General features: G+C 66.3%; 64 protein-coding genes, 1 tRNA gene and 38 pseudogenes (2 of these 103 only partly in view). 62 read left to right on the forward strand and 41 right to left on the reverse strand.

Features of this window, described 5'->3' with window-relative positions; all coding sequences use genetic code 11:
* The 12 genes and pseudogenes from nuoG to AC0IX7_RS05165 form a co-directional block, all read left to right on the forward strand.
* Positions 1-1,523 (forward strand): annotated as a pseudogene (gene nuoG / locus AC0IX7_RS05110) (NADH-quinone oxidoreductase subunit NuoG) (it extends 468 nt beyond the left edge of the window).
* Between the two features lie 54 nt (positions 1,524-1,577).
* Positions 1,578-2,566: pseudogene (gene nuoH / locus AC0IX7_RS05115) on the forward strand (NADH-quinone oxidoreductase subunit NuoH).
* Positions 2,563-3,048, forward strand: a complete 486-nt coding sequence (nuoI, locus tag AC0IX7_RS05120) for an NADH-quinone oxidoreductase subunit NuoI (RefSeq protein WP_055877898.1) — start codon at positions 2,563-2,565, stop codon at positions 3,046-3,048. Before nuoH ends, nuoI begins: the two are co-directional and overlap by 4 nt.
* 118 nt (positions 3,049-3,166) lie before the next feature.
* Positions 3,167-3,764: pseudogene (locus tag AC0IX7_RS05125) on the forward strand (NADH-quinone oxidoreductase subunit J); the annotation flags it as partial.
* 10 nt (positions 3,765-3,774) lie between these two features.
* The gene (gene nuoK / locus AC0IX7_RS05130) at positions 3,775-4,083 is read left to right on the forward strand and encodes an NADH-quinone oxidoreductase subunit NuoK (protein ID WP_082441002.1); all 309 of its coding nucleotides are present in this window, start codon (positions 3,775-3,777) and stop codon (positions 4,081-4,083) included.
* A 5-nt stretch (positions 4,084-4,088) separates the two neighbouring features.
* Positions 4,089-6,206, forward strand: a complete 2,118-nt coding sequence (nuoL, locus tag AC0IX7_RS05135; RefSeq protein WP_471810756.1) for an NADH-quinone oxidoreductase subunit L — start codon at positions 4,089-4,091, stop codon at positions 6,204-6,206.
* A pseudogene (locus tag AC0IX7_RS05140) lies at positions 6,206-7,740 on the forward strand (NADH-quinone oxidoreductase subunit M). The gene nuoL and the pseudogene AC0IX7_RS05140 overlap by 1 nt, the downstream one beginning before the upstream one ends.
* Positions 7,740-9,184 (forward strand): annotated as a pseudogene (nuoN, locus tag AC0IX7_RS05145) (NADH-quinone oxidoreductase subunit NuoN). The pseudogenes AC0IX7_RS05140 and nuoN overlap by 1 nt, the downstream one beginning before the upstream one ends.
* A 2-nt stretch (positions 9,185-9,186) precedes the next feature.
* Positions 9,187-9,918 (forward strand): annotated as a pseudogene (locus AC0IX7_RS05150) (biotin--[acetyl-CoA-carboxylase] ligase).
* Between the two features lie 10 nt (positions 9,919-9,928).
* On the forward strand, positions 9,929-10,705 hold the full coding sequence (locus AC0IX7_RS05155; RefSeq protein WP_471810757.1) for a type III pantothenate kinase: 777 nt from the start codon (positions 9,929-9,931) through the stop codon (positions 10,703-10,705).
* Positions 10,706-10,768: 63 nt separating this feature from the next.
* The gene (locus AC0IX7_RS05160; RefSeq protein WP_471810758.1) at positions 10,769-12,406 is read left to right on the forward strand and encodes a ribonuclease J; all 1,638 of its coding nucleotides are present in this window, start codon (positions 10,769-10,771) and stop codon (positions 12,404-12,406) included.
* A 55-nt stretch (positions 12,407-12,461) separates the two neighbouring features.
* Positions 12,462-12,594: pseudogene (locus AC0IX7_RS05165) on the forward strand (DUF1467 family protein); the annotation flags it as partial.
* A gap of 240 nt (positions 12,595-12,834) precedes the next feature.
* On the opposite strand, the pseudogene AC0IX7_RS05170 reads toward AC0IX7_RS05165, so the two are convergent.
* Positions 12,835-13,613: pseudogene (locus AC0IX7_RS05170) on the reverse strand (SDR family oxidoreductase).
* 96 nt (positions 13,614-13,709) lie between these two features.
* Entirely contained in the window at positions 13,710-15,917 is a 2,208-nt protein-coding gene (locus AC0IX7_RS05175; RefSeq protein WP_471813747.1) for a coiled-coil domain-containing protein, read from the reverse strand.
* A 368-nt stretch (positions 15,918-16,285) separates the two neighbouring features.
* On the opposite strand from AC0IX7_RS05175, the gene AC0IX7_RS05180 reads away from it, so the two are divergent.
* Genes AC0IX7_RS05180 through AC0IX7_RS05200 form a run of 5 tightly spaced genes read left to right on the forward strand, consistent with a single transcriptional unit; the run spans position 16,286 to position 19,971 of the window.
* Entirely contained in the window at positions 16,286-16,492 is a 207-nt protein-coding gene (locus tag AC0IX7_RS05180; protein WP_471810759.1) for a hypothetical protein, read from the forward strand.
* Entirely contained in the window at positions 16,489-17,466 is a 978-nt protein-coding gene (locus tag AC0IX7_RS05185; protein ID WP_471810760.1) for a hypothetical protein, read from the forward strand. Before AC0IX7_RS05180 ends, AC0IX7_RS05185 begins: the two co-directional genes overlap by 4 nt.
* Before the next feature lie 35 nt (positions 17,467-17,501).
* Entirely contained in the window at positions 17,502-17,657 is a 156-nt protein-coding gene (locus AC0IX7_RS05190; RefSeq protein ID WP_471810761.1) for a hypothetical protein, read from the forward strand.
* A complete protein-coding gene (locus tag AC0IX7_RS05195) occupies positions 17,657-18,595 on the forward strand; it encodes a DUF2336 domain-containing protein (protein ID WP_471810762.1) in 939 nt (312 codons plus the stop codon). Before AC0IX7_RS05190 ends, AC0IX7_RS05195 begins: the two co-directional genes overlap by 1 nt.
* Complete coding sequence (locus AC0IX7_RS05200) at positions 18,592-19,971, forward strand: sensor histidine kinase (RefSeq protein WP_471810763.1); 1,380 nt, start codon at positions 18,592-18,594, stop codon at positions 19,969-19,971. Before AC0IX7_RS05195 ends, AC0IX7_RS05200 begins: the two co-directional genes overlap by 4 nt.
* Here the strand turns inward: AC0IX7_RS05200 and AC0IX7_RS05205 are convergent.
* From AC0IX7_RS05205 to gltX, 3 genes and pseudogenes are all read right to left on the reverse strand, one after another.
* Positions 19,945-20,148, reverse strand: coding sequence for a hypothetical protein (locus tag AC0IX7_RS05205; protein ID WP_056482223.1), 204 nt, complete (start codon positions 20,146-20,148; stop codon positions 19,945-19,947). The two genes, AC0IX7_RS05200 and AC0IX7_RS05205, sit on opposite strands and share 27 nt — an antisense overlap.
* Positions 20,148-21,431 (reverse strand): citrate synthase, encoded by a 1,284-nt coding sequence (locus AC0IX7_RS05210; RefSeq protein ID WP_471810764.1) that lies wholly within the window; start codon positions 21,429-21,431, stop codon positions 20,148-20,150. Before AC0IX7_RS05210 ends, AC0IX7_RS05205 begins: the two co-directional genes overlap by 1 nt.
* 25 nt (positions 21,432-21,456) lie before the next feature.
* Positions 21,457-22,886, reverse strand: a pseudogene (gene gltX / locus AC0IX7_RS05215) (glutamate--tRNA ligase).
* A 90-nt stretch (positions 22,887-22,976) separates the two neighbouring features.
* Here gltX and AC0IX7_RS05220 point away from each other — a divergent pair.
* Complete coding sequence (locus AC0IX7_RS05220) at positions 22,977-25,256, forward strand: ComEC/Rec2 family competence protein (RefSeq protein WP_471813748.1); 2,280 nt, start codon at positions 22,977-22,979, stop codon at positions 25,254-25,256.
* Between the two features lie 330 nt (positions 25,257-25,586).
* Here the strand turns inward: AC0IX7_RS05220 and lexA are convergent.
* Together lexA and AC0IX7_RS05230 are read right to left on the reverse strand one after the other, a co-directional pair.
* A pseudogene (lexA, locus tag AC0IX7_RS05225) lies at positions 25,587-26,260 on the reverse strand (transcriptional repressor LexA).
* A gap of 68 nt (positions 26,261-26,328) precedes the next feature.
* Positions 26,329-27,510 (reverse strand): annotated as a pseudogene (locus tag AC0IX7_RS05230) (molybdopterin molybdotransferase MoeA).
* Between the two features lie 443 nt (positions 27,511-27,953).
* Here AC0IX7_RS05230 and AC0IX7_RS05235 point away from each other — a divergent pair.
* Together AC0IX7_RS05235 and AC0IX7_RS05240 are read left to right on the forward strand one after the other, a co-directional pair.
* Positions 27,954-28,541 carry an energy transducer TonB gene (locus tag AC0IX7_RS05235; RefSeq protein ID WP_471810765.1) on the forward strand — a complete coding sequence of 196 codons (588 nt, stop codon included), beginning with the start codon at positions 27,954-27,956 and terminating at the stop codon, positions 28,539-28,541.
* Positions 28,493-28,690, forward strand: a complete 198-nt coding sequence (locus tag AC0IX7_RS05240; protein WP_471810766.1) for an energy transducer TonB — start codon at positions 28,493-28,495, stop codon at positions 28,688-28,690. Before AC0IX7_RS05235 ends, AC0IX7_RS05240 begins: the two co-directional genes overlap by 49 nt.
* 90 nt (positions 28,691-28,780) lie before the next feature.
* Here AC0IX7_RS05240 and moaC read toward each other — a convergent pair.
* The 4 genes and pseudogenes from moaC to AC0IX7_RS05260 form a co-directional block, all read right to left on the reverse strand.
* Positions 28,781-29,246 (reverse strand): annotated as a pseudogene (gene moaC, locus AC0IX7_RS05245) (cyclic pyranopterin monophosphate synthase MoaC).
* 7 nt (positions 29,247-29,253) lie between these two features.
* Positions 29,254-30,017, reverse strand: a pseudogene (trpC, locus tag AC0IX7_RS05250) (indole-3-glycerol phosphate synthase TrpC); the annotation flags it as partial.
* A 1-nt stretch (position 30,018) separates the two neighbouring features.
* Complete coding sequence (gene trpD, locus AC0IX7_RS05255) at positions 30,019-30,999, reverse strand: anthranilate phosphoribosyltransferase (protein ID WP_471810767.1); 981 nt, start codon at positions 30,997-30,999, stop codon at positions 30,019-30,021.
* A gap of 45 nt (positions 31,000-31,044) precedes the next feature.
* A pseudogene (locus tag AC0IX7_RS05260) lies at positions 31,045-31,674 on the reverse strand (anthranilate synthase component II).
* A gap of 215 nt (positions 31,675-31,889) precedes the next feature.
* Between AC0IX7_RS05260 and AC0IX7_RS05265 the strand changes: the two are divergent.
* The gene (locus AC0IX7_RS05265) at positions 31,890-32,294 is read left to right on the forward strand and encodes a hypothetical protein (RefSeq protein WP_471810768.1); all 405 of its coding nucleotides are present in this window, start codon (positions 31,890-31,892) and stop codon (positions 32,292-32,294) included.
* A gap of 182 nt (positions 32,295-32,476) precedes the next feature.
* On the opposite strand, the pseudogene trpE reads toward AC0IX7_RS05265, so the two are convergent.
* From trpE to AC0IX7_RS05280, 3 genes and pseudogenes are all read right to left on the reverse strand, one after another.
* Positions 32,477-33,969 (reverse strand): annotated as a pseudogene (gene trpE / locus AC0IX7_RS05270) (anthranilate synthase component I).
* Positions 33,970-33,973: 4 nt separating this feature from the next.
* Positions 33,974-34,249, reverse strand: a complete 276-nt coding sequence (locus AC0IX7_RS05275) for a hypothetical protein (RefSeq protein ID WP_471810769.1) — start codon at positions 34,247-34,249, stop codon at positions 33,974-33,976.
* Positions 34,249-35,928: a peptidylprolyl isomerase gene (locus tag AC0IX7_RS05280; protein ID WP_471810770.1), complete on the reverse strand. Its 1,680-nt coding sequence runs from the start codon at positions 35,926-35,928 to the stop codon at positions 34,249-34,251. The genes AC0IX7_RS05275 and AC0IX7_RS05280 overlap by 1 nt, the downstream gene beginning before the upstream one ends.
* A gap of 181 nt (positions 35,929-36,109) precedes the next feature.
* Between AC0IX7_RS05280 and tpiA the strand changes: the two genes are divergently transcribed.
* Together tpiA and AC0IX7_RS05290 are read left to right on the forward strand one after the other, a co-directional pair.
* Entirely contained in the window at positions 36,110-36,853 is a 744-nt protein-coding gene (gene tpiA / locus AC0IX7_RS05285) for a triose-phosphate isomerase (protein WP_471810771.1), read from the forward strand.
* A 190-nt stretch (positions 36,854-37,043) separates the two neighbouring features.
* The gene (locus tag AC0IX7_RS05290) at positions 37,044-37,712 is read left to right on the forward strand and encodes a hypothetical protein (protein WP_471810772.1); all 669 of its coding nucleotides are present in this window, start codon (positions 37,044-37,046) and stop codon (positions 37,710-37,712) included.
* Between the two features lie 71 nt (positions 37,713-37,783).
* Here AC0IX7_RS05290 and AC0IX7_RS05295 read toward each other — a convergent pair.
* Together AC0IX7_RS05295 and AC0IX7_RS05300 are read right to left on the reverse strand one after the other, a co-directional pair.
* Positions 37,784-39,175 (reverse strand): annotated as a pseudogene (locus AC0IX7_RS05295) (leucyl aminopeptidase family protein).
* Positions 39,176-39,406: 231 nt separating this feature from the next.
* Positions 39,407-40,465, reverse strand: a complete 1,059-nt coding sequence (locus AC0IX7_RS05300; protein WP_471810773.1) for a serine hydrolase domain-containing protein — start codon at positions 40,463-40,465, stop codon at positions 39,407-39,409.
* 258 nt (positions 40,466-40,723) lie between these two features.
* Between AC0IX7_RS05300 and AC0IX7_RS05305 the strand changes: the two genes are divergently transcribed.
* Positions 40,724-40,870 carry a lmo0937 family membrane protein gene (locus AC0IX7_RS05305; RefSeq protein ID WP_128452849.1) on the forward strand — a complete coding sequence of 49 codons (147 nt, stop codon included), beginning with the start codon at positions 40,724-40,726 and terminating at the stop codon, positions 40,868-40,870.
* A gap of 106 nt (positions 40,871-40,976) precedes the next feature.
* On the opposite strand, the pseudogene rimO reads toward AC0IX7_RS05305, so the two are convergent.
* A pseudogene (rimO, locus tag AC0IX7_RS05310) lies at positions 40,977-42,329 on the reverse strand (30S ribosomal protein S12 methylthiotransferase RimO).
* Positions 42,330-42,423: 94 nt separating this feature from the next.
* Here rimO and AC0IX7_RS05315 point away from each other — a divergent pair.
* Positions 42,424-43,563, forward strand: a pseudogene (locus tag AC0IX7_RS05315) (anhydro-N-acetylmuramic acid kinase).
* A gap of 251 nt (positions 43,564-43,814) precedes the next feature.
* Here AC0IX7_RS05315 and AC0IX7_RS05320 read toward each other — a convergent pair.
* From AC0IX7_RS05320 to AC0IX7_RS05355, 8 genes and pseudogenes are all read right to left on the reverse strand, one after another.
* On the reverse strand, positions 43,815-44,141 hold the full coding sequence (locus AC0IX7_RS05320; RefSeq protein WP_471810774.1) for a hypothetical protein: 327 nt from the start codon (positions 44,139-44,141) through the stop codon (positions 43,815-43,817).
* Positions 44,142-44,229: 88 nt separating this feature from the next.
* Positions 44,230-45,407: pseudogene (locus AC0IX7_RS05325) on the reverse strand (vWA domain-containing protein).
* Positions 45,408-45,418: 11 nt separating this feature from the next.
* Positions 45,419-47,065 (reverse strand): annotated as a pseudogene (locus AC0IX7_RS05330) (CocE/NonD family hydrolase); the annotation flags it as partial.
* A complete protein-coding gene (locus tag AC0IX7_RS05335; protein WP_471810775.1) occupies positions 47,023-47,361 on the reverse strand; it encodes a hypothetical protein in 339 nt (112 codons plus the stop codon). The pseudogene AC0IX7_RS05330 and the gene AC0IX7_RS05335, both read right to left, overlap by 43 nt.
* A gap of 168 nt (positions 47,362-47,529) precedes the next feature.
* Positions 47,530-48,096, reverse strand: coding sequence for a CHAP domain-containing protein (locus tag AC0IX7_RS05340; RefSeq protein ID WP_471810776.1), 567 nt, complete (start codon positions 48,094-48,096; stop codon positions 47,530-47,532).
* A gap of 47 nt (positions 48,097-48,143) precedes the next feature.
* Complete coding sequence (locus AC0IX7_RS05345; RefSeq protein ID WP_471810777.1) at positions 48,144-49,457, reverse strand: glycosyltransferase family 39 protein; 1,314 nt, start codon at positions 49,455-49,457, stop codon at positions 48,144-48,146.
* A 300-nt stretch (positions 49,458-49,757) separates the two neighbouring features.
* Positions 49,758-50,609, reverse strand: a pseudogene (locus tag AC0IX7_RS05350) (AAA family ATPase).
* 225 nt (positions 50,610-50,834) lie between these two features.
* Positions 50,835-51,356, reverse strand: a pseudogene (locus AC0IX7_RS05355) (DUF6975 family protein); the annotation flags it as partial.
* Positions 51,357-51,619: 263 nt separating this feature from the next.
* On the opposite strand from AC0IX7_RS05355, the pseudogene AC0IX7_RS05360 reads away from it, so the two are divergent.
* The 9 genes and pseudogenes from AC0IX7_RS05360 (at position 51,620) to AC0IX7_RS05400 (ending at position 63,505) form a co-directional block, all read left to right on the forward strand.
* Positions 51,620-53,946, forward strand: a pseudogene (locus AC0IX7_RS05360) (S9 family peptidase).
* A 640-nt stretch (positions 53,947-54,586) separates the two neighbouring features.
* Positions 54,587-55,612: an aspartate-semialdehyde dehydrogenase gene (locus tag AC0IX7_RS05365; protein WP_307085559.1), complete on the forward strand. Its 1,026-nt coding sequence runs from the start codon at positions 54,587-54,589 to the stop codon at positions 55,610-55,612.
* A gap of 565 nt (positions 55,613-56,177) precedes the next feature.
* Positions 56,178-56,684 carry a hypothetical protein gene (locus AC0IX7_RS05370; protein WP_471810778.1) on the forward strand — a complete coding sequence of 169 codons (507 nt, stop codon included), beginning with the start codon at positions 56,178-56,180 and terminating at the stop codon, positions 56,682-56,684.
* On the forward strand, positions 56,641-57,111 hold the full coding sequence (locus AC0IX7_RS05375) for a hypothetical protein (RefSeq protein WP_471810779.1): 471 nt from the start codon (positions 56,641-56,643) through the stop codon (positions 57,109-57,111). Before AC0IX7_RS05370 ends, AC0IX7_RS05375 begins: the two co-directional genes overlap by 44 nt.
* Entirely contained in the window at positions 57,108-59,615 is a 2,508-nt protein-coding gene (locus tag AC0IX7_RS05380) for a beta strand repeat-containing protein (RefSeq protein WP_471813750.1), read from the forward strand. Before AC0IX7_RS05375 ends, AC0IX7_RS05380 begins: the two co-directional genes overlap by 4 nt.
* On the forward strand, positions 59,612-59,956 hold the full coding sequence (locus tag AC0IX7_RS05385) for a hypothetical protein (RefSeq protein ID WP_471810780.1): 345 nt from the start codon (positions 59,612-59,614) through the stop codon (positions 59,954-59,956). The genes AC0IX7_RS05380 and AC0IX7_RS05385 overlap by 4 nt, the downstream gene beginning before the upstream one ends.
* Positions 59,917-60,531 (forward strand): YadA family autotransporter adhesin, encoded by a 615-nt coding sequence (locus AC0IX7_RS05390; RefSeq protein WP_471810781.1) that lies wholly within the window; start codon positions 59,917-59,919, stop codon positions 60,529-60,531. The genes AC0IX7_RS05385 and AC0IX7_RS05390 overlap by 40 nt, the downstream gene beginning before the upstream one ends.
* Before the next feature lie 139 nt (positions 60,532-60,670).
* Positions 60,671-61,458 (forward strand): annotated as a pseudogene (locus tag AC0IX7_RS05395) (alpha/beta fold hydrolase).
* Between the two features lie 214 nt (positions 61,459-61,672).
* Entirely contained in the window at positions 61,673-63,505 is a 1,833-nt protein-coding gene (locus AC0IX7_RS05400) for a M2 family metallopeptidase (RefSeq protein WP_471810782.1), read from the forward strand.
* A gap of 317 nt (positions 63,506-63,822) precedes the next feature.
* Here AC0IX7_RS05400 and AC0IX7_RS05405 read toward each other — a convergent pair whose 3' ends face one another.
* The 3 genes and pseudogenes from AC0IX7_RS05405 to AC0IX7_RS05415 form a co-directional block, all read right to left on the reverse strand.
* On the reverse strand, positions 63,823-64,326 hold the full coding sequence (locus AC0IX7_RS05405; RefSeq protein ID WP_471810783.1) for a hypothetical protein: 504 nt from the start codon (positions 64,324-64,326) through the stop codon (positions 63,823-63,825).
* A gap of 77 nt (positions 64,327-64,403) precedes the next feature.
* Entirely contained in the window at positions 64,404-65,840 is a 1,437-nt protein-coding gene (locus AC0IX7_RS05410) for an AMP nucleosidase (protein ID WP_471810784.1), read from the reverse strand.
* A 237-nt stretch (positions 65,841-66,077) separates the two neighbouring features.
* Positions 66,078-66,556: pseudogene (locus AC0IX7_RS05415) on the reverse strand (redoxin family protein).
* Positions 66,557-66,665: 109 nt separating this feature from the next.
* On the opposite strand from AC0IX7_RS05415, the gene AC0IX7_RS05420 reads away from it, so the two are divergent.
* The 12 genes and pseudogenes from AC0IX7_RS05420 (at position 66,666) to trxA (ending at position 83,759) form a co-directional block, all read left to right on the forward strand.
* Positions 66,666-67,226 carry a YqgE/AlgH family protein gene (locus tag AC0IX7_RS05420; RefSeq protein WP_471810785.1) on the forward strand — a complete coding sequence of 187 codons (561 nt, stop codon included), beginning with the start codon at positions 66,666-66,668 and terminating at the stop codon, positions 67,224-67,226.
* Positions 67,227-67,488: 262 nt separating this feature from the next.
* The gene (gene ahcY / locus AC0IX7_RS05425; protein ID WP_471810786.1) at positions 67,489-68,922 is read left to right on the forward strand and encodes an adenosylhomocysteinase; all 1,434 of its coding nucleotides are present in this window, start codon (positions 67,489-67,491) and stop codon (positions 68,920-68,922) included.
* A gap of 215 nt (positions 68,923-69,137) precedes the next feature.
* Complete coding sequence (locus AC0IX7_RS05430; RefSeq protein ID WP_471810787.1) at positions 69,138-70,208, forward strand: TonB-dependent receptor plug domain-containing protein; 1,071 nt, start codon at positions 69,138-69,140, stop codon at positions 70,206-70,208.
* The gene (locus AC0IX7_RS05435) at positions 70,103-70,810 is read left to right on the forward strand and encodes a hypothetical protein (protein WP_471810788.1); all 708 of its coding nucleotides are present in this window, start codon (positions 70,103-70,105) and stop codon (positions 70,808-70,810) included. Before AC0IX7_RS05430 ends, AC0IX7_RS05435 begins: the two co-directional genes overlap by 106 nt.
* On the forward strand, positions 70,807-72,213 hold the full coding sequence (locus AC0IX7_RS05440; RefSeq protein WP_471810789.1) for a TonB-dependent receptor domain-containing protein: 1,407 nt from the start codon (positions 70,807-70,809) through the stop codon (positions 72,211-72,213). The genes AC0IX7_RS05435 and AC0IX7_RS05440 overlap by 4 nt, the downstream gene beginning before the upstream one ends.
* A 143-nt stretch (positions 72,214-72,356) precedes the next feature.
* A pseudogene (locus AC0IX7_RS05445) lies at positions 72,357-74,714 on the forward strand (sensor histidine kinase).
* Positions 74,715-74,830: 116 nt separating this feature from the next.
* Positions 74,831-75,280 carry a tRNA (adenosine(37)-N6)-threonylcarbamoyltransferase complex ATPase subunit type 1 TsaE gene (tsaE, locus tag AC0IX7_RS05450; RefSeq protein WP_471810790.1) on the forward strand — a complete coding sequence of 150 codons (450 nt, stop codon included), beginning with the start codon at positions 74,831-74,833 and terminating at the stop codon, positions 75,278-75,280.
* Positions 75,277-76,254: pseudogene (locus tag AC0IX7_RS05455) on the forward strand (aminoglycoside phosphotransferase family protein). The gene tsaE and the pseudogene AC0IX7_RS05455 overlap by 4 nt, the downstream one beginning before the upstream one ends.
* On the forward strand, positions 76,251-77,006 hold the full coding sequence (locus AC0IX7_RS05460; RefSeq protein ID WP_471810791.1) for a nucleotidyltransferase family protein: 756 nt from the start codon (positions 76,251-76,253) through the stop codon (positions 77,004-77,006). Before AC0IX7_RS05455 ends, AC0IX7_RS05460 begins: the two are co-directional and overlap by 4 nt.
* Positions 76,999-79,959 carry a double-strand break repair protein AddB gene (gene addB, locus AC0IX7_RS05465; protein WP_471810792.1) on the forward strand — a complete coding sequence of 987 codons (2,961 nt, stop codon included), beginning with the start codon at positions 76,999-77,001 and terminating at the stop codon, positions 79,957-79,959. The genes AC0IX7_RS05460 and addB overlap by 8 nt, the downstream gene beginning before the upstream one ends.
* Positions 79,943-83,371: pseudogene (gene addA / locus AC0IX7_RS05470) on the forward strand (double-strand break repair helicase AddA). The gene addB and the pseudogene addA overlap by 17 nt, the downstream one beginning before the upstream one ends.
* 64 nt (positions 83,372-83,435) lie before the next feature.
* A complete protein-coding gene (trxA, locus tag AC0IX7_RS05475; RefSeq protein ID WP_055877560.1) occupies positions 83,436-83,759 on the forward strand; it encodes a thioredoxin TrxA in 324 nt (107 codons plus the stop codon).
* 54 nt (positions 83,760-83,813) lie between these two features.
* Here the strand turns inward: trxA and argJ are convergent.
* Positions 83,814-85,033: pseudogene (gene argJ, locus AC0IX7_RS05480) on the reverse strand (bifunctional glutamate N-acetyltransferase/amino-acid acetyltransferase ArgJ).
* A 377-nt stretch (positions 85,034-85,410) separates the two neighbouring features.
* Here argJ and AC0IX7_RS05485 point away from each other — a divergent pair.
* The 5 genes and pseudogenes from AC0IX7_RS05485 to AC0IX7_RS05505 all read left to right on the forward strand — a co-directional run bounded on the left by AC0IX7_RS05485 (position 85,411) and on the right by AC0IX7_RS05505 (position 90,160).
* Positions 85,411-85,647, forward strand: a complete 237-nt coding sequence (locus tag AC0IX7_RS05485) for a TonB family protein (RefSeq protein WP_471813751.1) — start codon at positions 85,411-85,413, stop codon at positions 85,645-85,647.
* Between the two features lie 35 nt (positions 85,648-85,682).
* Positions 85,683-85,934, forward strand: a complete 252-nt coding sequence (locus AC0IX7_RS05490; RefSeq protein ID WP_332795339.1) for a hypothetical protein — start codon at positions 85,683-85,685, stop codon at positions 85,932-85,934.
* Positions 85,935-86,032: 98 nt separating this feature from the next.
* Entirely contained in the window at positions 86,033-88,771 is a 2,739-nt protein-coding gene (gene secA / locus AC0IX7_RS05495; RefSeq protein ID WP_471810793.1) for a preprotein translocase subunit SecA, read from the forward strand.
* Between the two features lie 236 nt (positions 88,772-89,007).
* Positions 89,008-89,423, forward strand: a pseudogene (locus AC0IX7_RS05500) (secondary thiamine-phosphate synthase enzyme YjbQ).
* Positions 89,424-89,545: 122 nt separating this feature from the next.
* Complete coding sequence (locus AC0IX7_RS05505; RefSeq protein ID WP_471810794.1) at positions 89,546-90,160, forward strand: CC0125/CC1285 family lipoprotein; 615 nt, start codon at positions 89,546-89,548, stop codon at positions 90,158-90,160.
* 165 nt (positions 90,161-90,325) lie between these two features.
* Here the strand turns inward: AC0IX7_RS05505 and mfd are convergent.
* A pseudogene (gene mfd / locus AC0IX7_RS05510) lies at positions 90,326-93,797 on the reverse strand (transcription-repair coupling factor).
* Between the two features lie 119 nt (positions 93,798-93,916).
* Positions 93,917-94,183 carry an FAD assembly factor SdhE gene (locus AC0IX7_RS05515; protein WP_471810795.1) on the reverse strand — a complete coding sequence of 89 codons (267 nt, stop codon included), beginning with the start codon at positions 94,181-94,183 and terminating at the stop codon, positions 93,917-93,919.
* A gap of 74 nt (positions 94,184-94,257) precedes the next feature.
* Between AC0IX7_RS05515 and recG the strand changes: the two are divergent.
* Together recG and AC0IX7_RS05525 are read left to right on the forward strand one after the other, a co-directional pair.
* Positions 94,258-96,307 (forward strand): annotated as a pseudogene (gene recG / locus AC0IX7_RS05520) (ATP-dependent DNA helicase RecG).
* Between the two features lie 41 nt (positions 96,308-96,348).
* Entirely contained in the window at positions 96,349-97,146 is a 798-nt protein-coding gene (locus AC0IX7_RS05525; RefSeq protein WP_471810796.1) for a DMT family transporter, read from the forward strand.
* An 81-nt stretch (positions 97,147-97,227) separates the two neighbouring features.
* On the opposite strand, the pseudogene tyrS reads toward AC0IX7_RS05525, so the two are convergent.
* From tyrS to serS, 4 genes and pseudogenes are all read right to left on the reverse strand, one after another.
* Positions 97,228-98,440, reverse strand: a pseudogene (tyrS, locus tag AC0IX7_RS05530) (tyrosine--tRNA ligase); the annotation flags it as partial.
* 96 nt (positions 98,441-98,536) lie between these two features.
* A complete protein-coding gene (locus AC0IX7_RS05535; protein WP_471810797.1) occupies positions 98,537-99,691 on the reverse strand; it encodes a peptidoglycan DD-metalloendopeptidase family protein in 1,155 nt (384 codons plus the stop codon).
* Complete coding sequence (gene surE / locus AC0IX7_RS05540) at positions 99,691-100,455, reverse strand: 5'/3'-nucleotidase SurE (protein ID WP_471810798.1); 765 nt, start codon at positions 100,453-100,455, stop codon at positions 99,691-99,693. The genes AC0IX7_RS05535 and surE overlap by 1 nt, the downstream gene beginning before the upstream one ends.
* The gene (gene serS / locus AC0IX7_RS05545) at positions 100,455-101,732 is read right to left on the reverse strand and encodes a serine--tRNA ligase (RefSeq protein WP_471810799.1); all 1,278 of its coding nucleotides are present in this window, start codon (positions 101,730-101,732) and stop codon (positions 100,455-100,457) included. Before serS ends, surE begins: the two co-directional genes overlap by 1 nt.
* A gap of 241 nt (positions 101,733-101,973) precedes the next feature.
* On the opposite strand from serS, the gene AC0IX7_RS05550 reads away from it, so the two are divergent.
* A complete protein-coding gene (locus tag AC0IX7_RS05550) occupies positions 101,974-102,414 on the forward strand; it encodes a host attachment family protein (RefSeq protein ID WP_471810800.1) in 441 nt (146 codons plus the stop codon).
* A 194-nt stretch (positions 102,415-102,608) separates the two neighbouring features.
* Entirely contained in the window at positions 102,609-102,800 is a 192-nt protein-coding gene (locus AC0IX7_RS05555) for a hypothetical protein (protein ID WP_471810801.1), read from the forward strand.
* A 292-nt stretch (positions 102,801-103,092) separates the two neighbouring features.
* On the opposite strand, the gene AC0IX7_RS05560 is transcribed toward AC0IX7_RS05555, so the two are convergent.
* Entirely contained in the window at positions 103,093-103,323 is a 231-nt protein-coding gene (locus tag AC0IX7_RS05560; RefSeq protein WP_471810802.1) for a hypothetical protein, read from the reverse strand.
* Positions 103,324-103,814: 491 nt separating this feature from the next.
* Here AC0IX7_RS05560 and dksA point away from each other — a divergent pair, with 491 nt between their 5' ends.
* The 4 genes and pseudogenes from dksA (at position 103,815) to AC0IX7_RS05580 (ending at position 106,080) form a co-directional block, all read left to right on the forward strand.
* The gene (gene dksA, locus AC0IX7_RS05565) at positions 103,815-104,285 is read left to right on the forward strand and encodes an RNA polymerase-binding protein DksA (protein WP_471810803.1); all 471 of its coding nucleotides are present in this window, start codon (positions 103,815-103,817) and stop codon (positions 104,283-104,285) included.
* Positions 104,286-104,486: 201 nt separating this feature from the next.
* A complete protein-coding gene (locus tag AC0IX7_RS05570) occupies positions 104,487-104,813 on the forward strand; it encodes a PilZ domain-containing protein (RefSeq protein ID WP_471810804.1) in 327 nt (108 codons plus the stop codon).
* 536 nt (positions 104,814-105,349) lie between these two features.
* Positions 105,350-105,510 (forward strand): annotated as a pseudogene (locus AC0IX7_RS05575) (YdcH family protein).
* 176 nt (positions 105,511-105,686) lie between these two features.
* A pseudogene (locus AC0IX7_RS05580) lies at positions 105,687-106,080 on the forward strand (DUF1465 family protein).
* Between the two features lie 49 nt (positions 106,081-106,129).
* On the opposite strand, the pseudogene AC0IX7_RS05585 reads toward AC0IX7_RS05580, so the two are convergent.
* From AC0IX7_RS05585 to AC0IX7_RS05600, 4 genes and pseudogenes are all read right to left on the reverse strand, one after another.
* Positions 106,130-107,094, reverse strand: a pseudogene (locus tag AC0IX7_RS05585) (NAD(P)H-dependent flavin oxidoreductase).
* A gap of 60 nt (positions 107,095-107,154) precedes the next feature.
* Positions 107,155-108,402 (reverse strand): aminotransferase class V-fold PLP-dependent enzyme, encoded by a 1,248-nt coding sequence (locus AC0IX7_RS05590; RefSeq protein ID WP_471810805.1) that lies wholly within the window; start codon positions 108,400-108,402, stop codon positions 107,155-107,157.
* Positions 108,402-109,286: a TonB-dependent receptor domain-containing protein gene (locus AC0IX7_RS05595; RefSeq protein ID WP_471813753.1), complete on the reverse strand. Its 885-nt coding sequence runs from the start codon at positions 109,284-109,286 to the stop codon at positions 108,402-108,404. The genes AC0IX7_RS05590 and AC0IX7_RS05595 overlap by 1 nt, the downstream gene beginning before the upstream one ends.
* Positions 109,235-110,950 (reverse strand): annotated as a pseudogene (locus AC0IX7_RS05600) (TonB-dependent receptor plug domain-containing protein); the annotation flags it as partial. The pseudogene AC0IX7_RS05600 and the gene AC0IX7_RS05595, both read right to left, overlap by 52 nt.
* A gap of 77 nt (positions 110,951-111,027) precedes the next feature.
* On the opposite strand from AC0IX7_RS05600, the gene poxB reads away from it, so the two are divergent.
* Positions 111,028-112,776 carry a ubiquinone-dependent pyruvate dehydrogenase gene (poxB, locus tag AC0IX7_RS05605; protein ID WP_471810806.1) on the forward strand — a complete coding sequence of 583 codons (1,749 nt, stop codon included), beginning with the start codon at positions 111,028-111,030 and terminating at the stop codon, positions 112,774-112,776.
* Between the two features lie 72 nt (positions 112,777-112,848).
* Here the strand turns inward: poxB and AC0IX7_RS05610 are convergent.
* Positions 112,849-112,925: transfer RNA gene (locus AC0IX7_RS05610), tRNA-Pro, on the reverse strand.
* 310 nt (positions 112,926-113,235) lie between these two features.
* On the opposite strand from AC0IX7_RS05610, the pseudogene AC0IX7_RS05615 reads away from it, so the two are divergent.
* Positions 113,236-114,164, forward strand: a pseudogene (locus tag AC0IX7_RS05615) (lytic murein transglycosylase).
* 99 nt (positions 114,165-114,263) lie between these two features.
* Positions 114,264-115,343 carry the 5' portion of a D-alanyl-D-alanine carboxypeptidase family protein gene (locus tag AC0IX7_RS05620; protein ID WP_471810807.1) on the forward strand. It continues 84 nt past the right edge of the window, so the window shows 1,080 of its 1,164 coding nt (coding positions 1-1,080); it begins with the start codon at positions 114,264-114,266; its stop codon lies off the right edge, out of view.

Below are 115,343 nucleotides of genomic sequence, written 5' to 3' on the forward strand. Positions count from 1 at the left end.
CCGAGGAAGTGTCCGGCGTCGAGGAGATCGGTGCGATCTTCCGCGGCGAGGACATGCAGATCACCTCGTATCTCGAGAATGCGGTCAAGAGCGAGCTGTCGGGCAACGTCGTCGATCTGTGCCCGGTCGGTGCGCTGACGTCGAAGCCCTACGCGTTCGAGGCGCGTCCGTGGGAATTGCGCAAGACGCTGACGATCGACGTGATGGACGCGGTCGGCACCAACATCCGGCTCGACAGCCGTGGTCGCCAGGTGCTGCGCTGCGTGCCGCGGATCAACGAGGACGTGAACGAGGAGTGGGCGACCGACAAGACGCGCCACGCGATCGACGGTCTTGTCCGTCGTCGTCTCGATAAGCCCTATGTCCGCGTGAACGGCAAGCTTCAGCCCGCGACTTGGGACGAGGCTTTCGCTGCGATCAAGGCCGTGAACGCCGGGTCGAGCGTTGCGGCTGTCGCGGGTGATCTGGTCGATTGCGAGACGATGTACGCCGCCAAGGAGCTGCTCGCGAAGATGGGTTCGAGCCTGCTCGAAGGCCGTCAGACCGGCATGGATTACGACGCGACGAGCATCGCTGCGGTCAATTTCAACACGACGATTGCCGGCACCGAACGTGCGGACGCGATCCTGCTGGTGGGCACCAACCTGCGCTGGGAAGCGCCGCTGGTGAACACGCGGGTGCGGAAAGCGATCAAGAAGGGTGCGAAGGTCTTTGCGATCGGGCCGGAGACGGACCTGACCTACAAGGTCGAGTGGCTCGGCGACGATCTCGCACTGCTCGGCAACCTGCCCGAGGCGGTTACCGAGGCGTTCGGCGAGGCTGAGCGTCCGATGGTGATCGTCGGTGGCGGCGCGCTGAAGGGGGCACGCGGCTGCGCTCAAGCTCGTCGACACGCTGGGTCTCGTGAAGGACGGCTGGAACGGCTTCAACGTCGTCCACATGGCGGCTTCGCGGATGGGCGGGTTGATGCTCGGCTATGCGCAGAAGGGCGGCATCGCCGACGTGATGGGGGCGAAGCTCGGCTTCTTCCTCGGCGCGGACGAGGTCGATTTCTCCCAGTTCGCTGGCTTCAAGGTGTTCGTGGGCCATCACGGCGACAAGGGCGCGGCGGCTGCCGACGTCATCCTGCCGGGTGTAACCTATGCCGAGAAATCGGGCACGTGGGTCAATCTCGAAGGGCGTGTCCAGCGCGGCGAGCGTGCGGTGTTCGCACCCGGCGATGCGCGTGACGACTGGTCGATCTTCCGCGCGCTGTCCGACACGCTCGGCCACACGCTGCCGTTCGACAGCTTCGAGGGGCTCCGCGAGGAAATGTACGCCGCCGTGCCTGCGCTGCGTCATCAGGCGCTCGCGACGTTCGAGTGGAACCCGCCTTCGCTTCAGGGTGAAGGGCAGGGCGTTCTCGCCGGCTATCCGATCAAGGACTTCTATCTGACAAACGCGATCTGCCGTGCGTCGCCGACGATGCAGCGCTGCTCGGCCGAACTTCTCCACGGGAAGATTACGCGGAGGCAGCCGAATGATCTCCTGGTTCGAGATCCTCGCTCGGTTACGACTGGGCGTTCTTCCTCGCGACGATCATCGACATCCTCGTGATCGCTCTGCCGCTGATGTTGGCGGTGGCAATGATCATCTATGCCGATCGTAAGATCTGGGCGGCGATGGCGCTGCGCCGCGGTCCCAACGTCGTCGGCCCGTTCGGTCTGCTGCAGAGCTTTGCTGACGGCCTAAAGGTGTTCCTGCAGGAGACGATCGTCCCGGCAGCCGCGAACCGGACGCTGTTCCTGCTGGCACCGATCATCACCTTCACGGTCGCGCTGATCGTGTGGGCGGTGGTGCCGTTCGGCGTCGGCGTCGTGCTCGCGGACATCAACGTCGGCTTGCTCTACGTGCTCGCGGCGTCGTCGCTCGGCGTATACGGGATCATCCTATCGGGCTGGGCGTCGAACTCGAAATACCCGTTCTACTCGGCGCTTCGTGCGGCCGCGCAGATGGTGTCGTATGAGGTCGCGATCGGCTTCATCCTGATTTCGGTCGTGCTGTGGACCGGCAGCTTCAACCTGTCGGCGATCGTGATGGCGCAGAAGTCGCACGTCTGGTTTATCAACGGCTATATCCTGAATCCGTTGATGTTCCCGATGGCGGTGATGTTCTTCATCTCATCGCTGGCCGAGACGCAGCGCGCGCCGTTCGATCTGACCGAGGCGGAGAGCGAGCTCGTCGCCGGCTACCAGACCGAATATTCGTCGATGTCGTTCGCGCTGTTCTGGCTCGGCGAGTACGCCAACGTGCTGCTGATGTGCGCGCTCAACGCGACGCTGTTCTGGGGCGGCTGGCTGCCCCGGTCGACTGGGCGCCGCTCTATTACGTGCCGGGGATCATCTGGCTGTTCGCCAAGATCCTGTTCTTCTTCTTCCTGTTCAGCTGGGTGAAGGCGACCGTGCCGCGCTATCGCTACGATCAGCTGATGCGGCTTGGCTGGAAGGTTTTCCTCCCCGTCTCGCTGTTCTGGGTTTTCCTCGTGTCGGGCTATCTCATGCTGACGCGCGTTGGAGTGGGTTCATGAGCGTCGCTCAGATCATCAAGTCGTTTACCCTGTGGGAATTCGTGAAGGCGCACGCGTTAACGCTTCGCTATTTCTTCAAGGAAAAGGCGACGATCAACTATCCGTACGAGCGCAACCCGGTGTCGCCGCGGTTTCGTGGCGAGCATGCGTTGCGTCGCTATCCGAACGGCGAAGAACGGTGCATCGCGTGCAAGCTGTGCGAGGCCGTGTGCCCTGCTCAGGCGATCACGATCGAAGCCGAGCCGCGTGACGACGGCTCGCGTCGCACCACGCGCTACGACATCGACATGACCAAGTGCATCTATTGCGGCCTGTGTGCCGAGGCGTGCCCGGTCGATGCGATCGTCGAAGGGCCGAACTACGAGTTCGCGACTGAGACGCGCGAAGAGCTGATCTACGACAAGTCGAAGCTGCTCGATAATGGTGACCGTTGGGAAAGCGCGATCGCGGCGAACCTTGCCGCCGATGCGCCGTACCGTTAAGCGAGCGCCGCGATGACACAGATTAACTCCGTCGTCCCAGCGCAGGCTGGGATCTCCACGTTTCAGAGCGCGCCCGCGCGGCTGAGACCCCAGCGTTCGCTGGGGTGACGAGGACCTCATGATTCAGGCCTTAGCCTTCTACCTCTTCGCCTTCGTCGTCGTCCTGTCGGGCGCGCTGACGATCGCGTCGCGCAACCCGGTCCATTCGGTGATGTGGCTGATCCTCGCGTTCTTCAACGCGGCCGGCCCTCATGATCCTGGTCGGAGCCGAGTTCATCGCCATGCTGCTCGTCATCGTCTATGTCGGTGCGGTCGCGGTGCTGTTCCTGTTCGTGGTCATGATGCTCGACATCGACTTCACCGAGCTTCGCGCAGGCGTCGCCCGGTATTTCGGGGTTGGCCTCGCGCTCGCCGTGGCACTTGCCGCCGAGGTTATGATCGCGATCGGTGCGTGGAGCACCGGTCCGATCCAGCTCGCACGTCGTGCCGCGCCGATCGACGACACCGTGCCCAACATCCAGGCGATCGGTAACCTGCTCTACACGCGCTATCTGTTCGTGTTCGAGGGTGCCGGCCTGGTGCTGCTGGTCGCGATGATCGGGGCGATCGTGCTGACCCACCGCCAGCGTGGCGGCGTCAAGGCGCAGAACATCAGCCGCCAGAACGCGCGTCGTCCCCAGGACGCCACGCGCAACACGAGCCCGGTCGTCGGGCAGGAGTCGAACTGTGACGATCGGTCTCGTCCATTATCTGGTCGTCGCGGCGATCCTGTTCACGATGGGGGTGCTCGGCATCTTCCTGAACCGCAAGAACCTCATCGTTATCCTGATGGCGATCGAGCTGATCCTGCTGGCGGTGAACATCAATCTCGTCGCGTTCTCGGCGTTCCTCCACGATCTCGTCGGACAGGTGTTCGCGATGTTCGTGCTGACGGTCGCCGCGGGTGAAGCCGCGATCGGCCTTGCCATTCTCGTGATCTATTTCCGCGGTCGCGGCACCATCGCGGTCGACGACGTCAACCGGATGAAGGGGTAATACGGTTGATCCAGCTTATCGTCTTCCTGCCGTTACTGGCCGCGATCGTTGCCGGGTTCGGCAATCGCGCGATCGGCAACGTGCCGGCGAAACTCGTCACCACGGCTGCGCTGTTCGCGTCGTGCCTGTTGTCCTGGCCGATCTTCATCGGCTTCCTGTCGGGCACCAGCACCGCGACGGTCGCGCCGCTGCTCGACTTCATTCACTCCGGCGACATGAACGTCGCGTGGTCGCTGCGCGTCGATGCGCTGACCGCGGTGATGCTCGTGGTCGTCACGTCGGTCTCGGCGCTCGTGCACCTGTATAGCTGGGGCTATATGGACGAGGATCCCGACCAGCCGCGCTTCTTCGCGTATCTGTCGTTGTTCACCTTCGCGATGCTGATGCTCGTGACCGCGAACAACCTCGTCCAGATGTTCTTCGGCTGGGAAGGCGTGGGTCTCGCATCCTACCTTCTGATCGGGTTCTGGTTCCGCAAGCCCTCGGCCAGCGCAGCCGCAATCAAGGCGTTCGTCGTCAACCGCGTCGGCGATCTCGGCTTCATGCTCGGCATCTTCGGCACGTTCCTGGTTTTCGGCACGGTCTCGATCCCCGAGATCCTCGCTGCGGCCCCCGGCATGGCGGGATCGACGCTCGGATTCCTAGGCTACCGCTTCGACACGATGACGGTGCTCTGCCTGCTGCTGTTCGTCGGCGCGATGGGCAAGTCGGCGCAGCTCGGCCTGCACACCTGGTTGCCCGACGCGATGGAAGGCCCGACCCCGGTGTCGGCGCTGATCCACGCGGCGACGATGGTCACCGCCGGCGTGTTCATGGTGTGCCGCCTGTCGCCGATGTTCGAGATGAGCCCGGTCGCGCTGACCGTGGTCACCTCGGTCGGTGCCGCGACCTGCCTGTTCGCCGCGACCTGTGGCCTGGTACAGACCGACATCAAGCGGGTGATCGCGTATTCGACTTGTTCGCAGCTCGGCTACATGTTCTTCGCGGCCGGTGTCGGCGCGTATGGCGCGGCGATGTTCCACCTGTTCACGCACGCGTTCTTCAAGGCGCTGCTGTTCCTCGGTGCCGGCTCGGTCATCCATGCGATGCACCACGAGCAGGACATGCGCTATTATGGCGGCCTGCGTAAGAAGATCCCGGTAACGTTCTGGGCGATGATGGCGGGCACGCTCGCGATCACCGGCGTCGGCATCCCCGGCATCTTCGGCAACACCGCGATCGGCTTTGCAGGCTTCCATTCGAAGGATGCGATCATCGAGGCGAGCTGGGCTGCGGGTCAGCCGGGCGTATGGTTCGTCGGCGTGCTCGTCGCGCTGCTGACCAGCTTCTATTCGTGGCGCGTGATGTTCCTGACCTTCTGGGGCAAGCCCCGCTGGGCCGCGTCGGAGCACATCCAGCATGCGCTCCATGACGCGCATGGCCATGACGATCATGCACACGACCACGCACATGACGCGCATCACGTCGACGATCACCATGCGAACCCGGCCAAGGCCGAGGACGCAGGGCACGCGCCGCACGGTCATCACGATGCCGCGCACGCGCCGGCCGAGGGCGACGGTGGCTATCACCCGCACGAGAGCCCGCTGCCGATGCTGATTCCGCTGATCGTGCTGTCGGTCGGTGCGGTCCTCGCCGGCTTAGTCTTCCACGGCTTCTTCATCGAGCCGACCGCGGGCGAAGAGTTCTGGAAGGGCGCACTCGCGTTCCGCGAACATCTGATGCACGAGATGCACGGCGTGCCGTTGCTGATCAAGCTGTCGGCGACGATAGCGATGCTGCTCGGCCTGCTGACCGCGTGGTACGCCTATATCAAGAACCCGACGTTCCCGGCCAAGGTCGTGGAACAGTTCGGCGTGCTCTACGACTTCCTGTTGCATAAGTGGTATTTCGACGAGTTGTACGACCTGATCTTCGTGCGTCCCGCCTTCGCGATCGGCCGCTTCCTGTGGCACCGCGGCGACGAGAAGACGATCAACCGGTTCGGGCCAGACGGCTCAGCCTGGGTCGTCAACGTCGGCAGCCGCGTCGCCAACCGCTTCCAGACGGGATACCTCTACACCTATGCTTTCGTCATGCTGATCGGCCTGACCGCAGCCGTAACCTGGGCGATCGGACTGTAATGACCGACTTTCCTATCCTTTCCGTCCTGATCGCGGTCCCGATGATCGCGGCCATCGCGTGCCTGTTCGTCTCGGCGAATACGGCCCGTTGGCTGGCGCTGGCAGCGACGCTGATCGACTTCGTACTCGGCATCATGCTGTGGGCGAATTACGACATCGGCGGTGCGCAGTGGCAGTTCGTCGAGAGCGCGCCCGGCATCTTCGGTCCGTTCGGCTGGTCGCTCGGCATCGACGGTTTCGCGCTGATGCTGATCATGCTCAGCGTGTTCCTCATGCCGATCTGCATCGGCGCCAGCTGGCGCTCGATCACGACGCGCGTTCCGGAATACATGGCGGCGTTCCTGTTTACCGAAGTGCTGATGATCGGCACGTTCGCGGCGCAGGACCTGTTCCTGTTCTACGTGTTCTTCGAAGCCGGCCTGATCCCGATGTACCTGATCATCGGCATCTGGGGCGGCGCGAACCAGATCTACGCGTCGTACAAGTTCTTCCTGTACACGCTGCTCGGCTCGGTCCTGATGTTCATCGCCATGCTTTACATGGCGAAGACGGCGGGCACGACCAGCATCCCGGCGCTGTTGAACTACGACTTTCCGGGGATGTTCAGACCTGGCTATGGCTGGCGTTCTTCGCGTCGTTCGCGGTCAAGATGCCGATGTGGCCGGTCCACACCTGGTTGCCCGACGCGCACGTCCAGGCGCCGACCGCAGGCTCGGTGATCCTGGCGGGCGTGCTGTTGAAGCTCGGCGGATACGGCTTCCTGCGCTTCCTGTTGCCGATGTTCCCCGAAGCCTCGGGCCAGCTGACCTGGCTGATCTTCGGCCTGTCGGCGGTCGCGGTGATCTACACGAGCCTCGTCGCGCTCGTGCAGTCGGACATGAAGAAGTTGATCGCCTATTCGTCGGTCGCGCACATGGCGATCGTCACGATCGGTCTGTTCGCGTTCAACCGGCAGGGCATCGAAGGCGCGATGATCATGATGCTGAGCCACGGCCTGGTATCGGGTGCGTTGTTCCTGTGCGTCGGCGTGATCTACGACCAGCTCCATACCCGCGAGATCTCGCGCTATGGCGGCCTTGCGATCAACATGCCGAAATATGCGATCCTGTTCCTGTTCTTCACGATGGCGTCGATCGGCCTGCCGGGCACGGGCGGCTTCGTCGCCGAGTTCCTGTCGCTGATGGGCACGTATCAGGTCTCGACCTGGACCGCTTTGCTCTGCACCACGAGCATCATCCTGGGCGCCGCGTACATGCTGTATCTGTACCGTCGCGTGGTGTTCGGCGAGATCAAGGCGGACGACGTCCGCGCGATGGTCGACCTGTCGGGCCGCGAGATGTGGCTGCTCGCACCGATCGCAGCCGTCGTGCTGTGGATGGGCGTGTATCCCGAGAGCTTCCTGGCACCCATGCGCAAGGACGTGGCCGTGCTACTCGACCGTGTCGACCGCGCCAAGCCTGCCAGTGATTCCAACCCAACCGCGGGGAAGCCCGCCGCAACCGTCCATAGTGCCGCGCACGGGGAGGCACACTGATGGATTACGCCGCTAACATCGCAATGACGCTGCCCGAGCTGGTGCTGGCGTTGGGTGCGATCGCCCTGATGCTCGTTTCCGCCTGGGGCGAGGACAAGTCCACGCGCGCGGTTTCGATCGCTGCTGTGTTCGTTCTGGTCGGGGCAGGCATCGCATTGGTCGGCCCGGCCTCGGCGGGCGGCTATGCGTTCGACGGCCTGTACCGTGCAGACGCGTTCGGCGCGTTTGCCAAGGTGCTGATCTATATCGCTTCGGCGGTCGCGATCGTCATGGCGCCGAGCTTCTTCGCACGCACCCACGGCGACGATCTGCGTCCGGAATATCCGGTGCTGATCCTGCTGTCGGCCTGCGGCATGGGGATCATGGTGTCGGCCACAGACATGCTGACGCTGTATGTCGGCCTCGAACTCCAGAGCCTTGCGGCCTATGTCCTCGCCAGCTTCATGCGGCGTGACGGGCGTTCGGCGGAAGCCGGCCTGAAGTATTTCGTACTTGGCGCGCTCGCCAGCGGCATCCTGCTGTACGGCATCTCGCTGGTCTATGGGTTCAGCGGTACGACGTTGTTCTCGGGCATCTCGGACGCCTATGCGGGCACCAAGTCGCTCGGCCTGCTTTTCGGTCTCGTGTTCGTGTTCGCCGGCCTTGCGTTCAAGATCAGCGCCGTGCCGTTCCACATGTGGACGCCCGACGTGTACGAGGGCGCACCGACCCCGGTCACCGCGTTCTTCGCATCGGCCCCAAGGTCGCGGCGCTCGCGCTCAGCGTCCGCGTGGCGGTCGATGCGATGGGCCCGGCGACCGACCAGTGGCGCCAGATCGTGATCTTTGCGGCGCTCGCGTCGATCATCCTCGGTGCGGTCGCGGCGATTGGCCAGACCAACATCAAGCGCCTGCTCGCCTATTCGTCGATCAACAATGTCGGCTTCGCGCTGATCGGTCTTGCGGCTGGAACGCCCGAAGGCGTGTCGGGCGTGCTGATGTACCTGACGATCTACGTCGCGATGACGCTGGGCTCGTTCCTGGTGGTGTTGCAGATGCGCGGTGACGACGGGCAGCCGGTCGAGACGATCGACAGCCTCGCCGGCATGTCGCGGACGCGGCCTGCGCTCGCGGCGGCGCTCGCGATCTTCATGTTCAGCCTTGCCGGCATCCCGCCGCTGTTCGGCTTCTACGCGAAGTTCGCGGTGTTCAGCGCGGCGGTCGACGCCGGGCTGTTCCCGCTCGCCGTGGTCGGCATCGCCGCCTCGGTGATCGGTGCGTATTACTATCTGCGCGTGGTCAAGACGATGTACTTCGACGATCCGGCACCGGCGTTCGCGCCGATGGAGAGCAAGGTCGAGGGTGGTCTTATCGCTGTCGCCGCCGTGTTCGTGTCGCCAGCCGGCTACCTCCTCATCCCCGTGCTCGGCGCGTGGACGATGGCGGCCGCACGGGCGTTGTTCTGAGCATCATCCGTACCGTCGCGGAGACAGGATCGACCAACGCCGACCTGCTGGAGCTTGCACGCGGCGGTGCCGAGGACGGTCTCTGGTTGCGCGCGATCCGCCAGACGGCGGGGCGCGGGCGGCTCGGTCGGGATTGGTCCTCGCCCGAGGGTAACCTCTACGCCAGCACCCTGGTCCGGTTGCGACCGACCGATCCGCCGGCGGCGAGCCTCGCGCTGGTCGCTGCGGTCGCCTTGCAGGAAACCGTTTCGACCTTCCTCGTCGCCGGGATCTGCCAGGGTACGACGGACGAGAGCGAGACGCTGGTCCTGAAATGGCCCAACGACCTGTTGCTCGCGGACGCCAAGCTGTCGGGCATTCTGCTCGAACGCGCGGACGACGCGGTGATCGTCGGCTACGGCGTCAACATCGCGCATCATCCCGACCTGCCCGATCGCGCTACGACCGATCTCGCATCGCACGGCGTGGTGGTCGATCCGGCGATGTTCCTCGATATTCTCGCCGACAGTTTCGCGCGCTGGATCGGCCGCTGGCGGACAGAGGGCATCGCCCCGTCCGCGAACGCTGGGTCGACTGTGCGCATCCCGCCGGTACCGCGCTGACCGCACGACTCCCCGATGGCAGCGGGATCGACGGCCTGTTCGTCGGGCTCGACACCGACGGCGCGCTGATCCTCCGCTTGGCGTCTGGCGAGCGGCGTGTCGATTCACGCTGCCGACGTCTTCCTGCTTTGAGGCCCCGCTGATGCTGCTCGCGATCGATGCCGGCAATACCAATGTCGTGTTCGCGCTCGTCGAGAGCAGGGAGATCGTCGCGCGCTGGCGGATCGCGACCGATCCGCGGCGGACGGCGGACGAATATGCGGTGTGGCTGAGCCAGCTGATGCAGCTCGGCGGGCATGATCGTACCGCGGTCCAGGGCGTGATCGTCGCCACCGTCGTGCCGCGCGCGCTGCATAATCTCCAGGTGCTCGCGTCGAAATACTTCCACACCGAGGCGCTGATCGCTGGCCACGCCCCGGTCGAATGGGGCATCGCGATCGACGTCGACGAGCCGGCCTCGCTGGGCGCCGACCGTGCGGTCAACACGATCGCCGCGCACGCGCTGCATCCCGGCGACCTGATCGTCATCGATTTCGGCACCGCGACCACGTTCGACGTCGTCGACTATAGCGGCGCGTACAAGGGCGGGATCATCGCGCCGGGGATCAACCTGTCGCTCGACGCGCTCGTGACCGCGGCCGCGAAACTCCCGCGGATCGCGATCGAGGCGCCGACCGATACCAGCGTGATCGGGCTCAACACCGTCTCGCAGATGCACATCGGCATCTATTGGGGCTATGTCGCGATGATCGAGGGGCTGGTCGCGCGGATGAAGCGCGAGATCGGCCGCCCCGTGAAGGTCGTCGCCACCGGCGGGCTTGCCACATTATTCGAGAAACAGACCGACGTGTTCGACGTCATCGAAGCCGACCTGACGATCCAGGGGCTGGCGATGATGTGGGATCGTCACCATATCTAGGGCCATTGGGCTCGCGCCGACCGGCCTGCGGGCCATATTCCTGTATAATCCTGAAAGTAATCAATGACTCCGAAGAACGAACTCCTTTTCTGTGGCCTTGGCGGCTCCGGCGAAATCGGCATGAACGTCAACCTGTACGGCTGCCAGGGCAAGTGGGTGATGGTCGATCTCGGCATCACCTTCGCCGACCCGCAATACCCCGGCGTCGACGTGATCCTGCCCGACCTGTCCTTCATCGAGGACCGAATCGACGACCTGCTCGGCATCGTCATCACGCACGGCCATGAAGATCACATCGGCTCGCTGCCGTACCTTGCCGAGGACCTCGGCGTGCCGATCTACGCGACGCCGTTCACGATGGGCCTGATCCGCGGCAAGCTCGAGGAAGAGGGCATCGCCAACCGCGTGAAGCTGAAGATGATCCCGATGGGCGGCAATTTCCAGCTCGGGCCGTTCGGCTTCACCTTCGTCGAGATGTCGCATTCGATCCCGGAAGCCAACGCGCTGCTGATCGACACGCCTTACGGTCGCGTGTTCCACACCGGCGACTGGAAGCTCGATGCGAACCCGGTGATCGGCAACCCGACCAAGCCCGAGGGCTTCATGGCGATCGGCGACAAGGGCGTCGACGTGCTCGTCTGCGATTCGACCAACATCTTCAACACGACCGCGTCGGGCAGCGAGAGCACGGTCCGCAAGGGTCTGTTCGAGGAGGTCAGCAAGGCCAAGGGCCGCGTGATGATCACCAGCTTCGCGTCGAACGCGGCGCGGCTGCACACGTTCGGCGAAGTCGCGAAGGAAACCGGGCGCAAGCTGTGCGTGACCGGGCGTTCGCTCGACCGGATCATCAAGGTGGCGCGCGCGACGGGCTATCTGAAGGATTTCCCCGACACGATCAGCCCCGACGAGGCGATGCGCCTGCCCAAGAACAAGGTGCTGGTCATCGCCACCGGCGGGCAGGGCGAGGAGCGCGCGGCGCTCGCACGCGTCGCCAATGGCCAGCACACGATCACGCTCGAGGCCGACGACACGGTGATCTTCTCGTCGAAGCAGATCCCGGGCAACGAGGTCCAGATCGGTCGCATCCAGAACACGCTGGCGGCCAAGGGCATCCGCATGATCACCGAGCGTCAGGCGCACGTCCATGTTTCGGGTCATCCGGGTCAGCCGGAACTGGCGCAGATGTACGACTGGCTGCGGCCCGACGTTCTGGTGCCGACGCACGGCGAGATGCGCCACATGATGGAGCATGCGCGCTTCGGCCTCGAACAGGGCATTCCGCGCGCGATCGTGCAAAGCAACGGCGACATCATCCGTCTGGCCCCCAAGGGCCCGGCGAAGATCGGTAACGCGACGGTCGGCCGCCTGGTGCTCGACGGCGATGTGATCCTGCCGGCGGACGGCGCGACGCTGAGCGAGCGGCGCAAGCTCGCGATCAACGGCCAGATTTCGGTCGGTGTCGCACTCGGCAAGGACGGCCGGATGGTCGGCCAGCCCCAGGTCCGCGTGCAAGGCGTGCCGGTCGAGGAAGACCGTGCGGCGTTCATCGCCGACGCGGTCCAGGCGGCGGCCGACACGGTGCGCGGCGGCAAGCGCGAGAGCGAGAAAATGCGCGAGCAGATTCGTCTCGCGGTGCGTAAGGTCGCCAAGCGCTGGACCGGCAAGCAGCCGATCGTCGACGTCCTGCTGATCGAGGGCTGATCGGGTGCGCTGGACCTCGGCACTCGCGATCTACGTCCTGTTCTGGGCGTTCTCGGTGTTCCTGGTCCTGCCGTTCGGCGTGAAGACGACGCGCGAGGTCGGGGGCGAGCACGTCCCCGGCCAGGCCGAGCGCGCCGCATGAGTTTCGCTCGGGGCGGACGGCGTGGCGGGTAACGGTCGTCGCGACGGTGCTGTTCGTGTTGTTCCAGCTGAACTATCATTATGGCTGGATCTCGCCGCAGAGCGTCGACCTGTTCGACCGCGGCAACATGGTCACGCGCTGAGAGAACCCTCACGATCCTCCCCCGCCAGGGGGAGGTGGCTAACCTTGCCAGACGGAGGGGAGAAAGGGTAACCGAGGTTCCGTGTCCTCCCCCTCCGTCACCTTCGGTGCCACCTCCCCTTGCGGGGAGGATCGTGAGGAGCGGCTATCCCGGTGACGCGGCAGAGCCCGCGAGCAAGCCGCCATCGATATTGATCTCCGTCCCCGTGATATACGTGGCCTCGTCCGACGCCAGCATCACCGCAACCGCGGCGACCTCGTCCGGCATCCCGAACCGCTGCAACGGTGTATCCGCCACCAGCGCCGCCATCCGCGCCTCGCGGTCCGGTCCATCCCCCAGCATCGGCTCCCAGATCGGCGTCAGAATCGCCGCCGGATGCACCGAGTTGCAGCAGATCTTCCACCCCTGCTGCGCGCAATACAGCGCCACCGTCTTGCTATGATTGCGGATCGCGGCCTTCGACGACGCATAGGCCGCCGCGAGGGAATCCCGACCAGCCCCGATCGCGACGAGATGTTGATGATCGAGCCGGTTCCGGCCGCCTTCATCGCGCCGATCGCATAACGGCAACCGAGGAACGTGCCGTCGAGATTGACCGCATGGACTGCGCGCCAGTCCGCCAAGCTCGCATGTTCGGGATCATGCGCGACTATGCCGTGCTCAAACCCCGTCACGCCGGCATTGTTGACGACGACGTCGGCGACCGGAACGATCTCCGCCAGTCGTTGCCAGTCCGCCTCTTCGCGGACGTCCAGCTTTTCGAACTGGCAGCCGATCGCCGCCGCAGTCTCCGCTCCGGCGGTCTGGTCGATATCGGTGAGGATGACGATGGCGCCCTCGTCATGGAAGCGCTCGGCGATCGCGCGGCCGATGCCCCGCGCTGCGCCGGTGACGACGCATGTCTTTGTATTCAGTCTTGGCATGTGAGCCTCGAATCTTGAGTCCCGTCGGCGGATTGCTCCGCTGGCGAAGGCCGCGTCAGCGGTGCCGCTGGATCATGTCGAAGACTCCCGTTCAGTTCAGCGCAGGCGCTCGATCGCCTGTGCCAGTGCCACGTACAGCTTGCCCATGTCCGACGACAGCAACGTCACCCCGAGCGGCGACCCGTCCCGCTGCGCCAGGATCGCGCGGAGCATTGCCTCGAAGTCGTGGATGTAGCGGTTCACCATCTCGCGGAACGCTTCGTCGTCGTCGTAGAGACCGGCGATCTCGCGGACTTCGCTCGCATCGAGAATGCGGACGGCGCGGCGGGTAAAGACCCCGCGGTCGCCCTTGAGATACGCGCCCCAGGCGCTGTCGGAGATTTCCGGCGCGATCGCCTTGGTGATGTCGATCGAGGCGGAGTTGAGCGATTCAATCAGCAGCGAAACGCGGCGCGCGAAGGTGTCGTTGTCCGCATCCTCGCGCTCGGTCCGCGCCTCTTCGATGCGCGTCTCGACGATCGCGGTCTGGTCGACGATCGCCTGGACTTCGCGAGCCAGCCGCTCGGTCGCGCCGGTTGCGGCATCGACCGCCGCGTCGGTGGCGTCGGTGAGCGCCTTGACCTGCCGCTCCACCGTATCGTTGGTCGCGCGCCGCATCGCATCGGCGCTGGCGGCGCCCAGCGCGGCTGCGGCTTCGGGAATGACCTTCGACAGCGTCTCGCGCGCCTTGTCGGCCGCGACCGCGGCGGTTTCGCGGACGCGGTGGAGCGCTTCGATCAACTGTGGCGCCGCGTCTTCGGCGAAATGCTGCGTGCGGCCGATCGCCTCGTCGACCATCTGGCCCAGCGCATCGGCCTTGGCGCGACCGGTGTTCAGCGTGTTGAGCAGGTCGGTCGAGAGCGTGTCGAGCACCTGGCGCTGTTCGCCGATGACGCCCGCGATCGCCTCGATCGCGTCGTGCGTGCTCTCCGCCGCGGTGACCAGCGCGAGCAGTTCGGGCCGCGCCGAGACGACGATGCTCTTGCTGGCGAGCACATGCAGATCGAGCCGGCCAAGCGCTTCGGGCATCGTCTCGTCGATTTCGCGTGCGGCTGCGTCTAGGGCGACCAGCAATGTTTCGGTCGTCGTGATGGTCCGGTGCGCCATCTCGTCGCCGGTGCGCAACGCTTCGGTCATCGCGTCCGCGGAGCCGCCCAGCGCGCTGATCGAGGCGGCGAGACCCTGGGTGCGCTCGGTACCGTGGCGGTGGAGTGCCTCGATCCGCGTCTCGACTTCGCCGAGCCCGGTATGGAGGTCGTCGACGATCCGCTCGCCGGCGTTGCGTTGCAGGTCGAGGCGGATCGCGACCCGCTCGATCGCGTCCTCGACGGTGGCGATGCGGCGGGCGAGCGCCTCGGCGCTGTCGCGGGCAGCGCTGTCGAGCGCGGCCTGGTTCGCGCCGACCATCGCCAGCATCGCGTCGCCCTGCGCGGCAATGCTCTTGCGGGCTTCGTCGACCGCGTCGGCGGTGCGATTGAGCAGCGCATCGACCGCGCCGGACATGCCGTCGGTGACCGATTCGAGGTGCGCGCCCGCGGTCTGGCTGGTCGCCTCCATGCGGACGATGTGCGCGGCCAGGCGTTGCGCCGCGCCGCTCGCCATCGTGTCGGCATCGCGGCCGCGCTCGGCGAGCGCGACGATCTGCGCGTCGAGCGCAGCGGCATGCTCGCTCGCGGACAGCCCGGTGCGTTCGAGCCGCTTGGCGACGTCGTCGATATCGGCCTGCGCGCGGGGAAGGGTAGCGATCAGCACGCCGAGGCTGGTCTGCGCGCCTGCGGTCGAGGTGGCGAGGTTGCGCGCGTGCGCGGCGGCCTGGTCGATTTCGGACACCATGCCGCGGCCGATCGCGGCGAGCTGCTCGGTCGCGCCGCCACCCATTGCCATCAGCGCGTCGAGCTGCTGGGCGAGTTGAACGCGGTTGGCGTCGATCGTGTTCGACAGAGCGGCGACGGTGCGCTCCAGGCTCGCGGCCTCGTCGCGCATCGCCTGTGCGGTGATACCGAAACGGCGGGCCTCGGTACGGCTGGTGCGCATCGCTAGCAGCCAGACGATGCCGACGAGCGCGGGGACGACGCAGAGCGCGGCGATGAACTGGACGAGTGCGACCGGCTCGATCGTGCCGAGCGAGCCGCGTGCGAGCCAGAGCATGCCGGCGAGCCAGACGACCACGACAGCCACGGCGATACCCGCGTAAAGAGGTCCGCGTTCTGCCGCAGGCTCTTGATAAACCTCGTCGAAACCAGGCTCGGTGACGGTATCGGACATATCTTCTATCACCGGATCCATCACGATGTCCGCGCGAATGGGATGGGCATTGCCTGCCGACGCGCGAAACCCGATCATTGACGAACCCCGTTCATGAACATCGGAAGTATCATGGATTGCCGCCCGACAAAACGGATGATGCGACGGTTCGGCGAACATCCGTCCGGTAAGCGGGGCGACACGGCGTATGATCGTGGCGGCATCGGCAAGCGGCGCCTGTCGTATTTGCGATAATGGATGCGATGCGGAGGGTTTCGTAACCTCGACCGGGTGTTTCTCGCCCGCAACGGCGAACCGAACCACGATGCGGGGCGGTTCGGCCGAACGCGAGGCTTTGCAGGACGGCGTGTACCGCCTAACAGCCTGCGATGCTTGCCGGTCTATTATTTGCAATACACGACGCCGACGATCGTCCCGATCGTCTGGCCGCGACACTGCCGTTCAGCGGCGTCACCCTCATCGAATACCAGGCGCGGCTGCTGATCGCGGCGGGCGTATCGCAGGTGATCATCGTCGTCGCGCGGATGACCCCGAACTGCTCGGCGCGATCAACCGCATCGGACGGCGCGGCGTGAGCGTCGATACGGTGCGCTCCGCGACCGAGGCGGTCGAGAAACTCCATCCCCTTGCGCGCATATTGATGCTCGGCGATGGGCTGGTCACCACGGAGGCGATCGTCAAGGCGATGGCCGGCGAAGAGGGCGATTGCCTGCTCGTCGTGCCGGAGGGCGATGCGGGCCCCGGCTTCGAGCGCGTCGGCGGACAGATGGCCTGGGCCGGTGTCGCGCGGCTGAGTTCGAGCCGGATCGCCGAGGTGGCGGCCCTGCCGCAGGATTGCGATCTCCAGTCCTCGTTGCTGCGATTGGCCGTCCAGTCTCGGGCGATCCATGTGCTGCTCCCGACCGACGCGGTGCGCGGCGGCCACGGGATCGAGCGTCAGGCGCGGACGCTGGAGGAGCGCGGGCGCGCGGTGCTGATGACGATCGTGTCGGGACGGCGCGGCTGGTTCGACCGCTTCGTACTCGCGCCAATCGCGCGGCTGGCGTTGCCGTTGCTGGTCGATCGCGGCGCGGCAGGGACGAGCGTCGGTGCGGCCGGGCTGGCGCTCGGCATCGCCGGGCTGGTGACGATCGGCTTCGGGTTCTCGTCGATCGGGCTGGTGGTGGCGTTGGTTGGCAGCATCGCGCTGGCGCTCGGCTCGGTGTTGAGCGGCCTTCGCGATGAGGCACCGATGGCGCGCTGGCAGACGCTTGCGATCGCCGGCGTCGTCGCAGCGGCGATCCTGGTCTTCGCGTTCTTCGTCAGCGGCTATGCGGGCGACAATACCGCGCTTGCGATCGGCACCGCGACGGTCGCGATCGGTGGACTGGCCGAGCGCGCCATCCTCGAGCGCGAGCGCCGGCTGTGGTGGGGTAGTCCGGCGGCGTATCTGCTGGTCGTCGCAGTGTTCGCATTGATCGGATTTCCGGTGTTCGGACTGGGCATGACGGCGGTCTATGCGACCGCTACGCTGGCGGCGGCAATCGAGCGATTGCGTCGCGCGCCTTAGGCGTACCTTAACGACCGGAGGCTAAGCACGGGATCATGTCGGTCGGCCCAACGATGCAAGACGCTATGCCGTCCTATGATCCAATGCAGCGAGCCGAGGCTGCGCGCCTGCGGGCCGAGACGCGGCTGGCCGGGACGATCACCGATTTTTCCTCGATGCGGAAGCACGGATCGACGATCGCACGCGGCTGATGCTGGCACAGGTGCTCGGTGCAATCGTCGGGGCGATCGAATGGGATATACGGCGGCATGCGGCGCGGTTGCTGGCCGGTGCCGGCGCGACGGCGGCGGGCGAGGCGATCCTGAAGGCGGGCGTGGGCACCGTCCTGCAACGGCTGACACGTGCGGGTCTGCTGCGTGACGAAGACCTGATGGACGAACTGATCGCCCGCGTCCGCCACGATCTGATCGCGGCGTCGCTACCTGTCGAGGTGGCGGAACCCGAGGAGGCGAGCTTGCTCGTACGTTTGGCCGGTGTGCCCGACAGCGTCGTGGCGTCGGCGGCATCGGCATTGCTCGCGGCGGAAAGCCGGCGGCGGGTAGCGAACGAGCAGGGTGCGGTCGGAGGCAGCGAACTGCCCGCGGAGCTGCACCACCGACTGGTCTGGTGGGTGGCCGCAGCGATCCGCGACGGCTTAACGTCGGCGACCCGCGAGAGCGACCGCGCGATCACCGATGCCGCACAGCGCAGCCTGGCGGCACATGACGAGGGTGAGCGGCCCGATGCGGTGGCGGCACGGCTCGCGGCGGCGCTCGATGCGCGGCCCAACGAGTTGGCGGCGGTGCTGGTCGAATCGATCGGCGACCGGCGGCTGTCGCTGTTTGTCGCGGTGCTGGCGCATGCGCTGGGCATCGCGTTCGATCAGGCGCGGGCGATCACGCTCGATCCCGACGGCGACCGGCTTTGGCTTGCGCTGCGTGCGCTTGACATGGATCGGCCGACGATCGCCCGAATAGGCCTCGCGCTGTCGGAGGCGGATCCGCGCCGGGATATCGAGCAGTTCGCGGACGCGCTCGACGCGATCGTTTCGATCGGCGTGGAGGATGCGCGCGCGTCGATCGCGCCGCTTGCACTCGACCGTGATTTTCGGATGGCGTTGCGCGCGCTGGCGCGTACGGATCGGCGATGAGCCTGTTCGATCCATCGACCGAAAGCCCGATCGCGCACGGCATCGTCGCGCCCGACGGATCGCTGTCGTTCGCGGACCCGGCATTGATCGCACTCAACCAGCGGGCCGGCGGGATGCGCGGGGCGCCGCTCGCCGTGCCGCAGCTGGCGACGATCGTGCGGCTTGCGCGGCGACTGGGCATCGTCGTGTCGCGTGGCGTGGTGGTCGCCGACGACGAAGCCGATTTCGATCTCTGGGTGCGCGCGCAACCGGATGGCGAGAACGTGCGGCTGACGGTCAGCGGCTGGCGCGAGATCGCCGCGTGGCGTCCGACCCGGCCGGCACCCGGTGCGCAGGATGATTTTCTCGGCAGCGAGACCGATTGGCGGTGGGAGACCGACGCGGCGTTGCGGCTGACGTTCGTGACGCTGGATGCCGGGCCGAAGCATGGTTTCGACGCGTTCGCGCTGCTCGGCCAGCCGCTGACGGCGATGTTCGCGCTCGATACCGGAACCGACGGGACGTTGCCGATCCTCGATTCGCTCGCCCGGCGCCGGCCGGTGACGGCGCAACCCGCGCGGCTGCGGAGTTCTGGGCGCGCGGTGACGCTGACCGCGACCGTTCGGCACGATGCCTCGGGGGATTTCGCAGGGTTCGTCGGTACGGCGCGCATGGCGGTCGAGGACGTCGCACCGCCCGACGAAACCGCGACGCTCTCGCCGACCTTCACGAGTGGCCTGGACAAGGCGTTGCGCATTCCCCTCGCGCGGATCGTCGCCAACGCCGACAGCATCAATGCGCAGGCGGATGGTCCGGTGCAGGGCGACTATGCCGATTACGCGGCGGATATCGCCAGCGCCGGGCGCCATCTGCTCGAACTGGTCGATGACCTAGTCGATCTCCAGGCGGTCGAGCGGCCCGATTTCACGCTGCTGCCCGAGCCGATCGACCTTGCCGATGTCGCCCGTCGCGCGGCGGGGCTGTTGTCGGTTCGCGCGGCCAATGCGGATGTCACGATCGCGCGACCACCGGTCGACATGCGTGTCGCTGCGCTCGGCGATTTCCGGCGCGTGTTGCAGATCCTCGTCAACCTCGTCGGCAACGCGGTGCGCTATTCGCCGCGCGGCGCGCAGGTCATCGTCACCGTGACGCGTACCGAAAGCCACGCCGTCGTCGTGGTGGCGGACAAGGGCAAGGGCGTCGCGCCCGAGGATCAGGTCCGAATTTTCGAGAAGTTCGAACGGGTCGACCCGTCGGAGGCCGGCGGCAACGGGCTCGGCCTGTATATCGCACGGCGTCTCGCGCGGGCGATGCAGGGGGATCTGACGGTCGAGAGCGCACCCGGCGAAGGCGCGCGCTTCGTCCTGACGTTACCGGCGGATCCGGCGCGCCACTAATATCAGCGCAAGGCCGAATGCGGCGAGGAACGCGCCGCGATCCGCCCATGGCCGCTGGTCGAGCATGAAGCTCGACTGCGGCCAATGGACGTAACCCAGCCCCTGGCCGATCCAGAGCAGACCCATCAGCGCGCTGAGCACGCCGACGACCATCAGGATCGGCCGGAGCGTTTTCATCAGCGCGACGCCATCGGAACGTAGTCACGCGCGGTCGGGCCGCTGCACAGCTGGCGCGGGCGGCCGATCTTCTGGTCTGGATCGGTGATCATCTCGTTCCACTGCGCGACCCAGCCGACGGTGCGGGCGAGCGCGAACAGGACGGTGAACATCGAGGTCGGGAAGCCGATCGCCGACAGGATCACACCCGAATAGAAATCGACGTTCGGGAACAGCTTCTTCTCGATGAAGTACGGATCGTTCAGCGCCAAACGCTCGAGTTCGATCGCGACGTCGAACACGGGATCGGTGACGCCCAGTTCGCCGAGCACTTCCTTGACGGTCGTCTGCATGACGGCTGCGCGCGGATCGTAGTTCTTGTAGACGCGGTGACCGAAGCCCATCAGGCGGAACGGATCGTTCTTGTCCTTGGCGCGGGCGATGTACTCGGGGATGCGGTCGACGGTGCCGATCTCATGCAGCATGTTGAGCGCGGCCTCGTTGGCGCCGCCATGTGCCGGGCCCCAGAGGCAGGCGATCCCGGCCGCGATGCACGCGAACGGGTTGGCGCCCGACGAGCCGGCGAGACGGACGGTCGAGGTCGACGCGTTTTGCTCGTGATCGGCGTGGAGGATGAAGATGCGGTCCATCGCCTTTTCGACGATCGGGTTCACGACATACTTCTCGGCCGGCACGCCGAACGTCATCTTCAGGAAATTGCCGGTGTAGCTCAGCGTGTTGTCCGGATAGACGAACGGCTGGCCGACGCTATACTTGTACGCCATCGCGGCGATCGTCGGCATCTTGGCGATCAGGCGGTGCGACGCGATCACGCGCTGTGCCGGATCGTGGATGTCGGTCGAATCGTGATAGAAGGCCGACAGCGCGCCGACGACGCCGCACAGGATCGCCATCGGATGCGCATCGCGGCGGAAGCCGCGGAAGAACTGCGCGAGCTGCTCGTGGACCATCGTGTGGCGCGTGATCGTGTTGGAGAAGTTCGCCAGCTCGTCCGCGCTTGGCAGTTCGCCGTTGAGGAGCAGATAGGCGACTTCCATGAAGTTCGACTGCTCTGCCAGTTCGCCGATCGTGTAGCCGCGGTGCAGCAGCGTGCCCGCGTCACCGTCGATATAGGTCAGCTTCGACTGGCACGACGCCGTCGAGGTGAAGCCCGGATCATAGGTGAAATTGTCCGTCTGTGCGTACAGCTTGCGGATATCGATGACGTCGGGTCCGACCGTTCCGGACATCACCGGATAATCGAAATCCTTGCCGTCGACCTTGAGGGTTGCGGTCTCGCTCATGCTTGTATCCTTCCTCGAAATCTTATCAGCTAGCCATCCGGTCGGCGATCCGACCGAGGCTCTCGTCGCGCCCGAGCAGGTCGAGCACGTCGAATATTCCCGGTGACGTCTTGCGTCCCGTCAGTGCAGCACGAAGCGGCTGTGCGACCTGCCCGAGTTTGACGCCCGGGCTTCGGCCGCGCGCCGTACCGCACCTTCGAGCGCTTCCGTATCCCACTTGTCGAGCGCGTCAAGTTCAGCATGCGCATTCGCCAAAATCGCACTCGCTTCACCCTGTAAAAGGCTCGCTGCGGCGTCATCCATCGCCAAAGGACGCTGGCTGAACAGGAAATTCGATCCTTCGGCCAGCTCGTTCAGGTTTGCTGCACGGGGCTTCAGGACCGGCATCGCGCGAGTCAGAAGCGCCAATCCGCCGTCCGGCAAACCGTGACCGAGCCGGTCGGCCGCAAGCTGCGCCAGCCGCGCATCGTCGGCCTCGCGAATATAATGGCCGTTGAGATTCTCTAGCTTTTTGAGATCAAAGCGCGAGGGCGACTTGCCGACACCCGACAGGTCGAACCACTCGACCGCCTGCTCGCGGCTGATGATTTCGTCGTCGCCGTGACCCCAGCCGAGCCGGAGCAGGTAATTGTCGAACGCCTCGGGCAGGATCCCCATCTCGTCGCGATACGCCTCGATGCCGACCGCTCCGTGACGCTTCGACAGTTTGGCACCATCCGGGCCGTGGATCAGCGGGATGTGCGCGTAGATCGGCTCGGGCCAGCCCATCGCGCGGTAGATCGGCAACTGGCGGAACGCGTTGTTGAGATGATCGTCGCCGCGGATGACGTGCGTGACGCCCATGTCGTGATCGTCGACGACGACGGCGAGCATATAGGTCGGCGTACCGTCCGAACGAAGCAGGACGAGGTCGTCGATCTCTTCGTTCTTGACCGTGACGGACCCTTGCACGCGGTCCTCGATCGTGACGGCGCCTTCCTGCGGCGCGCGCAGGCGGACGACATGCGGAAGATCAGGGGCGTCGCTCGCCGGGCGATCGCGCCACGGGCTGCGGATGCGCAGCGGCTTCTTCGCGGCCTGCGCCTCGGCGCGCATCGCGGCGATCTCGTCGTTGGTCATGTAGCAGCGATAGGCATGCCCATTTGCCACCATTTCGTGTGCGACCTGCGCGTGGCGCTCGGCGCCGGCGAACTGCATGACGACGTCGCCGTCCCAGTCGAGCCCGAGCCAGCGCATACCGTCGATGATCGCGTCGATCGCCGGCTGGGTCGAGCGGACCCGGTCGGTATCCTCGATCCGCAGCAGGAATTTACCCCCGTTCGCCTTTGCGAACAGCCAGTTGAACAGCGCGGTGCGCGCGCCGCCAAGATGCAGGAACCCCGTCGGCGACGGAGCGAAACGGGTAACCACGGGTGCGGCCGAATTGGCGGTGCCCGTATCAGATATTGCGCCCAACCGCGGGTGCTCCCAGACTGATGAAACAATGGAGAAACGATGGCCATGACAGCCGTCGCCGCCCCTAGCATGCGTCCTTGGCGGCGACAAATGGGCGTGCCGCGATGGGGGGCTGTCGTTTGGCTTGCTGTCGTCGGGCTGGCCGTGGAACGCTGGCTGGAGGCGGAGCGCGACCAGCTGGTGTTGTGGCTGCCGGTGATGCTGGGCGGCGGGATCGCTTTGTGGTTCGCGTTGCCGGACCCGGCAGCGTGGTGCGTCGCGATCCTGCTGCTGGTGGCGAGTGGGTTGGCGTGTCTGGCCTTGGGGCAGGGCGGGCGTGCGGCGCGCGCGCTGGCGATCGGGTTTCTGACGACTGCGCTGGGGCTCGGGCTGATCTGGGCGCGGTCGGAATGGGTGGCGCGGCCGGTTCTGGGCGGTCCGACGATCGCGCGTTTCTCGGCGAAGGTCGAGGCAATCGAGCCGCTGGTGGCGCGCAAGTTGGTTCGGTTGACGGTATTGCCGATTGGGAACGGGGTCGAGCCCGACGGGCAGCCGGTCGCCTTGCCGTACCGCGTCCGCGTCAATCTGGCGGAAGCGGATGCGCCGAAGCTGCTGGGGACGGGGGCGGTCATCCAGTTGCGGGCACGGCTGATGCCACCACCGCTTCCCGCGGTGCCGGGCGCGTACGATTTTGCACGCGTCGCGTGGTTCGGCGGGATCGGTGCGACCGGGCGTGGCTTCGCACCGGTCGTCGTGACGAGGTCGAGCAGATCGGGTGCTGGCATCCGCGTCGCGCTCTCGCACCATATCGTCTCGCGGCTGGATGGCAGTGCGGGCGGCATCGCCGCGGCGCTTGCGACGGGCGATGTCGGCGCGATCAGTGAGGAGGATTCAGAGGCGATGCGCCGGGCGGGTCTCGCGCATTTGCTGTCGGTGAGCGGGCTGCACATCACGGCTGCGGTCGCCGCGACGATGCTGATCGTGTTGCGGCTGCTGGCGCTCAGTCCGTGGTTGGCTTTGCACGCGCGACTGCCGTTGATCGCCGCGCTGGCGGGTGCGGCGGCGGCGATCGGCTATACGTTGCTGACTGGCAGCCAGGTGCCGACGATCCGGTCGTGCGTCGCCGCGTTGCTCGTGCTGGCGGCGCTGGCGATGGGACGCGAGGCGATGACGCTGCGGCTCGTCGCGGCGGGGGCGACGTGCGTCATGCTGGTGCTGCCTGAATCGGCAGCCGGGCCGAGCTTCCAACTTTCGTTCGCGGCGATCACCGCGATCATGGCGCTGCACGAACATCCGGTGATCCGCGCGTTCTTCGGGCCGCATGACGAGGGGCGGGGGCGCAAGCTGGCGCGGGGCGTCGCGTCGTTGTTGCTGACGGGGCTGCTGGTCGAATTCGCGTTGATGCCGATCGCGGTCTATCACTTCCACAAGGCTGGGCTGTACGGCGCGTTTGCGAACATCGTCGCGATCCCGCTGACAACGTTCGTGGTAATGCCGCTGGAGGCGTTGGCGCTGCTGCTCGACGTCGGCGGCGTGGGCGCGCCGGTCTGGTGGCTAGTGCAGCGGTCGCTCGATGCGCTGTTGTGGCTAGCGCATATCGTCGCCGACGCGCCGGGTTCGGTGCGATCCTTGCCCGCGATGCCGACGGCGGCGTTTGCGCTGATGATCGTTGGTGGCATCTGGATCGCGTTGTGGCGGACGCGGTTGCGGCGACTGGGACTGCTGCCGCTCGCCGCCGGTGCGATCTGGGCGTTGACGACACCTGCGCCTGACGTTCTCGTTACGGGAGATGGGCGCCATGTCGCGGTGCGGACGGCGGCGGGGCTGGCTATGCTGCGCGACAGGGCCGGCGATTATACGCGCGACATGCTCGCCGAGAATGGCGGGGCGGATGGTGAGCCGCTCCTGCTCGCGGACCAGCCCGATGCACGATGCAGCCGCGATCTTTGCGTTACCGATATTGCTGCACGGGGACGGATGTGGCGGATCCTCGCGACCCGCAGCGCCTATATGGTGCCGATCACGGAGCTGATAGCCGCCTGTCGCAGCGCGGACGTTGTTGTCAGCGAGCGCGGTCTGCCGAAACGCTGTAGCCCGCGGTGGTTGAAACTGGACCGCCGCGTGTTGCGCCGAACGGGCGGCGTTGCGCTGACCCTGGGGACCGGGACGGTCGTTACGATACTGACTGCGGGCGATCGCCATCCCTGGCGCGATCCGCCCGTGCTCGAACGTCCCTCGCATAGTTTCAGATCGCGGCCCGCTCGGTTCCAAGATGCGACGTCCGGGTTTCGGGCCGGCCGAGGCCGCAGGAAGTACGATGTTCACGCGAAGGCGCGGAGGCGCGAAGGTGTTGCGGTTCGGGAGACCGTCCCGAACTCCATGAAGGACTGAGGAGCGTCGTCGTCTTGACCGCTTCGAGGTGGAGATAGGCGCCCCCCAAGCGCAACATCTTCGCGCCTTTGCGCCTTCGCGCGATCCAAATCACCAGCCGACGCGCGCGCTGGCCGGCCGATAAATTTTCACGCGGAGACGCGGAGGCGCGGAGGCGCGGAGGCGCGGAGGCGCGGAGCAGTGTCTTAGGCGACGAACCGGACCAGGTTAAAGACTATCCGCTCGTCCCTCCCGCGGTCATTTTAAACCGCAAGGTTCTACCCAAGCGAAACACCTCCGCGTCTCCGCGCGAACATATTCTTCATGCTGCGCAAAGCAAGTGCTAGCGCTTCAGTCGTAGCGGCGGAGGATGCCGGAGAGTTTGCCCTGCACGCGGACCTGGGCTGGGGCGTAGCGTTGGGGGTCGTAGGCGCGGTTGGCGGGGTCGAGGCGGACCATGGCGCCTTCGCGGCGGAAGTATTTCAGGGTGGCTTCGCTGTCCTCGATCAGCGCGACGACGATCTCGCCGTCGCGGGCGGTCTCGGTACGGCGGATCAGGGCGTAGTCACCGTCGAGGATGCCGGCTTCGACCATCGAGATCGCCGGAGACTTCGAGCGCATAGTGTTCGCCAGTGCCAAGCAGCGCAGCGGGGACGGCGAGCATCGTGCTGCCTTCGAACGCCTCGATCGGGACGCCGGCGGCGATGCGGCCGTGGAGGGGATCTCGATGACGTCGTTGGCCGGTTGCGGCGTCGCGGCGGTGGGGGCCGCCTTGACGTTCGATGCCTTCGACGGCGCCTTTTTCTCCGCACGCTCCGGCATGCGCAGCACTTCGAGCGCGCGCGCGCGTTCGGCAGGCGGCGGATGAAGTTGCGCTCCTCGAGCGCGCTGATCAGACGGTGGACGCCCGATTTCGACTTGAGGTCGAGCGCGTCTTTCATCTCCTCGAACGACGGCGAGACGCCGGTTTCATTGAGGCGATCGTTGATGAAGCAGACGAGTTCGTGCTGCTTGCGCGTGAGCATGGCGGTTCTCCGTCCGGAACAGACTGGGAACTTCTATGGAACATAATTAACGCCGTCAAGCGCTCGTATCACGCGATAACGAGGATTTCCGCCGATTCGCCTGTCCGTGCGACCGGCGCGTTGCCGGCGCGGACGATCAGGCAGGTCGAGCGCGCCAGTGTCAGCAGCATCGAGCTGTCCTGGATCGTCGAGGCATAGGCCTTGCCGTCGCGCAGTTCGGCGCGGAGATAGTCGGTGCGGGCATTGTTGGCGGGGAGGTCTTCGCCGAGCAGCGCGTGGGTCGACTGGGGAAGCGGGTCGCGCGCCCCGGCCATGTGCGCGACGACCGGCTTCACGAACAGCGTTGCGGTGACGAACGCGGATACCGGGTTTCCGGGGAGGCCGAGCACCATCATTTCGCCGATCCGGCCGGCCATCATCGGCTTGCCGGGGCGGAGCGCGATCCGCCAGAAATCTATCGTGCCGCCGGCCGTCTCGATTGCGGGGCGGACGAGGTCGTGATCGCCCACCGAGGCGCCGCCAGTGGTGACGAGCAGGTCGGCCTGGACGCTGGCGAAGGCCTCGCGCAGGACTTCGAGATTGTCAGGAAGGATGCCGAGGTCGACGATGTCTACGGGCATGTCGGCGAGCATTGCCGCCAGCATGATGCCGTTCGATTCGGGCAGTGCGACGCCGTCGGTCGTCGAGCCGGGGGGACGAGTTCGTCTCCGGTGGCGGCGACGGCGACGCGGACGCGGCGGTTGACGGTGAGGCTGCCGTGGCCGCCGGTCGCGGCGACGGCGATGCGCGCGGGGCTGAGGCGGTCGCCGGCGGCTATTAGGCGGGTGCCAGTCGAGAAGTCGAGGCCTTTGCGGCGGGTGTTGCGGCCGAACGTCGCCGGGCCTTCGCCGGCTAGGATCAGCGTTGCGCCGTCCCGTTCGGCCTCTTCCTGGACCATGACGGTGTCGGCGCCGTCGGGCATCGCTGCGCCGGTGAAGATCTCGCGTGGCTTCTCCGGGGGCGACTTTGCCGATGAAGGGGCGGCCGGCGGCGCTTTCGCCGATTACTTTCCAGGGGCCGGGGAGGTCCGCGAAACGGATCGCGTAGCCGTCCATCGCCGAGAGGTCGGCGGCGGGTTGCGTGCGGTGGGCGAGGATGTCCTCTGCGGCCCAGCGGCCGGCGGCGGCGAGCAGGGGAACGGTCTCGCTGCCGACCCGCGGGGCCATGGCGAAGAGGCGAGTTTGGGCTTCGGCGACGGGGACGAGGTTCATGCGTAAGACTCTGTTTTCGGGCGTTTCTGAAAAGTGAAGTATAGGAAGTATAGACGCTGGGAACGGTTTGGCGGTTTTGTCTCGGGGCGGTTTCGTATGGAAGCGCAGGGTTCGTGGGTATGTTCCGTGCTTTGCCATGGGCCTGGTGTGTAGGACAGGTGTTGTTGGGTTAGCGGGGCGTGCGGTGCGGGCCGTTACTGGCGCTATCTGCGCTGGTAGATATCGAATTGTAGCGCCTGCCTCCTTGTTCTCCCGCGAAGGCGGGAGCCCAGGCTGGGTCCCCGCCTTGGCGGGGAAACAAGGGTGGGTGGATGGCGGTCGCTATAATGTTGGCTTTCCCAACCGGCCCCGGCCTTCGCCGGGGTGGGGTGAGTTCGCTTGGCCAGCGCGTGTTCATCCTTGGCGGGGCTTTGTTTGGGGGAAAGAGACACCAGATCAGTATGATGACACGTTATACGCCTCGGGCGAAAGACAGGATCGGGGCGGCAGTAGGTGCGGTGCTGCTGCCGGGGATGCTTGGTTATGCGCTGCTATCGGGGCTGGTGGTGACGATGCCGGCGGCGGTGAGCGATGCGCTGAAGGTGTTCGATGCGGCGCCGCTTCCGCCACCGCCGCCCGAGGAGAAGGTCAGGCCTCGGCCTTCGCCTAGCCGCAAGCCCGAAGGGGCTGCGTCGCCACCTAATTTGAAGTCGAAGGCTACCGAGGTGGTGGCGCCGCCGCCGATCGTGCCGGTGGTCGTGCCGCCGCCTGTCGTGGTGGCGGAGAAGGCTGGGGTCGGTGCGGAGGCGACTTCGGGGGCTTCGAACGTTCGTGGGCCGGGGACCGGGAGTGGCGGGATCGGTAATGGGACCGGGAGCGGGGGGTATGGCGATGGCGACGGCGGCGGGGTGAGGAGACGCCGCCGGAGTGGCGCAGCGGGCGGTTGCGGGACTCGGATTATCCGCGCGAGGCCGCGGAGACGGGAATCCGGGGTCGGGTGTTCGTGCGGTATCTGGTCCAGACCAATGGGCGGGTGTCGCGGTGCCGGGTGACGCGGTCTAGCGGGAGCCGGGTGCTGGATGATCTCACGTGCCGGCTGATCGAGCAGCGGTTTCGGTATGACCCTTCGCTGGATGCGGCGGGGCGGCCGGTGGAGTCTACGATCGTGGAGAGCCACGACTGGTCTATGGATGGGGATTGATGGGCCATAGCCGAGCGCGTTCTGTTTGGCTTGCCCTCACCCTCGCCGCCTTTGGCGTCTTTCCCTCTCCCCTTTGGGGAGAGGGTTTCTTTACGCGGTCCAGTTGCCGGATTTGCCGCCGGATTTTGCTCGGACGCGGATGTCTGAGAGGACCATTGTTTGGTCGATGGCCTTGGCCATGTCGTAGATCGTGAGGAGCGTGACCGTTGCGGCCGTCAGGGCCTCCATCTCGACGCCGGTCTTGCCTTCGGTCGATGCGGTGGCGGTGGCGGTTACGCCGGTTTCGTCGACGACTAGGTCGATCTCGACCTTGGTCAGCGGGAGCGGGTGGCATAGCGGGATCAGATCGCTGGTGCGCTTGGCGGCCATGATGCCGGCGACGCGGGCTACCGCGAGGACGTCGCCCTTTCGCGGTGCCAGCGCCGATCGCCGCGGCGGCTACGGCGGACATGGTGATGCGGCCGGAGGCGATGGCCTCGCGGGCGGTGACCGCCTTGCCGGCGACGTCGACCATGCGGGCCGCGCCGGCTTCGTCGATGTGGGTGAGGCCGGTCATCCGACGAGGCGCGCGTTGCGGCTTCGACGTCGTCCTGGCGCATGAGCGCTTCGCCGATCAGGAAGCAGTGGATGTCGTGCTCGGCCATCGCGTCGAGTTCGGCACGCGTCGTGAGTCCGCTTTCGGCGACGAAGGTGCAGTCCTTGGGCGCCTTGCCGACAAGGTCGTAGGTGCGCTGGAAGTCGACGGTGAAGTCGCGCAGGTCGCGGTTATTGACGCCGATCAGCCGCGACTTGAGCCGCAGCGCGCGCTCCATCTCGTGCGCGTCGTGGACCTCGACCAGCACGTCCATCCCGCATTCGAGCGCGGACGCCTCGATCTCAGCCATCTGGATGTCGTCGAGCGCGGCGACGATAATCAGGATGCAGTCGGCGCCGATCGCGCGCGCCTCGGTCGACTGCCACGGGTCGACCATGAAGTCCTTCCGTAGGACCGGGATCGAAACTGCGTCGCGTGCGGCGGTCAGATAGGCGTCGGATCCCTGGAACCACTTTTCGTCGGTCAATACGGACAGGCACGCGGCGCCACCGGCTTCATAGGCGCGGGCGTGCGCGACGGGGTCGAAGTCGGCGCGGATCAGACCTTTCGAGGGCTGGCCTTCTTGACTTCGGCAACTAGCGCGTAGCCGGTCTTGGCGTCCAGTGCAGCGCGGAAGCCGCGCGGTTTCGACATGCGGGCAATGCCGGCGTCGATATCGGCGAGCGACGTCGTGGCTTTCCGCGCAGCGACTTCGGCGCGCTTGGTCTCGAGGATACGGTCGAGCATGGTCATGTCAGTAGGCGATCCAGCGGGCGAGCAACGCGTCGGCGCTGCCGGTGTCGAGGGCGGCGGCGGCTTGGGCGGCGCCATCGACGAGAGTGGGGACGGTGCCGGCGACCATCAAGGCGGCGGCGGCGTTGAGCAGGACGGCGTCGCGGTAGGGTCCCACCTCGCCCTTGAGCAGGCGGCGGAGCGCGTCGGCGTTGTGGGTCGCGTCGCCGCCGCGGATATCGGTGATCGCGTGCCGGGTGAGGCCGGCGTCTTCGGGCGTGATCCTGGCGGGGAGCGCGACGCTGCCGACCGAGGCGACGATGCTGGGGCCGGCGCCCGAGATTTCGTCGAGGCCTTCTTCGCCCGACACGACGAGCGCGGCTTCGGTGCCGAGCTGTTCGAGCGCGTCGGCGTAGAGCGTGACGTAGTCGGGGCGGGCGATGCCGATCAGCTGGCGGGTGGTGCCGGCCGGGTTGGCGAGCGGGCCCATCAGGTTGAAGATCGTGCGCTTCCCGATGCGCTGGCGGATCGGGGTGACGCGCTTCATCGCCGGGTGGTGATTTGCGGCGAACAGGAAGGCGATGCCGATCTCGTTGAGGCTCGCCTCGGCGGTGGCGCCGGCGCGGTCCATGTTGAGGCCGAGGACTTCGAGAGTGTCCGCGGCGCCGGCCTTGCTGGAGGCGGCGCGGTTGCCGTGCTTGGCGACGGGTACGCCGGTCGCGGCGACGACGAGCGCGACCGCGGTCGAGACGTTCAAGGTGTGGTGGCCGTCGCCGCCGGTGCCGCAGACGTCGATCGCGCCGGCGGGGGCGTCGATCGGGATCATCCGGTTGCGGAGCGCGCGGGCGGCTTCGGCGATCTCGATGCTGGTCTCGCCGCGGGTGGCGAGATCGGTGAGAAAGGTGGCGATCGCGTCATCGCTGGCGCGTGCGTCGAGGATGTCGGCGAACGCTTCTCGGGCGGATTCGCGCGAGAGGTGGGATGTGGGGTCGGGAAGGTTCATATTCCCCTTCCGCTTGCGGGAGGGGTTAGGGGAGGGGCTTCTTGTCTAGCAGACGTCGTGGGTGCGGCGCTGCCCTCCCCGACCCCTCCCGCAGGCGGGAGGGAGTTGGTGGGGGATGCCGGCCATCTTCAGGAAATTGGCGAGCATTTCGTGGCCGTGTTCGGTCGCGATGCTTTCCGGGTGGAACTGGACGCCGTGGATCGGCAGCGTCTTGTGGCGGAAGCCCATGACGGTGCCGTCCTCTGCGGTCGCGTTTACCACCAAGGTCTCCGGCACCGCGTTGACGATCAGCGAGTGATAGCGCGTGGCGATGAAGGGGAGGGCAAACCGGCGTACAGCCCGGTATCGTCGTGGAGCACCGGCGAGGTCTTGCCGTGCATGAGCCCCCGCGCTCGACCTTGCCGCCGAAATGCTGGCCGATCGCCTGGTGGCCGAGGCACACGCCAAGCAACGGCTTGCCGGCATCCGCGCAGGCGGCGACGAGATCGAGGCTCACGCCCGCCTCGGTCGGCGTGCAGGGGCCGGGGAAATGAGGAACGCGTCCGCGCCCGACGACAGAGCCTGCCCGGCGGAGATCGCATCGTTGCGGACGACCTCCACCTCGGCACCCAGTTCCATCAGATAATGGACGAGGTTCCAGGTGAAGCTGTCGTAATTGTCGACGACGAGGATCATGGCGCCGCCATAGCCTAAGCGGGGCGCGGTGCAACATGGCAGCGGCACCGCATGTTACGCTCCATCAACCGCTCTGCGACCGATTGCCCTAATTCCGCCATCGAACAGTCGCGGATCGTCGGGGCCCTTCCTATATCGTAAGCGCAGGCGGCGCATCATTCAGCGCGGAGCAATGCCGCGTGACGGACGTTATCCGTTCAAAGGAGCCTTAACCGATGTTACGTACCGTCGTCGTCGCTGCACTGATCGCACTTCCCGGCATGGCGTATGCCCAGGACGCGCAGGTCGACACCCCGCCCCAGCGTATCCGAAGCGTCACGCTGACCGGCGACCAGAAATGTCCGAAGTCGAGCGGCGGCGAGATCGTCGTCTGCTCCACGCTCGACCAGCCCTATCGCATTCCGAAATCGTTGCGCGACGACAAGCCGATCGCCGCGCAGAACCAGAGCTGGGTAAACCGCGCGGCAACGATGGATCAGATCGGGCGGGTCGCCGGCGGGTTGCCGGATACGTGCTCGGCGGTAGGGACCGGGGGCCAGTCTGGCTGCTTCATGCAGCGTAACCAGGCGTATGCGGCCGAGCGCCGTGCGCCCGCTAGCGAGACGAACACCACGCCGTAAGCTTTTGTCAGTTGGACGGTTGCCTAGCCAAAAACAACGCCCCCGGCGAAGGCCGGGGCCCAATTGGGGGACGGTAGCCATGGAGGTTGCGGTGCGTTACCGCGACCTCCACTGGGGCCCGGCCTTCGCCGGGGTTGTTTGGTTATCGAGTTCCGGCCCACCTTGTTCGTGGGCACATAGCCTTACTGACCGAAGCCCGGCGCTTTCGCCCGGCTGACGGCCTCGCGGGCGGCGGCGAGGATCGCGCCGGCCTTCGCCTCGCACTCGCGCTGTTCGTATTCGGGGACGCTATCGGCGACGATGCCGGCACCCGCTTGGACGTGGATCATCCCGTCCTTCACCACCGCCGTCCGCAACACGATGCACGAATCCATCGATCCGTCGGGAGAGAAATAGCCGACCCCGCCCGCGTACGCGCCGCGACGTTCGGGCTCGAGTTCGGCAATGATCTGGCAGGCGCGCACTTTCGGCGCGCCGCTGACGGTGCCGGCGGGGAAGCCAGCGAACAGCGCGTCGAGCGCGTCCTTGTCGGGGAGAGCGTGCCGACGACGTTCGAGACGATGTGCATGACGTGGCTGTAGAATTCGACACCGTAGCTGGCAGTCACCTTCACCGAGCCCGGCGAAGCGGCGCGGCCGACGTCGTTGCGGCCGAGATCGAGCAGCATCAGGTGTTCCGCGCGCTCCTTGGGGTCGGCGAGCAGGCTGATGCGGTTTGCCTCGTCCTCGGCGGCGGTCTTGCCGCGGGGGCGGGTGCCGGCGATCGGGCGGATCGTCACTTCGTTGTCGCGGACGCGGACGAGAATCTCGGGGCTGGAGCCGATCAGCGCGAAGCCGGGGAGGTCGAGATGATAGAGGAACGGTGACGGGTTGATGCGGCGTAGCGAGCGATACAGCTCGAACGGCGGCAGCGAGAACGGCGTGCTGAAGCGCTGGGCGAGCACCACCTGGAAGATGTCGCCGGCGAGGATATAGTCCTTCGCGGTGGCGACCATCTCGCCGTAGCGGCCCTCGGGCAGTGCGGGCGTGTATTCGGGCTCGGCAACGTCGGCGCGGATCGGTGCGGGGACGGGCGTGCTGGCGAGCTTGGCGGCCACCGCGTCCAGCCGCTCTTCCGCCTCGGTCACGATCGCGTCGACATCACGCGCAGGATCCGGCCACGCCGGCGCGACGAGGTACAGCGCATCGGTCAGGCGATCGAACACGAGCACGACGGTCGGTCGCACGAAGATCATGTCGGGCAGGCCGAGCGGATCGACCGGCTGCTGCGGCAGGTCCTCGACCAGCCCGATCGTCTCATAGCCGAAATAGCCCACGAGACACGCGAGCGCGCGGGGCAGCTCGGCGGGAACCTCCGCGCGGCATTCGGCGACGAGCATCCGAAACGCGTCGAGGGTCGGCACCGCGCACGGCTCGAACGTCTCGCGATCGGTCGCCCAATGGCGGTTGATCTCGGCACGGTGGCCGTGCGCGCGGAACAGGAGGTCGGGGGCGAGGCCGATCAGGCTGTGGCGACCGCGGGTTTCGCCGCCCTCGACCGATTCGAGCAGGAAGTCGCCACGCCCCGGCTCGATGAGCTTCAGCGCGGCGGCGACCGGCGTTTCTGTGTCAGCGACCTGGCGACGCCAGACGAGCGCGGGGCGCCCATCGGCCAAGGCTTCCCGCGCGCTCGTCATACGATCAGTTCCCGGTGCCGCCCTGGCCGAGCAGGTCGGCACGGACGCGCGCAAGCGAGGTCGCGTTGATCTTCACGCCGACCTCTGCGCGGACCGCCTTGGCGAACTGCTCGACATATTCGCGACCGACCGAGCGGCCGATATTGGCGCGCGCGGCCTTGATCGCGGCGTCGTTGCCCGCCGCGTTGCCGCTGGCGATGCTGTCGAGCTTGATGACGAACCAGCCGCTGTCGTCGGGCGCGGCGAGCGTCTTGGCGGTGTTCGGCGCCATGCTGAACATCAGCGCGAGCGCAGGCGGTGCACCGCGGGGTCGGCAGCGATCTGCGCACGCGACGCGGTCAGCGGACGCGGGGCGGGGATCGGCAGCTTGGTCTGCGCCAGCGACTGCGCGATCGGCATACCCTTGTTGATCCGTGCGAGCACGTCTGCGGCAACTTTCCGCGCCGCCTGGCGCGCGCGCTCGGCGCTCACGTCGCGCAGCACGGCGGCGCGCACCTGCGCCAGCGGACGCGGGGTGGCGGGAACGACACGGCCGAGCGCGACGACGGCGAACCCGCCATCGGTGCCCAGCTGGACGAGCTGCGGGCCATCGCCCTCGGCCGCCTGGAACGCGGCGGCGACCAGCGGCGCGATCGCGGGATCGGGCTTGCTGGCGTCGTCGTCGGGATTGATGCCGTTCGCGATCAGCGCAGGCGTGGTGACCGGCGTCAGCTTCTGGTCCGCGACCACCTCGTCGAAGGTGGCGTTGCCCGAGAGCGAATCGTCGATCTTGTCATGGATCGCGGACAGCGCCGCGGCCGACTTCTGGATGCCGAGCGCGGCGGCGATTTCGCCACGCACCTGATCGAGGGTGCGGCCGGGGACGTTCTCGATTCTGTCGATCTTGGCGACGGTCCAGCCCAGCGGCGTACGGACCGGGCCGATCACCGCACCGCTGGCGGCGGCGAATGCGGCGTCGGCGACCTGTGCGGACGTCGTGCCGGCATAGGCGGCTTTCTCGACGCTGGCCTGCGTCGAGGCCTCGAGACCCGCGGCGCGCGCGGCGTCGGCGAGGCTGGTGCCGGCCTTCACCTTGGCGGCGATCGCGTTGGCGCCAGCCTGATCGGCGACGACGACCTGCGTGATCGTACGCTTTTCGGTCGCGGCGTAGCGTGCGCGATCCTGCTGATAGGTTTTGGCGATCTCGGCATCGGTCGGGACGGCCTGCGCCTTGACCTGATCCGGCGAGATGACCGCGTAGCGGACGATGCGGCGCTCCGGCACGGTGTAGCGTGCGACGTTGCGCTTGTAGAAGGTGGCGAGGTCGGCGTCGCTCGGCGCGGGGCCGGCGGGGACGGCCGCGGCGGGGATGAAGCCGATCGTGCCGGTGCGCTTTTCGAGCAGCAGCGAGGCGTAGGGCAGCGCAAGCTGGCTGGCGACCTGGGTCGCGCCGGTGCTCGGGATCGTCAGCTGCTGCGCATATGTGTCGCGGACGATGTCGCTGCGGATCTGCGCGTCGGTCAGCTTCCGCTGGGCGAGCACCTGGCGGTAGAGATTCTCGTCGAACTTGCCGGTCGGCCCCTGCAGCGCGGGGATGCTGGCGATCTGGCCGTCGACCGCGCGCTTGCTGACCACCATGCCCTGCGCACGGCCGAACTGCTCGAGCGCCATGCTGGAGATGATCCGGTCGAGCGTGCCTTCGAAGCCGCCCTGGTTGATGAAGGTCGCCATGTCGAGCGTCGGCTGTTCCTGGCGGAACCCTTCGAGCTGGGTCTGAACCTGGGTCTTGAGTTCGTTCTCGGTGACCTCGGCCTTGCCGACCTTCGCGACGTCGCCGCCGGTGATGCCTGCGCCGCCCGTCATCGAGCTCAAGCCCGTGATGTCGCCGGCCGCGAACGCGAGTGCGATCACACCGAGCACGATGAAGGTGATGACCACGCCGACCTTCGAATGGGTAAGGCGACGAAAGAAAGCGAGCATGGACAGCCGATCGACAGGGATGGGAACGCGGTTGCTTTACGGGGGCGCGGGCGGCTCTTCAAGTCGGGCGCTTCAAGGTCGTGGGCTCGGGTGGGCTCATGCCGGGCCATTCATGGGGTGTGCGGGGTTGTGCGCGCCGGGGGCGACGCTATCGCTGGGCAAAATTCTTGGGGAAATAGCGATGCGGCGCAAGCTGGTAGCAGGAAACTGGAAGATGAACGGTTCGCGGGCGTTGCTCGTCGAACTCGACGCGATTGCCGCGGCGGCGAGTGCTGCACCCGGCGTCGACGTATCGGTCGCGGTGCCGTTCACGCTGATCGCCGCGGCGTCGGAGCGTGTGCCGGGCCTCGCGATCGGTGCGGAGGACGTGCACGAGGCGGATCTCGGGGCGCATACCGGCTGCGTGTCGGCGGCGATGGTCAAGGAAGTCGGCGCGTCGTTCACGATCGTCGGCCATTCCGAGCGGCGCGCGGACCAGCACGAGACGAGCCATGACGCCTGGGCGAAGGCGGCGGCGGCGCGGCGGCAGGGCTTGCAGGTCATCCTGTGCTGCGGCGAGACCGAGGCGGAGCGCGACGCCGACCGTGCCGAGCGTGTGGTGCAGGCGCAGATCGAGAAGTCGGTGCCGGACAATGCGGACGGTAGCTGGTTCACGCTGGCGTACGAGCCGCGCTGGGCGATCGGTACGGGGCGCACGCCGACGCTCGACGAGATCGCGGCGATCCACGCGATCGCGCGCGCCAAGCTGCGTATGCTGATCGGCGATGCCGCGGCGGGCGTGCGGATCCTGTATGGCGGCTCGGTGACGGGCGCGAACGCGGCGTCGATCCTGGCGACGCCGAACGTCGATGGCGCGCTGGTCGGTGGTGCCAGCCTGACCGCGGACAAGTTCGTGCCGATCATCGAGGCGGCGGCCGGGCTCTGAGATGCGGGACTCCACGTCGGCGCGTTAAGTCTCGATAAACATCAAGAGGTTACGACTGAAGGGAGGCGATTCGTTGCGCGGATCGTTGACCTACGTGCCTGCTATGGTGTGAGAAAATAATATGGTCAGCTGGTTTTTCGGTTGTATCGGCGCCTCGATCGCAGCGTGTGGCCTGGTCTATGCGCCGCCAGTGCACGCCGAGACCCCGCGGGAATTGCTGACTCAGGCGGGCTTTGTGGATCGCGATCGCAACGTCGCATTGGCGCGGATCGAGAAGGCCGCCGCGGTGGCGGGGCAGGCGCTGAGCCGCGCGCCGAACGACCAGGATGCGGCGGTCGTCCAGGCGATGGCGAACGGATACCGGGCCAAACTGCTGGGCAATCGCGGGCAGGCCATTCTTGCGCGGAAGCAATATGAGTCGCTGGTGGCACGCTATCCGCGCAACGCCGAGGCGCAGGCCGCGCTGGGCGCATGGCATGTCGGCGTGATCGCCAAGCTCGGGCGGTTCGTCGGGCGGGCGGTCGCCGGTGCGCAGAAGGCGACCGGGTTCGAGGCGTTGGATCGGTCGGTGGCGCTCGGCGGCAACCGCGCGATGTTCGCCGGGCTGGCCGGGTTGCTGCGGCTGGAGCTGGATCCGAAGGACGAACGCGGCCGTGCGTTGCTGGAGACGGCCAGCAGGGCGCCGACCCCGACCGCGATCGACGGTTTCGTACGGCGTGCGGCGATCGCGGTGCTGGTGCCGCTGCGCGCGGGCGATACGGAAGCAACCAAGGCGCTGGCGGACAAGATGCTGCCGTTCGGGCAGTTTGCTGCGGGTAAATCACTACTTCCGTCATTCCCGCGAAGGCGGAACCCATAGTGGCTGGCCGATCTGAGACGCATTGACCGCTGAGGATATTGATCTCGCCTTCGCGGGGATGACGGAGTTGGTTATGAGTAGCGATGTGGGTAGCGCTTTGCCAGCATCGCGAACGATGCTCTGAGCGCATAGGCCTCGCCACCCTTGGGGCGCCCCGGCTTGGCCGTGGGCCGCCATGCGAACACGTCGAGATGCGCCCATGCCGTTCCCTGCGGCACGAACCGGCGCAGGAACAGCGCCGCCGTCACTGCGCCGGCGAACCCGCCATCGGGCGCGTTGACCATATCGGCCACGTCGGATTTCAGCATCTCATCATAGGCGTTCCAGAGCGGCAGGCGCCACATCTGGTCGGTCTCGGCGATCCCGGCCACGAGCAGGTCCCCGGCGAGCGTCTCGTCGTCGGTGAACAGCGGGGCAGGTCCGGACCTAGCGCGACACGCGCCGCGCCGGTGAGCGTCGCGAAGTCTAGGATCAGCTCGGGATCGCTCTCGCCCGCCTTGGTCAGCGCGTCGCCGAGGACGAGGCGTCCTTCTGCGTCGGTGTTGGTGTTCTCGACCGTCAGTCCTTTTCGCGTGGAGAGGACGTCGCCCGGGCGAAAGGCGTTGCCGGCTATGGAGTTCTCGACTGCGGGGACCAGCACGTGCAGGCGGACGGGGAGTTTCGCGGCCATCACCAGGCTTGCCAGCGCCAAGGCGTGCGCGGCGCCGCCCATGTCCTTCTTCATCAGACGCATGCCGGCGGACGGCTTGATGTCGAGCCCGCCGGTGTCGAAGGTCACGCCCTTGCCGACCAGCGCGATGCGGGGTGCGACGGATCGCCCCATTCGAGTTCGATCAGGCGGGGCGCGCGGTCCTTGCTTGCGGCCTGGCCGACCGCGTGGATCATCGGGTAGCCGCTCGCGAGTGCATCGCCTCGCGTCGTCGTTACCGTCGCGCCGTGGCGCTTGGCGAGCGTCTCGGCGGTGGCTTCGAGGTCGGCGGGGCCCATGTCGGACGCACCGGTGTTGACCAGATCGCGGACGAGTGCGGTGGCTTCGGCTAGGCGGACCGTCTCGTCGATCTGTGCGGCGTCGACGGTCAGGAGGACACGGGGCCGGTTGCGTCAGGCTTCACGTAGCGGGTGAACTGGTGCTGGGCGAGCATCCAGCCGAGCCCTGCCGCGCCGACCGGACCTTCCGCGAGACGATAGGTCCCGGCGGGCAGCGACGCACCGAGCGAGGCGATCCGCCACGGCGACGTCAGCGCTTCGTTGCAGACCAGCAGCATCGACCAGTCGTCCGCGGTCTCGCCGGGCAATACCGCGCGGTCGCCGGCCTTTCCGGTCAGCCGGTGTGCGGCGACCGTCGTGCGGATGCGTTGCGACTGCTTGCCGAGCCAGCCGTCATAGGCTTCGGGGTGGACGACGTGGATCGTCCGCGCGGGCTGGCCGCGGTCGGGTTGCAGCATCGAGGCGAAGTCGGTCATTGTGCGGGGCCACCAGGAGTTGTTCGTACCGGCCGTTTGCGCCGGGCTCGGCATAGGTGCTGAGCGAGAGCGTGCGGTCGGGATAGGTGATGCGGTAGGTGCGGTTGACGAAGCCGCCGCGCAAGCGGGTCTTGCCGGTTTGTGCGAACGCGGTCGGTTCGCCGAGTGCGCCGAGGCTCGTCTTGTAGTCGGCGAGCGCGACCGGCTTGAAGTAATAGTTCGCGTCTTCGGTCAGGCCTTTGCGGTCGAGCGTGCCGGTGCGGAGTTGGTCGTAGACGGCGCGGGCTCGGGCGAGCGCGGCGGTGTCCTCGGCGCTGGCGGCGGCGGGCGGCAGGACGATCTTGGCGACGCCGGCGGCGATGCGGCCCGTTGCGTCGCTGAACCAGCTGTTGGTGAGGACGATGATGGCCGCCTTGTCGTCGGGGTAGACGGTGTTTTCGGAGAGGAAGCCGACCGCCTCGCCGCTGTGCTCGACATAGCGACGACCGTTCGCGCTGCCGGTGAAGACGCCGAGGCCGTAGCCGTTGCTGCTACCGTCCGCGAGTTTGACGGGGTTTCCTGTGCTGCCCAATCGTCGGCGGGGAGCGTGCTGCAGGTGAGGCGTGCGACGTCCCATTTGGCGAGGTCTTCGGCGCTCATCGAGAGCTCGCCGGCGGCGTAGAGCCAGCCGTCCGCACTGGGTGTCTCGGGGCGGACCGGGCCTAGCGCGAAGCGGCCATAGCCTTGCGGGAACGCCTTGCCGATCGCCTTGTCCTGATCGAGCGCGCGAATGTCGAGCGGCTTGAAGATGCGTTGCTGGAGGAAGGTGAGCAACGGTTGGCCCGAGACCTTCTCGACGATAAGGCCCGCGACGACATAGCCGGTATTGGAATATTGCCACTGCGTGCCGGGCTGGAAATCGAGCGGCTTCTTCGCCCAGCGGTCGACGATCTGCTGCGGCGTAACGGGCTTGGCCATCGCCGCGAAACTATAGTCCTGCGGCCAGTAATCCTGCAGGCCCGAGGTGTGGCTGAGCAACTGGCGGATCGTGATGCGGTCGCCGCCGGTGATGCCGGGGATGTATTTGGCGACGGTGTCGTCGAGCGATAGCTTGCCCTCGTCCTCGAGCAGCAGGATCGCGGCGGCGGTGAACTGCTTGGAGATCGAGGCGATCTGGTAGGGGAGTTTCGGGTCAGCGGTTGTGATCGCCTCGGACGGTTTGCCGTAGGCCTTGGCGAATACGATTCGCCCGCCGCGCACCACGGCGATCGATGCGGAGGGCACGCCGGTATCGCCGAGCGCGCCGGTCACCAGCGTATCGATCTGCGCCGTCTCTGCGGGGTTAGCGACTGGGCGAGGGCGGGGGCCGGCAGCAGCGCGGCGACGGCGAGAAAGCGGAGGATCATCGCAGTATGGAAGCAGAACCGGCTGACGCGCGCAACGCCGTGATTTTTATTTCCGTGGCGGTTGAGGGAGTTAGACTAGGGCAGAAATGTTGACGGAACAGGGCGTCTTGCAGCCACGTTTCACCCAGTGCCGGGAGGCCGATACTCTCAAGGGGACCGAATAATGTTGTACACCATCGCCGTCATCCTGCTCATTCTGTGGCTGGCGGGCTTTGCCTTCCACGTCGCGGGCGGGCTGATCCACATCCTGCTGGTGATCGCGGTCATCGTCGTGCTGGTGAAGCTGTTCACCGGGCGCAGCGTGGTCTGACGGACCCGCGAACTCAGCCGTTCTCCCGCGAAGGCGGGAGTCCAGGGTTACGGGCTATGGCGCTTGTGGCTCCTGGACCCTCGCTTTCGCGGGGAACAGTGAGGACCTAAGCTGGCACGCCGTATAGGTCGTGTTCGTCGGCATCCTCGATGGTAACCGGCACGATATCGCCTACCGTCAGGTGGCCGGCATCTCGGAGGAATACTTCGCCGTCAATCTCAGGTGCATCCGCCTGCGAGCGGCCGGTCGCGCCCTCTTCGTCGACCGCGTCGATGATCACATCCAGCGTGCGGCCGATCTTCGCCTGCAACTTGGCCGCGGAAATCGCCGCGGTCTTTTCCATGATGCGGGCGTAGCGCTCTTCCTTGAGCTCTTCGGGCACGTGGTCGGGCAGCAGGTTCGCCGCGGCGCCTTCGACCGGCTCGAAGCGGAACGCGCCGACGCGATCCAACTGCGCTTCGTCGAGCCAATCCAGCAGATACTGGAAATCCTCCTCGGTCTCGCCGGGGAAGCCGACGACGAAGGTGGAGCGGATCGTGATGTCGGGCGCGATCGTCCGCCAGTTGTGGATGCGCTGGAGGACCTTCGCATCGTTGCCGGGACGCTTCATCCGGCGCAGCACCGACGGCGCGGCGTGCTGGAACGGGATGTCGAGGTACGGCAGCACGAGGCCTTCCGCCATCAGCGGGATGACGTGGTCGACGTGCGGATACGGGTAGACGTAATGCAGGCGCACCCAGGGGCGATCTTGCCGAGTTCGCGCGAAGGTCGGTCATGTGCGCGCGGACGTCTCGGGCTTCGCCGCGGGCCATGGGGCCGCCGGTCTTCACCGGCCAGCTGGCGTGGCGCAGGTCGACGCCATAGGCCGAGGTGTCCTGACTGATCACCAGCAGTTCCTTGGTGCCGGCTTCGACCAGCTTCTCCGCCTCGCGGAGGATCGCGTCGGGGCGGCGGCTGACGAGGTCGCCGCGCAACGACGGGATGATGCAGAACGAGCAGCGGTGGTTGCAGCCTTCCGAGATCTTCAGCGATAGCTGTAGTGGCGCGGGGTCAGCTTCAGGCCGGCGTCGGGGATCAGGTTGAGGAACGCCGACGGCGGCATCGGGGCCGCCTCGTGGACCGCGCCGACGACCTGCTCGTATTCGTGCGCGCCGGTGATCGCGAGGACCTGCGGGAAGCGCGCGCGGATCGCGTCGGCTTCCTTGCCCATGCAGCCGGTGACGATGACGCGGCCGTTCTCGGCGATCGCCTCGCCGATCGCCTCGAGGCTCTCCTCCTTGGCGGAATCGAGAAAGCCGCAGGTATTGACGAGGACGATGTCGGCGCCGGCATAGTCGGGCGACATCTGATAGCCGTCGCCGCGCAGCTGGGTGAGAATCCGCTCGCTGTCGACGAGGTTCTTCGGACAGCCGAGCGAGACCATGCCGATCTTCGGCGGGGAGGGGAGTGTTGTTGCCATGAAGCCCGCGCACATAGGCGCAAAGTTCGGTTTTTTCTAGGCGGGCGGAATCGCATCCTGCATGGATGGGCGGATTACGCGGGAAGGAACCGATATGCTGGCGATTGGACTGATGTCGGGGACGTCGCTCGACGGGATCGACGCGGCGTTGATCGAGACCGATGGCGAGGCGTTCGTGCGGCCGATCGCGTTTCGTGGCGAGCCGTATTCGGATGCGGCGCGGGCGGAACTGACCGAGGCTACGCGGATGGCGCTGACGTTCGACAAGCCGCGGGCGAGTCCGCCGGTGGTTGCCGCGGGTGAGTTGATTACGCGCGCGCATGTGTTCGCGGTGCACAAGCTGCTGGCGGATGCGGGGGTTGCGGCGGCGGAGGTCGATGTGATCGGCTTTCACGGCCAGACGATCGCGCATCGGCCGGATCGGCGCTGGACGTGGCAGATCGGCGACGGGGCTGCGGTTGCGCGGGCTACCGGGATTATGACGGTATCGGATTTTCGGTCGGCGGATGTCGCGGCGGGCGGGCAGGGCGCGCCGCTGCTGCCGGTGTATCATGCGGCGTTGGCGGCGGGGCTCGAGGGGCCGGTCGCGGTGCTGAACCTTGGTGGGGTGGGGAACATCACCTTCATTCCGGGCGGGCGCGACATGCATGATTCACGCGAAATGTCGCCGGAGCGGGCGCAGATGGCGGATCGCGAGGGGCTGGTTGCGTTCGATACCGGGCCGGCTAACGGGTTGATCGATAGCTGGGTCGAGGCGGAGACTGGTGCGCGGTATGATGCCGGGGGGCGTTGGCGGCGTCCGGGCGGGTCGACGAGACGGTGTTGACCGCGATGCTCGATCACCCGTTCTTCGATGCGCCTCCGCCGAAGTCTCTGGATCGGAATGATTTTACGATCCAGCCGGCGCGGGGTTGTCGGCGGCGGATGGCGCGGCGACTCTGACCGCGTTTACCGCGGCGACGGTGGCGGAAGCTTTGCGGCATTTGCCGGCTCGGCCGGTGCGGTTGCTGGTCGCGGGGGTGGTCGGCATAATCCGACGATGCTGGCGATGATCGCCGCGCGGACCGGCTTGGTGGTGGAGCCTAGCGATGTGCTCGGGTGGAACGGCGATGCGCTGGAGGCCGAGGGGTTCGCGTATATGGCGGTGCGGACCCTGAAGGGGCTGGCGATTAGTTTTCCGGGGACGACCGGCGTGCCGGTGGCGATGCCTGGTGGGGTTGTGGACCGGGTTTAAGGGGGGCTCCTAACTAAGACAGCGTGTGCTCCGCGAGGCGGGAGCCCAGACTGGGCTCCCGCCTCCGCGGAGAACAAGGAGGCGGGGGCGGCGCTCGCGTCACTCACACTAACCTACTACCACCCCGGCGAAGGCCGGGGCCCAATTGGAAAGGTTGCAGTAACGAAGCGCCCCTTAGTTAGCGACGTCCCCAACTGGGCCCTCGGCCTTCGCCGGGGTGGTGCGGGATGGGGTAGGCGAAGGCGTTCGTATCAGTGTGGCTTCTTCGGCTTGGCCGGCTTCTTCGGCTCGGGCTTCTTCGGTGGCGCCTTCTTCTCGGCAGCATCCTTCGAACGCAACGCCGGCGCCGCGATCGCGGCCGCGATCCCCGCGATCACCGTAGCACCAACCGCGATGGCGGTCTTCGGATGCGACTTCACCGCATCCGTTGCCGTTGCGAGGCCAGCCTTGGCCGCGTCGGTCGCGTCCTCGACCCAATCGCTCGCTGCGGCGGTCTTCTTCGCGTCAGCCTTAGGCTTGTGGTCGTCGTCGTGGTGAACCTTGGCGTGCGGCATGGCGGAGTTGGGGATCGACGACATCGGATAGTCCTTCGGTGAGGGATGATGCCCGATAAACCGATCGCCTCCGTGACGGTTCCGTTACGGTACGCCGCCAACCGCACCAAGCTCACCGTTTTCGCGTCAATTCGCGCATTGCATCGTCAAGGCCGGCGAGGCTCAGCGGGTACATCCGGTCGGTCATCAGCTCGCGGATGATGCGGACCGACTGCGAATAGCCCCATTGCGCCTCGGGCACCGGGTTCAGCCACGCCGCCGCCGGATAGGTGTTGGTCAGCCGCTGCATCCACACCGCGCCCGGCTCCTCGTTGAAATGCTCGACCGAGCCGCCGGGGTGGGTGATCTCGTACGGGCTCATCGACGCGTCGCCGACGAAGATCAGCTTGTAGTCGTGGCCGTATTTGTGGAGCACGTCCCACATCGGCGTGCGCTCGGCGAAGCGCCGCATGTTGTCCTTCCACACGCCCTCGTACGGGCAGTTGTGGAAGTAGAAGAATTCGAGGTTCTTGAACTCGGTCGTCGCAGCCGAGAACAGTTCCTCGCAGAGCTTGACGAAGGGTCCATCGAGCCGCCGACGTCGAGGAACAGCAGCAGTTTCACCGCATTGCGGCGCTCGGCGCGCATGACGATGTCGAGATAGCCCTGCCGCGCGGTGCCGGCGATCGTGCCGTCGATGTCGAGTTCGTCGGCGGCGCCGTCGCGGGCGAAGCGGCGCAGGCGGCGCAGCGCGATCTTGATGTTGCGGGTGCCGAGTTCCTTGGTGTTGTCGAGGTTGCGGAACTCGCGCTGGTCCCAGACTTTCAGCGCGCGCTTGTGCGTGCTTTCGCCGCCGATGCGGACGCCTTCGGGATTGTAGCCGCCGTTTCCGTAGGGCGACGTGCCACCGGTGCCGACCCATTTGTTACCGCCCTGGTGGCGTTCCTTCTGCTCCTCGAGACGCTTCTTGAGCGTCTCCATGATCTCGTCCCACGAACCGAGCGACTTGATCGCGGCCATTTCCTCAGGGCTCAGGAATTTCTCCGCGACCGCCTTCAGCCAGTCTTCGGGAACGTCGCCGGCGGGTGTGCCGTAGCTGGTGGCGAGGCCGCGGAAGACCTTGGCGAAGACCTGGTCGAACTTGTCGAGCAGCCCCTCGTCCTTCACGTACACCGCGCGGGAGAGATAGTAGAAATCCTCGGGCGTCCGCTCGATCACCTCGGCGTCTAGGGCTTCGAGCAGGATGAGGTGCTCCTTGAGGCTGGCGGGGATGCCGGCGCTGCGGAGTTCGTCGAGGAAGTTCAGGAACATCAGGTCACCCGTCACTTGGCCGAGGCGATCGGCAGTTCGATCGCGCTGGGCTGCGCGGCCGAGTGGAAGACGCTGATCGTGGCCTTGCGGTAGTCGGCGGGCTTCGCGTCGAAGATGTTGGGGACGTAGGTCTGCGGGTTGCGGTCGTAGAGCGGGAACCAGCTCGACTGGACCTGCACCATGATGCGGTGGCCGGGCAGGAAGACGTGGCTGGCGTTGGGCAGGACGACGCGGAAATGCGTCGGCTGCCCCGCGACGATCGGGGTCGGCTTCTCGAAGCTATCTCGGTAGCGGCCGCGTAGAATGTCCATCGAGACGGCGAGCTGATAGCCGCCCATCTCGGGCTTGTCGGAATATTCGGCGGGGTAGACGTCGATCAGCTTCACCACGAAATCGCCGTCGGTGCCGGTGGTGCTGGCGATCAGGTCGGCCACGGGCGCACCGGCGATCGCGACCGGGGCGGTCAGCGGGGGCGTCTCGGTAGGTCAGGACGTCGGTGCGGTCGGAGAACGGGCGCTGGTCGTCGACGAGCCATTGCCGCCAGGTCGAGCCGGTCGCGTAGGTCGGGCGGATCGGGCGGAGGCGGTAGGGGATCGGCTTGGCGGGATCGGAGATATAGTCGTCGTGGCCGTCGCTCTCGGGGCGGTCGGGGCGAGGCCGCTGGCGGGCTGGAAATAGAGCTTCTGGGTAGCGGTCGAGTTCGGCCAGCTCGCCAGCGTCTGCCACTGGTTCGTGCCGGTTTGGAACGCGGTGACGGAGCGAGGGCGGGCGGTGTCGCGCCGGTCTTCAGCGCGCCGTCGAGGAAGGAGCAGGACGTTCTTGCGGAACCAGAGCGCGGTGTCGGCATCGAAGCGGATCGCGCCCAAGGTCGAGCCGTCGCCGTTCGCGCCGCCATGCGCCCACGGGCCGAGCGCCAAGTGGTTGACGTGGTTGGGATCGACCTTCGATACGGCTTCGTAGGCCGCGACGGCGCCGTAGATGTCCTCCTGATCCCATTGGCTGGCGACCCAGAGCGTCTGCACCGTCTGCGGCTGTTTCGGGAGGATCGCCTCAAGCGCCTGGCCCTGCCAGAACGCGTCGTACGATGGGTGATCGTGCATGCGTTGCACGAAGGGAAGCTGCTCCAGCCCGCGGCTTTTCACGAACGCGCTGGCCGATCCGGCGCGGAGGAACGTGTCGTAATCGTCGTACGCGTCGCGCCAGAGGTTGCCCGCTTCGCCCTTCGCGGCGTCCTGCGTGTAGTAATAGTCGTAGCCGATCTGTCGGAAGGCGCCGCCGTGGAAGTCGTCGTCGCCTTTCCACGTGTTGATCACCGGATTCATCGGCACCGCGGCCTTCAGCGCGGGGTGCGGGTTCACCAGTGCCATCGCGGCCATCATACCGTCGTAACTGCCGCCGATGATGCCGACCCGGCCGTTGCTGTTCTTCAGGTTCTTAACGAGCCAGTCGATCGTGTCGTACGCGTCGGTGGAATGATCGACTTTCGTCTTGTTCAGCGGGCCGATCAACGGGCGTTCGTTGATATAGGCGCCGTTCGAGCCGTTCTTGCCGCGGACATCCTCGAACACGCGGATGTATCCCGCGTCGAAGAACATCGCGTCGGACGCACGCAGGTTCATCGCGCCGCTGGAACTGGAGGAGCGGCTGGCGACGCTCTCGGCGTTGTAGGGGTGCGCTGGAGCAGGATCGGGGCGTCGGTGAGGCCCTTGCGCTGGACGATGACCGCGTGGAGCGTGACGCCGTCGCGCATCTTGATGTCGACCTCGCGGCGGTCGAAATCGAAGCTGGCGTTGGCGGGGACGAACTTGGTCGGGATGTCGCCACCGGGGCGGGCCTTTTCTTTTGCGCGCCGACGATCGCGGGGGCGGACGTTGCGAGCAAGGCCAGCGTGACTGTCGTGAAAGCCTTGAACCGCATCGTCATCCTCGCCGTCTTTTGCGGACGGTGGTGGCACGGTTTCAAGGGTGGCGGCAATCGAAGAATAGGCATCTTCTGGCTCCCTCCCTGGAAGGGAGGGGCTGGGTGGGTCGGCTTCCGCATATTCAAACGGTTGCGACCAAAGCGGGCCGACCCATCTCGACCCCTCCTTTCAGGGAGGGGGAAGTCAGCAAGGAGGGAGAGGTCAGCGCCCGATGGGTTTGCCGCTGACAGGCACATACGCGTCGATCAGCGCGCCGACGTAATCGGGGTTGCGGCTCGTCAGTTCGGCGGCGGCGTGCGCCTTGCCGTAGATGAAGCCGTACACCGGGTAGATCCCGCCGCCGAGGCCGTCGACGTCCTTGTACCAGACCTTCACGTCGCTCCAGTCGTTGTTGCGCGACACGTCGAACAGCGTGACGTCCTGTTCCGCATGCCCGCGCTCGCCGTTCTGCCGCGACCAGTTGGCGTGGGTGAGCATGACGACGCGCTTCTCGACTACCCGGCTGACGACCGCGACATGGCCGAACGGCAGGCGTGCGGTCTTCGCGAAGACGATGACGGCGCCTTCTTTCGGGATGTGCGTGCGTTCGTATTTGCCGTCGGCCTGCTCCCACCACGTCCAGGCATTGCCGTAGATCTGGATCCCCGATGCGGCGCGCGCGAAGGGGACGCACTGGCCGACATAGTCGAGCAGCGAACTGGCGTTGGCGCTGGCCGCCGCGGTGGCGGCGATGGCAAGGCTAAGGAGCGCTCGGGGGATCTGCTTCATGCGCCGACGCTACCAAGCGGGAGGTGACCGGCTAGTTTCCGCTATGGTTAACGAAGACGCTCGCCACGATTTTCGGGCAGGTCGGCGCGTACGTACAGCGCCCAGTCCACCCCGGAGAGGATGGCGCGTCGTCGGACGACCGCCAGACGGTAGCGTATGCCGCATCGGACCGCCGTTGGAGATGCTGGGGCATCGTCACCGAGATCGACATGGAGGAACGTCGGGGCGGGGCAATCCTGGGCGATTTTAAGCGGGTAGCCCTGTTCCGCCGCTGCCACGCGTAACGTCGCGATTGGGCGGAGGTGGTCGACGAGCACATCGGCGCCCGCCGGGCTGATCGCTGCCATCGTCGGATCGCCGCGTCGGTGTCGCCGCGGCGGAATGAAGCCTGGGAGAGATCGTCGCGGATGCTGGCGACGATAATCGTGCCGAGGAGAATTGCGCAGATCAGGCGGATCCTCGCCCTGCTTGCCGAGACCGTCGGCGAGCAGTCCGGCGAGCAACAGGATCAGCGCTAGTGAGGAAATGAGGAAATAGCGCGGCATGCCGGTGTTGCCGACGCGGAGGACGGCGAGGCCGAGCGGCAGGCCGACGATCGCGGCGAGGTAGAAGATCGCGGCCGGATCGCGTTTCCGGACGATCGTGATGAAACCGAACGCGACGGCGATCATCGCGACGCTCGCGATCCAGGTCGGCGCGGCGAGTCCGCCAATGCTGGCCGCCACCATAACGACGAGCGCTCGGCCCATCGCGGGGAGTGAAAACGCGACGTAATCGCCGACCTGCATTCCGGTCGGGCTCACCGCTGCGGCACCCAGAACGAGTCCGAACACGGCAGCGGTCGTGACGATCGTCGGCAGAAGGAGGCGGATGGTGCGGGCTGTTGCAAGGTCTGCGCGATGCCGGCTTCGCAGCGCCACCGCGACCCACAGGACGATAGCGCAGATCCCGAAGACCATCGTCAGTTGCGACAACAGTCCGAGCATGGCGAGCATGGCCAGTCGCCACCGCGGCGGGCGCTGATCGACTCCCGCGTCCAGCCAGCGCAGGACGAACCAGATCATCGTCATGTGCGCGAGCAGCATCGGCATGTAGCCGCGCGCTTCCGAGCCGTAATCGACCATGATCGGCGACACCGCGACGAGTGCGGCCGCGACGAGCGCGTGGCGAGCGCTGCGCTGCGCGCCGATCGCGGCGGCGATCAGGATCGTCGCGGTGCCGGTGGCGATCGACAGCGCGCGCAACGCGAGCGGTCGTGCGCCGTAGCCGACCAGCCACATCCACAGGCTGTTCAGATGATGGTTGTTGTCGTGGTTGATCGCCGTGAAGATCCCGAGCGGGGTCCGCGCGCGCTCGACCATGACCGCGGACCAGGCTTCATCGACCCATAGGCGGCCGCGGGCGCTCCACAGGCGAAGGGCGAGGCCGAGGAGGGTAATTGCGGCGAGCAGGAGTGCGGTACGGAAAGTTCTGGGCGCGCGTGCGTCGGGACCTATCGATCCTCCCCGCCAGGGGAGGTGGCAGGCGTAGCCTGACGGAGGGGGCGGCGAGGGGTAACATCGGTTCCGTGTCCTCCTCCGTCGCCTACGGCGCCACCTCCTCCTTGCGGGGAGGATTGAAACTACCTCATCGCCTATGCCGCATCGGGGTTAAGGCCGTCCTTACCCTTGGTTCTTCTGCCGCTTCGCCATGAACGCCAAGCGCTCGAACAGCATGACGTCCTGCTCGTTCTTCAGAAGCGCGCCGTGGAGCGGGGGATCGCCTTGGTCGGGTCGCGGTTCTGGAGGATGTCGAGCGGCATGTCCTCGTGGAGCAGCAGCTTCAGCCAGTCGAGCAGCTCGCTGGTCGATGGCTTCTTCTTCAGCCCCGGCACGTCGCGGACGTCATAGAACAGGTCCATCGCCTTGCTGACGAGGATCTTCTGGATGCCGGGGAAATGGACGTCGACGATCGCCTGCATGGTCTGGCGGTCGGGGAACTTGATGTAATGGAAGAAACACCGGCGGAGGAACGCGTCAGGCAGTTCCTTCTCGTTGTTCGAGGTGATGATGACGATCGGCGCTCGACCGCGCGCACCGTTTCCTTGGTCTCGTAGACGTGGAACTCCATCCGATCGAGTTCCTGCAACAGGTCGTTGGGGAACTCGATATCGGCCTTGTCGATCTCGTCGATCAGCAGGACGGGCGGGGCGGGCTGGGTGAACGCCTCCCACAATTTCCCTTGCGGATATAGTTGCCGATGTCGTGGACGCGCGCGTCGCCGAGCTGGCCGTCGCGCAGGCGGGCGACCGCGTCATATTCGTACAGGCCCTGCTGCGCCTTGGTGGTCGACTTGATGTTCCACTCGATCAGCGGCGCCCCGAGCGCCTTGGCGATCTCGTACGCGAGGACGGTCTTGCCGGTTCCGGGTTCGCCCTTGATCAGCAGCGGGCGGCGCAGCGTGACGGCGGCGTTGACCGCGACTTTCAGATCGTCGGTCGCGACGTAGCTCTGGGTGCCTTCGAAGCGCTTCATGCGATGTCCCGTCCGGTTCTGAATACCGGGTATGGATAGAGGGATTCCGCAGCCCCGTGCAAGCCGGTTACAGATCCCCGCGGGCACTCGCACGGGCTTCGAGCAGCGACCACAGACCGCGGTGCTGCGCGAACAGCTGTTGTGCACCGAACAGGATCGCGCGCTGGACGCCGGGCGCGTTTCAATCGCCGCGATCGTCGCCGCGGTGTCTGGCGTTCGAGGGAATGTCGGTGCGGGCACTGGGAGCCCGAAGCGCTCTGCGGCGATATCGAGCATCCCGCGGATCGAGCCCCAATCGAGCAACAGCGCCGCAACCGCGCCGGTCGCGCAGCCGCGCCGCTCGGACCGGGCGAGCATTTCGAGCGCGTGCCGTTCGCCGACCAGCGCCGATTCGGTCTCCGCCTGGCCGGGCGTCGAGGGCAGCGGGCCGACCGCGGCGGTCAGCTGCGCGAGATAGGTGCGCTCGTCGACGAACCCGGCGGCCGCGGCGGTCAGCCAGTTTTGCGCCTCGGGCTGGACCGTGTGCGCCAGGACGTCGGCGATCATGCCGGGATGGTCGCCGTGTACCGAGCACAGCGCGTGGACCGCGTCGGACAGGTTGCGGGGCGCCTGACCACCCGAAATCAGGCGGCGATAATGCGGGTGCGCGACGCTGCCGTCGGCCTCGGCCAGCCGGACGAGCGCCTGCCATGCGCTGCGCTCGCCTGCGGGCTCGTTGCCCTGCGGTACCGTGGTCGAGACCATCATACTCCGGTCAGTGCTGCGCCGTGAACGAACGTCCACGGCAAGGTTCTCGTCGGTCGGTTTAAACGAAGCGCGTAAAGACGCGGTTTACGACGCGGTAATTATCACATGCTCGGCGGTCGGCGCCCGGCTAAGTTAAGATCGGCGTTGCGACGCGTTCTGTACGTCTCCCTTTACGTTCCCGCATGCCGTCGCGATAACGCGCCACCGAACATCTTCGGGCCGCCGGGCGGTATCCGGCGGGATGATCCCACGGAGTCTACAGGATGCGAACATGGTTGCTCGGGCTTGCGCTCGCTTCGGTCGGAACCGCCGCGATGGCTGCTGATCAGGTGACGCCCGCCTCTGGCCCTGCGGCGACGACGCCCGCGCCTGAACCGGTGCGGCCTGTCGAGGCGGCGAAGTCCGGCGACCTGACGATGGCGCGCGTCTTCGGCAATCCGGACCTGTCGGGATCGCAACCCGCGCGGTGCGGCTGTCGCCGGACGGGACGTTGCTGACCTCGCTGCGCAACCGCGACGACGAGAAGGAGCGCTTCGATCTCTGGGCGGTCGATACCGCGACCGGGCAGGCGCGGATGCTGGTCGATTCGAAGAAGGTCGGCAGCGGCGCCGAACTGACCGAGGCCGAGAAGATGCAGCGCGAGCGTGCGCGGATCGGCGGGCAGAAGGGCATCGTCGCCTATGACTGGGCGCCCGACGGCAAGTCGATCCTCGTGCCGCTCGACGGCGACCTGTATCTCGCCGGGCTCGACGGCAAGGTCACGCGACTGACTAACACGCCCGGCGGCGAACTGAACCCGGTGGTCAGCCCCAAGGGCGGCTTCGTGTCGTTCGTCCGCGACCAGAACGTGTTCGTCCAACCGCTGAGCGGTGGCGCCGCGCGCGCCGTCACCACCGGCGGCGGAGGCACCGTCCATTTCGGCGAGGCGGAATTCGTCGCGCAGGAGGAAATGGATCGCCGCACCGGATACTGGTGGTCGCCCGACGAGCAATATGTCGCGGTCGAGCGGTTCGACGAAGCGCCGGTCCACACCGCGACGCGTGCGTCGATCGGCGCGACGGGCACCAAGGTGTACGAGCAGCGCTATCCCGCCGCCGGCACGCCCAACGTGCTGGTCGACCTGTATATCATGAAGCCCGACGGCTCGGGCCAGGTGAAGGTCGATCTCGGCACCAACCCCGACATCTATCTCGCACGCGTCGACTGGACGCCGGATGGCCGGATGCTGCTGGTCCAGCGCCAGAGCCGCGACCAGAAGCTGCTGGAGATGCTCCGCGTCGATCCGGCGACGGGCAAGTCGACGATCCTGTTCACCGAGAAGTCCGGCGTGAAGAGCTGGCTCAACCTGTCCGATGCCTATCATGTCCTGAAGGACGGCAGCCTGATCTGGCGGTCGGAGCGGAGCGGCTATGGGCATCTCTATCGGTTCGCATCGGGCAAATGGACGCAGCTGACCAAGGGCGACTGGGTCGTCACCGATCTGGTCGGCGTCGACGAGACGAAGGGCCGCTTGTTCTTCCTCGGCAACAAGGATGACGTGCTCGAGCAGCAGCTCTATTCGGTCGATGTCGCCAAGCCGAACGCGATCACCAAGCTGACCGAAACCGGCTGGTGGAACAGCGCGACGATGGACGCGGCCGCGAGCCGTTTCATCATCTCGCGCTCGAATCCGAAGCAGCCGACCCAGGTCTATCTGGCGGACGCGACCGGCAAGCGGATCTCGTGGATCAACGAGAATGCGGTGGTCGAGGGGCACCCCTATTACCCGTATCTGTCGAGCCACCAGGAAACCAAGTTCGGGACGCTGAAGGCGAAGAATGGCATGACGCTCTATTACGAGATGATCACGCCGCCGCTGGAGCCGGGCAAGAAATACCCGGTGTTCTTCGAACATTACGGTGGCCCCGGCACCGGCCAGCAGGTCACGCGCGGCTGGCAGGGCGGATTGCCGCAATACCTCGTCGATCGCGGCTGGATCTATTTCAAGATCGACAACCGCGGCTCCTACAACCGCGGCAAGGCGTTCGAGGACCAGATCTATCACGCGATGGGCACGGTCGAAGTCGAGGATCAGCTGTCGGGGGCGAACTATCTGAAGTCGCTGCCGTTCGTCGAGCCGACCAAGATCGCGACCTATGGCTGGTCCTATGGTGGCTATATGTCGCTGAAGATGCTGGAGAAGACCCCGGGCGTGTATGCGGCCGCGGTGTCGGGCGCGCCGGTCACCGACTGGCAGCTGTACGACACGCATTACACCGAGCGCTATCTCGGCGATCCGGCGAAGGACCCGGCGAGCTACTCGACGTCGGCCGCGGTCGAGGAGGCGAACAAGATCGTCGATCCGTTGTTGCTGATCCACGGCATGGCGGACGACAATGTGTTCCTCGACAATTCGACCAAGGTCGCAGCAAGGATGCAGGCGACCGCGACGCCGTTCGAGATGATGTTCTACCCCGGCTACACGCACCGCGTATCGGGGCCGGGGATTAGCGAGCATGTCTGGGGGACGATCCTGAACTTCCTCGACCGGACGGTGAAGGACAAGCCGGGTCCGGAGGCGGCTGCAGCGGCGCCAGCGTCGGCGAAGTAAACGCCGGTGCGGTTCGGCGAGACGGTCGGTATTCGATCGTCTCGCGACATGATCACGAACTACGGCTGAAAACGTCCACTTGCAGACATCCGGGACTTAGATACGATGGGCAGATGCCGCGCCGTATCCTAAAACTCATCGTCATGGTCGGCTTGCCGATATTGATTGGACAGTTCGCATTCGACTGGATTGACAGCGACTTACAGTCCGCCATCAGTCACCTTCCGACGAGAGCCATCCTTATCCTTGCTGTCTTGCTCGTGTGGGCCGCATTTCGGGAATACCGCGAGAGTAGAAAGAGGATCGTCCGCTAACCTCCCAAACCGCACACCAATTCTACCGAGAATCTGCTGACGATGTAGTAGCAGGTGGTCCGACCACTACGGCACCACCCCGGCCTCCGCCGGGGTGGTGCTATTATTGGTGAAGCTACTATCTGGGGCGGTGGTGCGAAAGATTGTTCCCCCGCGAAGGCGGGGGCCAGACTGGGCCCCGCCTTCGCGGGGAACACGGGGCGGACAGTAAGGTGGCGTATAATCACGGCACCCCAAACCCCTCTATCCGCGCAACAAGTCGAAAGCCATTGGACCTGCCCGCGCAACGACGTTAGTGCGCGCCCAAGTCCAATCGGAGTTTAGACATGGGTTATCGGGTGGTGGTCGCAGGGGCGACCGGCAATGTCGGGCGCGAGATGCTCAATATCCTGGCGGAGCGCGAGTTTCCGGCGGACGAGATCGCCTGCGTCGCGTCGTCGCGCAGCCAGGGGTTGATGGTCGACTACGGCGACACCGGCAAGCAGATCAAATGCCAGAACATCGAGCATTTCGACTGGAACGGCTGGGACATGGCGCTGTTCGCGATCGGCTCCGAGGGCACCGCGGTCTACGCACCGATCGCCGCCGCTGCCGGCTGCGTCGTGATCGACAATTCGTCGCTCTACCGGATGGATCCCGACGTGCCGCTGATCGTGCCCGAGGTGAACCCCGAGGCGATCGACGGTTACAAGGTCCGCAACATCATCGCCAACCCGAACTGCTCGACCGCGCAGATGGTCGTCGCGCTGAAGCCGCTGCACGACGCCGCGAAGATCCTGCGCGTCGTCGTCTCGACCTATCAGTCGGTCTCCGGCGCGGGCAAGGCGGGGATGGACGAGCTGTTCGAGCAGAGCCGCAACATCTTCGTCGGCGATCCGGCCGAGCCCAAGAAGTTCACCAAGCAGATCGCCTTCAACGTGATCCCGCACATCGACAGCTTCCTCGACGACGGCTCGACCAAGGAAGAGTGGAAGATGGTCGTCGAGACCAAGAAGATCCTCGACAAGAAGATCAAGGTCACCGCGACCTGCGTCCGCGTGCCGGTGTTCGTCGGCCATTCGGAAGCGATCAACATCGAGTTCGAGAACGAGATTTCGGCCGAGGAGGCGCAGAACATCCTCCGCGAGGCGCCCGGCATCATGCTGGTCGATAAGCGCGAGGACGGCGGCTACATCACGCCGATCGAGTGCGTCGGCGACTTCGCGACGTACATCAGCCGCGTGCGCGAGGATCCGACCGTCGAGAACGGCCTCAACCTGTGGTGCGTGAGCGACAACCTTCGCAAGGGTGCGGCGCTGAACGCGGTCCAGATCGCCGAACTGCTCGGGCGGCGGCATCTACAAAAGGCGTAAACCGCTCAGGGCGATCTCGCCCCGATATCAACCGCTTCGATCTGCGTGACCGCGTCGCCATCCAGAATGGCGGCGCGGTTTTTGCGTATCCGGCGGGTGCGCAAAATTATTCCGCGCCCATCGCTCAGTCGTTAGACCCATTTCGACGATTGATCTCCTCGTGAGACTTGTTGCGTTTTGGGTGGAATCTCGATCTCCGTTCAGAAGTGTGTCTGTTAACATACGTAGTAAAGTTCAAAGTTGATAAACCATAATGCTACCGACTGTAACCGATACAAGTATAATTACGAAATACATGTCATATCGGCTAGATATCAAAGTCGTTTTAATAGGTAACTTACTGTTAGTAATCATGGGTCGAGGTTTTCCACGTTCCGGTCACTAGGTTGGCAGACAACCAGTGTCCGGTGACGGTTGGGCTGCATTTGCAGTCGCTTGTGGAGGTCATCGGCATGTCTATCGCGTCGGCTTATTGGAATGCGTCGGAAGCTCGGAATTCGGGCGTAACCCCATCCGGATGCAGCAAACCGCCAGGCCGCGGCGCGACACCAGGCTCCTACGGCAGATGCGCGGCAGCGTTTCGTTGCTCGGGCTGGCTGCCACCACGTTCCTCGCATCGCAGCCGGCCTACGCACAGGTCGCACCGCCGACCAATCTGGTCAGCGCCTGTTCGGGCGTAAGCTTGCCGCGCTCGGTTGTCACCGATATCCTCAGGCCGGTGATTACCGGGGTGGTCGATCCGATCCAGTCGACGGTCAACCCGATCCTAGGCAGCGTCAACGCGGTCATCTCCGTGCCGATCGTGTCGTTGGTGGTCCCCCTGACCGTGAGCAACCTGAACATCGATGCGACCGGGCTGCTCGACGATGCCGCGTCGGGCGCACCGATCACGCTGCGGGTCCTGAACACGAACGGGACGATCGTCGGGCCGGGGATCGGTGTGATCTGCAGGCGGATGGCTTTTCCTGCGCACGCCCGCCGGCATCGCGATCGGCGGCAACCGGATCACCGGGCTCGGCGCGTCCGGGGTGGCGGCGTTTGCAGGCGAGGCGAACTCGATCGCGTTCGGTAACGCGGCGGTGACTCGACGCGACCGCGCTGGGCGCGATCGCGCTCGGCACAGATGCCGGCGTCGGTGCGGGCGCGATCGGCGCGGTTGCGCTGGGCACGGTGCGATTGCAACCGGCGCGAACGGCGTCGCGCTGGGAGCCGGCAGCCTTGCCGCACGCGGTCCGGTTGCAGGCTATACGGCGATCGGCCTGGGTACGGTCGCGCAGACCTCGGCGGGCGAAGTCTCGGTAGGCACCGCAACCGCCCAGCGACAGATCACCAACGTCGCGGCAGGCTCGGCGGATACCGATGCGGTCAACGTCAGCCAACTCGCAGGCGTCCAGGCGCAGATCGGTACGGTCGCAAGCGGCGCGGTGCAGTATGACGATGTGGGCCGGTCCAGCGTGACGCTGGGCGGGGCCGGCGCGGGCTTGCCCCCGTCGCCCTGACCAACGTCGCGGCGGGGACGCTCGGCGCGGGCAGCACCGATGCGGTGAACGGCGCACAGCTCGGCGCGACCAACGATGCGGTGGCGATCAATACCACCAACATCGCGAACGTCTCGACCAGCGTCACCGCGCTCCAGACCGACGCCTTGCTCTACGACGGCACGCTGCAGGCCTACAATGCCGGGCGCGGCGGGGTGGCACAGCAGATCACAAACGTCGCGGCGGGAACGCTCGGCGCGGGCAGCACCGACGCGGTGAACGGTGCACAGCTCGGCGCCACCAACGATGCGGTGGCGATCAACACCACCAATATCGCGAACGTCTCGACAAGCGTCACCGCGCTCCAGACCGACGCCTTGCTCTATGACGGCACGTTGCAGGCCTACAATGCCGGGCGCGGCGGGGTGGCGCAGCAGATCACCAACGTCGCGGCAGGGACGCTCGGCGCGGGCAGCACCGACGCGGTGAACGGTGCGCAGCTCGGCGCCACCAACGATGCGGTGGCGATCAACACAACCAATATCGCGAACGTCTCGACGAACGTCACCGCGCTCCAGACCGACGCCTTGCTCTATGATGGCACGCTGCAGGCCTACAATGCCGGGCGCGGCGGAGTCGCGCAGCAGATCACCAACGTCGCGGCGGGGACGCTCGGCGCGGGCTCGACCGACGCGGTGAACGGCGCGCAGCTCGGCGCCACCAACGATGCGGTGGCGATCAACACGACCAATATCGCGAACATCAATACCAGCGTCACGGGCCTTCAAACCGACGCCTTGCTGTACGACAGCACGCTGCAAGCGTTCAATGCGAACCGTGGTGGTGCGGCGCAGCGCATCACCAACGTCGGTGCCGGTGTGCTGGGCGCCGGCAGCCTGGATGCGGTCAATGGCGGGCAGCTGTTCGGCCTGGGCAGCAGCTTTGCCTCGGCCCTCGGCGGGAGCTCGACCTACGATCCGGTCACCGGCACGGTGGCTGCGGGCATCCTCTATGGCGGCACCACCTATGGCAGCGTGCAGGGTGCCGTGTCCGCGATCCAGACATCGATCGGCGGCATGCCGACGGCCTCCGATCTGCGCTATTTCAAGGCGACCTCGGTCATGGCGGATGCGCGGGCGCTCGGCACCGATTCCACGGCGATCGGCCCGAATGCCTTCGCCAGTGCCGATGGTTCCATCGCCGCCGGGCGCAACACGGTCGCCTCCAGTGCGGGATCGGTTGCGATCGGCGACGGGTCCAGCGCGATCGCCGGCAGGGCGGTGTCGATCGGTTTCGCCAATATCGCGTCCGGTAACGGCGCGGTGGCGATCGGTGATCCCAATATCGCGACCGGCGACGGTGCGGTCGCGCTTGGCCGCGACAACCAGGCAACGGGGATCGGCGCGGTGGCGCTCGGCGACACCAACTTCGCCACCGGCAACGGAACGGTATCGATCGGCCAGACCAACCAGGCGACCGGCAACGGGACGATCGCAATCGGCACGAGCAACGTCGTCAACGGTCTTGGCGCGCTGGCCCTCGGCAACCGCAACCAAGTGAACGGCGACGGCCTGCTCGCCTTCGGCTCGGACATCGTGACCGGCGGCGTCAACACGCTGGTGGTCGGCAACGCCAGCACCGCCATGGGGGACTTTGCCGCCGCTTTCGGTAACAACTCGGCTGCGAGCGGCCTGAACTCGACGGCGCTCGGCACCGCCGCGTCGGCGTCGGCGGACTATACGCTTGCCGTCGGCGAACGCTCGATTGCTTCCGGCTTCGGTTCGTCCGCGCTCGGTACGCTCTCGTCGGCCACCGCGTTCGCCTCGACCGCGCTCGGCGCAGGGGCGATCGCCAATCTGGAAAACAGCGTCGCGCTGGGCAGCGCCTCCTCGACGTTGCGCGGTGGGGTCGCGAGCTACACCGCGTTCGGCGTCACCGGCGCGCAATCCTCGATCGGCGAAATCGCGGTTGCCCGCACCGCGGACTATATCGATCCCGCCACCGGGACGTTCGCGCCGCTCGGCACGCGCCAGATCACCGGCGTCGGCGCCGGCAGCGAGGATACCGACGCGGTCAACGTCGCGCAGTTGCGCGGTGTGTCGAACACGCTGGGCAACGCTTTCGTCGGAAGCCTGGGCGGCGGCGCGGCGTACAACGTCACGACGGGCGCGATCACCGGCCCGAGCTATGTCGTAAACGGCACGACCTATACCAATGTCGGCGATGCGCTTGCCGGCGTGGGCGGGCAGATCGGCCAGGTGGCGACGAACAGCGTGAGCTACGACAATGCCGCACAGACCTCGGTGACGCTCGGCGGAGCGGGCGGCACGACGATCAGCAATGTCGCGGCGGGCGCGGTCAACGCCACGTCGACCGATGCGGTGAACGGCGCGCAACTCGCCGCCACCAATCAGGCGGTCGCCTCGAACACCACGGCTATCACCAATCTCGGCAATACGGTGACCGACCTGTCGACCACGGTCACCACTCTCGGGGTAGCGTCGCCAATCTCAACGCCTCGGTGACCAATGTCAGCACCGCGGTCACCAATCTCGGCAACGATATCAACAACGGCGCGATCGGGACGGTGCAATATTCCAACCCCGGCAGCCCCACGACACCCAATGGTGGCACGCCCACCAACGACCTGACTTTGGTCGGTGCGGCGGCCGGGCCGGTCGGGCTGCACAACGTCGCGAGTGGTTCGATCGCGGCGGGATCGACCGACGCGGTCAATGGCGGGCAGGTGTACGCACTGGCGCTGACCTCCGTGAACGCGGTGTCGTACAACACCGACGCTAGCGGCGCGCGGACCAACACCGTTACGTGCTGGCCGGTGGCAATGCGGCGGCCCCGGTTACCGTGACCAACGTGGCTGCGGCGGCGCTCGCGGCGGGCTCGACCGATGCGGTGAATGGTGGTCAGCTCTACACCACCAACCAGGCGGTCGCGACGGCGCAGGGTACCGCGGACAGCGCCTTGGCGCTCGGCGGCAACTCGGTCCAATACGGTCCCGGGCGGACCAACGTGACGTTCAACGCAGGCGGTGCGGCAACCGTGCTCAGCAACGTCGCGGCGGGCGTATCGACCACCGACGCGGTCAATGTGGGACAGCTGAACTCCGGCATCAACTCGGCGGTGACGCAGGCGAACAGCTACACCGACGGACGGATCGCGGCGCTCGACTTCGACCTCCGTGCGGTCCGTCGCGACAGCTATGCCGGCACGTCGAGCGCACTCGCCGCTGCCGGGCTGCCGCAAGCCTATGAAGCCGGCAAGGGAATGGTCGCGATCGGCGGCGGCACCTACGCCGGGCAGTCGGCGGTCGCGGTAGGCATGTCGAAGGCGTTCAACGACGGACACACCGTGGTGAAGCTCAGCGGCACCTACGACTCGCAGGGCCGTGCCGGCGGAGCGGGCGGGATCGGATACCAGTTCTGACGGCCACATTTGGCGGCAGTTCCGTTCCGTTACCGGGATGCGAGACGGGCGGCCTTCGGGTCGCCCGTTTTCGTTGGCGGGCGTTGACAGACCACACGCGCGCTCCGAACTGGCGCCGACACAATTGCAGGATGAGACCGTGGCCATCACCCCGAGCGAGACCCAAACTTCCGAAGTCCGGTATTTCGAGAGCTTCGACGGCACGCGGATCGCGTGGCGGGAGGTTGGCCCCGACACAAAAGATGCGAGGCCGGTGGTGCTGATCCATGGCTATTTCTCCGACGCGAAGACCAACTGGATCCGTTACGGCCATGCCGCGAAGATCGCCGCGAAAGGGTTCCGGGTGATCATGCCGGACCTGCGCGCGCACGGCGACAGCGACAAGCCACATGGGCTCGAAGCCTATCCGGCGGATGCGTTGACGCAGGACGGGCATGCCCTGGTCGCGCACCTCGGGCTGACCGATTACGACCTTGGCGGCTATTCGCTCGGCGCGCGAACGACGTCGCGGATGCTCGCGACCGGCGCGACGCCGCGCCGCGTGATCTTCTCCGGCATGGGCCTCGAAGGGCTGACCCAGACATCGCGTCGCGCCGGGCATTTCCGCAACATCCTCACCCGGCTTGGGCAGCATGTTCAGGGCACTCCGGAATGGCTGGCCGAGGCATTCCTGAAGACCACCGGCGGCGATCCGGTCGCACTGCTCGGCATTCTCGAGACGTTCGCCGACACGCCGCTGGAGTCGGTGGAGGCAATTCAGCAGCCGACTTTGGTCGTGTGCGGCAGCGAGGACCAGGACAATGGCTCGGCACCCGACCTCGCGGCGATCCTGCCGCAGGGGACCTATGTGGAGACCCCGGCGGCCACATGAGCGCGGTGGTGAAGCCAGAACTCGGCCAGGCCATAGCGGACTTCCTCGCCGCCTGACCCGACTCGTTCTTCAATCCTCCCCCGCAAGGGGGAGGTGGCTGGCACTTGCCAGACGGAGGGGGAGGACACGCAACGGATGTGATCGCTTTCCTCTTCCTCCATCACCTTCGGCGCCCCCCCTGACGGGGGAGGATCGCACGGATCAGATGCCAGCCGGGTTGACCGGGCGGCGGCTGGCCATCACTCTGGCCGCATAATCCAGGGGAAATCCATGATCCGTACCGTTTCTCTGATCGCGCTGGCGTGCGCGATCGCCGTACCCGTCGCCGCGCAGGCTCAAACTGCACAACCCGCCGCCACCGGCAAGCCGACCGTTGCGCAGGCGGATGCCTTCGTCGCCGAGGCGGAGCGGGTATTCGCCGCGAAGTCGGTCGATGCGGCGCGCGTCGCATGGGTCAACGCCACCTACATCACCGACGACACCGATGCGCTGGCCGCGAAGTCGGGCGCGGAGATGACGGATCTCGGCGTGAAGTACGCGCTCGGCGCGGCCCGCTATGCGTCCCTCCCGGGTCTTTCGTTCGACACCAAGCGCAAGCTCGATCTGTTGCGCGGCGGCCTGACGCTGCCGGCCCCGACGCGCGCGGGCGCGTCCGAGGAGCTGTCGACGCTGACCACCAAGATGTCGTCCTTCTACGGCAAGGGTATGGGCACGCTCGACGGCAAGCCGATCAACGGCTCGGATATCGAGGCGGCGATGGGCGAGAGCCGCGATCCGGTGAAGCTGCAGGAGATGTGGACGAGCTGGAACGACAAGGTCGGCGCGCCGATGCGCGGCGACTATGCCAAGATGACCGCGATCTCCAACGAAGGCGCGCGCGAGCTCGGCTACAAGGACGTCGGCGCGCTGTGGCGCTCCGGCTACGACATGACGCCCGAGCAGTTCGCGGCGCTCACCGACAAGATCTGGAAAGAGGTCGAGCCGCTCTACATGGCGCTCCACACCTACACGCGGTGGAAGCTCAACGAGAAATACGGCGACGCGGTGCAGGCCAAGACCGGGCCGATCCGCAGCGACCTGCTCGGCAACATGTGGGCGCAGGAGTGGGGCAATATCTACGATATCGTCGCGCCGAAGGGGGCAGGCGACGTCGGTTACGACACCGGCGATTTGCTGAAGGTCAAGGGCTATGACCCGCTGAAAATGGTGAAGCAGGGCGAGGGGTTCTACTCGTCGCTCGGCTTCGCACCGCTGCCGGAGACGTTCTGGAAGCGGTCGCAGATCACCAAGCCCGCCGACCGCGACGTGATCTGTCACGCATCGGCTTGGGATCTCGACAACCAGGACGATATCCGGATCAAGATGTGCACGAAGGTGAACGCGGACGACTTCGTCACGATCCACCATGAGCTCGGCCACAATTACTATCAGCGCGCGTACAAGGCGCAGCCGATGCTCTACAAGAACGGTGCGAACGACGGCTTCCACGAGGCGATCGGCGATACCGTCGCGCTGTCGATCACGCCGGATTACCTGGTGAAGATCGGCCTGCTCGATCAGGCGAAGGTGCCGAGCGCGGACAAGGACATCGGGCTGCTGCTGCGTCAGGCGATGGACAAGGTCGCGTTCCTGCCGTTCGGGCTGCTGATCGACAAATGGCGCTGGGGCGTGTTCTCGGGCGAGATCCCGGCGACCGGCTATCAAGCGGCGTGGGACAAGCTGCGGCTCCAGTATCAGGGGATCAAACCGCCGGTCTCGCGCGACGAGACCAAGTTCGATGCTGGCGGCAAATACCATATCCCGGCGGCGGTGCCATACACGCGCTACTTCCTGGCACGGGTGTTGCAGTTCCAGTTCTACAAGGCGGCGTGCGACCAGTCCGGCTGGAAGGGACCGCTGCATCGCTGCTCGTTCTACGGCAACAAGGCGGTCGGCACGAAGCTGAACGCGATGCTGAGCATGGGGCAGTCCAAGCCGTGGCCGGATGCGCTGCAGGTATTCACCGGCAGCCGCGAGATGTCGGGCGCGGCACTGGTGGAGTACTTCGCACCGTTGAAGAAATGGCTCGACGTGCAGAACAAGGGGAAGCCGACTGGGTGGTGAGGGGAAGCGTTGGCTTATCGCCAACTGACGTTCGCCCGCTAACTCCTAGTTCTCCCGCGGAGGCGGGGGTCCAGGGCCACGAACGCTACTGCGGTTTTAGCTGGGCCCCGCCTCCGCGGGGGAACGGGGAAAGTGCGGGGCGAGATAATCTGCGTTACTGCCAGACGATATGCACCACCCCGGCGAAGGCCGGGGCCCAGTTGGAACGTCCAGAGTAACTAGACGCATCGCTCGGTTAGCAGCGCCCCTCAACTGGGCCCCGGCCTTCGCCGGGGTGGCGTGCTATCCGGGGTGGTGAGCCGTTCGGCGTGACCCGCTCACTCCGGAACCGTCCCCGGATCAGCAATGCCAGCCTCGAAAGACTTCGACGAATCCGCCCCGTCGGCCTGATGCGCCTGCCTGCCCTTCGACTTAAGCGGTGCCGGAGCCTTAGGCGTGCTCCCCCGCAGCGTCAGTAGCGCGCCGACGGCGGCACCAGCGACCGCGACACCACTGAAGATCGCCGCAGCACCCCATTTACCACGGATATTTTCCGGCAAAGTGGCGACTGCAACCGGCGTGACCGCCTTGCGCGCAGACACGGGGCGCGGGGTGCTGCGCTTGGTCGAGCGCGGCTTGGGCGCCGGTTTAGCAACGGGTTTGGGCGGCGCAGCGGGCACCGGCTTATCCGCAGCCGGTTTCGCGACCGGCACGGGCTTGGCTGCGACCGGCTTCACCGATGACGCAGCCGGCGCCGCTTTCGGCGCACTGGCCTTACGCGGTGCCCTCCGGCGGGCGGCGGGCTTCTTCGCTTCAGTATCGGGCGTGTCGGTGTCAGCCACGGCTATCTTCCTCAGCAATGATTCCGGAACCGTAACGCATTCCCAAGCGATCCGCTCCGGTTTTTACCCGTCCACCGTTACCGGAACGGCGGCTCGTCGAACGCGCGGAGCTTGCGGCTGTGGAGCTTGGCGCCCTCCAGTCGAAGCTGTTCGCAGGTCTCGATGCCGATCCGCAGATGCTCGCTGATCGCGCGCTCGTAGAAGCGGTTGGCCTGGCCGGGCAGCTTCAGCTCGCCGTGGAGCGGCTTGTCCGAGACGCACAGCAATGTGCCGTAGGGGACGCGGAAGCGGTATCCCTGCGCGGCGATCGTGGCGGACTCCATGTCGATGCCGACCGCGCGCGACAGCGAGAAGCGCAGCGCGGACTTCGAATAGCGGAGTTCCCAGTTGCGGTCGTCGGTGGTGACGATCGTCCCCGTGCGCAGGCGGCGCTTGAGTTCCTCGCCCGATTGGCCCGAGACGATCTCGGCCGCCTTGGCCATCGCCAGCTGGACTTCGGCGATCGCGGGAATGGGGATCTCGGGCGGCAGGACGTCGTCGAGGACATGGTCGTCGCGCAGATAGGCGTGCGCAAGGACATAGTCGCCGATCCGCTGGCTCGGCCGCAACCCGCCGCAATGGCCGATCATCAGCCACGCCTCGGGCCGCAGCACGGCGAGATGGTCGCAGATCGTCTTCGCGTTCGACGGGCCGACGCCGATGTTTACCAGCGTGATGCCGGTGCGGTCGTCCGCCATCAGGTGATAGGCGGGCATCTGGTGCCGCCGCCACGCGCTGTCGGAGATGATCTTGTCGATGTCGTCGCCGGACGAGATCGTGATCCCGCCCGCGCCCGAAAGACTGGTGAAGCGACTGCCTTCACCCAGCTGCGTGCCGGCCCAGCGCACGAACTCGTCGACGTAGCGGTGATAGTTGGTGAACAGCACGAAGCGCTGCGCGTGCTCGGCGGGCGTGCCCATGTAATGGCGCAGGCGGGCAAGGCTGAAATCGGTGCGCAGGCCGTCGAACAGCGCGAGCGGGCGCGTCTCGTCGTGCGCGATCCAGAGGCCGTCGGCGATCTCGTCGCCGATGTGCGCGAGTTCGGTGGCGGGGAAGTGGCGCGACAATTCGGTCGCGGAGACCTCGTCGAGGCTCAGCGCATGGCCGGGTTCGATCACGTAAGGGAACGGGATTTCCTGGCGACCCTCGACGGCTTCGACGGTGACGTCGTAATCCTCGATCAGCAGCGTCAGCTGTTCGACCAGATATTCGGCGAAGATCGCGGGTTTGGTGACGCTGATCTTGTATTCGCCGGGCGTTACCATCCGGCCGAACGAGCGGAGGGGAGTGGGGCGATCGACGCCGCCCTTATAGATGAGGCGGATTTCGGGATAGGCGAACGAGCCGTCGGTGCGGCTGGCCGGATCGGGGGTCGTGCCGTCGGCGATATAGGCGCTCATGGCGGCTTGGAGGCGCTCGACGGAGGCGCGGTAGAGGCGGTCGAGGTCGGCGACGAGGTCGGATGCGATTGTCATTGCACAGTGTTACGTGGGCGATGTTGCGGTGGCAAGACCGAGGCGGCGGGGCACGGTCAATGCGCGCTCGGGGCTTACGCACCACCCCGGCGATGCACCACCTCGGCGGAGGCCGGGGCCCAATTGGGGGACGGATGTAACGGAGGCCGGTCTGAAATTACCTCGGCCTTACCAACTGGGCCCCGGCCTTCGCCGGGGTGGTAAGGAGGGGCGGGTATTGCTCCCGCCCCTCTCACATCAGATCTCGCTGAGCAGGTGTTCGGCCGAGCTCACCTTGAACTCGCCGGGTGCCTCGACGTTCAGCTGCTCGACGACGCCGTCGTTCACCAGCATCGAGTAACGCCGGCTGCGCGTGCCCATGCCGTAGGCTGCGCCGTCCATCGTCAGCCCGATCGCAGTGGCGAACTCGCCATTGCCGTCGGCGAGCATCGTGATGTCACCGGCACCCGCCGACTTGCCCCATGCGTCCATCACGAACGCGTCGTTGACCGAGACGCAGGCGATCTCGTCGACGCCCTTGGCCTTAAGCTCGGCTTCCTTCTCGACGAAGCCGGGGAGGTGCTTGGCCGAGCAGGTCGGCGTGAACGCGCCGGGGACCGCGAACAGCGCGACCTTGCGGCCCTTGAAGAAGCTGTCGGTATCGACCTGATCGGGGCCATCGGCCGTAGCCTTGACGAGGGTGGTGGTGGAAGCCGGTCGCCGACGCTGATCGTCATCTGAAAATCTCCTGTCGCCGCGCGTTGGTCGCGGGCGAGCCGTACCTTGGACGCCGGGCGGGGATTTCAAGCGTGGCGACCGCGGGCGTGCGGCGCTATGTTGCACGGCATGGACAAGACGGCCTTTCTCTCCGGACAATTCCTGCTCGCGATGCCGGGCATGAGCGACCCGCGCTTCGCCCGCGCGGTGATCGCGATGTGCAGCCATGACGAGAATGGCGCGATCGGCATCGGGCTGGGCGCGACGATCGACGGGCTGGGCTTCCACGACCTGCTCGAACAGTTCGGGATCAAGCCCGGCGATGCCCCCAACGCGCCGGTGCATTTCGGCGGACCGGTCGAGCCCAGGCGCGGCTTCGTGGTGCATTCTTCCGACTGGGGCGGGCAGGACAGTGTCGACGTCGCCGGGCGGTGGAAGCTGTCGAGCACGGTCGACGTGCTGCGCGCGATCGCCGAAGGGAAGGGCCCGTCGCAATGGGTCGTGGCGCTGGGCTATGCCGGCTGGGACGGCGGGCAGCTGGAGGGCGAGCTGTCGCGGCCGGGGTGGTTCAACGTGTTCGGCGACACCGACCTGCTGTTCGATACCGCGGTGGAGGATCGCTGGACCTATGCGTTCGCGCAGGCCGGCGTCGACCCGCGGCTGCTCGTCGCGGAGACGGGCCGGGCCTGACTTCTGCTCCTCCCTGGAAGGGAGGGCCGGGGGTGGGTCGGCCGGTGGGCTGGCTCTGCACGCGCCTCAAACCGACCCACTCCCAACCCCTTCCCTTCCAGGGAGGGGAGTCGAAGAAGGGCAACGCAGCTTACACAGTGTGCATCCCCAACCATCATATAAAGATATCTTTATATTTGATTTGGGGCCTCCACTCTCCTATGATGCAGTATCCGGCACGGGCATGAGGCTCGCCGATCACGATATTCTCAGGAGACTCCTCGTGGCCACCACGCTTGCGCCTACGAAGACCGACGCCAAGGCCGACTATGTCGTCGCCGACATCAGCCTCGCCGATTTCGGCCGCGCCGAGATCAACATCGCCGAGACCGAAATGCCCGGCCTGATGTCGCTGCGCACCGAATTCGGCGCGTCGCAGCCGCTCAAGGGCGCGCGCATCACCGGTTCGCTGCACATGACGATCCAGACCGCGGTGCTGATCGAGACGCTGACCGCGCTCGGCGCCGACGTCCGCTGGGCGACCTGCAACATCTTCTCGACGCAGGACCATGCCGCCGCCGCGATCGCCGCATCGGGCGTGCCGGTGTTCGCGATCAAGGGCGAGAGCCTCGCGGACTATTGGAACTATGTCGGCGACATTTTCTCGTGGGATCGCGACGTCGAAGGCCAGACCGCCAACATCATCCTCGATGACGGCGGCGACGCGACGATGTTCGCGCTCTGGGGCGCCAAGCTCGAAGCCGGCCACACGATGCCCGAGCCCGAGAACGAGGAAGAGGTCGAGATGCAGCGTGCGCTGAAAGCGTATGTCGCAAAGAACCCCGGCTACCTCACCGAGACCGTCAAGAACCTGAAGGGCGTTTCGGAAGAGACCACCACCGGCGTCCACCGCCTGTACGAGATCGCCAAGAAGGGCGAACTGCCGTTCCCCGCGATCAACGTCAACGACTCGGTCACCAAGTCGAAGTTCGACAACCTCTATGGCTGCAAGGAATCGCTGGTCGACGCGATCCGTCGCGCGACCGACGTCATGCTCGCCGGCAAGGTCGCCTGCGTCGCCGGTTTCGGTGACGTCGGCAAGGGTTCGGCCCAGTCGCTCCGCAACGGCGGCGCGCGCGTGATGGTCACCGAAGTCGATCCGATCTGCGCGCTGCAGGCGGCGATGGAGGGCTTCGAGGTCGTGACGATGGAAGAGGCCGTGACCCGCGCCGACATCTTCTGCACCGCGACCGGCAATGCCGACGTTATCACCGCCGATCACATGAAGGCGATGAAGCCTATGTCGATCGTCTGCAACATCGGCCACTTTGACTCGGAGATCCAGATCGCCGCGCTGTCGAACTACGACTGGACCGAAGTGAAGCCCGGCACCGACCTGGTGAAGTTCCCGGACGGCAAGCAGATCATCATCCTGGCGAAGGGTCGCCTGGTGAACCTGGGTTGCGCGACCGGCCACCCGTCGTTCGTGATGTCGGCCTCGTTCACCAACCAGACGCTCGCGCAGATCGAGCTCTGGACCAAGGGCGAGAACTACAAGAACGAAGTCTATGTCCTGCCGAAGCACCTCGACGAGAAGGTCGCGATGCTCCATCTCGAAAAGCTCGGCGTGAAGCTGTCGAAGCTCTCGGACAAGCAGGCCGGCTACATCGGCGTGCCGGTCGAAGGCCCGTTCAAGCCGGACCATTACCGCTACTGATCTTCAGGATTCCGTAGGGTTTTCGAAAGCCGCGTCCGCCATCAGGCGGGCGCGGCTTTTTCGTTGCGCAACCGTGTTGCGGCGATGTCACACTTTCGTAATGTTTCGTCGCACGGATTGATAAATAGACAGGAAAGGTGTCCTTCCGCCCCCGAGTACATGCTTAGGTTCAGAGGGTTGTTAGTATGATTGGCTTATCGGTCCGGAAGTCCGGATTGTTCGTAACCGCGTCCACGGTCGCATTCGTCCTGGCCTCGGCCATCCCCGCAGCGGCGCAGACCGCAACGCCGGTCGATGCCCAGACCCAGGCTCCCGGCACCGATCCGGCCGCCCCGGTCGGTTCCGATACCACGACGGGCGCGGTGGCGCAGACGGCGGCGCCCGAAGCCAATGTCGGTAGCGATATCGTCGTGACCGGTTCGCGCATTGCGCGCCCGACGCTCAACTCGCCCATTCCCGTGACGACGGTGACGCAGGCGGACCTGACGCGGACCGGTGCGGTCGTCATCGGCGACGTGCTCAACGACCTGCCGTCGCTGCGCTCGACCTACAGCCAGGCGAACTCGACCCAGTTCATCGGCACCGCCGGCATCAACCTGCTCGATCTGCGCGGCCTCGGGCCGTCGCGTACGCTGGTTCTCGTCAACGGTCGTCGCCACATCACGGGCTCGACCGGCGAGTTCCTCGTCGATACGAACACCATCCCGACCGACCTGATCGACCGCGTCGACATCGTCACCGGCGGCAGCTCGGCGGTATATGGGTCGGACGCGATGGCGGGCGTCGTCAACTTCGTGCTGAAGCGCAATTTCGACGGTGTATCGCTCAACGCGCAGAGCGGGATTTCCGATCGCGGCAACCGCGGCACGTATCGACTGTCGGGCACGTTCGGCACGAACTTCGCCGAGGGGCGCGGTAACATCGCCTTGGGTCTCGAATACAACCAAGCTGATCTGCTGACGTACACCGACCGTCCGGCGTTGACTGGGGCCTATGCTGGCCGGAACCAGTTCCAGCGTGTTGCGACGAACGCATCCGGCCAGCCACAGCGGACTTTCCTGACGGGTGTTCGTAGCTTCGGCTATGACAATGGCGGCAATTTCATTGCATATAATGGCGACGACGTGCTGGGCTGCGGCAATGGCGTGACTGCGGCCTGCCGCGCGAACGGCGCCCCCGGGTGTTCGGTTTCGGGTCGGACGGGCAGCTTTCCGAATATAATTACGGCAATGATTTTCGACCTGTCGGCTCCAACAACAACCAGAATGGCAACGGAGCTACGCTGAATGACACGGGTACGCTGAACCCGGCGCTCAAGCGTTATGTCGCAAACCTGATCGGCCATTACGACGTGTCGGATGCGTTCAAGCCGTTCTTCGAGGCGAAGTTCGTTCGCGTCGAGAGCTTTGCGCAGTCGAGCGGTACGTTCAATCAGGGCGGGTCGCAGGGCACCGGCGCAGCGGGTGAAACATACCTCGGCGGCGGCATCCTGATTGCGTTCGACAATGCGTTCCTGAATCCTCAGGCCGCGACGACCATCCGCTCGTTGCTGCCAGCCGGATCGGAGTATTTCCGGCTCAATCGCAATAACGTCGATCTCGGCACGCGCGACGAAGCAGACCGTCGCGATACCTACCGCATCGTCGTCGGTGCCGAAGGCACGTTCAACGATGACTGGAAGTATGATTTCTCGGTGAACTACGGTGAATTCCGTACGAAATCGAAATTCTATAACAACCAGTTCCAGTCCCGCTTCTACAACGCCATCGATGCGGTTCGGAACGGCGCAGGCCAGATCGTATGCCGTATCAACCAGGCTGCGGTAACCGACGCATCATGCGCCCCCTGGATATTTTGGGTGAGGGCCGCGCAAGCCAGGCTGCGTTGAACTACATCAACACGACGTCGAGCAGTGTTGGCAAGGCGACGGAGTTCGACGTCACTGCCAACGTGGTGGGTGATAGTTCGCAACTCTTCGAACTGCCCGGCGGCCCGGTCAGGTTTGCTGTTGGCGGCGAGTATCGTCGTGAAACCGCACGAAACGCGTATGACGATACGATCAAGGCCGGCGATACATTCTTCAACGTCATCCCCGACTTCCGTCCGCCGGCATTCGCCGTGAAGGAAGCGTATGGCGAGATCGAGCTTCCGCTGTTGAAGGACATCAGCTTCGCCAAGGAGCTGACGATCAATGCGGCCGGTCGCGTTGCCGACTACAAGGGTTCGACGGGAACGGTCTACGCCTATAATTTCGGTGGCATCTACGCACCGATCAACGATATCAAGTTCCGCGTGAATTATTCGCGGTCGGTCCGGGCGCCGACACTCGGTGACTTGTATGCATCGAATAGCCAGAATTTCGATCTGCTCGATGATCCGTGCGATGTGAACTTCATCAACACGGGACGTTCCACGCGGGCAGCGAACTGTGCGGCGGCGGGGGTTCCGGCCAATTTCGTGAACAGCGTGGCGCGGGCGGGCAGCACCGAATTCCTGTCGGGCGGCAACCCTGATCTACAGGCTGAAAAGTCGCGGAGCTGGACCTATGGTGCGATCTTCCAGCCAAGCTTCCTTCCCGGCTTTGCGCTGACGGTCGATTATTACGACATCAAGATCAACAAGGTCATCAATGCCGTTGACGCACAGACGATTCTCGATGCCTGCTATGACGCACCGACGCTCGACAACCAGTTCTGCAGCCTGATCAACCCGCGCCAGGCGAACGGCCTGTTCGCACGGCCCGCGCTGCTGCAGAGCGTCGTCAACTTCGCCGCGCTGAAGGCCAAGGGCATCGATTTCGACGCGAGCTACAACCACCGCTTCGGGGCCGATACCAAGGCGGCGATCTGCGTGGTCGGTACGTGGGTGCGTGACCGGACCGATTTCCCGTATCTCGATGAGCCGAGCCGGCCGGATCGTGTGAAGGGCGAGCTGGGCGATCCGATCTGGAACGTCAACGCCTCGGTCGACCTGACCCACAAGAACTTCACGCTCGGGTATCAGGTCCGCTATATCGGCCGCCAGTCGATCACAGATTGGGAAGCACAGCACGATACCAACGGCGTGCCTGCGCTCAACCCGAACTATGCCGACGTCGTCTATTACCCGAAGGTGATCTATCACGCGATCCGCGCCTCGGTCGACGTCGACAGGCGCTTCACCCTCTACGGTGGCGTCGACAATGTGACCGACAAGAAGCCGCCTTACGGCCTGCTCGGCAATGGCGATGGCGACGCGATCTACGACAATATCGGTCGCGCCATGTATATCGGGGCGTCGGTGAAGCTCTGATCGTATGAAAATTCTACCCTCGCCGGTAGATCGCGAAGGGCGGGTCCGCAGGTCGGGCCCGCCCTTTTCCGTGTGTCGTGGCTTTCCCCGGGGGGACGGTTTGGCCTACATGGTCGGATGATGTCGCTACGGGCTGCCCGATAATGGTCTTGGGGACCGGTGCTGCCGTGACGGTAGGGGCATTGCTGCTCGTGGCGGTCCTCGCTGGCTTGGGGCTGCTCTATACCAGCCTGCGCATGCGCGCTGCGGCGGCCGACGTCGTCGAGACGAATGCGCAGTTGCGGACGGTGCTCGACGGATCGCCGGCGATCGTGACGGTGATCCGGTCCGGCGGGCGGATCGAGATGACGCAGCGGATGGCGGACTGGCTCGGGCTGGACGCGCCGCCGCGGTCGCTGGCGGAACTTGCGATCGGCGGGGCAGGGCTGTCGGCGGACGATGCGGCACAGCTGATCGCGGACATCACGGCGGCACAGCGAGCGGGGCGGGCGTTCGTGCGGTCGGTGCGGCTGCAGGGCTCGACGCGGGCGATCACGTTTCGTGGGGGCGTGCGCCGGGCGAGATGGGCGCCACGGGGGCGGTGCTGCTCTGGGCGTTCGATGCGACCGACAGCGAGGCGGAGATCGCCCGGCTCGGCGCGGAGACCGCGCGGCTGGGCGAGGCCTATGAATCGCTGACCGGGCTGATCGAGGCGGCGCCGATGCCGATGTGGTACCGCGCGACCGACCTCCGGCTGGCGATGGTGAATACGGCCTATGTCGATGCGGTAGAGGGCGCGATGCCGCCGATGTGGTGGCGCGTGGGCTCGAACTGGTCGAGGGGTCGGGGCGCGGCGGGCCTCTCGCCGGCGCCGCGGTCGCGCGCGAGCAGGGGCGCCCACACCAGCAGGTCCTGCCGGCGACGATCGACGGCGCGCGGCGGTCGTTGCAGATCTACGACGTGCCGCTGCCGAGCGGTGGCGTCGCCGGGTTCGCGATCGATATTGAGGAACTCGAGCAGGCGCGGTCGGGGGCGAAGCGGTTCGCCGAGGCGCAGCGCGCGATGCTCGACCGGCTGTCGGCGGGAGTCGCGCAGTTCGGCGGGGATCGCTCGCTCGTGTTCTGCAACCAGCCGTTCCGGCGGATGTTCGCGATGCGCAGCGAATGGCTGGCCGATCGGCCCGAGTTCGACCGGGTACTGGAGCGGATGCGCGAGGCCAACCGCCTTCCCGAGGTCCGCGACTTCCCGAGCTGGAAGGCCGAGCGGCGCGACTGGTTCATGCAGACCGGCTCGTCGCAGAGTGGCGGCGCCATGGAAGAGAACTGGCATCTCCGCGGCGGCACGCACCTCCGCGTCGTCGCGCAGCCATTGCCCGATGGCGGACTGCTGCTGATTTTCGAGGATCGTACCGAGCAGGTCCAGCTCGCCAGCGCGCGCGATACGCTGCTGCGCGTGCGGACCGCGACGTTCGACAATCTGTTCGAGGCGCTCGGCGTGTTCGCGGCGGATGGGCGGTTGCAGTTGTGGAACAACCGGTTCCGGCTGCTGTGGGGCCTGGAGGAGGAGTTCCTCGCCTCGCATCCGCGCGTCGATGCGTTCGCCGAGGCGGCGGGGGTAAGCTGCTGACACCCAACCGTTCGGCGCTGATCCCCGATCTGGTGCGGTCGGCGACGGTCGAGCGGCAGCAGCGCGGCGGGCGCGTGGCGTTTGCGGACGGACGGCATTTCGAGTTTGCCGGCGTACCGCTGCCCGACGGGAATGCGCTGTTCACGATGCTCGACATCACCGACAGTCGCCGTGCGGAACAGGCTCTGCGGGATCGCGCCAACGCGCTGGAGGCGGCGGACAAGGTGAAGACCGCGTTCGTGGCAAACATGAGCTACGAACTCCGCACGCCGCTGACGTCGATCAGCGGGTTCGCGGAGATGCTGCACGGCGGATACGCGGGCAAGATGACGAAGCAGGCCGAGGGCTATGTCGGGGCGATCCTGGAGTCGGTCGAGCGGCTGGGGTTGCTGGTCGACGACGTGCTCGACCTGACGCGGGCGGAGAGCGATCGTGCGGAGACGGATCGGACCGATGTCGATCTGCCGACCACGGTGCGCGCGGCGGCGGAGACGATCCTGCCGTCGGCCAAGCGGCGCAAACTCGATTTCGCGGTCGAGGTGGCGCGGTCGACCGGGCGGGTCAACGGCAATCCGAAGCGGTTGAAGGAGGTCGTCGAGCATCTCCTGCGCCACGCGGTCGCGGCGACGCCGGATGGCGGGCGGGTGTTGTTGCATACCGATGGCAATGCGACGTCCGCGCGGATCGTGGTGTCGGATGACGGGCCGGGAATGGATGCCGAGGCAGTCGCGCATGCATTCGACCGGTTTGGGGAATCGAAGGCTATGGGGGATCGCGCTTTGGGGTTGGGGTTGCCGCTGGCCAAGCAGTTCGTCGAAGCTCACGGCGGGACTATCGAGCTGGTCTCCGAGCCCGGCGCGGGCACGTTGATCACGGTGGAATTGCCGCGGCGATGAGGGTTTTGAATCTACTCCTCTCCCCTCTGGGGAGAGGGCTGGGGTGAAGGGCTGCCAAGCAGTACGGCGCCTGGAACAGCCTCTCACTCAACCCTCTCCCCGAGGGGAGAGGGCTTATGCGCGTGATCAGCTTACCCGATCCGCAAGCTACCGAGGCGTTCGGCGCTATGCTTGCCACCCGCGTCCAGCCCGGCGACGTGATCACCCTCGAAGGCACGCTCGGGGCCGGCAAGACCAGCGTCGCACGCGGCCTCCTCGCCGCACTCGGGCTCGCAGGCGAGGCGCCGTCGCCGAGCTTCGCGATCGTCCAGCCCTACGAGCCGCCCGAAGTGCGTTTCCCGGTCCTGCACGTCGATCTCTACCGCATCGACGACCCCGCCGAGATCGAGGAACTCGCGCTCGACGACGCGCGCTATGATCTGCTGCTGCTGGTCGAATGGCCCGAGCGCGCCGGCCCCGATCACTGGCCAGATGCGCTTCGCTTGAGCCTGACGATCGAGCCGGACGGCACGCGCAGCTTGACAGTCGAGGTCCCGAAAGCTTGGAGGTCGCGATGGCCGACATGACCCTGCCGCCCGGCGCCGCCGCTTTCCTCGACGCTCATGGTTGGGGGCGCGCAGATCCTCCCGGTCGCCGGCGATGCGTCGTTCCGGCGCTATTTCCGGGCGATTGCCGGGGCCGAAGAGGGGAGCGCCAAGCCATCCTCATGGATGCACCGCCGCCGCACGAGGACCCGCGGCCGTTCATCGCCATCGCCGAATGGCTGGTCGAGCGCGACTTCGCGGCACCGGCGATCCTCGCGTGCGATCTCGACCAGGGGCTCGTGCTGATCGAGGATTTCGGCGACGACCGGTTGCGCGAGGCGGTCGACGCAGCGCCCGCCGACGAACTGTCGCTCTATGCGCCGGCGATCGACCTGCTCGTGCGGTTGCGCGGCCATCCCGCAGCGCCTGTTGCGCCGTACGACCGCGCGGTGCTGAGGCGCGAGTCGGCGTTGTTCGTCGAATGGTACTGCCCGGCGGTCGGGATCGGGCCCGATTTGCCCGGCTGGGACGCGGCGTGGGAGGCGGTGTTCGATCACGCCATCGCCGAAACGCCGGTCACGGTGCTGCGCGATTATCATGCCGAGAATCTGATGCTGGTGGGACCTACGCGCTCGCTCGGCCTGCTCGATTTTCAGGACGCGCTCGCGGGGCACCCGGCCTATGACCTCGTCTCGCTGTTGCAGGACGCGCGGCGGACGGTCGATCCGACAGTCGAGGCCGCGATGCTGGAACGATATCGCGCAGCGGCAGACGCGGACGAGGCCTTCATGAACGCGTATCACGTGCTCGGCGCGCAGCGGAATGCCAAGATCCTAGGCATCTTCACGCGGCTGTGGCAGCGCGATGGCAAGCCGTATTATCCGACGATGTGCCCGCGCGTCTGGACGTATCTGGAGCGCGACCTCGCACAACCGGTGATGGCGCCGGTCGCGGCGTGGTTCGACGCGAACGTCCCCGCCGATCTGCGCGGCGACCCGTTGGCGTTGCGCGCATGACCCGCCAGCAGACGATCCGCCCCATCCCGCGCGGCACGGTGCCCGAGACGGCAATGGTGATGGCCGCCGGGCTCGGCAAGCGAATGCGCCCACTGACCGCGACGCGACCCAAACCGCTGGTGCAGGTCGCTGGCAAGCCGTTGATCGATCACGTCTTCGAGCGGTTGCAGGCGGCCGGAATCAAGCGCGCGGTCGTCAATGTGCATTATCTCGCGGACACGCTGGAGGCGCATGTCACCGACCGGTTCGCGGGGATCGACGTAGTGATCTCCGACGAGCGGAAAATGCTCATGGAGACGGGCGGCGGGCTCGTCCAGGCGCGGCATCTGCTCGGGGATGCGCCGGTGCTGGTGGTCAACAGCGACAACCTCTGGATCGACGGGCCGGTCGATGCGATCAAGCTGCTCGCGTCGCGCTGGGACGACGCGAAGATGGATGCGCTGTTGCTGATGGTGCCGCTCGCGCGTGCGCATAATCACCGCGGGCCGGGCGATTTCTACCTCGCCGCCGATGGCCGGATCAGCGGGCGGCGCAAGTCCGGCCGGCTCGCGCCGTTCGCCTATACGGGCATTCAGATCCTGCATCCGCGGCTGATCGCGGACTGGCCGGAGGGGCCGTTTTCGACCAACATCTTCTGGGACCGCGCGATCGAGGCGGGCCGCGCTTACGGTCAGGTCCACCAGGGCCTGTGGTTCGACGTAGGCACGCCCGCCGCGATCCCGCGGACCGAGGCGATCCTCGCGGATGGCTGATGTCGCCACGGCGGGTCGTCCGACGCTGTACACGATCCCGGCGCATCGGGCGTTTGCGGATCTGCTCGTCGCCGGGCTGATGCGGCAGGCGGGCCGCGATCCGCTGGCGCTCGCCCGCGCGCTCGTCGTGCTGCCGAACAACCGCGCGGTGAAGGCGGTGACCGAGGCGTTCGTGCGCGCGAGCGGCGGCGGGCTGGTGTTGCCGCGGCTGGTGGCGCTGGGCAATCCGGAGATGGGCGAGGCGGTCGGTGCGGCACTCGATCCGGCGGACGACATCGATCCGCCGCTACCCGCGGTGCCGCCGTATCAGCGACGGATGATTCTGGCGCGGCTGGTGTCGGAAGAGCGGGCGCGCGAAGGCCATCCGGTCGATGCGGCGGAGGCGGTACGACTGGCGGGAGAACTGGCGCGGACGCTCGATCAACTGCTGGTCGAGGAGGTTCCGCCAACCAAGTTGCGCGATATCGAGCTTGGGCCGGAGCTGACCGAGCACTGGCGGCGTGCGCTGGCGACGTTCGAGATCGTGCTGCAACGCTGGCCAGGCGAACTCGCGCGGCTGGAGCGGATCGACGCGGCGACGCGGCGCTCGGCGCTGCTCGACCGGCTCGCGCAGCGCTGGCGGAACGCGCCGCCCGCCGGGATCGTCTGTGCAGCGGGCGTGACCGATTCCGCGCCGGCGGTGGCGCGGCTGCTCCGCTGCATCGCCGACATGCCGCAGGGGATGGTGGTGTTCGCCGGCCTCGACCTCGCGCTGCCGGACGAGGAATGGGACGCACTCGGCCCGCACGATCCGCATCCGGTGACCGGGCTCAAGCGCCGCTCGATCGAGACGCATCCGCAGTTCGATGCGAAGCTGATGCTCCTGCGCATGGGCGTCGCCCGCGGCGAGGTACAGATTTGGCGCGAGGGCGGCGGGCACGACGCCGACGCCGCGCGCGGCCGGGCGATCGCCAACGCGCTGGCGCCCGCGGATTTCACCGGCAAGTGGACGCAGATCGCGGCGGAGGATCGTCGCCTGAAGGGCGTGACCGCCGCCGAACTCGCGACGCCTGCGGAAGAAGCGCAGGCGATTGCGCTGGTCCTGCGCGAGGCTCTGGAAGTGCCGGAGCGGACCGCCGCACTCGTCACGCCCGATCGTGCGCTTGCGCGGCGGGTGGCGGCGCATCTTGGGCGCTGGAATATCGGCATCGACGACAGCGCCGGGCGACCCTTGTCTATCCTGCCGCCGGGTACATTGCTGCTCGCACTGGCCGAAGCAGCGGCACAGCGCTTCTCCCCGCTCGCGTTGCTAGCGTTGCTGAAGCATCCGCTGGTGCGCGCGGGCGACGATCGCTTGCTGTGGCTCGACGGCGCGCGCGCGCTGGACCGGCGGTTGCGCGGACCACGACCGGCGGCGGGGCTCGACGGGATCGCCGGCCATCTGGAGGAGCGCAAGGGTACGGCTGCAACATGGTGGGCGGATGTCCAGCCGTTGCTGACGCCGCTGGCTGGCGCGTTCGATCAGGGACCGCAGCCGTTGGCGTCGGTGCTCGCCTGCCTGCGCGAGACGGCGCAGACCTTGTGCGGTGACAACCTCTGGTCGGGTCTCGCAGGGCGCGCGGCGGCGGAGTTTCTCGCCGACCTTGAAGCCGAGGCACCCGCAGGTCCGCCGAGGATAGATCCGCGCGAACTCCCGCAATTGCTGCGGACGTTGCTAGATGAGGTCGCGGTGCGGCCGGCGCCGGGCGGGCACCCGCGGTTGGCCATCTACGGTTTGATCGAGGCGCGGTTGCAGACAGCCGACGTCATGGTGCTCGGCGGGCTGAACGAAGGCGTGTGGCCGGGGCGTCCCGCACCTGATCCTTGGCTGGCACCACGTATCCGCATGGAACTCGGGCTACCTGGTCTGGAGCGGCGCGTCGGCACCGCCGCGCATGACTTCGCACAGGCGCTCGGCGCACCTCGCGCGGTCGTCACGCGGGCGCGTCGGGATGCGAAGTCTCCCGCGTTGGCGTCGCGCTTGTGGCTAAGGTTGCAGGCGCTGGCTGGCGATCGGTTCGAACGCGCGTCGGCACTGGAAGGCTGGACTCGCGCGCTCGACGATCCTGGCGAACATCTACCCGCCGATCGTCCCGCGCCGTCGCCACCCGCTTCGCTACGTCCGAAGGCGATCTCCGTCACCGAGGTCGATCGCCTAAAGGCCGACCCCTACGCTTTCTACGCGCGCCGGGTGCTCGGGCTGATGCCGCTCGATCCGGTCGATGCCGACCCGAGCGCAGCATGGCGCGGGACTGCGGTGCACGACATCCTCGAGCAGTGGTGGAAGCAGGACAATTGCACCGTCGACACACTCCGGCAACGCGCGAAGGCGATGCTCGACGACGAGCGCACCCACCCGATGATGCGTGCGCTGTGGCAGCCGCGGTTGCTGGAGGCGATCGATTGGATCGCGGGCGCTATCGTCGCGCAAGGGCAGGATGGGCGGACGGTCGCCAGCGCCGAGGGCAAGGGCAAGATCGAGATCGCCGGTGTTACCCTCTCGGGTCGCTACGACCGAATCGACAAGCTCCCCGACGGGCGCCTTGCCGTGATCGACTACAAGACCGGCAAGCCGCCTTCGCCGACTGCGGTGCGTGCCGGGTACAGCCTGCAACTCGGCCTGCTCGGGCTCATCGCTGAGCGCGGCGGGTTCGAAGACGTTCGCGGCACAGCAGGCGCGTTCGAATATTGGTCGCTCGGCAAGAAGCGCGACGCGTTCGGCTATATCGAGAGCCCGGTCGATCCCGAGGGCAAGCGCGACAAGATCCCGACCGCCGAGTTCACCGCCATCGCTGCCCACAATTTCACCGAAGTCGTCGGCGAATGGCTCACCGGCGACGCCGCGTTCACGGCGAAACTCGTCCCCGAATACGCCCCCTATGCCGAGTATGACCAGCTGATGCGACGCGACGAATGGTATGGCCGTGAGCGGTGATGCGCTCGCCACGCTGCCCCGCTTAAGGGGCGCGCAGGCCGATGCAAGCAACCCGGCCTCGCACGTCTGGCTGTCCGCGTCGGCGGGTACGGGCAAGACGCAGGTGCTGGCGGCGCGCGTGTTCCGGCTGCTGCTTCGTGGTGTCGATCCCGGCGCGATCCTCTGCCTGACCTTCACCAAGGCAGGCGCGGCGGAGATGGCGCAGCGCATCAACGGGCGCCTCGCCGCGTGGGTGCGGATGCCCGCGCCAGCATTGGCGGCGGACCTGATCGCGCTAGGCGAAAGCCCGGTCCAGGCGTTGCAGGATCGCGCGCGCACCCTCTTCGCCAAGGTACTCGATGCGCCCGGCGGTGGCCTGCGTATCCAGACGATTCACGGCTTCTGCCAGGGGTTGCTCGCGGCGTTCCCGGTCGAGGCCGGGCTGACGCCGGGGTTCCGGCCGCTGGAGGCGCGCGAAGAGGCGGGGCTCGCGCGGGAAGCGCTGGCAACGATGCTGTCGGACGCCGAACGCGAGGGCCGCGAGCGCCCAGTCGAGATCGTCGGGCGGCTTTCGCTGCGGATGGGCGAGGGCGGGGCGGAGGCGTTCCTCCCAGCGTGCGCCCGCGCGCTGCCCGCGCTGGAGGCGCTGCCGGTCGGTATCCAGCCCTGGCTCCGGCGCGAACTCGGGTTGCCTTCCGGCGATATCGACGAGGCGATCGCGGAATGGTGCGACGCGCTAGACCTCGACGCGATCGCGCGGATCGCTGCCGCCAATCGGGCCTGGGGGCGGCAACGGGGTTGGCCGCAGCGGCGACCGTGCAGCGCTGGCTCGACTCCGAGGATCGCGCGGCGACCTTGGATGAGCTCGCCAGCGTCGTGCTGACCGGCACCGGCACGCAGCGTAAAGCGTCGAAGAAGCTGATCGATGCCGAGCCCGACTACGAAGTGCTGGCACGCGATCTGGGCGAAGCGTGCACCGACGTGCTGTCGATGGTCCAGCGCGCGACCTATTGCGATCTGCTCGCCGACGGGCTGGAGGTTGGGCGCGATTATGCCCGTGCCTACGCCCTCGCCAAGCGGCGGGCAGGCTCGGTCGATTTCGACGACCTGATCGCGACGACGGTGGCGCTGCTCGACCAGCCGGGGATCGGCGAATGGGTCCGCTACAAGCTCGACCAAGCGACCGAGCATCTGCTGATCGACGAGGCGCAGGACACCAACGGGCACCAATGGCGGATCGTGCGCGCGCTGGCGGACGAGTTCTTCGTCGGCCGCGGCATCTATGCGCCGTCGACGCGCACGCTGTTCACGGTCGGCGATTACAAGCAGGCGATCTTCGGCTTCCAGGGAACCGACCCTCTCAATTTTCAGGCGGCCGAACAGTATTTCGGTGGCCGTGCGAGCGAGGCCGAGGGCGACGACGACTGGCCTGAGGAAGAGCGCGGGCTCCCTTGGCACGACTGTCGCTCCGCCACTCATTCCGGTCGACGCGGACCGTGCTGGAGTTCGTCGATGCCGCGATCGACGCGATCGGCGAACCGGGGCTCGGGATCGCCGGCGAGGTCGAGCGTCATGCGAGCGAGGTCGCCGGTCCGGGCACGGTGACCCTATGGCCGCCGGTATCGGCAGGCGGCAGCGAGGATGACGAGGAAGGCTGGGTCGACGACGCGGTGCGCAAGCTCGCCGGCGACATCGCGCGTGCGGTGAAGGGCTGGCTCGCGCCCGAGACCGGCTTGATGCTGGAGAGCAAGGGGCGGCGGTTGCGGCCAGAGGACGTAATGATCCTGGTCAAGCGGCGCGGCGACCTCGCCTCGCTGATCGTCGCGCGGCTCTATGCGGAGGGCATCCCGGTGGCGGGCGTCGATCGCCTGCGGCTGAACGCGCCGCTCGCGGTGCAGGATCTGCTGGCCACGATCCGCTTCGTGTTGCAGCCGGAAGACGACCTGAGCGTCGCCGCGCTGCTCGTGTCGCCGCTGATCGGCTGGACGCAGGACGAGCTTATGGCGGCGGCGCCGCGCGAGGCCGGCCCATTGTGGCGCCATCTGCAACGCACGCAACCCGCGACAAGACTGGCCCCGTTGCTGGCGATGCTCGCGCGCGCGGACATCGCCACGCCCTACCAGTTCCTCGAGGAACTGTTGTCCGGCCTGCTCGACGGCCGGCGGAAGCTGATCCGCCGCCTCGGCACCGAAGCACGCGACCCGATCGAGGAACTGCTCAACGCCGCGCTGACGTTCGAGAGCACGACAACGCCGTCGTTGCAGCGCTTCCTCGACTGGTTCGACCGTGGCGATGTCGAGATCGTACGCGACCCATCCGCCCCCTCGATGCGGTCCGCGTGATGACCGCGCACGGGGCAAAGGGGTTGCAGGCGCCGCTCGTCATCCTGGCGGATGCGACCGCGGACCCGTCGGCGGCACCGCGCTCGATCCTGAAATGGGCGCCCGAACCCGGCGCTGCGCCGATCCCGGTGTTTCGTCCGCGGTCGAGCGAACGCGGCGGGCCACTCGATGCAGTCGTGTCGGCGGCCGAGCAGCGCGAACTGGAGGAGCATTGGCGGCTGTTCTACGTCGCGGCGACCCGCGCGGAGGAACGGCTGGTGATCGCCGGTGCGCTCGGGCCGCGCGCGAAAGGCGTGCCGCCCGAAAACAGCTGGTACGCGGCGTCCGATCGTGCGCTGACCGCTCTGCAGGTGCCGGTAGGCGAGGGCGCGCGGACCTTCGCCGGGGCCGAGCCGCAGCCTGCGGTAATCGCCAAACCTGCGGCCTCGATCCGCGAGGTGGAGAACGCGCACCTGCCGGCCTGGGCGCATGAGCCGGCACCGCAAGAAGCCCGTCCGCCTCGTCCGCTGTCGCCCTCGGCCCTGGGCGACGACGCGGTGTCCGATCCGCCACCGACGCCGGCAATGCGCATCGCTGCGGAACGCGGCCGGCTGATCCATGCGTTGTTCGAGCGTTTACCGGCGGTTGCTGCCACCGACCGCGCGACGGCAGCGGATCGCTGGCTGGCAAAGGCCGGCGGCGTCGACGATGCCGCAGCGCGCGCCGAGATCGTTCGGAGCGTCGTTGCCGTGCTCGACGATCCGCGCTTCACCGAGCTGTTCGGCGCGGACACGCTCGCCGAAGCCCCGATCGCGGCCACTCTCGCGAACGGTCTCGTCGTGTCGGGAACGGTCGATCGCCTGCTGATCGAGGCGGACCGGGTCCGGGTCGTCGACTTCAAGACCGGCCGCCGCGCGCCGAGCGGCCTCGACGACGTGCCCAACTATCATCTGAAACAGATGTCCGCCTATGCCGAAGCCTTAGCCGTGATCTTCCCGGGCCGCTCGGTCCAGGCAGCCTTGCTGTACACGGCAGGACCACGCCTGATCGTACTCGGCGCCGAGACGCTGGCCGCGAACAAGCCGCACTATCGGCCCGCGGAGCAAAGCTAGCGTCCCGGTGGTTGAGCCTGCGTCACCGCACCCCTAGATTACGTGCAACCAAGGAGAATTCACGATGGCGACCAAGCAGATCACCGATGCCAGCTTCGATGCGGACGTACTGAACGCCGACGGCCCCGTGCTCGTCGATTTCTGGGCGGAATGGTGCGGCCCGTGCAAGATGATCGGGCCCTCGCTGGAGGAAATCTCGGAGGAACTCGGCGAGAAGGTGACGATCGCCAAGCTCAACATCGACGAGAACCCCGACGCGCCGGGCAAGTACGGCGTCCGCGGCATCCCGACGATGATCCTGTTCAAGGGCGGCGCACCCGCGGCAACCAAGGTCGGCGCGGAGCCCAAGGGCCGCTTGAAGGCCTGGCTCGAGGGCGAGCTGGCGTAACCTGACCCTCCCTCCGTCATCTCGGCAAAAGCTGGGATGACGGCGTTAGGGGTATCAGCTCCGATAATCCGCGTTGATCGAGATATAGCCATGCGTAAGGTCGCAGGTCCAAACCGTGGCCCGACCTTCGCCTAGCCCCAGATCGACGCCGATCTCGATTTCCTGACCTTTAAGATGCGCCGCCACCGGCGCTTCGTCATATCCGCTCAGCGCCAAGCCCCCTCGGCAACCTGCGTGTTCCCAAAGCGGATCGACAGCGTATCTCGGTCCGCGGGTTCGCCGGCCTTGCCGACCGCCATGACAACCCGCCCCCAGTTTGCGTCCTCGCCGGCGATTGCAGTCTTCACGAGCGGCGAGTTGGCGATGCTCATCGCGATGCGGCGTGCGCTGCGGTCACTCTCCGCACCGGTCACCTGGACTTCGATCAACTTCTGCGCGCCTTCGCCGTCGCGAACGACGAGCATCGCGAGCTGGTGGCACAGATCCGATAGTGCCGCGCGAAACGCATCCGCGCCTACACTGTCGTCGTCCGCAAGCGTCGCGTTGCCCGCCTTGCCGGTCGCGAACGCCAGCACCGTGTCGCTGGTCGAGGTATCGCTGTCGACGGTGATGCACGAGAAGCTCGGCGCGTTCGCCTTCGACAGCGCGGCCTGCAGGAACTCGGGCTCGACCGCGGCATCGGTGAAGATGAACCCGAGCATCGTCGCCATGTCCGGCGCGATCATCCCCGAACCCTTGATGATCCCCACCAGCGTCACGGTGCGATCGCCGATCACCGCCGTCGTCACCGCGCCCTTGGTGAAGGTGTCGGTCGTCATGATCGTCGCGGCGGCGTCCTCCCAACCGCACGGTGCGGCGGCGAAGGCGGCATCGAGGCCCGCTTCGGCCTTGTCGATCGGCAGCGGAACCCCGATCACCCCGGTCGACGCGACGAACACGTCCGAAGGCTGGCATCCGAGATGCGCCGCCGTCCTCGCCGCGATCGCCTCGACCGCCGCGCGTCCGCGGGACCCTGTAAACGCATTCGAATTGCCCGCATTCACCACCAACGCCCGCGCCTGACCCAGCGTCAGCGCCGCACGGCACCATTCCACCTCAGGCGAAGGACATTTACTCTGCGTCAGCACACCGGCGACCACGGTCCTCGGCTCCAGCGTCACGAACGTCAGGTCGCACCGGTCCCAATTCTTGTACGCCGCGCGCGCGACATGGAGCGCGACTCCGTCGATCGGAGGGGCGGCGGGGAAGGGCAAGGCGAGCGGCGAGGTCTGCATCCCGCCTTCATAGTCGCTGCAATCCGGGCGGCAAGATCGCCGATCGCGCTTGACCATCGACGGTCCGTCGGTGTCCAAGATGGCGCGAGGGGGCTCGACGATGACGGACGCGAACGCAAGCGAACCCTATTCCAGCCGCTTGGATGCCCGGTTCGATGGCAGCGGCCGGACGGTGATGGTCGCCGTCCTCGCGCTGATCGCCGCTTGCAGCCTTGCTTGGCCGCCTGCATCCTGCTCATCGCCAAGGACGGTTATCGCTCCTGGCGGTCCCCGTACCCGACGATTCTCCCTCGTGATCTTCCCGTTGGGGTCACCCCGGCGCGCCCGATCGGCAGCTATGCGGAATGGTTCGGTCCCGATGACTATCCCCGGCAGCAATCCGCGCCGAGCAGGAGGGTGCGGTCCGGGTCGCGCTACTCGTCGGCGTCGATGGACGCGTCGAGGCCTGCGAGATCCTCGCCGGAAGCGGTATCAGGAGGCTCGATCGCGGGACATGCCGCGCGGCGGTCCGGCACGGTCGTTTCCGGCCGGCGCGCGATGCACGTGGCGCAGCGATCGCGTCGCGCTTCGAGCTTCGCCGCGTTCGATGGGCGCTGCCACGAGACGAACGGTAGATTTATCGCGCCGGCTCGCATACAGCCGGTGCTGCATGAACCTGCTGCTGCTCCTTTCCGCCCTCCTGTCCGCGCTGACCGGCGCGGTGCCGGGCGTGCGTGGCCAGTCGGCACAGGCTGTCGCGCAGGGTAGCGTTTGCTCGCAGTCGGTGGCGGCAGCGCCGGTCAAGGTTGCGATACGGCCGGCCGCCGTTCTGGCGTCGTTGGAAGACGTTTCCGTCTCCGCGGCGTTGCGAGTCATCGCCTTGAGCAAGGCTCCGATCTGGGCGGACCGCCGGCGCGAATAGCGTCGGGCGTCTGACCTCTCGGCTTACGGGCCGCCCTATCTCTCCCCGCGTGCGTGCCCTTAGCGTGCAGCCGCGTCATAAATTCAGGAAATCAGCCCATGTTCGGTGGCCTCGCCAAATCCTTGTTCGGTTCGTCCAACGACCGCTACGTCAAGTCGCTCAACCCGATCCTCGCGAAGATCGCCTCGTTCGAGCCGTCGCTTCAGGCGATGTCGGACGAAGAGCTTTCGTCGCAGACCGTCAAGTTCCGCGCGCGTCTCGCGAACGGCGAAAAGCTCGACGACCTGCTCCCCGAGGCATTCGCGACGGTCCGCGAAGCCGCGCACCGGGTGCTCGGCCAGCGCCATTACGACGTGCAGATGGTCGGCGGCATTGTGCTCCACCGCGGCGAGATCGCCGAGATGCGGACTGGCGAGGGCAAGACGCTCGTCGCCACGCTCGCGACCTACCTCAACGCGCTGCCGGGCGACGGCGTCCACGTCGTCACCGTCAACGACTATCTCGCCGCCCGCGACGCCGAGTGGATGGGGCAGGTCTACACCTTCCTCGGCATGACGATCGGCGTCATCATCCCGAACCTGTCCGACGAGGAACGCCGCGCCGCCTATGCCGCCGACATCACTTACGGCACCAACAACGAGTTCGGCTTCGACTATCTCCGCGACAACATGAAGTACGAGCGCAGTGCGATGACGCAGCGGCCGTTCAACTTCGCGGTGGTCGACGAGGTCGATTCGGTACTGATCGACGAGGCGCGCACGCCGCTGATCATCTCCGGTCCGACCGACGACAAGTCCGAGCTGTATATCCAGGTCGATGCGGTCGTGAAGCAGCTCGTCCCCGGCGACTACGACAAGGACGAGAAGCAGAAGACGATCATCCTCACCGAGGACGGCACCGAGAAGGTCGAGCGGATGCTTGAGGCAGCGGGACTGCTCGAGGGGCAGAACCTGTACGATTTCGAGAACACGCAGGTCGTGCATCACCTCAACCAGGCGCTGCGCGCGATCGTGATGTTCAAGTCGGACATCGACTACATCGTCAAGGACGGCAAGGTCATCATCATCGACGAGTTCACCGGTCGCATGATGGACGGCCGGCGCTGGTCGGACGGCCTTCACCAGGCGGTCGAGGCGAAGGAGGGCGTCCAGATCGAGCCCGAGAACCAGACGATGGCCTCGATCACCTTCCAGAATTACTTCCGCATGTACCCCAAGATCGGCGGCATGACCGGCACCGCGGCGACCGAGGCGGCCGAGTTCTACGACATCTACAAGATCAACGTCGTCAGCATCCCGACCAACGTCGAGGTCAAGCGCGTCGACGAGGAAGACGAGTTCTACAAGGACACCAAGGACAAGTTCGCGGCGATCGCCAAGAAGATCAAGCACCACGCCGACTTGGGCCAGCCGGTGCTGGTCGGCACGGTGTCGATCGAGAAGTCCGAGATGCTGAGCGAGTTCCTCAAGGCCGAGAACGTCGACCACAAGGTCCTGAACGCGCGCTATCACGAGATGGAGGCGCACATCGTCGCGCAGGCCGGGCGCAAGTCCGCGGTGACGATCGCGACCAACATGGCGGGCCGCGGCACCGACATCAAACTCGGCGGCAACCTCGAATTCCGCATGCTCGACGAGCATCCCGAGCTGGTCGAGGGTACGCCCGAATATGACGAGGCGGCGGCGCGGATCACGATCGAGATCGAGGCGGAGAAGCAGGCGGTGCTCGCCGCGGGCGGTCTGTTCGTGCTCGGCACCGAGCGTCACGAGAGCCGGCGTATCGACAACCAGCTGCGCGGGCGCTCGGGTCGTCAGGGCGATCCGGGCCTGTCGCGCTTCTACCTCAGCCTCGACGACGATCTGCTGCGCATCTTCGGGCCGGACACGCTGTTCGCCAAGATGATGCGCAACAATATCGAGGATGGCGAGGCGATCGGCAGCAAGTGGTTGTCGAAGGCGATCGAGACCGCGCAGAAGAAGGTCGAGGCGCGCAACTACGACATCCGCAAGCAGGTCGTCGAATATGATGACGTGATGAACGAGCAGCGCAAAGTCATCTACGAGCAGCGTGCCGACATCATGGATGCCGACACGGTCGGCGACGTGGTGACCGACATGCGCGCGGAGACGGTCAACGTGATCGTCGGCGACGCGTGCCCGCCCAACTCCTATCCCGAACAGTGGGACATCGAGGGGATGAAGACGCGGCTCGCCGAGGTGCTGAACCTCGAGCCGCAGATCGACGCGTGGCTGCTGGAAGAGTCGGTCGATCCGGAAGTGCTCGAGGAGCGGATCCGGGCGATGGCCGACGATGCGATTGCGCAGAAGGCGGCCGAACTTGATCCGGAGACGTGGACGTCGGTCGAGAAGTCGATCCTGTTGCAGAACCTCGACCATCACTGGAAGGAGCATCTGGCGACGCTCGATGCGCTGCGGCAGGTCGTCCATTTGCGCGCCTATGCGCAGAAGACGCCGATCAACGAGTATAAGCAGGAGGCGTTCTCGCTGTTCCAGCGGATGCTCGAGACGATCCGCGAGGACGTGACCAAGACGATCGCGCACGCGCAGTTCCAGATGCAGGAGCCGGTCGGGCTGCCCGAGCTGCCGGACTTCATCACGACGCATTTCGATCCGTTCACGGGGGACGATAACTCGAACGACTTCGATGCGGGTACGCGGGGGCATATCACCTCGACGATGCCGCCGTTGCAGATCCCTCAGCCGCAGGAGGCTGATATCGGCGAGGATCCGGCGAACTGGGAGAGTGTGGTCAGCCGCAACGCGCCGTGCCCTTGCGGGTCGGGGCGTAAGTATAAGCAGTGCCACGGCGCTGTTTGAGGGACGTTGCGCTCTCTAACTGGGACCACCCGGCGAAGGCCGGGGCCCAGTTGGAAAGGTTGGAGTAACGGAGCGCATCCGCAGTTAGCAACGTCCCCCAACTGGGCCCGGCCTCCGCCGGGGTGGTGCAGGATGATATGGGCCCTCCATTCTCCCGAGGAGACATGAGTGCAGGCTGTTGGCGGGGAGACGGTAGCGTGGAGCAACCCCGTCGACCAATCGTTAGAATCAATCCCATGCGCCAAGCCTCCACGATCCTAACCATCGACACCACCCGCCAAGGCCTCGTCGACGTCACCGACCAGATCGCCCGCTGGACCAGCGACCAGCGCATGTCCGAAGGCCTACTGACAATCTTCTGCCGCCACACCTCCGCGTCCCTGCTGATCCAGGAAAACGCGGCTCCCGAAGTCCGCACCGACCTCGAAGCGTACTTCGCCCGCATCGCCCCCGAATCGCGTGAGTACGAACATGACGACGAAGGCCCGGACGATATGCCCGCGCATCTCCGCACCGCGCTGACCCAGGTCCAGCTTTCGATCCCACTGATCGATGGGCGACTCGCGCTAGGGACGTGGCAGGAGTCTACCTGTTCGAACATCGCCGCCGTCCACACCGCCGCACCTTGGCGCTGCATTTGATCGGCGTTTAGGTAAATCGTGAAAAATGAGTCAGTTTGGTGGCGCATTGGAGCGATGTCGTTCATCAACCGTTCCACCACTGACGGCTAATAAGCGGCGTTTCGCCGCATTCGCCGCGAACGGAGACGACACCATGTTCAAAACACCGGGTCGCAAGGTCGCACTCGCAGCGCTCGCAACGGGCGCGCTGCTGCTGGCCGGATGCGCGACCGAGACCACGTATCGACCCGCGACGGGTCAGGGGTTCAGCCGCACCGGCTATAGCGACCGTATGATCGAGCCGGGTCGCTTCCTCGTCAGCTTCGCTGGCAACAGCGTCACGTCGCGTGACACGGTCGAACGCTATCTGTTCTTCCGCGCCGCCGAACTGACGTTGCAGAACGGCTATGACTATTACCTGATGGCCGACCGCGACACCAACCTCCAGTCGCGTACCTACTCGACGCCGGGGCTCGGCGGCGGGTTCGGGTATGGCGGCTTCGGCGGCTATTGGGGTCCGTCGTGGCGCTATTATGGGCGCGGCTTCGGCTGGCGTAACTGGAGCCCCGGCTTTGGCGGCGGCTTCGGTTACGGCGGCTTCGGTGGCGGGCCCTGGGGCAACGACTTCGATATCCGCACGATCGATCGTTACGAAGCGACCGCGGAGATCGTGATGCGCAAGGGTCCGATCCCGCGCGACAACATCCGCGCGTTCGATGCCCGCAAGGTAGTCGACAGCATCGGGCCGAGCGTCGTGTTGCCGAAGTAAGCGACGGCTTTCGAGACGATAAAAAGGCCGGGCTACCCCAGGGTAGTCCGGCCTTTTCGTTGCGTTGCTTCCTCTCCCTTTGGGGAGAGGGCCGGGGTGAGGGGCAGTTGGGAAGGGCCGCGCTCGCGGCGCCCTCACCCAACCCTCTCCCCAAAGGGAGAGGGCTTAAGAAGCCGCCTTGGCCAAGCCCTTCGACAATTGCAGCACCCCGTGCAGCCGCGCCTTCGGATCACCCCAGGCCCGTTGCAGCACCAGCTTGCTGTCCGGCCGCAACCGCGCGACGCCGTTCAGGCGCTCGACATACGCCAACAGCTTGTCGATGTTCGGCGGCTTGTCGTCGTGGAACGAGACGAGCACGCCCTTCGGCCCGACGTCGATCTTCGACACGCAGGCGCGCTTTGCGTTCAGCTTAATCTCGATGACCTTGATCAAATTCTCGGTCGCATCCGGCAGCGGGCCGAAACGGTCGATCATCTCGGCGGCGAACGCCTCGATCTCCTGGCCCTCGTCGAGATCGTTGAGACGACGATACAGCCCCATCCGCAGGTCGAGATCGGGCACGTAATCCTCGGAATGAGGATCGGCGCATCCACCGTGATCTGCGGCGAGAAGTCGCGCGGCCGTGACGAAGTCATGCCGCCGGCCTTGGCGTCCATGATCGCCTCCTCCAGCATCGCCTGGTAGAGTTCGAAACCGACCTCCTTGATGTGCCCTGTCTGCTCGTCGCCGAGCATGTTGCCCGCGCCGCGGATATCGAGATCGTGGCTCGCGAGCTGGAACCCGGCGCCGAGCAGATCGAGATCGGACAGCACCTTCAGGCGCTTCTCGGCCGTCACCGTCATCTGTCGTTCGGGTGGCGTCACGAGATACGCGTACGCGCGCGTCTTCGAGCGGCCTACGCGCCCGCGCAGCTGATACAGCTGAGCAAGACCGAAACGGTCGGCGCGGTGGACGATCATCGTGTTGGCGGACGCGATGTCGATCCCGCTCTCGATGATGGTGGTCGAGACCAGCACCTCGAACTTCTTGTCGTAGAACGCCGACATGCGCTCCTCGACCTCGGTCGGCGACATCTGGCCGTGCGCGACGACGAAGCGGATCTCGGGGACCTGTTCGCGCAGGAAGTCCTCGATCTCCGGCAAGTCCGCAACGCGCGGCGTGACGACGAAGCTCTGCCCGCCGCGGTAATGCTCGCGCAGCAACGCCTCGCGGAGCACGACCGGATCGAACGGCATGATGTAGGTCCGCACCGCGAGGCGATCGACCGGCGGGGTCTGGATCACCGACAACTCGCGGATGCCCGACATCGCCATCTGCAGCGTGCGCGGGATGGGCGTCGCGGTCAGCGTCAGCATGTGGACGTCAGCCCGCAGCGCCTTCAGCCGCTCCTTGTGCGTCACGCCGAACCGCTGTTCCTCGTCGACCACCACGAGGCCCAGTCGCTTGAAGTCGATGTTCTTCGCCAGCAGCGCGTGGGTGCCGATGACGACGTCGATCGTGCCGTTCGCAAGACCCTCCTTGGTCGCCTTCGCCTCGCTCGCGGTGACGAGGCGCGACAGGCGGCCCATGTTCATCGGGAAGCCTTCGAAGCGGGCGACGAAGTTGTTGTAGTGCTGGCGCGCGAGCAATGTCGTCGGGCATACGATCGCGACTTGCTTGCCGCCCATCGCAGCGACGAACGCCGCGCGCAACGCGACCTCGGTCTTGCCGAAGCCGACGTCGCCGACCACGAGCCGGTCCATCGGTTTGCCCGCGGCGAGATCGCCGAGCACGTCCTCGATCGCGCGGTCCTGGTCCTCGGTTTCCTCGTACGGAAAGCGGTCGACGAAGCTCGGATAGCCGCTCGAGATCGGGTTCGAGCACGTCGCCCGGATGCAGCGCGCGTTCGGCGGCGGTCGCGATGAGTTCGCCGGCGATCTCGCGGATCCGCTCCTTCATCTTCGACTTGCGACGCTGCCAGCCTTCGCCGCCGAGACGGTCGAGCGTCGCGCCTTCCTCGGACGAGCCGTAGCGCGAGAGGACGTCGATATTCTCGACCGGCACGTACAGCTTGTCGCCGCCGGCATAGCTCAGCGCGACGCAATCATGCGGGCTCTGGCCGACGGGGATCGAGGTCAGGCCCTCGTACCGCCCGATGCCGTGCTCGGTGTGGACGACGAGATCGCCCGGCGTCAGCGTGGCCAGTTCGGCGAGGAACGCGTCGGCGGATTTCTTGCGCTTCTTGCGGTGGACCAGGCGGTCGCCGAGCATGTCCTGCTCGGTGAGGACCGCGATCCCCGGCGCGGTGAAGCCGTGATCGAGCGGCAGGACGATTAGCGCGACGCCGAAGCTCTTAGCAGTGTCGGCAATGCCGAGCGCCTCCTGCCAGGTCTCGGCGTGCTTGCCGCCCTTCATGCCATGGTCGGCGAGCAGGCTCCCCAGGCGTTCACGCGCGCCGATCGAGTAGCTCGCGAGGATCGGTTTCCGCCCCTGCTTCCGGAGCTTCTCGACGTGATCCGCTACTGCTTCGTAGATGTTCGCCTGTGCGGCGCGCTCGGGACCGAAGTCGCGCGGGCCGTCGACGTCGAAGTCGAGCACGGTATCGCTCGGCGGTTCATGGAACGGCGAGGTGATATGCGCGGCGAACGCCTCGACGCCGCCGGACCATTCCTGCGCGTCGAGATACAGCGCCTTGGCGGGCATCGGGCGGTAGCTGCCGGGCTGGGCCGCCTCGGCGCGCTTGCGGTTCTCGTAATAGTCGGCGATCGATTCGAGCCGGCTCTCCACCGCCGCAGCGACGCCATTGTCGCGGACCACGACGTCGTCGGCGCCGAGATGGTCGAACAGCGTTGCCATCTTCTCTTCGAACAGCGGCAGCCAATGCTCCATGCCCGCGATCCGCCGGCCTTCGGAGATCGCCTGGTACATCGGATCGCCGGTCGCGGTCGCACCGAACGAGATCGCGGTAGCGGGTGCGGAAGCGCTTGATCGACTCCTCGTCGAGCAAAGCTTCGGACGCCGGCAGCAGCACGAAGCCGTCGACCCGGCCAGTGGTGCGCTGGTCGACTGCGTCGAACGTGCGGACGCTCTCGATCTCGTCGCCGAAGAAATCGAGGCGCAGCGCATGATCCTCGCCTGACGGGTAGAGATCGACGATCCCGCCGCGCACCGCATATTCGCCCTGGTCGTGGACCGTGTCGGTGCGGACATAGCCGTTCGCCTGGAGCAGCATGGCGAGCTTGTCGCGGCCGATCCGTTCGCCGGGCGCGAGCCGCGCGACGAGCTGGCGGATGCGGAACGGGGTGAGGACGCGCTGAGTCGCGGCGTTCGCGGTGGTAAGGAGGAGCTGCGGGCCCTTCGGCTTGCCTTGCAGGCGTTGGAGCGCGGCGACACGCTCGGCCATGATGCGCAGCGTCGGCGAGGCGCGGTCGTAGGGGAGGCAGTCCCAGGCCGGGAAGCTCAGCACTTCGAGATCCGGCGCAAAATACGCGGCGGTCGAGGCGATCGCGCGCATCGCCGCATCGTCCGGCGCGATGAACACCGCGCGGGTTTTCGCGGCGCGCGCGAGGTCGGCGAGCAGCGACGGCTGGAAGCCGGACGGCACGCCTGAGAGGATCAGCGGGGTCGTCGCGGAGAGGATCGTCTTGAGGTCTGGCATTCGAACTCCCCCTCCCTGGAAGGGAGGGGCTGGGAGTGGGTTGGTATGAGGCGCGTGTCACGACCGCCAAGCGGCCGACCCACTTCAACCCCTCCCTTCCAGGGAGGGGCACAGAAGGCCTATTTCACGACCGTCACGTAGTTGATATCGCGCATCGCCTGCATCATCGGGCCGTCCCATTCGGACGGGCACGGGATCGAGCCGATCGCCCAGCCCATGATGTCGACGTCCTGTTCCTCCAGCAGCGCCTCGAACCAGTCGAGCTGCTCGGGCGTCCATGTCCGGCCATAGGTTTCGAAGAAGCCGCCGATCATCATGTCGGCTTCGCGCGTGCCGCGGTGCGAGCTGCGGAAGCCCAGGCGCTTGAGGCGGGTCTCGTGGTCCATCGTATCTCCAAACACGAACAGCCGGCGACCGCTCTGGCAGCGGCCGTCGGCTTGGCTATATGAGGCAGATAGTCATGCGACCCGAAATCCTCAATCCGCTGTTCGCCGAAACCCTCGTCCTGAAAGGGTGGGGCCAGCGCTCGCCAAGCCGCTCGACCGGCTCGGGCTCGCGCGCGTCGTCGACGTCGCCTTCCATCTGCCGACCGGCTACGTCGATCGCTTGCCGCGCACCGAGCTGATGTCGAGCGATGCAGGCCGGATCATCACGATCACGCTGACCCCGCGCGACTACAGGATCAGCGCCGGCCGCGGCCCGACGCGCGTGCAGGCAACCGACGAGCACGGCAATTACGTCAGCCTCGTCTTCTTCGGCGGCAGTTCGGGCTGGGCGAAGAAGCTGCTCCCGATCGGCGAGGCTAAGCGGATATCTGGCCGGCTTGACGAATATGGCCAGGAGTTGCAGATCGTCCATCCCGACATCGTCGAGCCGGACGAGGAACTGCGCGAGCGTGAGCCGATCTATCCGCTGTCGGAAGGCCTCACATCGCGGCGGCTGGCGGCGCTGACCGCGCAGGCGGTCGCCCGTGCACCGGACCTGCCCGAATGGATCGAGCCGGGGCTGAAGGCGAAACGCGAATGGCCCGGCTGGCACGAGTCGCTGACGCGCATCCACGCGGACCCTTCGGATGCGAAGGCGCGAGAGCGGCTGGCGTATGACGAGGTCTTCGCGAACCAGCTCGCCATGACGCTGGTCCGTGCCGATACGCGCAAGCGACGGGGCGGGCGCTCCACGGGGACGGCCGCCTGCGCGATCTGCTGAAACTCCCCTACACGTTGACCGGCGCGCAATCGCGGACGGTCGGCGAGATCGAGGGCGATCTCGCACAGACCGCACCGATGCTGCGGCTGCTGCAAGGCGATGTCGGCTCGGGCAAGACTTTGGTCGCGGCGATGGCGATGCTGATCGCGGTCGAGGCCGGCGCACAGGCCGCGATGCTCGCCCCTACCGAAATCCTCGCGCGGCAGCATTATGAGACGCTGCGCAAGGCTCTCGCCGGGCTGCCGATCAACGTCGGCGTGCTCACCGGTCGCGACAAGGGGCGCGTGCGGGAAGCCACGCTGATGGCGCTGGCGAGTGGCGAGATCGACATCCTCGTCGGCACGCACGCGATCTTCCAGGACGCGGTCGGTTACAAGGACCTCGCGCTCGTGGTGGTCGACGAGCAGCACCGCTTCGGCGTCGCGCAGCGCATGACGTTGCAGGCGAAGGGCGTCGCGCCGCCGCATCTGCTTGCGATGACCGCCACGCCGATCCCGCGCACGCTGACGCTCGCCCAGTACGGTGAAATGGACGTCAGCCGCCTCGACGAGATGCCGCCCGGTCGCCAGCCGATCGAGACGCGCGTGATCTCCGAAGACCGGCTCGACGACGTGGTCAACGCGCTCGGCCGGCATCTGGCGGATGGCGGGCAGGCCTATTGGGTATGCCCGCTGGTCGAGGAGAGCGAGAAGAGCGACCTCGCCGCCGCCGAAATGCGCGCGGAAGTGCTACGCGCCCGGTTCGGCGACAAGGTGGCGCTCGTCCACGGCCGCATGAAACCCGCGGAAAAGGACGCGGTGATGGCCGAGTTCTCCGCCGCGCGCACGTCCGTCCTCGTCGCCACTACCGTGATCGAGGTCGGCGTCGACGTCCCCAACGCGACGCTGATCGTTATCGAGCACGCGGATCGCTTCGGCCTCGCCCAGCTCCATCAGCTCCGCGGGCGGGTGGGGCGCGGCACAGGCCGGTCGATCTGCCTGCTGATGCGCGGGTCGTCGCTCAGCGAGACGTCGCGTGCGCGCCTCGCCCTGATGCGCGAGACAAACGACGGCTTCCGCATCGCTGAGGAAGATTTGCGCCTCAGGGGTGCCGGCGAACTGCTCGGCACCAAGCAATCGGGCGAGATGGCGTTCCGTCTGGCAACGCCGGAGATGATGGCCGACCTGCTGCAATGTGCGCATGATGACGCGCGTCTATTGATCGACCGCGATGGCGGGCTGGAGGGGCAGCGGGGACAGGCGGCGAGAACAGCCCTCTATCTGTTCGACCGCGATGCCGGTGTCGCGTTGTTGCGATCGGGGTAAGGCCTGTTGCTTTAGTGCGCGCAGGAAGACACGGGGAGCCCATGGCTGCGTTTTTCCCGATCATCATCGTCCTGCTCGCCGGCATCGGCCTGGCTGTCCAGCCGCCGACCAACGCTGCGTTGGCCAAGGCTTCCGGTTCGGTCTGGCTCGCGTCGCTCGTTTCGTTCGCGATGGGGACTGCTATTCTGTTCGCGATCTGGGCGGCGGCCGATCGGACGATGCCGGCGACGTTGAAAGGCGCACCGGGCTGGGCTTGGCTCGGCGGGCTGTACGGCGCATGCTTCGTTGCCGCGCTGGCCTATGCATCGCCGCGCCTTGGGCTAGCATCCGCCTTGACGATCGCGGTCGCTAGCCAACTCGTGACCGCGTTGGTGCTCGACCGGTTTGGTCTGCTCGGGCTCAGCGCCCAGCCGATCAGCCTCATGCAGAATCGCCGGCGTGCTGCTGGTGATCGGCGGCGTATTGCTGGTCCGCGCTGGTTAAGGTCAGCTGTTGCGGACCATCACCGACAGCATGCCGTAATAGTCGGACAGCGGGATCGTCTGTTCGAGTTCGCAGCCGATCCGTCCACCGAGCGACCAGCGTACGATCGCATCGACGCCGCCGAGAATTGGCAGGGTAATCCGCAGCCGATCGCCAGCCTCGGGCGAACCCTCGCACCGGGCCATCAGGCCGTTTGCGGACATGTTGACCAGCACCAGTTTCATGCGCCGACCGTCGCCGTCGATCGCATGCGTGCGGTGCATCACTTCGTCGCGTGGCTCACCGCGATGGTCTCGAACAGCCGTGGCATAGTTTCGCATCGGATGTTCCCCGGTGTTCTAGGGCTAATGGCTTAACGGCTTCGCGGTGAACCTCGGGCGAACGGAGATCCCTAACACCGTGTTTGCCATAACCAAAATGCGCCCGTTACGAGGGGTTAGCATTCCGTGCCGCTTTTTCCCGAGGCTCAGGCGGACCGGTGTCGCGACGTCGATCGTGGCGGTCGGCTCCTTGATGGCCTCGCCATCGACGCGCACGGCACCCTCGGCGATTTTCCGTCGTGCTTCGCCGTTGGAGGCAACGAACCCCAGCCCGACCAGCGCTTCGACGATACCGATCGAGCCGCCCGCAACCGGGTAGCTCGGTAGCGAGTCGCCCGAAGCGCCCTCCTCGAAGGTTTTGCGCGCCGTTTCCGCGGCCTGTTCGGCGGCGGCGCGGCCGCGGCACATCGCTGTCGCTTCGTTGGCAAGAACGATCTTGGCGGCGTTGATTTCGGCGCCTTCCAGCGCCTCCAGCCGGGCGATCTCGTCGAGCGGGAGGTCGGTAAACAACCGCAGGAACCGGCCGACGTCGCGGTCGTCGGTGTTGCGCCAGAACTGCCAGTAATCGAAGTGCGGCAACTGGTCCTCGTGCAGCCAGACCGCGCCGGACATCGTCTTGCCCATCTTGCCGCCGTCGGCGGTCGTGATCAGCGGCGTGGTGATGCCGTACACCTCGGTGCCGTCCATCCGGCGCGAGAGTTCGATGCCGTTCACGATGTTGCCCCATTGGTCCGACCCGCCCATCTGCAACCGGCATTCGGCGCGGCGTGACAGCTCGAGGAAGTCGTACGCCTGCAGGATCATGTAGTTGAACTCGAGGAAGCTCAGCGACTGTTCGCGGTCGAGGCGGAGCTTGACCGAGATCGAACGCGAGCATCCGATTGACCGAGAAATGCTGGCCGACGTCGCGCAGGAACGGGATGTATTCGAGCGCGTCGAGCCACTCGGCGTTGTCGAGCATGATCGCGTCGGTCGGGCCGTCCCCGAAGGTCAGGAAGCGTTCGAAAATGCGGCGGATCGAGGCGACATTGGCCTTTATGCCGTCCTCGCCTAGGAGTTTGCGCGCCTCGTCCTTGAAGCTGGGGTCGCCGATCTTGCCGGTGCCGCCACCCATCAGGACGATCGGCTTGTGCCCGGTCTGCTGGAGGCGACGGAGCAGCATGATCTGCACGAGGCTGCCGACGTGGAGCGACGGTGCGGTCGGATCGAAGCCGATATAGCCGGGCACGACCTGCTTGCCGGCGAGCGCATCGAGCGCGGCCGCGTCGGTCATCTGGTGGACATAGCCGCGCGAGGTCAGCGTGGTGAGCAGGTCGGACTGGTAGGTCATGGTGCGTCTCGTTCCCCTTCCGCTTGCGGGAGGGGTTAGGGAGGGGCTTGCTCGCCCCCATGCCCTCCTCGACCCCTCCCGCAAGCGGGAGGAGAATCAGCTTCGCGGCAACTGCGACGTCGGGTCCACCGGCGTCCGTCCCTTGCGCAGTTCGAAGTGCAGTTCGGGACGGTCCGCAAACCCAGTGTCCCCCGTCAACGCGACCGTCTGCCCGCGCTTCACGCTCTGCCCGCGTTGCACGAGCAGTTTCGAGGCGTGGCCGTAGACGCTCGTCCAGCCGCCGCCGTGCTTGATGATCACCAGCCCACCCAGTGCGGCGATGCCGTCGCCGACATAGGCGACGACGCCGTCCGCCGCCGCATGGATCGGTGTCGACATCGGCACCGCGATCTTGATGCCGTCGTTGCGCTCGCCGCTCGCGCCGGGGCCGAAGCGCTTCACGACCTTGCCGTCGACCGGCCACAGGAACCCGCCGCTCGCCAACCGCGCCGGCCCGGTTACCACAGCGTTCGACGGCAGCACGCGGCGCGGCGTCGCGATCGGTTTGGCCGGCGCCTGGTTGCTCGCCAGCGCGGGCTCGCCGCCGGTCAGGATGTCGTCGATGTCGAGCGTGAAGGCTTGCGCGCGCTCCGCGGCGCTGGGCCTGCCGCCGCCGGGCGCATCGGGGATCAGGACGCGCTGGTCGGCGCGCAGCACATAGGGTTCGACCAATGCATTCGCCGTGACGATCCGCGACCATTCGACGCCGTAGGCGCGGGCGATCGCGATACCGGTCTCGCCGCGTCGGACCTGGTGATAGCGTCCGCCCGGGATCCTCAGCCGCTCACCGGTCTCGATCGTGTATGGCGAACCGAGATCGTTGGCGCGCGCGATGGCTTCGAGGCTCGCCCCGCTGCGATCGGCAACCCGGCTCAGCGTATCGCCGGGCTGCACCACGTAGGTCGTGTCGGGGATCGTCTTCGCGTCAGCGCGGACTTGGCGCGCCTCCCACGCGGGTCGCGGCGCGGGCAGGGTGGTTACTTCGCCGGTATCGCGGCCGGGGCGATCATCGGACCTGTCCCGCGGTATCGGCTCGTCCCGTCGCGGCGGCGGCGTATCGCGCTGGGCAGGCGGGTTTCGGTACGGGCGCGGAGGACGACTCTCCGGAGCAGGCCGACCATAGCCGGCGGGGCGTTCGACCTGCGGAATGCACGCGGCGAGCCCGAGCAACGGCAGCGTCGCTGCCGCGATCAGGGCACCGCCGCGCCGCATCAGCGATAGGCCCGGGCGAGCATATCCATGGACTCGAAATGCGTCAGGTCGAGATGCAGCGGCGTCACCGACACATACCCGTCCGCGGTCGCTTCGAGATCGGTCGCGTGCGCCGGCGTCTCGACGGTCCGGCCGAGCGCGAACCAGTGATATTCATAGCCGCGTGGATCGGTGTTGCTGACGATCTGCAACCGGCCATAGTCGCGGAAACCCTGGCCGACGACGCGCACGCCCTTCACCGCATCGGCGGGGCCGGCGGGGAAGTTGATGTTGACCAGCGTCCGCGGGGCGAGCGGCGCGTCGACCAGTGGTCGCAGCACGCGCTCGCCCCACGCCGCCGCGGCCTCGAACGGCACGCTGTCGCCCATGCCCTCGCGGCTGTAGATCTGGCTCAGCGCGATCGACCGGATGCCGCCGAGCGCACCCTCCATCGCCGCCGAGACCGTGCCCGAATAGGTCACGTCCTCGGCCAGGTTGGCGCCGCGGTTGACGCCCGACAGGATCAGGTCGGGCGGGCAATCCTTCATGATCTTGGCGAGCGCCATCATCACCGCATCGGTCGGGGTGCCTGCGACCGCGTACCGCTTCTCGCCATGCTTCCGCACGCGGATCGGCCGCGACAGCGTCAGCGAATGGCCGGCGCCCGACTGTTCCTCGGCTGGCGCCACCACCCAGACATCGTCGGACAATGTCCGGGCGATCGTCTCCAGCACCTTGAGGCCGGGCGCGTGATAGCCGTCGTCGTTGGTCAGCAGGATCCGCATCAGCGCTTCGGCTCCAATACCGTCAGCCCACCGAGATACGGCTGGAGCACCGCCGGGACCGCGACCGAGCCGTCCTCCTGCTGGTAATTCTCCAGCACCGCGACGAGCGCACGGCCGACCGCGAGCGCCGAGCCGTTGAGCGTGTGGACGAACCGCGTGCCCTTCTCGCCCTCGGGCCGATAGCGCGCGTTCATCCGGCGCGCCTGGAAATCGGTGCACGTCGAGACGCTGCTGATCTCGCGGTAGCGCGCCTGGCCCGGCAGCCAAACTTCAAGATCATAGGTGCGTGCCGCGGTGAAGCCCATATCGCCGGTGCATAGGAGCATCCGCCTGAACGGTAGCTGCAACGCGTCGAGCACGCCTTCCGCGCACGCCGTCATCCGCTCGTGCTCGGCCTCCGACATGTCGGGCGTGACGATCGAGACCATCTCGACCTTGTCGAACTGATGCTGGCGGATATAGCCGCGCGTGTCGCGCCCCGCCGCGCCTGCCTCGGAGCGGAAGCACGGCGTCAGCGCGGTGAAGCGCAGCGGCAGTTCGGCCTCGGTCAGGATCTGTTCGCGGACGATGTTGGTGAGGCTCACCTCGGCAGTCGGGATCAGCCAGCGACCATCGGTGGTGCGGAACAGGTCTTCCGAGAATTTCGGCAGCTGGCCGGTGCCGAACACGGCTTCGTCGCGGACGAGCAACGGTGGCGACACCTGCTCGAAACCGGCCTCGGCGACGTGATCCAACATGAACTGGCCAAGCGCGCGTTGCAGCTTGGCCGCGGGGCCGCGGACCAGCGTGAAGCGTGCGCCCGCCATCGCCGCGCCGGTCTCGAAATCTAGGCCGATCGCTGGGCCGATCGCATCGTGTTCGCGGGCGGTGAAGGCGAACGTCGTCGGCGTACCGCGGGTGTGGACGAGCGCGTTATCGTCCTCGCCGCCACCTTGCGGCACGTCCGCCGCTGGCAGGTTGGGGAGCGCGGCCAGCATGTCGCCGAGTTCGGCGCTCAGCCGTGCCTCGTCGGCCTCTAGTGCCGGCAGTGCTTCCTTCAGGCTCGCGACTTCGGCCATCAGCGCCGACGCCTTGGCCTCGTCCTTCTGCGCCTTGGCCTGGCCGATCGCCTTCGACAATTCGTTGCGGCGGGTCTGTGCGGTCTGCGAGTCCGCGATCGTCGCGCGGCGCTGTTCGTCGAGTATCACCAGCGAAGCGGATTGCGGTGCAAAGCCTCGCTTGGCGAGGGCGGCGTCGAAGGCGGCGGGATCGTCGCGGATCAGGCGTATGTCGTGCATGATCGGGCTATGCCGAGGCGGCGGGGCACGCGCAAGGCGGGGCACCTTCACGATCCTCCCCGCCAGGAGGCAGCTCTCTTGAGCTGACGGAGGGGAGGACACGGAGCCGACGTTGCCTTTGCCTCCCCTCCGTCTGGCAGAGCCAGCCACCTCCCCTGGCGGGGGAGGACCGAGGGAGCGCAACCTCTCGCGTTCTCGACGCGTTCACCACATGTACGCATAGCGAAAAGGAGAGACACGCATGCATCTTCCCCACAACTCCGTCGTGCTCGTCGCGGACGGCCGGAAAATGCTGTTCCTGCGCAACGAGGGCGACAACGACTATCCCAATTTCGTGGTCGAGAAGGCGCAGGAACAGGACAATCCGGCGACGCGCGATCAGGCGACCGATTCCGCCGGCCGCGCCTCGTCTCCGCAGGGTGGCGTACAGAGTTCGGTCGAGCCGACCGATTTCCACCAGATCGAGGAAGATCGCTTCGCGGCGGACGCCGCCGACTTCCTGAAGACCGGTGCGCTCAAAAACACGTACGACTCGCTGATCGTCGTCGCGCCGCCGAAAACGCTCGGCGAGCTGCGCAAGCATTATCACAAGGAAGTCACCAGCCGCCTCAAGGGCGAACTCGACAAGGACCTGACCGGGCATCCGATCAAGGACATCGAGAAGGCGCTCCAGAACGCCTGACCACGGAAACAGAAAAGACCCCGTCGGAGCATATCCGGCGGGGCCTTATTTCTACGCGGTATTCCGGTGCTTAAGCGGCAATCGCCTTTGGCTTAGCAAAACGCTTGCGCGCCACCAGAGCTGCTGCCGCCGCACCGAACAACAATATCATTGGGGGTGCAGGAACAGGCGCAGGCGGACCTCCGCTCGAACCCGTGCTGCCGCTCGAACTGGCGCTGCTCGCGCTGCTGGCACTACTCGCACTGCTTGCGCTCGATCCGCTCGAACTGGCTGACGAGGCGCTGCTGCCCGATGAAGCGGAACTGCCGGACGATCCGTTGGAGCTCCAGCCACCGTTGGAATTCCAACCGCCGTTCGATCCCCACCCCTTGCTGCTCGACCCATAGCCCGAGGAACTCGCGCTGCTGGCGGACGACGCCGAAGACGCGGAGGAGGCCGATGACGCGCTGCTGCCAGAGGACGACACGTCGCCACTAGAGCCGCCTGAGGCGGACGAGACATTACCACTGGAGCCGCCCGAGGCCGACGAAACATTGCCGCTGGAACCGCCGGTCGAGGTCGACCCACCGCTCGACGTGGATGAGATCACGATGCTGCCACCCGATCCACCACTGCCGCCGAATCCGCCGCCGAAACCACCACCCAGTCCACCGCCGAAAAAGCCGCCGCTGCCGCCGACTACGACCGGCGCGCCGCCGGCACCGCCGCCACCGATGAACCCTTCGCCGACCGGCGCGGGAACCGGCGTTGCTCCGCCACGGTGACGATCGTGGGCGCGCAGGTTGTACGCGTCGTGGTGGTGACGCGGCGAACGCGGGGTCGCGCTGCTGCGACCTGAGGACGGGCGACCCGCTTGACCAGCACGCGCTTGGCGTTGGCGGTTCGCGTCGGGCGCTCGGCAACGTGCACGGCACCACCGCCGATCAGGGCACCTCCACACGCGCACGCGCATAATTTGGCCAAAGCCATCCGCACCGACATATCGTCACTCTTTCGTTGCCGGCACCCTCGTGTTGCCGGATCCCCGCCTGCAGCCTTGGTTTACTGCTATCCGACTAACTGCAAAACAAACCGTTAAGCGCAAGCGGATTAACCATATCCGAAACGGTAAATGAACCATTTATGCGACGGTCGATGCCCAAGCCAAGCTTAACGTGCCGGGCTGGGACACAAGTCGAACGAATGTGAACCATGTCGCCGGCTACCACGGAATCGTGGGATATTGCGGGGGTGTGACACCTTCGTGAGTAGTAATGTTATAAAATGTCGGAAACGGCGGCAGATGCGCAAGTCCGGTCGCTTGTGGTCCCGATGGCGTACGACTATAGGCGCTTTCACCATTTGGGGGCGGCCTTTGGAGATCGGCGAGGTCGATCCGACGGGGCCAGAGGGAGAGTGGTATGGCGACCGTGATGAATCGTATGGACGATACCGGAAATTTCAATCGCGACCCGGCGAACGACGGCGGGGCCGACGGGTATCGACCCGAACCCGACGAGCCGTTCATGAGCCTGAAGCAGCAGGCGTATTTTCGCCGGAAGCTACAGGACTGGAAGGACGCCATCCTACGCGAATCGCAGGAAACGCTCTCGCAACTCCAGGTCGATTCGCTGCGGGAGGCCGATCTTACCGACCGCGCCTCGAGCGAGACCGACTGGTCCATCGAACTGCGTACGCGTGACCGGCAACGCAAGCTCGTGTCGAAGATCGAGGCGGCGATCCGCCGGATCGACGAGGGCGAATATGGTTATTGCGAAGTGACGGGCGAGCCGATCAGCCTCGCACGGCTCGAAGCCAGGCCGATCGCGACGATGACGGTCGAGGCGCAGGAACGTCACGAGCGGAACGAGAAGGTGTCTCGCGAGGACTGATAGCCCGGTCCTCGGCTTGGCGCGGACTTGCCGGCGCGGACTTGGCCGGCGCGGACTTGTATGTCTCCGATCAGCCTTTACGGCTTGTCAGTACGACGAACGGACGAGGTACAGGATGCGAATGGCCAGCTTCTACCCCAGCGTCGACCAGTGCAGGGGCGTTCGTGATGGGGCGTCGGTCGGTCCGGGACATGGTCGGCTATGACTCGGCAAAGCGACGTCTTAAGCGGTGCCGATATCGATGGCGGTAAACGACAGCGTTCACGCGACAGTTTGGTCCTGACGGCGCAAATTCGCCTTGATCGTGAAACAGGTCTTCGGGAAGTGCGGGTTCGCAATCTGTCCGCTGGTGGGCTGATGGTCGAACTCGACGAAGACGCCGACGTCGGAACACCGGTCATGATAAAATTGCAGGGCATCGGCGAGGTCGACGGCAAGATAGCGTGGTGCACCGAAGGCCGTATGGGGATCGCGCTCGATTCGCTGATCGACCCTGACAAGGTGCCGAGGCCGTCCGGATCGAGGTAATCACCGACCAATCAGACTTAGGGCGGGGCAGGCTTTTTCCGAAGCCCGAGCAGTGTTGGTCGCGGAATTGCACGGAAATCGCCCCCCGGAGCTTGGCCGGGGAGCGGTGGACATTACCGTTAGAGGCTGACGATCTCTTCCTTCAGACGCAGTTTCTGTTTTTGAGTCCCGCCAGCAATGCCGTGTCAGGCAAGGGGCGATGGATCTCTTCGGCGATCCGCCGATCCAGCACGGCGTGCTTGGTTTCCAAAGCTGTCTGATGTGTCGTCTGCACGGTGGGATACCTCCTGCATTCGGGTTGGGAGACCGAGTAAACCACCGAGTCACGGAAATGTCTTCATCGGAAATGGATCATATCGATGATCGAGCCTTTTCCAGCGACGACCCGTGCCGATCTCGATTGCGGCGATTTGAATGGACCCGTGACGGTTTAGCACTCGCGCGCCCCGCCGCATTTGCTAAGGACGGCGTCAGGTTAGCGGCATCAACCGGGGGACAAGGTGGACGACGCACAGGCCAGGATACGACTTGACGCAATGCGGACCGAGCACCGCGACCTCGACGATGCGATCGCCGCACTGGCGATGACCGCCGTTCCCGATCAATTGCAGATGGCGCGCTTGAAAAGCGCAAGCTGCGTCTTCGCGATGAGATCGCCATGATCGAAGACCAGATGATTCCCGATATCATCGCCTGACACGACGTCGCCGACGCGCGGCCAAATTGACGCATTCCGGGACACTGCGCGGTTACCGGTGCATTAACCTCGCTGTCGAACCTCGAGTCCGTGTGGCATCGCCGATGACGATGACCCAGACCAGCCATGAACTGCTCATGCAGCACCGCCTGATCGATGCGCTTTACAACGAAGCGATGTTGCTGGCGGACGAAGCGCGGGACTATTTCGACGAGGCCGGCCGGGTGGATCGCGAAGCACTGGATCCCCGGTTCGGGTGAGCTTCAGTTGCGAGTCGCTCAAGGTGACGACCCGGCTGATGCACGTGATCGCATGGTTCCTGACGCAGCGCGCGGTGCGGGCGGGGAGTTGCGTGCAAGCGACGCGCTGGATCCGCGACGGCGGTTGGGCGATGCGCCGTCGACCGATCAGGCCGTAATCGACGTCCTGCCGAGCCCGGCGCGCCGGTTGGTTGAGGCGAGTATCGACCTGCATCGGCGAGTGGCGCGGCTGGATCTCGCGCAGGACACGCCCGGAACTGTCGTCAGTCCCGCGCTGACGATGCAGAACCGCCTCGCCACCGCATTCTAGGCGGACGTAACGCCGCCCATCGACAGCGCTGCGGCGCGCCGTCTCGTCCCTACAGCGCCAGACGCGCCCTTGCCGCGCGGTATTCGCGTTCGAGCCGGTCGACGCGGAGCGCTACCGTCTCGATCTCGGTGACCGCGCCGATGCCTTGGCCGGAGCCCCAGATATCGCGCCACGCCTTGGGTTTCGATCCGTTGCCGCCACCGAAATCCATCGTTTTCAGATCGCCCTCGGGCAGTGCATCGGGGTCCATCCCGGCGGCGACGATCGAGGCGCGCAGGTAATTCCGTGCACGCCGGTGAACAGGTTCGAATAGACGATGTCCGAGGCGCGGCCCGCGACGATACCGTCCTTGTACGCCTGATCCGCGTTCGCCTCGGTCGTCGCGATGAAGGGCGATCCGATATAGCCGAAGTCCGCGCCCATCGCCTGCGCCGCCAATACCGCGTCGCCGGTCGCGATCGACCCGGAGAGCGCGAGCGGACCGTCGAACCACTGCCGGATCTCCTGGACGATCGCGAACGGTGACAGGCGACCGGCATGGCCACCCGCGCCCGCCGCGACCGCGATCAGGCCGTCGGCACCTTTCTCGATCGCCTTGCGCGCAAAGCGATCGTCGATCACGTCGTGCATCGTGATACCGCCCCAGCCGTGCACCGCGGTGTTCAGGTCCTCGCGCGCGCCTAGCGAGGTAATGACGATCGGCACCTGCCACTTCGCGCAGGTCTCCAGATCGCTTTCGAGGCGATCGTTGGACTTGTGGACGATCTGGTTCACCGCGAACGGTGCGGCCGGGCGATCAGGGTTAGCGCGGTTGTGTGCGCTCAGTTCCTCGGTGATCCGGTGCAGCCATTCGTCGAGCATCGCCTGGGGCCGGGCGTTGAGCGCGGGGAACGACCCGACGATCCCCGCCTTGCACTGCGCGATCACCAGTTCGGGACCCGAGATGATGAAGAGCGGCGACCCGATGACGGGCAGTCGCAGGTTTTTAGAATAGTGGGTACGGTCATGTGCGATTGCTAGCGCAACTCCGCGACGGCGGCTAGATGTATCGTGAGCGGCCGAAAAGACTGCGGTTCAGAGCGATTTCAGGGCATGCGCGAGGGCGTCCATGTCCGCCATGGAATTGAACAAGGCCGGCGTCACGCGGACGCACGATCCGGCGGCAGGGCCGTCGCGGTGCACCGTAAAAATGCGGAACCGGTCGAGCAGTGTCTTCGCCAGCGCCACATTGTCCGCGCTGCTGGTTTTACCTGCGATTCGGAACGACGTGATACCGCCGTGCAGCGCGGGATCGTCGGGCGTCGAGATCTCGATGCCGGGCATCCGCTTCACCTGATCGACCCAGCGGTTGCGGAGTGCGGCAAGACGATCGGCGCGGCGTGCGTTGCCGATCGTCGCCTGGAAGGCGAGCGCGGCGGGGACGGTCAGCGGTGCGGCGAAATCGACCGTGCCGGTATGGACCCGCGCCTGAATCGTGTCGCGGTCGGACGCCGGGTTGGCAGGATCGCGGTCGACCGCGGACAGCGCGCCACGGCGGATATGGATCGCACCGACGCCGAGCGGCGCGCCCAGCCATTTGTGGCAGTTGATGCCGACATAATCGCAGTCGAGATCGGCCAGCGTCATGTCGATCTGGCACCAGCTGTGCGCGGCATCGACGATCGTCGCGATCCCGCGTGCGCGCGCCACGGCGGCGATCTCGCGCACCGGAAGGACGAGACCGGTACGATGACTGAGATGCGTGAGCAGGATGAGTTTGAGACGCGGGTTCGCTGCCATCGCTGCCGCATAGGCGTCGATCAGCGACTGGCGCGTGGCCGGCTGGGGCAGCGCGATCCGCACCACCGATACGCCGCGGCGTACCGCGAGGCTGTCCATGCACGCCTGCATGCTGTCGTAATCGAGATCGGCATAGAGGACGGCATCGCCTGGGGTCAGACGGTTATAGCCCAGGATCAATGCCTTGAGCGCTTCGGTGGCGTTGCGTGTGAACGCGATCTCGTCGGGGTGGACGTTCAAGGCGGCAGCGAGCTGATCGCGCGACGCGGTCCAGTCCGCGATCATGCCCCGCCGCGTGTAATAGCTAGTGTCGCGGTTCACGCGTTCGACGTTTCGCTCGTACGCGTCGAGAACGGGGCGGGCCATCATGCCCCAATTCCCGTTCTCGAGATGGATGACCTCGCGCGTCGAGATCGTAGTGCGCGGCGATGCTCTTCCAAAGGCATCCTCGCCGACCGCCTTGGTCGGAAACGCACCGGCCTGCGCGATCGGCAGGGCGGCGGCGCCCGCGAGAAAGAGGCGGCGGTCGACGATCTGCGCCATCAGAACTTCATCCCGACCCGCGCGTAATATTGTCCGCCATCGGTGTCGTAGGGGGCGTTGCGCGAATAGATCAGCCCGCGGACCGCCTGGTTGGTCGCTTCTGCGGGATAGGTGTTGGCGACGTTCTCGGCCCCGATCCGTAGCGTGAAATGCTCGTCGAACCGATAGCTGGCCGATACGTCGAACAGCGCGATCGAGCCGAACCGCTGGAACAACTCGCCGGTCGCGTTGCCGGTGACGTCGGTCCACGCGCCGTAATAGCGGCCGCGTGCCAGGAACGAGACCGCGCCAATGTCGTAGCCGACCGTCGCGGTGCCGTTATGCTGGGGGAGGCGCTCCTCGAAAATGCGGCGTTGCGTTTCGTTCGGGATCGCTGCGCTGACGCCGCTGCGAACCTTGGTCTGGTTGTAGTTGTAGGCGAGGCTCAGGCTGGCGCGGCCGGGTCCGACGCGATGCGCATAGGACAGCACCGCATCGATCCCGCGGGTGCGCGTGTCGAAGTCGTTGGTGAAGTACGAGACCGCGGTGAAGCGCTGCGGGTTGGCGAAACTCGCCGGCACCGCGAACGTCTGCGACTGGCTGAAGCGGTTGTCGACGTCGATCTGGTAGATATCGATCGAGCCGGTCAGCCCGAACCGACTCTGGAAGGTGAGCCCGGCGGTCGCGGTCTTCGAGGTTTCGGGGTCAGCGGCTTGGCGCCGAGCGCGATCGCCAGCGGATCGCTGGGCGACAGGCGACCCTGGTTGAACACCTGGAGCGTGGTGGTGTCGAGCCCTTGCGTGGTCTGCGCCGTGTTGAGCTGTGCCGGAGTCGGTGCGCGGAACCCGGTCGAATAGGTTCCGCGTGCGGCGATGCCCTTGATCGGTTCGAACCGTGCGGACAATTTGTAGTTGAAGGTGTCGCCGAACGCTGAGAAATCCTCGTAGCGACCCGCGGCGCCGAGCGTCACCATCTCGACCGGCTGCCATTCGAGGTCGACATAGCCGGCATAGCTGGTCTGATCGAACGTACCCGCGAGGCTCGGGCTGAAACCGGGAAAGCCGTTGGAATTGGGCGCGAGGCCCGTCGCTGCGCCCGCGCCGATGGCGTAGGACGCCGGGTCGCCAGCCGAAACTTGATACGTTTCGCGCCGCCGCTCCGCGCCGAACGCGACGTTGACAGGATGTGCGGTGCCGACCGGCAGGCGATAGACGAAGTCGGCGTTGAGGTTGAACTCGCGCTGTTCGAGCTGGCCAAGATAGAAGCTGGTCGGGCTCGCCGGCCCGAGCGATGCGTTCAGGCTCTCGTTTAGCGTGTAGGCGATCCGGCTGCGGCCGACCGCGGCGGAGAGATCGTAACTGAACCGATCGCTCAGCTCGCCGCGTAGTCCGCCATCGGCCTGATAATCGCTGAACGTGGTGCCGAACCGCGGGGTGAAGCCGACCGGGTAGATGCTGCGGAACGAGAAGCCGGGAAACGCGCTGCTGGCATTGTAGACGCTGCCGGTGCCGGCGGGATTGCGCCAGTTGAAGTCGGTGACGCCTTCGCCCTGCTGTGCGGTGCCGAACACATAGAGCGTTGCGGCATCGGCGAGCGCGTAATGCGCGTCGATCGCGCCGCGGATACGCTCCTCGTCGGGCTGGCCCCAGCGCTGCACCGGGTTTGGCACGACCAGGGTCGGGTTGGCCGCCTGGAAGGCGATGGCGTCGGGCCGCTGACGGGTCCGCGAGGTCGCTTCCGAATGATCGTATTCGCCGGTGACGACGATCGCACCGCGGTCGCCGAGCGCGATGCCGCCACGCGCGCCGGTCTGGTATTCGTTGCCGTCGCCTTTGTAATATTGCGAGACCTGGCCGAATGCCTCCATGCCTGGGGCGTCGTCGAGGATGATGTTGACGACGCCCGCGATCGCATCAGACCCATATTGTGCCGACGCGCCGTCGCGCAGCACTTCGATCCGCTTGATCGCCAGCGAGGGTATGCCGGCGAGATCGGGTGCCTGCGCGCCGCGCGTACCGAGCAGCGCCGACCGGTGATAGCGCTTGCCGTTGACCAGCACGAGCGTCTGATCGGCGGACAGCCCGCGCAGCGTCGCCGGGCGGACGAACGCCTGGCCGTCGGCGGCGGGCAGGCGCTGGACGTTGAACGAGGGCAGCAACTGCGCGAGCGTATCCGACAGGTCGCCCGAGACGCTCGATCGCACCGCGTCGCCCGACAGGACGTCGACGGGGGCGAGCGTGTCGAACTGGGTTCGCGACCGATCGCGCGTGCCGGTCACGACGATCTGGCCGTCCTCCGCGATGGTGTCGGTCGAGGCATCGGCTGAAGCCTGTGGCGGCGGGGTCGGGATCGGGATCGTCTGCGCGAAAGCCGACGAACTGGCGATCAGCGCGATCAACGCGCTGCCGGTGATGAGTTTCATAACGCCCCTGGGGTTTGCCGAAATGGATCCGTCGGTTCGCACCGCAGCCGCTAGTCGCCGGGTGATGCGTCTTCGTGACGGAACGGATGCAGTTTTGTGACTTTGGACACAGGAGCGGGGTCGCGCGGGCTCGTACGTTTGGTGCATCCCGATCGCACCGCAATGCGTTTGCCCTTCGTCCACCTCGCTGGTCGGGGGCCATCCTTCACGTGCGGAGCCGTTCCATGTCCAAGACCATCATCGCCGACCTGTTCGCCGAAACGCTGCATCTCGCGGGCGTCGAACGGATCTACGGCGTCGTCGGCGACAGTCTCAACGGCCTGACCGACAGCTTGCGCCGCCAGGGCAAGATCGAATGGATCCACGTCCGCAACGAGGAAGCCGCTGCGTTCGCTGCAGGCGCCGAGGCACAACTGACCGGCAAGCTCGCGGTGTGCGCCGGCTCGTGCGGACCGGGCAACATGCACCTCATCAACGGCCTGTACGACTGCCACCGCACGCGCGTGCCGGTGCTGGCCATCGCCGCGCAGGTTCCGAGCGGGGAGGTGGGGTCGAACTATTTCCAGGAGACGCGGCCCGAGGCTCTGTTCCGCGAATGCAGCGTGTATTGTGAGACGATCTCCGACGCCGACCAGATGCCGCGGACGCTCGAAACCGCGATCCGCGCGGCGGTCGGCCACCGCGGCGTCTCGGTCGTCGCGATGCCCGGCGACGTCGCGCTGCGTTCGACCACCGGCACGCTCGCACGCTCGGCCGGGGCGCTGCTGCCGTCGCGGTCGGTGACCGTGCCGGGTGAGGCGCAGATCGCCGAGCTTGCCGCGTTGCTCAACGATGCGCGCAAGGTGACGATCCTGGCGGGGCGGGGGTGCCGGACTGCACATGCCGAACTGGTCAAGCTTGCCGAGACGTTGCAGGCGCCGGTCGTCCATGCGCTCGGTGGCAAGGAATTCGTCGAATACGACAACCCCTATGACGTCGGCATGACTGGGCTGATCGGCTTTTCGAGCGGCTACGACGCGATGATGGCCTGCGACGTGCTGCTAATGCTCGGCACCGATTTTCCCTACCGCCAATTCTATCCCGAGAAAGCGAAGGTCGCGCAGATCGACCTGCTGCCGGAAAATCTCGGGCGGCGAACGTCGATCGATATCGGCTTGGTCGGCGATGTCGGCGCTACGATCACCGCATTGCTTCCGAAGCTGGCCGGTGCGCAAGACGGTAGCTTCCTGCAATCCGCGCGTGAGAATTATGCGGAGGCGCGCAAGGGCCTCGACGATCTCGCCGACGGTACGCCCGGCAGCGGCGTGATCCATCCGCAGCATGTCGCCCGCGTCCTCAGCGAGTGGGCGGCGGACGATGCGGTCTTCGCCTGTGATGTCGGCACGCCGACGGTATGGGCCGCGCGCTACCTCAAGATGAACGGCCGCCGCCGGTTGATCGGCTCGTTCAACCACGGCTCGATGGCGAACGCTCTGCCCCAGGCGATCGGCGTGCAGGCGGCGTATCCGGCGCGACAGGTGGTGACGCTGTCGGGAGACGGCGGCCTCGCGATGCTGATGGGCGAGTTGCTGACGGTGCGCCAGCTGGGTTTGCCGGTGAAGATCATCGTCTTCAACAACGGCACGCTCGGCTTTGTCGAGATGGAGATGAAGGCGGCTGGCCTGATAGAAACCGGCGTCACGCTCGACAATCCCGACTTCGCGGCCATGGCGCGGGCGATCGGACTGCACGGCGTTCGGGTCACCGATCCGGGTGAGGTCGAAGCTGGCGTCCGCGAGGTGCTGGCGCATCCGGGGCCAGCGCTGCTCGATGCGGTCACGGCGCGCACCGAACTCTCGATGCCGCCCAAGATCACGCTGGAGCAGATGAAGGGCTTCACGCTCTACATGGCGAAGGCGATCATCAGCGGTCGAGGTGACGAGGTGATCGAGCTGGGCAAGACCAATGCCGGTCTGCTCAAGCGGTTCTTCTGACGAACATACGTATGATGGCGATGAAGAGGTAAGGGCGACGAAGGCGAGATCAGCCTCGCAGTCGTCACTCGATGGTCGGGGAGACAGGATTCGAACCTGCGACCCCCTGGTCCCAAACCAGGTGCGCTACCAGCCTGCGCCACTCCCCGACTGCGACGGCCCTTAGCCGCTGCTTTTGCAGGATGGCAAGCGGCATCGTGTTCCGTGCGGCAAAAGGGACGCGGCCTCGGCACCCGCCGCTTGTCGGTCGAGCGTATGGTGGAGTGGGGCGTACGGCCGCACGTGCGGTGGGCGCGACGATGCGAGGTTCCGATCACGGCGGGTCTGTGGCAGAGCCTGCCAATGGGCGGGACATCTACAGCAATAGCGCGACTGCGCAGGACCTTGATCGGCTTCGGCGCCGTGCTGGCTGGGGCGAGCCCGGCGCTGGCGCAGGACGACGCGGGCTTTCAGGCTTATATGACGACTCTTCGCCAGCAGGCGCTGGCGGACGGAGTGAGCAGGCGGACGGCCGACGCGGTGTTTCCGGGACTGACGCTCAACCAGCGGGTCATCGATCTCGACCGGCAACAGCCCGGTGCGACCAGCAGCAGTGCGATCCCGGCGTTCGCACCCTACCGTGCACAGCATGTCGACGCAGCGCGGATCGCGCGCGGGCGTCAGACCTATTTGGCGCAACGTTCGCGGTTGCAGCGGATCGAACAGACCACCGGCGTTCCAGAATCGATCATGGTCGCGATCTGGGGCCATGAGACAAATTACGGCAGCTATACAGGCAATTTCGACTTGCTGCGGTCGCTCGCCAGCCTCGCGTATGAGGGCCGGCGGCGGTCGCTGTTCGCGGGCGAGTTCATCGCCGGGCTCAAGATGCTCGATCGTGGTGTAACGCGCGACCAGTTGAAGGGTAGCTGGGCAGGCGCGACCGGCAATCCGCAGTTCCTGCCGTCGATCTATCTGCGGCTCGCGCGCGACGGCGATGGCGACGGGCGCGCGGACATCTGGAACAGCCCGGCGGATACGCTAGCGTCGATCGGCAATTATTTCGTCGATGCGGGCTGGCGTGCCGGTCAGCCCTGGGGTGTCGCGGTCAACGTGCCGGCCGGGTTCGACCGGTCGCAGGTGCGCAACCGGCTCGTCTCGCCGCGCTGCCCGCGCGTGTTCGAACGGCATAGCGGCTGGCGGACGATCGCCGAATGGCGTGCGCTCGGGATCTCGCCCCAGGGTCGCAGCCTGCCCGCGGACAGCGTGATGGCGACGTTGCTCGAGCCGGACGGGCAGGGGCGACCGCGTATTTGCTGACCAGCAACTACCGCGTGATCCTCGATTACAACTGCTCGAATTTCTACGCGTTGTCGGTCGGACTGCTCGCCGACGCGGTCGAACGCTAGGAATTTGCGCGCAACGGATACGTGACGCGGTCGCCGGGCGCGGCTATGACCTGCATCACATCCTGCCCACGGACCGCCCTTTTGCTCACGGAATACCCCATGAAGAAGCTGATCGTCGCACCGCTCGTCGCCCTCGCGCTGGCGCATCCCTCCATCGCCGCCGCACCGCAGTTCCAGACCGCGGCGCCGATCGCCTATATGGAGGACCTGTCGTCGGGCGCGGTGTTGTTCGCGCGCGATGCCGATCGCCGCATGCCGCCAGCCTCGCTCGCCAAGATGATGACGGTCTATGTCGCGTTCGACATGGTCAAGAAGGGCGAGTTGAAGCTCGACCAGATGATGACCGTACGCCCCGAGACCTGGGCGAAATGGCATGGTCCGGCAGCGGGTTCGACGATGTTCCTGTCATCGGGTGAGAATGTCAGTGTCGCCAATCTCCTGTACGGGATCGTCACGCTGTCGGGCAACGACGCGTGCATCGTGCTTGCCGAGGGAATTTCGGGTTCGGAGCAGGCGTTCACCGAGCGGATGAACCGCAAGGCCGCCGAACTCGGCCTCAAGGACAGCCATTTCGGTACCGCGAACGGCTGGCCCGACAACGGCGTCACCTATGTCACCGCGCATGATCTGGCCAAGCTCGCGGCGGCGACGATCACCAACTATCCCGATCTCTACAAGCAATTCTATTCGAAGCGCGATTTCACCTGGGGCAAGACGATGGGCGGCAGCGCCATCACCCAGGCGAACCGCGATCCTATCCTCGGCCGCGTCGCTGGTGCCGACGGGCTCAAGACCGGTCACACCGAGGAGGCCGGCTACGGCTTCACCGGGTCCGCCGTGCAGAATGGCCGTCGCCTGGTGATGGTGGTCGCCGGCCTGACGAGTTCGGGCCAGCGCGCCGAGGAATCGGTGCGCTTCATGGAATGGGGTTTTCGCGCGTGGCAATCGAAGCCGATCGTCGCGAAGGGCAAGAAGGTCGAGACCGCTTCGGTCCAGCTCGGCGATTCGTCGTCGGTCGGGCTGGTAGCGCCCAAGGCTCTGACCGTGACACTGCCCGCGGGCACCTCGCCCAATCTGACCGCGAAGGTCGTTTACGACGGCCCGATCAAGGCGCCGATCAAGGCCGGCCAGCATATCGCCGATCTCGTCGTCACCACGTCCGACGGACTCCAGCAGACC

The organism is Sphingomonas sp. AC411 (assembly GCF_979253035.1).

Coding starts and splice junctions, on each gene's coding strand:
- AC0IX7_RS05340 (WP_471810776.1), bottom strand. CDS start 48,096: ATGAAGCAGATCCCCCGAGCGCTCCTTAGCCTTGCCATCGCCGCCACC.
- AC0IX7_RS05235 (WP_471810765.1), top strand. CDS start 27,954: ATGACACGTTATACGCCTCGGGCGAAAGACAGGATCGGGGCGGCAGTA.
- dksA (WP_471810803.1), top strand. CDS start 103,815: ATGGCGACCGTGATGAATCGTATGGACGATACCGGAAATTTCAATCGC.
- AC0IX7_RS05200 (WP_471810763.1), top strand. CDS start 18,592: ATGAGCCTGTTCGATCCATCGACCGAAAGCCCGATCGCGCACGGCATC.
- AC0IX7_RS05525 (WP_471810796.1), top strand. CDS start 96,349: ATGGCTGCGTTTTTCCCGATCATCATCGTCCTGCTCGCCGGCATCGGC.
- AC0IX7_RS05505 (WP_471810794.1), top strand. CDS start 89,546: ATGTTCAAAACACCGGGTCGCAAGGTCGCACTCGCAGCGCTCGCAACG.
- AC0IX7_RS05410 (WP_471810784.1), bottom strand. CDS start 65,840: ATGACAATCGCATCCGACCTCGTCGCCGACCTCGACCGCCTCTACCGC.
- AC0IX7_RS05570 (WP_471810804.1), top strand. CDS start 104,487: ATGACTCGGCAAAGCGACGTCTTAAGCGGTGCCGATATCGATGGCGGT.
- AC0IX7_RS05155 (WP_471810757.1), top strand. CDS start 9,929: ATGCTGCTCGCGATCGATGCCGGCAATACCAATGTCGTGTTCGCGCTC.
- secA (WP_471810793.1), top strand. CDS start 86,033: ATGTTCGGTGGCCTCGCCAAATCCTTGTTCGGTTCGTCCAACGACCGC.
- addB (WP_471810792.1), top strand. CDS start 76,999: ATGGCTGATGTCGCCACGGCGGGTCGTCCGACGCTGTACACGATCCCG.
- tpiA (WP_471810771.1), top strand. CDS start 36,110: ATGCGGCGCAAGCTGGTAGCAGGAAACTGGAAGATGAACGGTTCGCGG.
- AC0IX7_RS05490 (WP_332795339.1), top strand. CDS start 85,683: ATGAACCTGCTGCTGCTCCTTTCCGCCCTCCTGTCCGCGCTGACCGGC.
- AC0IX7_RS05305 (WP_128452849.1), top strand. CDS start 40,724: ATGTTGTACACCATCGCCGTCATCCTGCTCATTCTGTGGCTGGCGGGC.
- AC0IX7_RS05345 (WP_471810777.1), bottom strand. CDS start 49,457: ATGGTCGAGCGCGCGCGGACCCCGCTCGGGATCTTCACGGCGATCAAC.
- AC0IX7_RS05275 (WP_471810769.1), bottom strand. CDS start 34,249: ATGTTCAGCATGGCGCCGAACACCGCCAAGACGCTCGCCGCGCCCGAC.
- AC0IX7_RS05280 (WP_471810770.1), bottom strand. CDS start 35,928: ATGCTCGCTTTCTTTCGTCGCCTTACCCATTCGAAGGTCGGCGTGGTC.
- AC0IX7_RS05195 (WP_471810762.1), top strand. CDS start 17,657: ATGCTGGCACAGGTGCTCGGTGCAATCGTCGGGGCGATCGAATGGGAT.
- AC0IX7_RS05550 (WP_471810800.1), top strand. CDS start 101,974: ATGCATCTTCCCCACAACTCCGTCGTGCTCGTCGCGGACGGCCGGAAA.
- serS (WP_471810799.1), bottom strand. CDS start 101,732: ATGCACGACATACGCCTGATCCGCGACGATCCCGCCGCCTTCGACGCC.
- surE (WP_471810798.1), bottom strand. CDS start 100,455: ATGCGGATCCTGCTGACCAACGACGACGGCTATCACGCGCCCGGCCTC.
- trxA (WP_055877560.1), top strand. CDS start 83,436: ATGGCGACCAAGCAGATCACCGATGCCAGCTTCGATGCGGACGTACTG.
- AC0IX7_RS05210 (WP_471810764.1), bottom strand. CDS start 21,431: ATGAGCGAGACCGCAACCCTCAAGGTCGACGGCAAGGATTTCGATTAT.
- AC0IX7_RS05400 (WP_471810782.1), top strand. CDS start 61,673: ATGATCCGTACCGTTTCTCTGATCGCGCTGGCGTGCGCGATCGCCGTA.
- nuoI (WP_055877898.1), top strand. CDS start 2,563: ATGAGCGTCGCTCAGATCATCAAGTCGTTTACCCTGTGGGAATTCGTG.
- AC0IX7_RS05175 (WP_471813747.1), bottom strand. CDS start 15,917: ATGTCCGATACCGTCACCGAGCCTGGTTTCGACGAGGTTTATCAAGAG.
- AC0IX7_RS05535 (WP_471810797.1), bottom strand. CDS start 99,691: ATGCGGCGCGGCGGTGCCCTGATCGCGGCAGCGACGCTGCCGTTGCTC.
- AC0IX7_RS05590 (WP_471810805.1), bottom strand. CDS start 108,402: ATGGCGCAGATCGTCGACCGCCGCCTCTTTCTCGCGGGCGCCGCCGCC.
- tsaE (WP_471810790.1), top strand. CDS start 74,831: ATGCGCGTGATCAGCTTACCCGATCCGCAAGCTACCGAGGCGTTCGGC.
- AC0IX7_RS05205 (WP_056482223.1), bottom strand. CDS start 20,148: ATGAAAACGCTCCGGCCGATCCTGATGGTCGTCGGCGTGCTCAGCGCG.
- trpD (WP_471810767.1), bottom strand. CDS start 30,999: ATGAACCTTCCCGACCCCACATCCCACCTCTCGCGCGAATCCGCCCGA.
- poxB (WP_471810806.1), top strand. CDS start 111,028: ATGTCCAAGACCATCATCGCCGACCTGTTCGCCGAAACGCTGCATCTC.
- AC0IX7_RS05515 (WP_471810795.1), bottom strand. CDS start 94,183: ATGGACCACGAGACCCGCCTCAAGCGCCTGGGCTTCCGCAGCTCGCAC.
- AC0IX7_RS05365 (WP_307085559.1), top strand. CDS start 54,587: ATGGGTTATCGGGTGGTGGTCGCAGGGGCGACCGGCAATGTCGGGCGC.
- AC0IX7_RS05180 (WP_471810759.1), top strand. CDS start 16,286: ATGCTTGCCGGTCTATTATTTGCAATACACGACGCCGACGATCGTCCC.
- AC0IX7_RS05370 (WP_471810778.1), top strand. CDS start 56,178: ATGCGCGGCAGCGTTTCGTTGCTCGGGCTGGCTGCCACCACGTTCCTC.
- AC0IX7_RS05265 (WP_471810768.1), top strand. CDS start 31,890: ATGTTACGTACCGTCGTCGTCGCTGCACTGATCGCACTTCCCGGCATG.
- AC0IX7_RS05460 (WP_471810791.1), top strand. CDS start 76,251: ATGACCCGCCAGCAGACGATCCGCCCCATCCCGCGCGGCACGGTGCCC.
- AC0IX7_RS05420 (WP_471810785.1), top strand. CDS start 66,666: ATGGACAAGACGGCCTTTCTCTCCGGACAATTCCTGCTCGCGATGCCG.
- AC0IX7_RS05320 (WP_471810774.1), bottom strand. CDS start 44,141: ATGTCGTCGATCCCCAACTCCGCCATGCCGCACGCCAAGGTTCACCAC.
- AC0IX7_RS05220 (WP_471813748.1), top strand. CDS start 22,977: ATGGGCGTGCCGCGATGGGGGGCTGTCGTTTGGCTTGCTGTCGTCGGG.
- AC0IX7_RS05190 (WP_471810761.1), top strand. CDS start 17,502: ATGTCGGTCGGCCCAACGATGCAAGACGCTATGCCGTCCTATGATCCA.
- AC0IX7_RS05160 (WP_471810758.1), top strand. CDS start 10,769: ATGACTCCGAAGAACGAACTCCTTTTCTGTGGCCTTGGCGGCTCCGGC.